The organism is Deinococcus sp. AJ005 (assembly GCF_009017495.1).
Lineage (GTDB): Bacteria > Deinococcota > Deinococci > Deinococcales > Deinococcaceae > Deinococcus.
Genome location: NZ_CP044990.1, coordinates 2,056,739 through 2,168,233 on the forward strand (window position 1 = coordinate 2,056,739; position 111,495 = coordinate 2,168,233).

The 111,495-nt window shown below is 64.2% G+C and carries 112 protein-coding genes, 1 tRNA gene and 1 pseudogene (2 of these 114 only partly in view); 49 read left to right on the forward strand and 65 right to left on the reverse strand.

The genetic code is table 11. The features are described 5' to 3' along the window. A protein-coding gene (gene hutU, locus DAAJ005_RS11850) for a urocanate hydratase (protein ID WP_151847278.1) crosses the window boundary here: on the reverse strand, positions 1-870 show its 5' portion. The gene continues 804 nt to the left of window position 1, outside the view; the window shows 870 of its 1,674 coding nt (coding positions 1-870); the start codon lies at positions 868-870; its stop codon lies beyond the left edge, outside the window. A gap of 213 nt (positions 871-1,083) precedes the next feature. On the opposite strand from hutU, the gene DAAJ005_RS11855 reads away from it, so the two are divergent. Together DAAJ005_RS11855 and DAAJ005_RS11860 are read left to right on the forward strand one after the other, a co-directional pair. After that, the gene (locus DAAJ005_RS11855; protein WP_151847279.1) at positions 1,084-1,827 is read left to right on the forward strand and encodes an IclR family transcriptional regulator; all 744 of its coding nucleotides are present in this window, start codon (positions 1,084-1,086) and stop codon (positions 1,825-1,827) included. Positions 1,828-1,925: 98 nt separating this feature from the next. Then, positions 1,926-2,924 carry a hypothetical protein gene (locus DAAJ005_RS11860; RefSeq protein WP_151847280.1) on the forward strand — a complete coding sequence of 333 codons (999 nt, stop codon included), beginning with the start codon at positions 1,926-1,928 and terminating at the stop codon, positions 2,922-2,924. Between the two features lie 60 nt (positions 2,925-2,984). Here the strand turns inward: DAAJ005_RS11860 and sdaAB are convergent, their stop codons facing one another. Both sdaAB and DAAJ005_RS11870 read right to left on the reverse strand, forming a co-directional pair. Further along, a complete protein-coding gene (gene sdaAB / locus DAAJ005_RS11865; RefSeq protein ID WP_151847281.1) occupies positions 2,985-3,650 on the reverse strand; it encodes an L-serine ammonia-lyase, iron-sulfur-dependent subunit beta in 666 nt (221 codons plus the stop codon). 96 nt (positions 3,651-3,746) lie between these two features. Continuing rightward, entirely contained in the window at positions 3,747-5,237 is a 1,491-nt protein-coding gene (locus tag DAAJ005_RS11870) for a lycopene cyclase family protein (protein WP_151847282.1), read from the reverse strand. A gap of 144 nt (positions 5,238-5,381) precedes the next feature. Here DAAJ005_RS11870 and DAAJ005_RS11875 point away from each other — a divergent pair, with 144 nt between their 5' ends. Further along, positions 5,382-6,251, forward strand: a complete 870-nt coding sequence (locus DAAJ005_RS11875) for an alpha/beta hydrolase (protein ID WP_151847283.1) — start codon at positions 5,382-5,384, stop codon at positions 6,249-6,251. Between the two features lie 98 nt (positions 6,252-6,349). Then, positions 6,350-6,424 (forward strand) — tRNA-Val (locus DAAJ005_RS11880). A gap of 426 nt (positions 6,425-6,850) precedes the next feature. Here DAAJ005_RS11880 and DAAJ005_RS11885 read toward each other — a convergent pair. From DAAJ005_RS11885 to DAAJ005_RS11915, 7 genes are all read right to left on the reverse strand, one after another. Further along, positions 6,851-7,498: an HD-GYP domain-containing protein gene (locus tag DAAJ005_RS11885; RefSeq protein WP_192930746.1), complete on the reverse strand. Its 648-nt coding sequence runs from the start codon at positions 7,496-7,498 to the stop codon at positions 6,851-6,853. 75 nt (positions 7,499-7,573) lie between these two features. Continuing rightward, complete coding sequence (locus DAAJ005_RS11890; RefSeq protein WP_151847285.1) at positions 7,574-8,143, reverse strand: DUF2726 domain-containing protein; 570 nt, start codon at positions 8,141-8,143, stop codon at positions 7,574-7,576. Between the two features lie 261 nt (positions 8,144-8,404). After that, positions 8,405-9,793, reverse strand: a complete 1,389-nt coding sequence (locus DAAJ005_RS11895) for an MATE family efflux transporter (RefSeq protein ID WP_151847286.1) — start codon at positions 9,791-9,793, stop codon at positions 8,405-8,407. Positions 9,794-9,881: 88 nt separating this feature from the next. Continuing rightward, entirely contained in the window at positions 9,882-10,742 is an 861-nt protein-coding gene (locus DAAJ005_RS11900; RefSeq protein WP_151847287.1) for an MBL fold metallo-hydrolase, read from the reverse strand. 38 nt (positions 10,743-10,780) lie between these two features. Then, positions 10,781-11,077 (reverse strand): GNAT family N-acetyltransferase, encoded by a 297-nt coding sequence (locus DAAJ005_RS11905; RefSeq protein ID WP_151847288.1) that lies wholly within the window; start codon positions 11,075-11,077, stop codon positions 10,781-10,783. 72 nt (positions 11,078-11,149) lie between these two features. Continuing rightward, positions 11,150-12,325: a hypothetical protein gene (locus DAAJ005_RS11910; protein WP_151847289.1), complete on the reverse strand. Its 1,176-nt coding sequence runs from the start codon at positions 12,323-12,325 to the stop codon at positions 11,150-11,152. Further along, positions 12,322-13,167: an RNA methyltransferase gene (locus tag DAAJ005_RS11915; protein WP_151847290.1), complete on the reverse strand. Its 846-nt coding sequence runs from the start codon at positions 13,165-13,167 to the stop codon at positions 12,322-12,324. Before DAAJ005_RS11915 ends, DAAJ005_RS11910 begins: the two co-directional genes overlap by 4 nt. Before the next feature lie 146 nt (positions 13,168-13,313). Between DAAJ005_RS11915 and DAAJ005_RS11920 the strand changes: the two genes are divergently transcribed. Continuing rightward, positions 13,314-13,718 carry a YchJ family protein gene (locus DAAJ005_RS11920; protein ID WP_075831835.1) on the forward strand — a complete coding sequence of 135 codons (405 nt, stop codon included), beginning with the start codon at positions 13,314-13,316 and terminating at the stop codon, positions 13,716-13,718. A gap of 3 nt (positions 13,719-13,721) precedes the next feature. On the opposite strand, the gene DAAJ005_RS11925 is transcribed toward DAAJ005_RS11920, so the two are convergent. The 4 genes from DAAJ005_RS11925 to DAAJ005_RS11940 all read right to left on the reverse strand — a co-directional run bounded on the left by DAAJ005_RS11925 (position 13,722) and on the right by DAAJ005_RS11940 (position 17,474). Next, positions 13,722-14,285: a Uma2 family endonuclease gene (locus tag DAAJ005_RS11925; RefSeq protein WP_151847291.1), complete on the reverse strand. Its 564-nt coding sequence runs from the start codon at positions 14,283-14,285 to the stop codon at positions 13,722-13,724. A 24-nt stretch (positions 14,286-14,309) separates the two neighbouring features. Next, positions 14,310-14,942 (reverse strand): hypothetical protein, encoded by a 633-nt coding sequence (locus DAAJ005_RS11930; RefSeq protein WP_151847292.1) that lies wholly within the window; start codon positions 14,940-14,942, stop codon positions 14,310-14,312. Beyond that, positions 14,939-16,186, reverse strand: a complete 1,248-nt coding sequence (locus DAAJ005_RS11935; RefSeq protein WP_370519709.1) for a homoaconitate hydratase family protein — start codon at positions 16,184-16,186, stop codon at positions 14,939-14,941. The genes DAAJ005_RS11930 and DAAJ005_RS11935 overlap by 4 nt, the downstream gene beginning before the upstream one ends. A gap of 79 nt (positions 16,187-16,265) precedes the next feature. Continuing rightward, positions 16,266-17,474 (reverse strand): YbfB/YjiJ family MFS transporter, encoded by a 1,209-nt coding sequence (locus DAAJ005_RS11940; protein WP_151847293.1) that lies wholly within the window; start codon positions 17,472-17,474, stop codon positions 16,266-16,268. Positions 17,475-17,585: 111 nt separating this feature from the next. On the opposite strand from DAAJ005_RS11940, the gene DAAJ005_RS11945 reads away from it, so the two are divergent. The 4 genes from DAAJ005_RS11945 (at position 17,586) to DAAJ005_RS11960 (ending at position 22,013) form a co-directional block, all read left to right on the forward strand. Further along, entirely contained in the window at positions 17,586-18,119 is a 534-nt protein-coding gene (locus DAAJ005_RS11945; RefSeq protein ID WP_151847294.1) for a cation:proton antiporter regulatory subunit, read from the forward strand. A gap of 32 nt (positions 18,120-18,151) precedes the next feature. Further along, on the forward strand, positions 18,152-19,333 hold the full coding sequence (locus tag DAAJ005_RS11950; protein WP_151847295.1) for a cation:proton antiporter: 1,182 nt from the start codon (positions 18,152-18,154) through the stop codon (positions 19,331-19,333). Between the two features lie 69 nt (positions 19,334-19,402). After that, the gene (locus DAAJ005_RS11955) at positions 19,403-21,451 is read left to right on the forward strand and encodes a M3 family metallopeptidase (protein ID WP_151847296.1); all 2,049 of its coding nucleotides are present in this window, start codon (positions 19,403-19,405) and stop codon (positions 21,449-21,451) included. A 70-nt stretch (positions 21,452-21,521) separates the two neighbouring features. Continuing rightward, positions 21,522-22,013: a CAP domain-containing protein gene (locus DAAJ005_RS11960; protein ID WP_151847297.1), complete on the forward strand. Its 492-nt coding sequence runs from the start codon at positions 21,522-21,524 to the stop codon at positions 22,011-22,013. A 69-nt stretch (positions 22,014-22,082) separates the two neighbouring features. Here the strand turns inward: DAAJ005_RS11960 and DAAJ005_RS11965 are convergent, their stop codons facing one another. The 14 genes from DAAJ005_RS11965 to DAAJ005_RS12030 all read right to left on the reverse strand — a co-directional run bounded on the left by DAAJ005_RS11965 (position 22,083) and on the right by DAAJ005_RS12030 (position 31,514). After that, positions 22,083-22,496 (reverse strand): VOC family protein, encoded by a 414-nt coding sequence (locus tag DAAJ005_RS11965; protein ID WP_151847298.1) that lies wholly within the window; start codon positions 22,494-22,496, stop codon positions 22,083-22,085. Then, positions 22,493-22,702 (reverse strand): DNA-binding protein, encoded by a 210-nt coding sequence (locus DAAJ005_RS11970; RefSeq protein WP_151847299.1) that lies wholly within the window; start codon positions 22,700-22,702, stop codon positions 22,493-22,495. Before DAAJ005_RS11970 ends, DAAJ005_RS11965 begins: the two co-directional genes overlap by 4 nt. A gap of 16 nt (positions 22,703-22,718) precedes the next feature. Next, a complete protein-coding gene (locus DAAJ005_RS11975) occupies positions 22,719-23,306 on the reverse strand; it encodes a dihydrofolate reductase family protein (protein WP_192930747.1) in 588 nt (195 codons plus the stop codon). A gap of 1 nt (position 23,307) precedes the next feature. Further along, complete coding sequence (locus DAAJ005_RS11980; RefSeq protein ID WP_151847301.1) at positions 23,308-23,856, reverse strand: DUF4287 domain-containing protein; 549 nt, start codon at positions 23,854-23,856, stop codon at positions 23,308-23,310. Positions 23,857-23,872: 16 nt separating this feature from the next. Next, on the reverse strand, positions 23,873-24,739 hold the full coding sequence (locus DAAJ005_RS11985; protein WP_151847302.1) for a YdeI/OmpD-associated family protein: 867 nt from the start codon (positions 24,737-24,739) through the stop codon (positions 23,873-23,875). Continuing rightward, positions 24,736-25,281, reverse strand: a complete 546-nt coding sequence (locus DAAJ005_RS11990; RefSeq protein WP_151847303.1) for a dihydrofolate reductase family protein — start codon at positions 25,279-25,281, stop codon at positions 24,736-24,738. Before DAAJ005_RS11990 ends, DAAJ005_RS11985 begins: the two co-directional genes overlap by 4 nt. 2 nt (positions 25,282-25,283) lie before the next feature. Beyond that, on the reverse strand, positions 25,284-25,433 hold the full coding sequence (locus tag DAAJ005_RS11995; protein WP_151847304.1) for a hypothetical protein: 150 nt from the start codon (positions 25,431-25,433) through the stop codon (positions 25,284-25,286). Then, a complete protein-coding gene (locus DAAJ005_RS12000; protein ID WP_192930748.1) occupies positions 25,426-25,830 on the reverse strand; it encodes a dihydrofolate reductase family protein in 405 nt (134 codons plus the stop codon). Before DAAJ005_RS12000 ends, DAAJ005_RS11995 begins: the two co-directional genes overlap by 8 nt. A 264-nt stretch (positions 25,831-26,094) precedes the next feature. Beyond that, entirely contained in the window at positions 26,095-26,622 is a 528-nt protein-coding gene (locus DAAJ005_RS12005; RefSeq protein ID WP_151847306.1) for an SRPBCC domain-containing protein, read from the reverse strand. Further along, positions 26,619-26,972 (reverse strand): helix-turn-helix transcriptional regulator, encoded by a 354-nt coding sequence (locus DAAJ005_RS12010; RefSeq protein WP_151847307.1) that lies wholly within the window; start codon positions 26,970-26,972, stop codon positions 26,619-26,621. Before DAAJ005_RS12010 ends, DAAJ005_RS12005 begins: the two co-directional genes overlap by 4 nt. A 155-nt stretch (positions 26,973-27,127) precedes the next feature. After that, the gene (radA, locus tag DAAJ005_RS12015) at positions 27,128-28,480 is read right to left on the reverse strand and encodes a DNA repair protein RadA (protein WP_151847308.1); all 1,353 of its coding nucleotides are present in this window, start codon (positions 28,478-28,480) and stop codon (positions 27,128-27,130) included. An 8-nt stretch (positions 28,481-28,488) separates the two neighbouring features. Further along, positions 28,489-28,821, reverse strand: a complete 333-nt coding sequence (locus DAAJ005_RS12020; protein WP_151847309.1) for a DUF2087 domain-containing protein — start codon at positions 28,819-28,821, stop codon at positions 28,489-28,491. Between the two features lie 66 nt (positions 28,822-28,887). Then, positions 28,888-29,103 carry a hypothetical protein gene (locus tag DAAJ005_RS12025; RefSeq protein WP_151847310.1) on the reverse strand — a complete coding sequence of 72 codons (216 nt, stop codon included), beginning with the start codon at positions 29,101-29,103 and terminating at the stop codon, positions 28,888-28,890. Positions 29,104-29,276: 173 nt separating this feature from the next. Beyond that, positions 29,277-31,514 carry an ATP-dependent Clp protease ATP-binding subunit gene (locus DAAJ005_RS12030; RefSeq protein ID WP_151847311.1) on the reverse strand — a complete coding sequence of 746 codons (2,238 nt, stop codon included), beginning with the start codon at positions 31,512-31,514 and terminating at the stop codon, positions 29,277-29,279. A 253-nt stretch (positions 31,515-31,767) separates the two neighbouring features. On the opposite strand from DAAJ005_RS12030, the gene DAAJ005_RS12035 reads away from it, so the two are divergent. After that, positions 31,768-32,184: a carboxymuconolactone decarboxylase family protein gene (locus tag DAAJ005_RS12035; RefSeq protein ID WP_151847312.1), complete on the forward strand. Its 417-nt coding sequence runs from the start codon at positions 31,768-31,770 to the stop codon at positions 32,182-32,184. A gap of 38 nt (positions 32,185-32,222) precedes the next feature. Here the strand turns inward: DAAJ005_RS12035 and DAAJ005_RS12040 are convergent, their stop codons facing one another. Further along, a complete protein-coding gene (locus tag DAAJ005_RS12040) occupies positions 32,223-32,921 on the reverse strand; it encodes a hypothetical protein (RefSeq protein WP_151847313.1) in 699 nt (232 codons plus the stop codon). A gap of 289 nt (positions 32,922-33,210) precedes the next feature. Here DAAJ005_RS12040 and DAAJ005_RS12045 point away from each other — a divergent pair, with 289 nt between their 5' ends. Together DAAJ005_RS12045 and DAAJ005_RS12050 are read left to right on the forward strand one after the other, a co-directional pair. Further along, a complete protein-coding gene (locus DAAJ005_RS12045; protein WP_151847314.1) occupies positions 33,211-33,969 on the forward strand; it encodes an electron transfer flavoprotein subunit beta/FixA family protein in 759 nt (252 codons plus the stop codon). Then, positions 33,966-34,916 (forward strand): electron transfer flavoprotein subunit alpha/FixB family protein, encoded by a 951-nt coding sequence (locus tag DAAJ005_RS12050; protein ID WP_151847315.1) that lies wholly within the window; start codon positions 33,966-33,968, stop codon positions 34,914-34,916. The genes DAAJ005_RS12045 and DAAJ005_RS12050 overlap by 4 nt, the downstream gene beginning before the upstream one ends. Positions 34,917-35,222: 306 nt before the next feature. Here DAAJ005_RS12050 and DAAJ005_RS12055 read toward each other — a convergent pair whose 3' ends face one another. From DAAJ005_RS12055 to DAAJ005_RS19375, 3 genes are all read right to left on the reverse strand, one after another. Beyond that, a complete protein-coding gene (locus DAAJ005_RS12055; RefSeq protein WP_151847316.1) occupies positions 35,223-36,278 on the reverse strand; it encodes a peptidoglycan DD-metalloendopeptidase family protein in 1,056 nt (351 codons plus the stop codon). Positions 36,279-36,349: 71 nt separating this feature from the next. Beyond that, complete coding sequence (locus DAAJ005_RS12060) at positions 36,350-37,612, reverse strand: styrene monooxygenase/indole monooxygenase family protein (RefSeq protein ID WP_151847317.1); 1,263 nt, start codon at positions 37,610-37,612, stop codon at positions 36,350-36,352. A gap of 319 nt (positions 37,613-37,931) precedes the next feature. Beyond that, positions 37,932-41,099 carry a tetratricopeptide repeat protein gene (locus DAAJ005_RS19375; RefSeq protein ID WP_192930749.1) on the reverse strand — a complete coding sequence of 1,056 codons (3,168 nt, stop codon included), beginning with the start codon at positions 41,097-41,099 and terminating at the stop codon, positions 37,932-37,934. A 243-nt stretch (positions 41,100-41,342) separates the two neighbouring features. Between DAAJ005_RS19375 and DAAJ005_RS12070 the strand changes: the two genes are divergently transcribed. Together DAAJ005_RS12070 and DAAJ005_RS12075 are read left to right on the forward strand one after the other, a co-directional pair. Continuing rightward, the gene (locus tag DAAJ005_RS12070) at positions 41,343-42,455 is read left to right on the forward strand and encodes a sensor domain-containing diguanylate cyclase (RefSeq protein ID WP_192930750.1); all 1,113 of its coding nucleotides are present in this window, start codon (positions 41,343-41,345) and stop codon (positions 42,453-42,455) included. Between the two features lie 401 nt (positions 42,456-42,856). Further along, positions 42,857-43,615 (forward strand): SDR family NAD(P)-dependent oxidoreductase, encoded by a 759-nt coding sequence (locus DAAJ005_RS12075; protein ID WP_151847320.1) that lies wholly within the window; start codon positions 42,857-42,859, stop codon positions 43,613-43,615. A gap of 104 nt (positions 43,616-43,719) precedes the next feature. On the opposite strand, the gene DAAJ005_RS12080 is transcribed toward DAAJ005_RS12075, so the two are convergent. From DAAJ005_RS12080 to DAAJ005_RS12090, 3 genes are all read right to left on the reverse strand, one after another. Next, positions 43,720-43,938: a hypothetical protein gene (locus DAAJ005_RS12080; protein ID WP_151847321.1), complete on the reverse strand. Its 219-nt coding sequence runs from the start codon at positions 43,936-43,938 to the stop codon at positions 43,720-43,722. Further along, entirely contained in the window at positions 43,935-45,890 is a 1,956-nt protein-coding gene (locus tag DAAJ005_RS12085) for an alpha-amylase family protein (protein ID WP_151848539.1), read from the reverse strand. The genes DAAJ005_RS12080 and DAAJ005_RS12085 overlap by 4 nt, the downstream gene beginning before the upstream one ends. A 114-nt stretch (positions 45,891-46,004) precedes the next feature. Beyond that, positions 46,005-46,280, reverse strand: a complete 276-nt coding sequence (locus tag DAAJ005_RS12090; protein WP_151847322.1) for a DUF2171 domain-containing protein — start codon at positions 46,278-46,280, stop codon at positions 46,005-46,007. A 123-nt stretch (positions 46,281-46,403) separates the two neighbouring features. On the opposite strand from DAAJ005_RS12090, the gene DAAJ005_RS12095 reads away from it, so the two are divergent. After that, complete coding sequence (locus DAAJ005_RS12095) at positions 46,404-47,039, forward strand: DNA-3-methyladenine glycosylase (protein WP_151847323.1); 636 nt, start codon at positions 46,404-46,406, stop codon at positions 47,037-47,039. On the opposite strand, the gene meaB is transcribed toward DAAJ005_RS12095, so the two are convergent. From meaB to DAAJ005_RS12110, 3 genes are all read right to left on the reverse strand, one after another. After that, positions 47,026-47,967 (reverse strand): methylmalonyl Co-A mutase-associated GTPase MeaB, encoded by a 942-nt coding sequence (gene meaB, locus DAAJ005_RS12100; RefSeq protein ID WP_192930751.1) that lies wholly within the window; start codon positions 47,965-47,967, stop codon positions 47,026-47,028. The two genes, DAAJ005_RS12095 and meaB, sit on opposite strands and share 14 nt — an antisense overlap. Positions 47,968-48,013: 46 nt before the next feature. After that, the gene (scpA, locus tag DAAJ005_RS12105; RefSeq protein WP_151847324.1) at positions 48,014-50,167 is read right to left on the reverse strand and encodes a methylmalonyl-CoA mutase; all 2,154 of its coding nucleotides are present in this window, start codon (positions 50,165-50,167) and stop codon (positions 48,014-48,016) included. 84 nt (positions 50,168-50,251) lie between these two features. Beyond that, the gene (locus tag DAAJ005_RS12110) at positions 50,252-50,506 is read right to left on the reverse strand and encodes a hypothetical protein (protein WP_151847325.1); all 255 of its coding nucleotides are present in this window, start codon (positions 50,504-50,506) and stop codon (positions 50,252-50,254) included. Positions 50,507-50,637: 131 nt separating this feature from the next. Between DAAJ005_RS12110 and DAAJ005_RS12115 the strand changes: the two genes are divergently transcribed. Beyond that, a complete protein-coding gene (locus DAAJ005_RS12115; protein WP_151847326.1) occupies positions 50,638-50,892 on the forward strand; it encodes a hypothetical protein in 255 nt (84 codons plus the stop codon). 240 nt (positions 50,893-51,132) lie between these two features. Here DAAJ005_RS12115 and csaB read toward each other — a convergent pair whose 3' ends face one another. The 3 genes from csaB to DAAJ005_RS12130 all read right to left on the reverse strand — a co-directional run bounded on the left by csaB (position 51,133) and on the right by DAAJ005_RS12130 (position 54,623). Next, positions 51,133-52,107, reverse strand: a complete 975-nt coding sequence (gene csaB, locus DAAJ005_RS12120) for a polysaccharide pyruvyl transferase CsaB (protein WP_151847327.1) — start codon at positions 52,105-52,107, stop codon at positions 51,133-51,135. After that, positions 52,104-53,942, reverse strand: coding sequence for a DUF5693 family protein (locus DAAJ005_RS12125; RefSeq protein WP_192930950.1), 1,839 nt, complete (start codon positions 53,940-53,942; stop codon positions 52,104-52,106). Before DAAJ005_RS12125 ends, csaB begins: the two co-directional genes overlap by 4 nt. A 144-nt stretch (positions 53,943-54,086) precedes the next feature. Beyond that, positions 54,087-54,623 carry a GNAT family N-acetyltransferase gene (locus DAAJ005_RS12130; protein WP_151847328.1) on the reverse strand — a complete coding sequence of 179 codons (537 nt, stop codon included), beginning with the start codon at positions 54,621-54,623 and terminating at the stop codon, positions 54,087-54,089. A gap of 147 nt (positions 54,624-54,770) precedes the next feature. On the opposite strand from DAAJ005_RS12130, the gene miaB reads away from it, so the two are divergent. Beyond that, complete coding sequence (gene miaB, locus DAAJ005_RS12135; protein ID WP_151847329.1) at positions 54,771-56,150, forward strand: tRNA (N6-isopentenyl adenosine(37)-C2)-methylthiotransferase MiaB; 1,380 nt, start codon at positions 54,771-54,773, stop codon at positions 56,148-56,150. A gap of 85 nt (positions 56,151-56,235) precedes the next feature. Here the strand turns inward: miaB and DAAJ005_RS12140 are convergent, their stop codons facing one another. Next, complete coding sequence (locus DAAJ005_RS12140; protein ID WP_151847330.1) at positions 56,236-56,709, reverse strand: hypothetical protein; 474 nt, start codon at positions 56,707-56,709, stop codon at positions 56,236-56,238. 399 nt (positions 56,710-57,108) lie between these two features. On the opposite strand from DAAJ005_RS12140, the gene DAAJ005_RS12145 reads away from it, so the two are divergent. The 7 genes from DAAJ005_RS12145 to DAAJ005_RS12175 all read left to right on the forward strand — a co-directional run bounded on the left by DAAJ005_RS12145 (position 57,109) and on the right by DAAJ005_RS12175 (position 63,907). Then, on the forward strand, positions 57,109-58,839 hold the full coding sequence (locus tag DAAJ005_RS12145) for an ABC transporter substrate-binding protein (protein ID WP_151847331.1): 1,731 nt from the start codon (positions 57,109-57,111) through the stop codon (positions 58,837-58,839). Between the two features lie 194 nt (positions 58,840-59,033). Beyond that, on the forward strand, positions 59,034-60,056 hold the full coding sequence (locus DAAJ005_RS12150) for an ABC transporter permease (protein WP_151848541.1): 1,023 nt from the start codon (positions 59,034-59,036) through the stop codon (positions 60,054-60,056). 31 nt (positions 60,057-60,087) lie between these two features. Continuing rightward, entirely contained in the window at positions 60,088-61,116 is a 1,029-nt protein-coding gene (locus DAAJ005_RS12155; RefSeq protein WP_151847332.1) for an ABC transporter permease, read from the forward strand. Between the two features lie 118 nt (positions 61,117-61,234). Further along, complete coding sequence (locus tag DAAJ005_RS12160; protein WP_151847333.1) at positions 61,235-61,819, forward strand: Uma2 family endonuclease; 585 nt, start codon at positions 61,235-61,237, stop codon at positions 61,817-61,819. A gap of 71 nt (positions 61,820-61,890) precedes the next feature. Next, a complete protein-coding gene (locus DAAJ005_RS12165) occupies positions 61,891-62,442 on the forward strand; it encodes a Uma2 family endonuclease (RefSeq protein ID WP_151847334.1) in 552 nt (183 codons plus the stop codon). Positions 62,443-62,520: 78 nt separating this feature from the next. Continuing rightward, the gene (locus DAAJ005_RS12170; protein ID WP_151847335.1) at positions 62,521-63,084 is read left to right on the forward strand and encodes a Uma2 family endonuclease; all 564 of its coding nucleotides are present in this window, start codon (positions 62,521-62,523) and stop codon (positions 63,082-63,084) included. Positions 63,085-63,145: 61 nt separating this feature from the next. After that, entirely contained in the window at positions 63,146-63,907 is a 762-nt protein-coding gene (locus tag DAAJ005_RS12175) for a hypothetical protein (RefSeq protein ID WP_151847336.1), read from the forward strand. A gap of 13 nt (positions 63,908-63,920) precedes the next feature. On the opposite strand, the gene acnA is transcribed toward DAAJ005_RS12175, so the two are convergent. Continuing rightward, positions 63,921-66,644 carry an aconitate hydratase AcnA gene (gene acnA / locus DAAJ005_RS12180; protein WP_151847337.1) on the reverse strand — a complete coding sequence of 908 codons (2,724 nt, stop codon included), beginning with the start codon at positions 66,642-66,644 and terminating at the stop codon, positions 63,921-63,923. 146 nt (positions 66,645-66,790) lie between these two features. Between acnA and DAAJ005_RS12185 the strand changes: the two genes are divergently transcribed. Further along, the gene (locus DAAJ005_RS12185) at positions 66,791-67,615 is read left to right on the forward strand and encodes a hypothetical protein (protein ID WP_151847338.1); all 825 of its coding nucleotides are present in this window, start codon (positions 66,791-66,793) and stop codon (positions 67,613-67,615) included. A gap of 77 nt (positions 67,616-67,692) precedes the next feature. Here DAAJ005_RS12185 and DAAJ005_RS12190 read toward each other — a convergent pair whose 3' ends face one another. Beyond that, a complete protein-coding gene (locus tag DAAJ005_RS12190) occupies positions 67,693-68,889 on the reverse strand; it encodes a BMP family ABC transporter substrate-binding protein (RefSeq protein ID WP_151847339.1) in 1,197 nt (398 codons plus the stop codon). 312 nt (positions 68,890-69,201) lie between these two features. Between DAAJ005_RS12190 and msrP the strand changes: the two genes are divergently transcribed. The 7 genes and pseudogenes from msrP to DAAJ005_RS12225 all read left to right on the forward strand — a co-directional run bounded on the left by msrP (position 69,202) and on the right by DAAJ005_RS12225 (position 76,068). Beyond that, positions 69,202-70,206, forward strand: a complete 1,005-nt coding sequence (msrP, locus tag DAAJ005_RS12195) for a protein-methionine-sulfoxide reductase catalytic subunit MsrP (protein ID WP_151847340.1) — start codon at positions 69,202-69,204, stop codon at positions 70,204-70,206. Positions 70,207-70,349: 143 nt separating this feature from the next. Continuing rightward, complete coding sequence (locus tag DAAJ005_RS12200; protein WP_226342690.1) at positions 70,350-70,898, forward strand: sulfite oxidase heme-binding subunit YedZ; 549 nt, start codon at positions 70,350-70,352, stop codon at positions 70,896-70,898. A 168-nt stretch (positions 70,899-71,066) separates the two neighbouring features. Further along, positions 71,067-71,597 carry a redoxin domain-containing protein gene (locus DAAJ005_RS12205; protein ID WP_151847342.1) on the forward strand — a complete coding sequence of 177 codons (531 nt, stop codon included), beginning with the start codon at positions 71,067-71,069 and terminating at the stop codon, positions 71,595-71,597. After that, the gene (locus tag DAAJ005_RS12210) at positions 71,594-71,962 is read left to right on the forward strand and encodes a hypothetical protein (RefSeq protein ID WP_151847343.1); all 369 of its coding nucleotides are present in this window, start codon (positions 71,594-71,596) and stop codon (positions 71,960-71,962) included. Before DAAJ005_RS12205 ends, DAAJ005_RS12210 begins: the two co-directional genes overlap by 4 nt. A 70-nt stretch (positions 71,963-72,032) precedes the next feature. Next, positions 72,033-73,085: a branched-chain amino acid aminotransferase gene (locus DAAJ005_RS12215; RefSeq protein ID WP_151847344.1), complete on the forward strand. Its 1,053-nt coding sequence runs from the start codon at positions 72,033-72,035 to the stop codon at positions 73,083-73,085. Between the two features lie 119 nt (positions 73,086-73,204). Beyond that, positions 73,205-75,064: pseudogene (locus DAAJ005_RS12220) on the forward strand (1,4-alpha-glucan branching enzyme); the annotation flags it as partial. Positions 75,065-75,801: 737 nt separating this feature from the next. After that, positions 75,802-76,068, forward strand: coding sequence for a hypothetical protein (locus DAAJ005_RS12225; protein ID WP_151847345.1), 267 nt, complete (start codon positions 75,802-75,804; stop codon positions 76,066-76,068). Positions 76,069-76,205: 137 nt separating this feature from the next. On the opposite strand, the gene DAAJ005_RS12230 is transcribed toward DAAJ005_RS12225, so the two are convergent. Continuing rightward, positions 76,206-76,661, reverse strand: a complete 456-nt coding sequence (locus tag DAAJ005_RS12230) for a peroxiredoxin (RefSeq protein ID WP_151847346.1) — start codon at positions 76,659-76,661, stop codon at positions 76,206-76,208. A 258-nt stretch (positions 76,662-76,919) separates the two neighbouring features. On the opposite strand from DAAJ005_RS12230, the gene DAAJ005_RS12235 reads away from it, so the two are divergent. From DAAJ005_RS12235 to chrA, 3 genes are all read left to right on the forward strand, one after another. Beyond that, on the forward strand, positions 76,920-78,026 hold the full coding sequence (locus tag DAAJ005_RS12235; protein WP_151847347.1) for an acyl-ACP desaturase: 1,107 nt from the start codon (positions 76,920-76,922) through the stop codon (positions 78,024-78,026). 62 nt (positions 78,027-78,088) lie between these two features. Beyond that, positions 78,089-78,412 (forward strand): barstar family protein, encoded by a 324-nt coding sequence (locus DAAJ005_RS12240; RefSeq protein WP_151847348.1) that lies wholly within the window; start codon positions 78,089-78,091, stop codon positions 78,410-78,412. Between the two features lie 68 nt (positions 78,413-78,480). After that, entirely contained in the window at positions 78,481-79,641 is a 1,161-nt protein-coding gene (gene chrA / locus DAAJ005_RS12245; protein WP_151847349.1) for a chromate efflux transporter, read from the forward strand. An 89-nt stretch (positions 79,642-79,730) separates the two neighbouring features. On the opposite strand, the gene DAAJ005_RS12250 is transcribed toward chrA, so the two are convergent. Together DAAJ005_RS12250 and DAAJ005_RS12255 are read right to left on the reverse strand one after the other, a co-directional pair. Next, positions 79,731-80,024, reverse strand: a complete 294-nt coding sequence (locus tag DAAJ005_RS12250; RefSeq protein WP_151847350.1) for a YkgJ family cysteine cluster protein — start codon at positions 80,022-80,024, stop codon at positions 79,731-79,733. Positions 80,025-80,026: 2 nt separating this feature from the next. Then, a complete protein-coding gene (locus DAAJ005_RS12255) occupies positions 80,027-81,106 on the reverse strand; it encodes a histidinol-phosphate transaminase (protein WP_151847351.1) in 1,080 nt (359 codons plus the stop codon). Between the two features lie 123 nt (positions 81,107-81,229). Between DAAJ005_RS12255 and DAAJ005_RS12260 the strand changes: the two genes are divergently transcribed. Together DAAJ005_RS12260 and DAAJ005_RS12265 are read left to right on the forward strand one after the other, a co-directional pair. Beyond that, entirely contained in the window at positions 81,230-81,817 is a 588-nt protein-coding gene (locus tag DAAJ005_RS12260; RefSeq protein WP_151847352.1) for a TetR/AcrR family transcriptional regulator, read from the forward strand. Next, a complete protein-coding gene (locus tag DAAJ005_RS12265) occupies positions 81,814-82,140 on the forward strand; it encodes a hypothetical protein (RefSeq protein WP_151847353.1) in 327 nt (108 codons plus the stop codon). Before DAAJ005_RS12260 ends, DAAJ005_RS12265 begins: the two co-directional genes overlap by 4 nt. A gap of 45 nt (positions 82,141-82,185) precedes the next feature. On the opposite strand, the gene DAAJ005_RS12270 is transcribed toward DAAJ005_RS12265, so the two are convergent. Both DAAJ005_RS12270 and DAAJ005_RS12275 read right to left on the reverse strand, forming a co-directional pair. Then, on the reverse strand, positions 82,186-83,826 hold the full coding sequence (locus DAAJ005_RS12270) for a diguanylate cyclase (protein WP_151847354.1): 1,641 nt from the start codon (positions 83,824-83,826) through the stop codon (positions 82,186-82,188). Between the two features lie 246 nt (positions 83,827-84,072). Continuing rightward, a complete protein-coding gene (locus DAAJ005_RS12275; protein WP_151847355.1) occupies positions 84,073-84,909 on the reverse strand; it encodes an undecaprenyl-diphosphate phosphatase in 837 nt (278 codons plus the stop codon). Between the two features lie 65 nt (positions 84,910-84,974). On the opposite strand from DAAJ005_RS12275, the gene DAAJ005_RS12280 reads away from it, so the two are divergent. The 3 genes from DAAJ005_RS12280 (at position 84,975) to DAAJ005_RS12290 (ending at position 87,109) form a co-directional block, all read left to right on the forward strand. Continuing rightward, on the forward strand, positions 84,975-85,772 hold the full coding sequence (locus tag DAAJ005_RS12280) for an aminoglycoside phosphotransferase family protein (RefSeq protein ID WP_151847356.1): 798 nt from the start codon (positions 84,975-84,977) through the stop codon (positions 85,770-85,772). 69 nt (positions 85,773-85,841) lie between these two features. After that, a complete protein-coding gene (locus DAAJ005_RS12285; protein ID WP_151847357.1) occupies positions 85,842-86,045 on the forward strand; it encodes a hypothetical protein in 204 nt (67 codons plus the stop codon). A gap of 74 nt (positions 86,046-86,119) precedes the next feature. Further along, positions 86,120-87,109: an NADPH:quinone oxidoreductase family protein gene (locus DAAJ005_RS12290; RefSeq protein ID WP_151847358.1), complete on the forward strand. Its 990-nt coding sequence runs from the start codon at positions 86,120-86,122 to the stop codon at positions 87,107-87,109. Positions 87,110-87,187: 78 nt separating this feature from the next. On the opposite strand, the gene DAAJ005_RS12295 is transcribed toward DAAJ005_RS12290, so the two are convergent. The 3 genes from DAAJ005_RS12295 to DAAJ005_RS12305 form a co-directional block, all read right to left on the reverse strand. Beyond that, positions 87,188-88,069, reverse strand: a complete 882-nt coding sequence (locus tag DAAJ005_RS12295) for a 4-(cytidine 5'-diphospho)-2-C-methyl-D-erythritol kinase (RefSeq protein WP_151847359.1) — start codon at positions 88,067-88,069, stop codon at positions 87,188-87,190. Positions 88,070-88,134: 65 nt separating this feature from the next. Beyond that, complete coding sequence (ispD, locus tag DAAJ005_RS12300; protein WP_151847360.1) at positions 88,135-88,812, reverse strand: 2-C-methyl-D-erythritol 4-phosphate cytidylyltransferase; 678 nt, start codon at positions 88,810-88,812, stop codon at positions 88,135-88,137. Positions 88,813-88,825: 13 nt separating this feature from the next. Continuing rightward, on the reverse strand, positions 88,826-89,404 hold the full coding sequence (locus DAAJ005_RS12305; RefSeq protein WP_192930752.1) for a UbiX family flavin prenyltransferase: 579 nt from the start codon (positions 89,402-89,404) through the stop codon (positions 88,826-88,828). A gap of 297 nt (positions 89,405-89,701) precedes the next feature. Here DAAJ005_RS12305 and DAAJ005_RS12310 point away from each other — a divergent pair, with 297 nt between their 5' ends. The 4 genes from DAAJ005_RS12310 (at position 89,702) to DAAJ005_RS12325 (ending at position 92,264) form a co-directional block, all read left to right on the forward strand. After that, a complete protein-coding gene (locus tag DAAJ005_RS12310) occupies positions 89,702-90,661 on the forward strand; it encodes an endo alpha-1,4 polygalactosaminidase (protein WP_151847361.1) in 960 nt (319 codons plus the stop codon). A gap of 61 nt (positions 90,662-90,722) precedes the next feature. Further along, the gene (locus DAAJ005_RS12315) at positions 90,723-91,451 is read left to right on the forward strand and encodes an NAD-dependent deacylase (RefSeq protein WP_151847362.1); all 729 of its coding nucleotides are present in this window, start codon (positions 90,723-90,725) and stop codon (positions 91,449-91,451) included. 52 nt (positions 91,452-91,503) lie between these two features. Continuing rightward, positions 91,504-91,749 (forward strand): DUF4160 domain-containing protein, encoded by a 246-nt coding sequence (locus DAAJ005_RS12320; RefSeq protein ID WP_151847363.1) that lies wholly within the window; start codon positions 91,504-91,506, stop codon positions 91,747-91,749. A gap of 11 nt (positions 91,750-91,760) precedes the next feature. Beyond that, entirely contained in the window at positions 91,761-92,264 is a 504-nt protein-coding gene (locus DAAJ005_RS12325) for a DUF2442 domain-containing protein (protein WP_151847364.1), read from the forward strand. Between the two features lie 4 nt (positions 92,265-92,268). Here the strand turns inward: DAAJ005_RS12325 and DAAJ005_RS12330 are convergent, their stop codons facing one another. From DAAJ005_RS12330 to DAAJ005_RS12340, 3 genes are all read right to left on the reverse strand, one after another. Next, positions 92,269-92,721 (reverse strand): hypothetical protein, encoded by a 453-nt coding sequence (locus tag DAAJ005_RS12330; RefSeq protein WP_151847365.1) that lies wholly within the window; start codon positions 92,719-92,721, stop codon positions 92,269-92,271. Beyond that, positions 92,718-93,242 (reverse strand): DinB family protein, encoded by a 525-nt coding sequence (locus tag DAAJ005_RS12335; RefSeq protein ID WP_151847366.1) that lies wholly within the window; start codon positions 93,240-93,242, stop codon positions 92,718-92,720. Before DAAJ005_RS12335 ends, DAAJ005_RS12330 begins: the two co-directional genes overlap by 4 nt. 130 nt (positions 93,243-93,372) lie before the next feature. After that, a complete protein-coding gene (locus DAAJ005_RS12340; RefSeq protein WP_151847367.1) occupies positions 93,373-95,340 on the reverse strand; it encodes an endonuclease in 1,968 nt (655 codons plus the stop codon). Positions 95,341-95,491: 151 nt separating this feature from the next. On the opposite strand from DAAJ005_RS12340, the gene DAAJ005_RS12345 reads away from it, so the two are divergent. Then, entirely contained in the window at positions 95,492-95,974 is a 483-nt protein-coding gene (locus tag DAAJ005_RS12345; RefSeq protein ID WP_151847368.1) for a hypothetical protein, read from the forward strand. A gap of 69 nt (positions 95,975-96,043) precedes the next feature. On the opposite strand, the gene serS is transcribed toward DAAJ005_RS12345, so the two are convergent. Then, positions 96,044-97,321 (reverse strand): serine--tRNA ligase, encoded by a 1,278-nt coding sequence (serS, locus tag DAAJ005_RS12350; protein ID WP_151847369.1) that lies wholly within the window; start codon positions 97,319-97,321, stop codon positions 96,044-96,046. Next, positions 97,322-97,612 (reverse strand): Asp-tRNA(Asn)/Glu-tRNA(Gln) amidotransferase subunit GatC, encoded by a 291-nt coding sequence (gatC, locus tag DAAJ005_RS12355; RefSeq protein WP_151847370.1) that lies wholly within the window; start codon positions 97,610-97,612, stop codon positions 97,322-97,324. A gap of 404 nt (positions 97,613-98,016) precedes the next feature. Here gatC and DAAJ005_RS12360 point away from each other — a divergent pair, with 404 nt between their 5' ends. From DAAJ005_RS12360 to DAAJ005_RS12370, 3 genes are all read left to right on the forward strand, one after another. Continuing rightward, entirely contained in the window at positions 98,017-99,276 is a 1,260-nt protein-coding gene (locus tag DAAJ005_RS12360) for an ABC transporter substrate-binding protein (protein WP_151847371.1), read from the forward strand. Between the two features lie 291 nt (positions 99,277-99,567). Then, on the forward strand, positions 99,568-100,518 hold the full coding sequence (locus DAAJ005_RS12365; RefSeq protein ID WP_151847372.1) for a carbohydrate ABC transporter permease: 951 nt from the start codon (positions 99,568-99,570) through the stop codon (positions 100,516-100,518). Between the two features lie 13 nt (positions 100,519-100,531). Beyond that, the gene (locus DAAJ005_RS12370; RefSeq protein WP_151847373.1) at positions 100,532-101,383 is read left to right on the forward strand and encodes a carbohydrate ABC transporter permease; all 852 of its coding nucleotides are present in this window, start codon (positions 100,532-100,534) and stop codon (positions 101,381-101,383) included. Between the two features lie 64 nt (positions 101,384-101,447). Here DAAJ005_RS12370 and DAAJ005_RS12375 read toward each other — a convergent pair whose 3' ends face one another. After that, on the reverse strand, positions 101,448-101,867 hold the full coding sequence (locus DAAJ005_RS12375; RefSeq protein ID WP_151847374.1) for a hypothetical protein: 420 nt from the start codon (positions 101,865-101,867) through the stop codon (positions 101,448-101,450). A gap of 97 nt (positions 101,868-101,964) precedes the next feature. Between DAAJ005_RS12375 and DAAJ005_RS12380 the strand changes: the two genes are divergently transcribed. Beyond that, a complete protein-coding gene (locus tag DAAJ005_RS12380; RefSeq protein WP_370519710.1) occupies positions 101,965-103,155 on the forward strand; it encodes a lipid-A-disaccharide synthase-related protein in 1,191 nt (396 codons plus the stop codon). A 69-nt stretch (positions 103,156-103,224) separates the two neighbouring features. Here the strand turns inward: DAAJ005_RS12380 and DAAJ005_RS12385 are convergent, their stop codons facing one another. From DAAJ005_RS12385 to DAAJ005_RS12415, 7 genes are all read right to left on the reverse strand, one after another. Then, a complete protein-coding gene (locus tag DAAJ005_RS12385) occupies positions 103,225-103,497 on the reverse strand; it encodes an M-like protein (protein WP_151847376.1) in 273 nt (90 codons plus the stop codon). Between the two features lie 80 nt (positions 103,498-103,577). Beyond that, entirely contained in the window at positions 103,578-104,699 is a 1,122-nt protein-coding gene (locus tag DAAJ005_RS12390) for a DUF58 domain-containing protein (RefSeq protein WP_151847377.1), read from the reverse strand. Then, positions 104,696-105,694, reverse strand: coding sequence for a MoxR family ATPase (locus DAAJ005_RS12395; protein WP_151847378.1), 999 nt, complete (start codon positions 105,692-105,694; stop codon positions 104,696-104,698). Before DAAJ005_RS12395 ends, DAAJ005_RS12390 begins: the two co-directional genes overlap by 4 nt. Further along, entirely contained in the window at positions 105,691-107,148 is a 1,458-nt protein-coding gene (locus tag DAAJ005_RS12400) for a DUF4129 domain-containing protein (RefSeq protein ID WP_151847379.1), read from the reverse strand. The genes DAAJ005_RS12395 and DAAJ005_RS12400 overlap by 4 nt, the downstream gene beginning before the upstream one ends. A 435-nt stretch (positions 107,149-107,583) precedes the next feature. Next, positions 107,584-109,272, reverse strand: a complete 1,689-nt coding sequence (rpoD, locus tag DAAJ005_RS12405) for an RNA polymerase sigma factor RpoD (protein WP_304523483.1) — start codon at positions 109,270-109,272, stop codon at positions 107,584-107,586. Between the two features lie 220 nt (positions 109,273-109,492). Further along, positions 109,493-110,671, reverse strand: a complete 1,179-nt coding sequence (locus DAAJ005_RS12410; RefSeq protein ID WP_370519711.1) for a methyltransferase — start codon at positions 110,669-110,671, stop codon at positions 109,493-109,495. A 184-nt stretch (positions 110,672-110,855) separates the two neighbouring features. Continuing rightward, positions 110,856-111,495 carry the 3' portion of a phenylacetate--CoA ligase family protein gene (locus DAAJ005_RS12415; protein WP_151847381.1) on the reverse strand. It continues 515 nt past the right edge of the window, so the window shows 640 of its 1,155 coding nt (coding positions 516-1,155); the start codon falls outside the window, past its right edge; its stop codon occupies positions 110,856-110,858.

Here is a 111,495-nt window from a genome sequence, read left to right on the forward strand (position 1 = left end):
CTGGTCTTTCCGCAGAACGGCGGCGTCCTCGTCAGGTGTGGTGATGGGCAGATAACCCCACATCGGATCGTGGGCGCTGGTCTGGTCTGTGATCAGATCCGGGGTCCAGTTCAGCTCCACCAGTTGCGGGATGATCTCGGCGGCGTTGCCCAGCAGGCCGATAGAGCGGGCCTCTCCCGCCGCCTTGTACTTCTCGGCGCGTTTGATGGCATCCTCCAAATTGTCGGCCACCTCGTCCAGATAGCGGGTTTCTAGACGCTTCTGAATGCGGGTGGGGTCCACTTCCACGGTGATGCTGACGCCCCCGGCCAGCTTGACCGCCAGCGGCTGCGCCCCGCCCATACCGCCCAGCCCGGCGGTGACGGTGATGGTCCCCTTCAGGCTGCCGCCGAAGTGTTTGTCCGCCGCACTTGCAAAGGTTTCATAGGTTCCCTGCAAGATGCCCTGAGTGCCGATGTAAATCCAGCTTCCGGCGGTCATCTGGCCGTACATCATCAATCCGGCCTGATCCAGACGGTCAAATTCCTCCCAGGTGGCCCAGTTCGGCACCAGATTGGAATTGGCGAGAATCACGCGCGGGGCAAATTCGTGGGTTCGCAGCACGGCCACGGGTTTACCAGACTGGATCAGCAGCGTTTCGTCATTTTCCAGACGGTCCAGCGTCTCCACGATCTTGTGGAACGCCTCCCAGTTGCGCGCCGCCTTGCCGCGTCCGCCGTAGACCACCAGCTCCTCGGGGTGTTCGGCCACCTCCGGGTCCAGGTTGTTCATCAGCATGCGCTTGGCGGCTTCCTGAATCCAGCCTTTCGCGGTGCGCTGCGGGCCACGGGGAGCGCGGATGACGTGAGCATCGGGCTGGGTTGAGGTCATGGGTCTATGGTTCGCCTTTTCTGGCGAGGAAACAGAGTGGTTTTCCGGGTATAGCGGAAACCCAGATAAGATGCTGGAAATGGAGAAGGACAGAAAGGTTGAAACTGTTGTGGGGATTGCAGCCTGCACGTTGGGTCACTTGTTTCCGCACTTCGTAGCGAGAAGGCACGAGGTCCAGAAACTGTATCCACTCGTCGGAAATCAAGCCCATTAATGCCCCGCACCCATGCCACCGTTGAAGCCGCCGTCCGGGTGCTGGAACTGTTTGACGCGGACCGCACCGAATGGACCCTGACTGAGCTGGCGCGGCATCTGAATCAGCCCACGTCCACAGTGCATGAGCAACTGCTGACGCTGGCAGGATCGGGGTTGCTGGTGCGGGTGGGACGGGGACGATACCGACTGGGGTGGCGGCTGCTAAAGCTGAGCAGCGCGCTGTACGGCAGCCTGCCGTGGTACGCCCCCGCCCACGACGCGATGGAGCGGCTGGCACGCGGAACGCATCTGCTGGCCTTCCTCTGTGTACTTCACGGCGATCAAGTGTTGTGTGTGGCCCGTAGCGTGCAAGGGCGCGACGGACCGCCAGTGGCTGGAGAATTGGATTTTGAATTGCCCGCCCATGCCACCGCCAGCGGAAAGCTGTTGCTGGCGCTGGCCGGGCAGACTGTCCCCCACTCCACGAAGGCATTCACACCCCACACGCTGACCACGCCCACCGACTGGGATGCCGAGGCACAAGCCATCCGCATTCAGAGTCACGCGCTCAGCCGAGACGAATGGGCGCTGGGAACGAGTGGACTGGCAGTTCCAGTGCGGGGGGAAGGCGGCACGATTCTGGCGGCACTGGGGCTGAGTCTACCCACGGCGCGCATGAACGCCCGCGAAAGCCTGCTGCGCGCTCTGCACACAACGGCGGCAGAGGTAGGCTGGACGCTGGGTTACCGGGGGGAGGGGTGATGTTTTTGGAGGGGCAGACATCTACACTTTTGCCATGTCCTTTCCGGTGACGCTCGTGGGGCGACACCTTCACCTAGCCGGGCGGACAGAGGGTGAACATGCAAAACAGACCTGGCCTTCCCTCCGCCATTGCTCCCGCGTTGCTCGGCCTGCTGGCCTCCAGTGCCGGGGCCGCGCCCCTGCCCATCCCCACGCTAACGCCGAAAGGGGCGACGTACAGCGTTCAGGTCGCGCCCGTCCCGCCGGGGTATACCCAGACCTTCCCACTGGCCCTGAACAACAAGGGCGCGGTGCTGCTCGCCGCCGTGCAGGGCAAGAATCCCGACGCCCTGTTCGTGTGGTCTGGCACAGCCCTGAAGCCCGTCACGCTGCCTGCCGCCGCCAGGGGCGGGGAACTGTCCAGTTCGGCGGGGCGGCACTGTCTGGCAGACGACGGTCTCATGGTCATCAACACCTTCAACGACACGCCGCCGCTGTATTACGACGGCAAAACCTTCAGCCCCATCGCCTTTCCGGGCGCGGGAACGCACGGGCTGTTCCTGGGCGTTCGGGGCTGTTCCTCCAACCTGAATGTCATCGCCTCGGCCCAGACTGGGGGGGCCAGTTACCTGTGGAAGCCGGGCGGCAAGATCATCCCACTGGGGCAGGTATCTGCCACGGCGGTCAATGCAGCAGGAAATGTGGTGTCGAAGAAGGGCGTCTCACAGGGCACAAAGGTGACACGGTCCGCAGAAAAGGGCTGGACCCCCGAATTCATCAACGACGCGGGCCTGATCCTCGGCAGCGACGAAGACGGCGCGGCCCTGCACGTCTGGGAGGCGGGCGCGGGCAAAGGGCTACTACTCTCGCCGCCCAGAGGCTCGGACGCGGTGTTCGTGAATTCACTGAACAACAGGGGTCAGGCCGTGGTGAACACCCTGGACACCAACATCTTCCTGTATGACCATGCGGCCCGCAGTTATACGCCCATCCGGGTGGATGGCTGGAGCCTTTCCTATGTCAGCGTCATCAACGATCAGGGCTGGTTGCTGGCCTCGGGCCACCCCCTGAACGACGACAAGACCTCACGAGTGCTACTGCTGAAGCCAGAGAAGTAGGAAATGATCTGAACGCCAGCAGACAGCATCGGTCCCTGGCTTTCAGACACACGACGCGCGCTATCCGTCCATCAATTTTGGCAGCAACCGCACCCAGTTGGTGTCCGGCCAGTGGTCCAGAAAAGCCAGGGCCTGCGGGCTGAGGGCCGCGTCCAGCTCAATCGCCAGCAGCGCCTGACCGCCGCGCGTCTGGCGGGTGCAGGTCAGGGCAGCGATATTCACGCCGTCGGCGGCGATGGTTGCGGCAACACGGGCGATCATGCCCACCGCGTCGGTATAGCGCAGTAAAACAGTGGGGCTGAACGCGCCGAAGTTGACGCCTAGGCCCTGCACCGCCGTCACCAGAATCACGCCGCCACCCGTACTGCTGCCCTGTACCGTGACCTTCTCCTCATCGCCGTATAGCTCAATGTGGGCGGTGTTGGGGTGAACGTCACCCAGGTCCACGGCATTGAACTCGTACTCAAGGCCCGCCGCCGCTGCTTCCTCAAAGGCGCGGGGAAGGCGGGCATCATCCGGCATGAAGCCCAGCAGTCCGGCCACCAGTGCCAGATGGGTGCCGTGACCGCGCCCGGTCTTGGCAAATGAGGCATGCAGGCCGATCTTCGCCCGCTTCGGGGCCTCGCCCAGCAGATGGTGGGCCACCAGACCCAGGCGGCAAGCCCCCGCCGTGTGGCTGCTGCTGGGGCCGATCATCACCGGGCCAATCATGTCAAGGAGGGACATGGGGGGAGTATAGGCGGGAGAACATCCCAGAACCGAAACGGGCAGGGGACGCCCATGTTGGAATCCGCTACCCGCCTTCCCTGATCTGAGAGAGAATTACTGCTGCTGGCCGCTGACTTCCGCCATGTTCTCGCGCAGTTCTTCCAGCTTTTCCTCGCGGTCCACGCCGGGGGCCAGACCATCGGCATTCACGCTACCGACTGCGCCCTGCATGCCCTCCTCAACCACTTCCTGCTGGTCCACGTCACCGCTGTTGGCTTCACGCTGGGCTTCATCAGATTGGGTCATGCCCATAGCGTGGCCTGCCGTGGCGTCTGGAGGATGGGAAAAGCGGGCAGGTTCCTTCATGCGGGCCGCTTCACGCAGGGCGCGCAGGCTGACGCCAGGATGGGCCAGCGCGGCGCGGACCAGCGGCAGCCGCACAGCGTTTGGGGCGTGGGCAAACACTTTGAGCATGCTACGCGCCAGCTCGCGCACCCCGGTATGAGGCCCAAGAAAGGCGTGCCACTCAGCGGCGGGCAGGTGGAAGAAGGCCGCGAAGAATTGCCCCAGACGGTCCCCCGGCAGTTCCAATAATGCTCCCAGGTCCAGCAGATGCACCCCCCGCGCGGCGCGGCGTTCCGGGGGCCAGAGGGCGTCCCAGCCAGCGGCGGCAGCGTCCTCCCCATTTTCCAGCGCTGTTACCACCGCCTGGGCCACACGCGGCGCATCCTTCAGCGCCCCGGCCACCTGAAACCCGCTGATCGGGTGGACCAGCCCCGCCGCCGCACCGTAAGCCAGGATCGGGCCAGGAACAGGTGCGGGCGCGTTCATCGGAAAGGCCACCCACTCGTCGGATTCGGTGTCGTGCGGGGGCGTGCCGAGTGCCTTTAGGCGGGCGTACAGACGTGCCTGCATGAACTCGCGGCTGGGGGCGGGACGGGCGATCAGGCTGGTTTCCTGCACAAAGTAGCGGTCCCCGCCCAGATGCATGGAATACAGGAACGTCGGCTCGGCTCGGACCTCTGCCGGGTCCAGATGAGGAGCGCGGTAATCCATCCAGACCATCGCGCCGGGGGGACTGGGAGGACGCTGAAAATGGGCCACGATGCCGTAAGCCGTCTGCAACGCTGCGCCGCCCTCGAAGGGCGTGGGTAGCAGCAGGCCACCGTGCCCGGAGGCGTCTACTACCAGCCGCGCCGTCCACTCCTCGCCCACCTCGCCCCGGACATGCCAGAGCTTGCCCCGCTGTTCCGCGCCCGCCACCCTGCCCTGCGTCCAGCATAGTCTCTCCCCTGCCCGCTCCAGCAACGCTTCCAGCAGACGGGCATTGTCCAGCAGCCCATAAGGCCGCAGCAGGGGCGTGGGCTGGGGGCCGGTATAGACCCGCACGTCGGTCCAGACTTGAGCAGTGCAAGCCTGCGCCCAGCCGGCCAACTCGTCCAGCCACGAGCCGTAAGTGGGGGCAAACGGCTGCGGCGGATGCGGAGCTACCACGCGCACGCTGAGACCGCGCCGCCCCAGTTCGGTGGCCAGCGCCAGACCGGATGGGCCACCACCCACCACCAGCACGTCGGTTGTTTGATCTGAAAGGGCGTCCACAGGCATTCGCAGCAGGCTAGCGCCCCCACGGCGGCGGGTCTGTGGGGCTTCGGACGCCCCACAACTCCCAAAGCAATTTAAAGCCCGGTCAGGGCTGAACTGTGCGTTTGGCGGCACCGGGGCCAGGAAGGCGGGACTAGCCTCTCTGTCATGTCTTCACGCAAATTCACCCGCGCCGCTGGCCTGGGTCTGGCCGCCGCACTTGGCCTGACGCTGGCTGCCTGCTCGCCCCAGAACACCCTGAACGCCGTGACCTCCACGAACGGACTGAACGTGACCCAGAACGTGCCCTACGGCCCCGCACCGCGCAACGTGATGGATGTGTACGCGCCCCAGAACGTGCAGAACGCCCCGGTGGTGCTGTTCATTCACGGCGGCTCCTGGCAGAACGGCAGCAAGGACGGCCACAAGTTCGTGGGCGAGTCGCTGGCCCGCGCGGGCTACGTGACCGGCGTGATGAATTACCGTCTGGCCCCCGAACACCGCTACCCGGACTACATCCAGGACGCTGCCGCCGCCCTCAAGGTGCTGCACGACACGGCCAAGAGCTACGGCGGCAGCCCCGACAACCTGTTCGTGATGGGCCACTCGGCGGGCGGCTTCAACGCCGTGGAAGTGGTGGACAACGCCCGCTGGCTCAAAGAGGCCGGGGTGCCCATCAGCGCGGTGCGCGGCGTGATTGGCGTGGCTGGGCCATACGCCTACGACTTCCGGGGCGAACCCACTGCCCTTGCCTTTCCAGTCGGCGGCAACCCGGATGACATCATGCCGGACCGCCACGTTCGCCCGGACGCACCGCCCAACCTGCTGCTGGTGGCCGCCAACGACACGACGGTGGACCCCTACAACGGCGTCACGATGGAAGCGGCCCTGAAGAAAGCGGGCGTGCCGTCCGAACTGAAGGTGCTGCCGGGCCTGAACCACATCACCATCATCGCCGCGATGGCGCGGCCCTTGAACTTCTTGGGCGACACCCGGCAGCAGGTGATCGACTTCATCGAGACGCACAAACTGCAATAAAAACCGTATCCATTCCCTGAGCTGGCACACCAGTTGTGTCCGCGTCGGCTTTGCCCCTTGATCCTGTCCGTCTGGGCCATTAGGATAGGCCCCCGTGTGGGCGGTTAGCTCAGCGGTAGAGCGTTCGCCTTACAAGCGAGTGGTCGTAGGTTCAAATCCTATACCGCCCACCACGAAAAAAGCCCCGCCTAGCGCGGGGTTTTTCATTTTCGCTGTCACTGGATTCCAGCACTTTGAAGCTCCCGGCGTGATACCAGTACAGTGGGGCTTCATTTGGATCCCTGCTGTTCCGTGAACAAATCGGGACAGCGTCGGTTTGTCAATTCCACTCCCGGCACCCGCCCCTCTCCTAACCGCGCCCACTCGGACTCACCCGTTCCAGCAGACGCGTATCGATTCAAGGCCTCAGGAGTAACAGCAGGCGCACGGGCAGACCACAGAGCCAGCTAAAAGCTACCACCAGGAGGCCAAGGCTAACTCGTGGTGTGCAGAGCCTCATTCCGGCAGACTGAAATGGGGCCGAGGATGGGCTGGGCCTGAAGTTCACCGCACATACCCAAAGGGACAGCCCGCGCGGCTGCATCAATCTGGAAATCCGTTCAGGACAGTCCAGCCCAATCGGCGTCTGCCCTCCGCTGCCGCAGCAACGCCACGAACACTTCCGTCAGCACGGGGTCAAACTGCCGCCCAGCCTGCGCGCCGATCTCAACCAGCGCTTCCTGCGGCGTCCACGCCTTCTTGTAGGGCCTGTCGCTGATCAGCGCGTCATAGACATCGCAGAGTGCGAGAACCCGGCCCGCCAGACTGATCTGACACCCTGCCTTGCCCGCCGGATACCCCTGACCGTCCCAGCGTTCGTGGTGATCGGCAATCACCTGCAGCGTCGTCTCAGGCACAAAACCCAGCTCTGCGGCGAACTGAACGCCACCCTCGACATGCGAGCGCATCGCCGCCCATTCCGAGGCGTCCAGTGGACCCGGCTTGTACGGCTTGTACAACACTGTGTCTGGGATCTCGATCTTGCCCACGTCATGCAGGTAGGCCCCCCAGCGCAGCGCCTGACGCTGGGATGGAGACCAGGCCAGGGCCTCGGCCATCCACCTGGCCAGTTCGGTCACCCGGTCCGTGTGGCCCTTCACCTCGCTGTCATGGACTTCCAGCGCCTGCCCCAGCGCCCACAGCGCCGCTTCACAAGCCCCGCTGGTTTCAGGTGCGGCGGGGCGTCCGGTCAGGGAGGAGACCAACATACTCAAGGCTACGGCTGTAGGCTTTGCCGTGGCGTTACCAGGATGAGAAACTGAGGAAAAACCCCGATCTGGCATTCAGATCACCAGCTCACGCTGGGCGGGGCGCAGATGCTGCCACAGCAGCGCCTCCAGGCTGGTCAGCGTGTGGTCTTCCTCGGCCCGCAGGCGCAGCAACAGCAGTCCAGCACTGCGAAAGGCCAGATCCTTGGCCTCGTCCCGGCGGCGCTGTTCGGCAGGGTGGACCGTCTTTCCCATCAGTTCGATGGCCGCCACGGGATGGTGTCCGTCCAGCACCACGATCAGGAAATCGATGTGTTCGTCGCGCAGGCTGGCGAGGGCGGCCTGCTGCGGGGGCAGGGCAGCGACGATCAGGAACAGATCGTAGAGCCGCACATTGGGAAAGGCGCGGTAACCGGGAGGCAGTGCCTGCTCCAGCGTGCGGAAGAACTCGCCCTCGCTGAGACTGAAAAACGGACTCCGGGTCTCGACGGCCAGATGGCCCGGCAGCGCGGCCATCGGCGGATTGGGGACGACAGGAGTCTGGACCTTCGGAGCGCTGGAGATCCGGCTGGTCCGGCCATGCCAAGCCCGTGCCAGCATCGTGACAACGATACCCAGCAGCAGACCCAGCAGGAAGACAACCATTTTCTGATAGTAGGCAGAAGGTCATCACAATGCTCTGCCAGACGGGTTTTCTAAGGATGATATGGACACAGATCAAACCGGTTGCGAGAGCGGTTTGATTTGAGTGGACGCGAGAAGGAGAGGTGCGGGTCTACGGTGCGTGCCCCCGGAGGACGTGCCTTTCGCCTTTCATGTGCCGCGCCAGAAGCGGATTCAAGGTGAGCTTTACGTCAGCCTGCCTTTGAAGCCGCTGCACTCCAGAGCGCCCGCCACCTTCGTGGTTCAGGCCGCCTTGGCCTGCTCCAGCGCCAGCCTTTCCCAGTTCACACGTCGACGTCGCCACTCGAAGATGCCTACCTTGACGATTTCCTCCAAGCCGCGCGCGATGAATACGCCCCAAACCCCCAGCGGCGTGTTCAGCCCCAGCCAGATCGCCAACGGCAGTCCGATCACGAACGCGCCCACCACGTCCCCGGTGATGATGCCCTTGCCGTCGCCCGCGCTGGGCAGGATGCCGCCGCCCACGATCATGTTGCGGACCTTGAAAATCTGCGTGCTGGCGTTGATCAGAATGCCAATCACGGCGATATGCTGCACGGCCCCGCCCACCTTGGGAAACAGGCCAGGGACGATCAGGGCGCTCAGGGCAAACAGTGCGCCGAAGCCCAGGCCCGTGACCAGCCCGGCGCGCGAGATGCGGGCCAGCCACAGCCGCGCCCCCGCCGCGTCCCCCTGTCCCAGCGAACGCCCGATAAAGACCGTGGCCGCGCTCATCAGGCCAAAGGAGCCGACGATGAAGATGCCTTCCAGCGTCGCCACGATCTGGCTGGCCGCCAGCGCCACCGTGCCGACGCGGGCAAAGACGGCGGCGTACATGAAGTTGCCCAGGCTCCACACGAATTCGGTGAAGGCCAGCGGCGCGCTCAAGGCGATCAGCGGCCCGGCGATGGCACGCAGAGCGGCCCGCGTGGGAAATTGCAGCGCGGCCAGATGGCGCGGCCCGAACACCTGATAGGCCAGCAACACGGCTTTCAGGGTGTTGGCCAGGACCAGCGCCCACGCCGCGCCCACCACGCCCAGTTCGGGCAGCGGGCCGACGCCAAACACCAAGCCGTAAGCGGCGAGGCTTTCTACCACCACCGTGAAACTGGTGACCACCAGCGGCGTGCGGGCGTGCCCCAGCGAGCGCAGCGCCCCGCTGAAGATCCAGCCCAGCACCCCCGGCACCAGCGCCAGCATCCCCACCTGCATATACGGCACGGCGGTGCGCGTCACGTCCTCCGCGCCGCCGGCCAGCCGCAGCAACGTGTCGGCATTCAGGATGATCGGCACGGTCAGCGCGCCCGCCAGCACCAGACTGACCACCAGCGTCACGCTCAGGGTCTGGTTGACGCCCGCGCTGTCGTTCGCCCCGGCCCGCCGCGCGATCAGAATGCTGGTTCCCGATCCCAGCGCGCCCAGCGTCACAAAAAACAGGAAGCTGAGGCTGCCGGTCAGGCCCACCGCCGCCACCGCCACCGCCCCCAGCGCCCCCACGATGATCTGGTTGATAAAGGTCAGCAGCAGTTGAATCACCATCTCCAGGCTAACGGGGACGGCAATAGAGGCGATCTCGCGCATGGGCGACTTAATCGTTTCAGACGGTGGAGAGAAGGTGGGAATGGCAGACATAACGCGCCAGATTACACCTTTATGTGCCGGAATAAATCAGCTAGATGGCGGAGGGTGGATCAGGCGGTCAGACACGCCTTTCCCCTCGCTATTTCTGAAGCTCTCCCTCGTCCGGCATAGCCACGAAGCCGCCCTTCGGATTCTCCTGCAAGCGGGCGAACGGCGTGCGTGGATCGTGCGGGGTGCAGATGAGCGCGCCCTGCTCGAACCACTGCGGCAGGTACTTTTTGCGGGTTTCCAACGTGGTCACCGGGTACAGGTCATAGCCCATGATGTACGGCAACGGCGTGTGGGCCAGGGTGGGAATCAGGTCCGCGACGTACACCAGCGTCTGACCGCCACTTCGCAGGACAACCCCCTGCTGGCCCAGGTTGTGACCAGGCAGCGGCAACACGCTGAGGCCGGGGCGCAGCTCGTGTTCGCCGTCGATCAGATCGAACAGTCCGGCGTCCGCGATAGGTTCAAAGGTGTCCGGCACGTAGCTGGCGCGGCTGCGCTCGTGGGTGTGGCGGGCATCGTCCAGTTCGCGCTTTTGCACGGCGTAGCGGGCATTAGGAAACGTCGGCTCGTTCAGCGCCGTGATATTGCGCCCAGCGTGATCAAAGTGGAGGTGGGTATTGATCACCAGGTGGATGTCATCCGTGGTCAGGCCCACGTTTTGCAGGCCCCGGAACACGGTTTCGTCGCGGTCCAGGCCGTAGATCGATTCGAACTTCTCGCCGCCCCGGTCCCAGAAGCCGGTCTCGATCAGGATATTCTCGCCGTTCATTTGAATGAGCAGTGGATTGATCCTGAGCGCGATCCGGTTCTGCTCGTCTGCCGGGGCAACCCGCTCCCACAGCGCCTTGGGCACGCTGCCGAACATCGCACCGCCGTCCAGGCCAAAGCTGGCGTCCGTGAGGCTGGTGACTTGTACTTCTCCGATCTGCCGCGTGTGATTCCAGGCCATCGGGTCAGACTAACAAACGTTAGGTTGCGGATGGTTGATTAGCCCTGCACCAGATCCTGATATTCGGGGTGTTTGCCAATGTAATCCGCGATGAACGGGCAGGTGGGAACAACGTTCAGGCCGCGCTTGCGCAGATCATCCAGCGCAAACTGAACCAGTTTTGAGCCGAGACCCTGACCCATGTACTGACTATTCATTTCGGTGTGGGGCAACTCACGAGCATTCTCCAGTGGGCGGTACCCGGCGTAGCCCACCAATTCACCGTCCACATAAACCTCGTACTGCTGTGCGGCCTCGTTATCTCTGAGGGTGATCTTTCCCGAATTGCTGGTCATGTCCCCAAGCTAGGGCCTACGGCATCCAGATGAATGCGGGAGCAGTTGGGGTTTCGTTGCCTTTGCCGCTGACTACTTCGCCATCTGGTCCGGCGCTTCGACGACGTCCACCAGGGATTCCAGCAGACGCATGGCCTGTTCCAGCAGGTGGGCCTGCACGCGGGCCGCCGCACGCGCCTGCCGCCATTCCAGCCGCACGCGCGCCAGACTCAGGGGATCGCCGCCGCGCTGACCCAGCACCTTCAGCCGTTCCTCCAGCGCCCCCACCTGCTGGCGCAGCGGCGCGAAGCGGGCCTGGGCGGTACGGGCGGTGTGCAAGGTGGTTTCCAGTTGCGCCCGCGCCTCCGTTTCGGCGGCTTCCAGAGCTTGCTGGGCCTGCACGGCAGCAGACTCTGCGCCCGGCCCGGCCTTGGCCCGCCACTGGGCCAGTTTGAGGGCATGGCGGGCACGCAGCACCGCCGGGTTCAGCGGCACTTCCAGCGAGAAGAACTCGCGGTCCAGTCTGGCCTCGCCGGGCGGCAGGGGCTGATCGGCGTCCCCCACCTCGATCAGCGGCGTGAAGGCTTGTAGGAAGGCGTCGAGCTGGGTCAGGGTCAGGCGGGCGTGGGCCAGTTGGGGCACCACATTCTGGCCGCCCTGGAGTTCGGCCTGGAGTTCGCGGACATTCAGGCGGAGCCACTCGGCTTGGGCAGCGGCGGCAGCCACGGCGTCGGCCACCTCGGTGCGCGAGTGATCGGCCCGCAAGCTGCTCAGCATCTTCTCGGTTTCCCAGCGGCGCACCTCGGCCAGGGTGGCCTGCACATCCCACTCGGCGGTCTGCGCCAGCCCCAGTAGCGTGGGATCGGCGCGGATGGCCCCCAGACTGCGGCCCGCGATCTCGGCGTTGGCGCGGGCCAGCAGCAGTGGCAGATCATGCGCCCGCCGGCCCCAGCGCAACGGCGCAGGCGTGGCTTCGGGGGCCAGCGGGCCGGGGGTGGGCTGGGCCGGGACCGGGACCGTCTGGGCGTACTCTGCCAGGTCCACGGTGGTGCTTTGCAGCCAACTGTCGGCGCGGGTATCCCCAACGGTCTGGCGCAGGCTGCTGTAGACGTCCTGCAACACGGCCACCACGTCGCGCGGTCCCAATGCCCGCAGCGCAGGCCAGCCCCGACGCTGCACCGCGCCCTCAATCGCCGTCTCGGCCCCATGCAGACCCAGTTCCTGTCCCAGGCGGGTCCTTAGCCACTCGCGGTACGGATCGTGGCTCATGGACTGGCCCCGGCGTTCCCCAGCCCAGTCCTGCGCCGCTGGCGGGCACACTCGAACAGCACCAGCGCGGCGGCGGTGGCCACGTTCAGGCTATCGGCGGCGCTGCCAACCGTCATGGGAATGCGGACGCTCAGGCCGCTCCCATTCCCGGCCTGACGCCAGTGCGCGGGCAGCCCCCCGTGTTCGGTGCCCAGCAGCAGCGCCAGCCGCCCGGTCAGCGGCGCGTCCCAGTAGACGTGCGGCGCGTCGGGGGTGCAGGCCACCGTCACGCAGCCCTGCGCCGTTAGATAAGCGTAGGCCCCAGCTTCATCCAGCGCCACCACCGGCAGGGCAAACACGCTGCCCTGGCTGGCGCGGATCACGTTGGGGCCGTAGGGGTCCGCGCCGCGCCCCAGCACCAGTACCGCCGCCGCGCCCGAGGCGTCCGCCGTCCGCAGGATCGCGCCCACGTTGCCGGGTTTCTCCAGGCCGTCCAGCACCACCACCACGGCGTCGGGGGCCAGATCGGGCAGGGCCACCACAGGACGGTTCGCCACGGCCAGCAGCCCATCGGGGTTCTCGCGCCCGCTGACCTTCTCGAAGGCGGCCCGCGACAGTTCGGTGGCGGTCAGGGGCAGAAGTGCATCGATCCCGGCGGCCTCCGGGCTGTGCAGTTCGGGGCAACTGAAAATCTCGGTGGGCATCACGCCTGCGCCCAGTGCCCGCGACAGCTCCCGCGCGCCCTCGATTAAAATGACGCCCTCCTGCTCGCGGCCCCGCCGGGCGTGCAGGCGGACCAGCCGCTTGAGCTGCGGATTTTGCAACGAGGTGATGGGAGGGGTGCTGGAATCGGCGCGGGTCATGCCCGGCCATTATGGCAAACCTCCTCTGTCTGCGCCGTGACAACAGGGCGGCTGTGGCCAGAAGTGTGGTCAGCACAGCCTCGCCATACGCTGTACCCGGTTCATCTGACCCCACCCCATACCCCTGGCTGCGTTAGCTTGGCACCATGCCGCTGGCCTACCCTCCGTTCAAAACTTGCCCGTGCGGCTCCGGGCACAGCTACGCCCATTGCTGCGGCCCGGCGCACGACGGTTCGCGGCCCGCGCCCACGCCTGAAGCCCTGATGCGCTCGCGCTACTCGGCCTACGCACTGGGCAACGCCGCCTACGTGCTGGCCACCTGGCACCCGGACACGCGCCCGGCGGACCTGCACCTGAATCCGGCCACCCGTTACCTGTCCCTGAAAGTCTACGAGGCCAGTGGCAACGAGGTGGAATTCAGCGCCGCCCTGCAAGTGAACCGGGGCGAGCGCTATGTGCTGCGCGAACGCAGCCTGTTTGAACAGGTGGACGGGCGCTGGGTCTACGTGGACGACATCACGCCGCCGACGCTGGACGCACCGGAAGGGTGAGGCTCAGGCCAGCACTCCGACGTAGATTTCTTCGAGGGATAGGGCGCGGTTCAGGCACGGCAGATCAATTGCGCCTTGACCTCTGAATTCTTCCAGCACCCATTCTCCGTCCTGCCGTGAATAGGCGTACACGCGACGCTCGGCCTGCTCTACCAGCAGATACGTCTGTAAACTGGGCAGTGCGGTGTACAGGCCAAATTTGCCCGTGCGGTCATGCGCGGCGGTACTGGGCGACAGGACTTCCACGAGCAGGCAGGGCTCGGTCTCGAAGTTGTCCTCGGGGTTGTCGGGACCACAGGCCACCAGAACATCCGGGTAGAAGAAGTTTCGGCTGCCACCCACACGCAGTTTCATGTCGGAGGAATACAGGCGGCATCCTGCCTGCATGGCGGCGGCGTAAAGATGCGCGGTGATGTTGGTGCAGATGCGCGTGTGCGGCTTGCTGGCCCCCGCCTGCGCGTGCAGCGGATACACGAAGCCGTCCACGTACTCGCGCTTGTACGGGCTGGCTTCCTCAGTTCGCAGGTACTCCTCGGCACTCATGCGCTGGAAGGCAGGTTCGGTCATGGCAAGAGTTTACGACAATAAGGATTAATTATTTTCAGGAGCCTTAACTTTTTCGTAGAGATTAGGAAAGGGAAAACCATCTAGATTTAAATTCTCCCTGCGCTTTTTAAGCGTATGTAGATAAAGAGTAATATTTGGGTCTTTTATGGCATTATCTATTCTATATTTTATGTAACCGTCATCGCTAATCAGCTTATTAGCTATATATTTAATAGCTAAGTCTAGAGAAAATAGCAAAGCATCGATAGATGAATTTAGAGATAGCGAGTCAAATTTTTCATCACGCAAGCTAAAATACGCAATTCTACCTTGAAGTAGCATAGCGGGGTAAAAACTCAACTTACCACTCTCCAAATAGTATTGTGCGGACGCGATTTCTCTTTCTAAGACGAGCAAATCGTGTATCTGTTTTTCATATTGTATTTTGCGATCTTTAGCGATTTGATTGTTCGTGATGGCCGTAAATATCAAAGCAAGAGATGCGAAAAAGCCTCCCATCATACCGAAGCTATCTCCAAGAATGCCAAAACTACTAAAATGCTCTGGCGCTGTAACCGCAATTGTATTCAGCTTAAAAAGCATGTAGCCAAGCCACAACACCCACAGCAGCAGGCAGCCCCAAATCAAATTCGGCAACTGACCGAAACGCTGTTTCAACCCACATCCCCCGGCAAGGCAATCCTTCCCATCACCGCCGTTGCCGCCGCCACAGCGGGCGAGGCCAGATAAATCTGCGCGTCCTTGTCGCCCATGCGGCCTATGAAATTGCGGTTGCTGGTAGACACGCAGACCTCGCCCGGCGCGAGAACGCCCTGATGACGGCCCATGCACGGCCCGCAGCCCGGCGTGCCCAGCACCGCCCCGGCGCGTTGCAGGGTCAGCAGCGTGCCGTCTTCCATCGCCGCTTCCATGACCTGCGAACTGGCCGGAATGACCAGCAGGCGCGTGCCAGGGCTGACCTTGTGGCCGCGCAGAACGTTGGCGGCGGCGTGCAGGTCTTCCAGCCGCCCGTTGGTGCAGGTGCCGATAAACACCTGATCCACCTTGAGGCCGCGCAACTCGGACACGTCATGCACGTTGTCCACCTCGCTGGGGGCGCTCATGCGGGGGTTCAGGACACTCAGATCGATTTGGATTTGCTGCACATAGGTTGCGCCGTCATCGGGATAGACCCAGTCTGGCACGTCGTACATCGTCAGGATTTCGCCGCCGGGCACGACGAGGCCCACCTTCGCGCCCGCCTCGACGCACAGGTTGGCCAGCGTCATGCGTTCCCCGCGCGTGAAACGGTCCCCGGCATGAATCTCTATGCTCTGGTACGTCGCGCCGTCCGCTCCCAGCGTGCGGATCATTTCCAGGGCCACGTCCTTGGCGCTCACATCGCCTCTCAGTTCGCCCGTAAAGGTCACCTTCACGCTCTCTGGCACCTTTAGCCACGTTTTGCCGCTGGCGGCAGCCAGGGCGATATCGGTTGCGCCCATGCCCGTGCCAAAGGCGGCCACCGCGCCGTAGGTGGTGCTGTGGCTGTCGCTGCCCAGCACGATCCAGCCGGGTTGGGCCAGCCCCTCCTCCATCAGCACCTGATGACAGATGCCGCGCCCCACGTCGAACAGGGCCACGCCCGTCTGGGCGGCGTATTCGCGGGCCTCCTTCTGCGCCTGCGCCACGCTGACGGTGCTGGCGGGGGCCACATGGTCCACCACGATGGACACGCGCTCTGGGTACTTGGGCAGCGCTTCCAGGTCCTTTTGCATGCGCTCGATAAAGCTCTGGGCAATCGAGTCCACCACCATCACCTGATCGACCTCCACCACGGCGAGGTCTCCGGCATACACAGTTCTGTCGCCGCGCTGGGAGAGGATTTTCTCGGCCATCGTCTGGGGCTTGCTGGCGGACATCATGGGACTATTGTGCCGCCTGCGCGCGAGGAACGGCGTGAGCTTGACTGGAATAGAGGGCGGGAAGTTGGCGAATGCCAGTTCAGGTGGAAGCTTTCTCACGCTGCCCGGTCGCCACCGCCGCGCCGATCAGCAGCAGCAGCGCCGAACCCAGCAGCCCCCAGTTCAGCGTCCCGGTGATATCCGAGAGCCAGCCAGACCAGATCGGCCCCAGCACCTGCCCGGCAGAAAAGGTAGCGGTGGCCGCGCCCAGAGCCGAGGCCCAGACTGCGCCCGGCAGCGTGCGGCGCACCAGGGCGGTAATAGCGGCAATCACCGCCAGAAAGCAGCCGCCGAACAGGATGCCCGACACGAACACCGGCAGCAGCGCCGCCGAGGCCAGCGGCAACGCTGTGCCAATCGCCAGCACCAGCAGGATCAGCGCCAGCGATTGCCGGGTGGGCCAGCGCGCAATCGGGTCTCGCCACACCCACGAGGACGCCACCACCGCCGCGCCCAGCACGATCCAGAAGGCGGCCACCGCCCCCGAACCCAGGCCCTCGCCGCGCAGGAAGGCGATCACGAAGGTCATGTACGACACGTAGCCCGCGCCGAACAGAAAATAGGAGATCAGGGTAGGCGTCAGAGGGATCAGATTCAGTCTCACGCCACCGCCCCCCGCGCCCGCCACCCGCCCGCCCATGCCCACGGTGCTGCGCCACGAGTAGGCACAGGCGGCCAGGGCCAGCGCGCCCACCGCCCACCACGCGCCTTCCCAGCGCACCCCGGCAGCCAGCAGCGCCGGAACCACCGCGCCCGAAGCCATGATGCCCAGCCCCACCCCGCCAAAATACCCACCCACGATCAGGCCCCCGCTGCGGGCGTTGAAACGGGAGGCCAGCTCGGCGGCCAGCGCCCCGCCGGTCACGAAGGTCACGGCCCCCCCCACCCCGGCCAGCGCCCGCCACAGCAGCATCCACGAATAGTTTCCGGTCAGGCCGGAGGCCAGCAGGGCCAGCGCGGTGATCAGCATGCCCAGCAAAAAAGCGTGCCGCAGGCCCAGCCGCCGCCCCACGCCAGCGCCAGTGGCCGCGCCCAGCAGGTAGCCCACGGCGGACGCGGTGTTCAGCCCGCCCGCCTGCGTGTAGTTCCAGCCCAGACTGCCCTGCATGGCGGGCAGCATCAGCGCGTAGGCGAATCTGGCCAGTCCCAGCGCCACCGCCGGACCCAGGGCCAGCCCCAGCGTGGGCCACAGGGCGGACAGTGACAGTTCTGGCAGGGACGCAGGAGTAGAAACGGAAGGAACGGCCACGGCCCAGGATAGGGCGGCGGCGATGGCTGGCGTGGGCTTGACTCTTGCCCCACCCGCCCCATAGCAACCCACTGCCGCTTCCCGGCGCACCCAACCCCGTATCCTGAACGAATGGTCAAGCTCGATGAAACCTCCCTGCCCGGCGTGGGCATGCGCTACGATTTCGATGGCAAATTTGGCAAACGCGTGGGCGTGATCACGCACCGCGACGGGCGGCGCGAACTGTTCGTGTCCCTGCGCGAGGACCCCGACTCCTGTGCCCAGAGCATCGTGCTGGACGAGAAGGAGTCGGAGGTGGTGGCCGATCTGCTGGGCGGCAGCACCGTGACCCGCCGGATGGCCCAGAGCATGCAGGACATCGAGGGTCTGGCGATGGACTGGCTGCCGCTGGCCGACAGCACGCCGTACAGCGGTCAACCGCTGGGCAGCGCCATGATGAGAACCCGCACCGGGGCCAGCATCGTGGCCGTGATCAGGGGCGGCGGAGCGATTCCCGCGCCGGGGCCGGAGTTCATCCTGCGCGCCGGGGATACCGTGGTGGTGGTGGGCACGGCGGACGGCGTGACCCGCGCCGCGCGGCTGCTGAACGGCGAACCCATGGAAAAACCGGCCAAACCCGCCAAATCGCTGGCCGAAACCCCGTGATTCATCCTCCCACAACACCGGGGAGGTGAAGCGTGGAGCTGGGCCAACTGTTTCTGGAACTGGGCGGCGTGATCTTTCTGCTGGCCCTGGTGGGCCGCGCCGCCGGACGCCTGGGCATCACCCCCATTCCGCTGTACCTGCTGGCGGGCATCGGCCTGGGTGCGTTCATGTCGCTGGGCAACGCCCCAGAGGAATTCATCCACACCGGCGCGGAAATCGGCGCGGTGCTGCTGCTGTTCACCCTGGGGCTGGAATACACCAGCGAGGAACTCAGCAACAACATGAAGGCCAACCGGCAGATCGGCATCATCGATCTGGCCCTCAATTTCACGCCGGGGCTGATCGCGGGCTTTCTGCTGGGCTTTACCCCGATGGCCGCCGTGCTGCTGGGCGGCGTCACCTACCTGACCTCCAGCGGCATTGCCAGCAAGATCCTGCGTGACCTGGGCAGGCTGGGCAACCGCGAAACGCCCGTGATTCTGGCGGTGTGCGTGATCGAGGACGTGGTGATGGCCGCCTACCTGCCGGTGGTGGCCGCCCTGCTGATCGGCGGCACGCTGGTGGCGGTGGGTGTGAATCTGCTGGTGGCGCTGGCCGCCTTCGGGCTGGCCTTCTTTCTGGCGCTCAGATACGGTCATGTCCTGAGCCGCGTGATGAACGTGCCCAGCGACGAGGCATTGCTGCTGGGCGTGCTGGGGCTGGTGCTGGTGGTGGCGGGCGTGGCGGACCAGCTCAAGGTGAGCGCGGCCATCGGCGCGTTTCTGGTGGGCATCGCGCTTTCGGGCGAGGTGGCGGACCGGGCGCGGCGGCAGATCGAGCCGCTGCGTGACCTGTTCGCCGCCGTCTTCTTCGTCTTTTTCGGCCTGCAACTGAATCTGGCCGAGGTTCCGCCTGTGCTGCTGCCTGCGGTTCTGCTGACCATCATCACCGGGGCCACCAAATTCGCGGTGGGCTGGATCGGGGCGGGGCGCGCGGGCGTGCAGATTCGCGGGCGCTTTCGTGCCGGGACCACCCTGATTCCGCGCGGCGAATTCAGCATCCTGATCGCGGGCCTGGGCCTGGGTCTGGCCCCCAGCCTGGGACCGCTGGCCGCCGTCTACGTGCTTCTAACCGCCATCCTGGGGCCGGTGCTGTCGCGTTTCGATGCCCAGCTCGCGCCGCTGCTGGACCGCAAAAAGCCGGAAAAGCAGGCCCCCGCCCCTGGACCGACATGAGGTCCGCATGACCGGACGCTCTACGCATTTCTTCTGAGATCGGGCTGAACCACTGTTTATACTCGGTGTATGAACCCTGCAAGTGTCATGACGGAGAACCCACTGCTGAACGTGGGTTTCCGCGTTCCCTTCGATCAGATCAAGCCCGAACATGCCGAGGCCGCCGTAGACCAGTTGCTCTCGGAGGCCAACGAGCGTCTGGAACGCCTCGCGCAGTCTGGCGAACGCGGGTTTCAGGGCTTCATGGCCGATCTGGACATCCTGACCGAGCAGCTCGGCACCGTGACCACCATCGTTCACCATCTGGACGCGGTGGTCAGCAGCCCCGAGTGGACGGCGGCCAAACAGGCGATCCTGCCCAAGACCAGCGAGTTCTATACCAACCTCAGCCTGCACCCCGGCCTGTGGGCGGCCCTCAAGGCGTTTGCCGCAACCGACGCCGCCGCAGGGCTGGACCCGGTGCGCGCCCGGCACCTCAAGCTGACCATCGACGACTTTAAGCGCGAGGGTGCGGACCTGAATAACGCCGACAAGGCCCGCCTGCTGGAGCTGAACACCCGGCTGGCCCGCGTAACCAGCGACTTCGGCAAGAATGTGCTGGACGCCACCGCCGCCTACGAGCTGTACGTGGATGCCGGGCGTTTGAAGGGCGTGCCGCAACGCGTGCAGGACGCCACCCGCGAGGACGCCCAGGAACGCGGCAAGGATGGCCACCGCCTGACCCTGCACCAGCCGATCACCACGCCGCTGATGACCTATGCCGATGACCGCGAACTGCGCCGGGAGATCTGGGAGGCCCAGCAGCAGGTAGGTAAGCAGGATGGGCGCGACAACCGCCCGCTGCTACGCGAAATTCTGGAGCTGCGCCGCGAGAAGGCCGGGCTGCTCGGCTTTGCCAACTTTGCCGACTACGTGTTGCAGGACCGAATGGCCGGAGGCGGCGAGACGGCCCTGAACTTCGAGCGCGATCTGGAGGCCCGCACCCGCCCCGCCTACGAGCGCGAGAACGACGAGCTGGAAGCTTTTTACCGTCAGCACGCCGGTGCCGATGCTCCTGCCCTGGCTGCCTGGGACGTGGCGTACTGGGCCGAGAAGCAGCGTCAGGCCCAGTACGACTTCGACGAGGAAGCCCTGCGCCCCTACTTCCCCCTCGACAACGTGCTGTCCGGCCTGTTCGAGATCACAAAACGTGTCTTCGGCGCATCCGTGAAGGAAGCGCAGGCTCCCGGCTGGCACCCCGAAGTGCGCTACTACGACATCCAGGATGAGAACGGTACCCACGTCGCGTCCTTTTACACCGACTGGTTCCCGCGCGATACCAAGCGCGCCGGGGCGTGGATGAACGGCTTCATCACGGGCGGCCCCCGCGAGGGTGGCGTTGATCCGCACCTGGGCCTGATGTGCGGCAACATGACCCCCCCTGGCAAGGACACACCCGCGCTGCTGTCCATCCGCGAGGTGGAAACGGTGTTCCACGAGTTCGGCCATCTGCTGCACCACGCGCTGTCCACCGTGCCGATCAAGTCGTTGAGCGGGACCAGCGTCGCCTGGGATTTCGTGGAACTGCCCAGCCAGATCATGGAAAACTGGGTGATGGAACGCGAGGCGCTGGACCTGTTCGCCCGCCACTACCAGACCGGCGAGGCGCTGCCCCAGGATCTTTTCGACAAGATGATCGCCGCCCGCAACTACCGCGCCGCCAACACCTCCATGCGCCAGTATTCCTTTGGTGCAACCGATCTGATGCTGCACGTCGAATACGACCCGGCCAGCGACGCGGACCCGGTGGCGGCAGCCCGAGACAGCATGGCCCGCTTCGTGCCGTACCCGCTGCCCCAGGACTACTCGATGGTGGCGTCCTTCAACCATCTGTTCTCCAGCCCGGTGGGTTACGGAGCCGGGTACTACAGCTACAAGTGGGCCGAGGTGCTGGACGCTGACGCCTTCTCGCGCTTTGCCAGCGAGGGGATTTTTAACCGCGACACGGGCCGCGCCTTTGTGGATAGCGTACTGAGCCGGGGTGGCAGTGAAGACCCCGCCCAGCTCTACCGTGAATTCATGGGCCGTGACCCCGACGCGGACGCCCTGCTGCGCCGCAGTGGTCTGCTGCCCACATAAATCCTGCATCTGGCAACCCGGCTCCCGGTTTCAAGGGTGAGCCGGGTTGCCTTTGCGTTATTCTGTGCCGATGGTCAAACGTGCCGTGCTGCTCGCCTGCGCCCTGCTGTCCTCCTGCGCCATTCCTGCCGTTCAGGCACAGGCCACCCCGGAAGCGCAACTTCTGGCGCGGCTGAACGAAATCAGGACGCAGGGTGTGAGCTGCCCCGGCAGTGGGCGCAGACCTGTGGCCAGCGCTTTGAGCATCAGCGCGCCGCACGCCCAGGCCGCCCGCCTTCAGGCCGGATACATGACTTCTTCCGGGCGCATCACGCACACCGGGCAGAATGGCAGCACGCCCCGCATCCGTGCTGCCAGCACAGGGGTCAATGCCACCAGCGTCACCGAGATCGTGTATATGGGGACTGGCCTCAACACGGAACAGGCCATGCGCTGGTGGCTGGGCAGCGCCACCCACTGCTACTGGATGACCGAGGGGCGTTATACCCACGCCGGAGCCAGTGTGGTGCGGGGACCACGCGGCACGGCCTACGTGATCGTGCTGAGCAGCCAGCCCAGATAGCCGATTCAGATGGACTCCGTCTGACGCGGGAGAAATCAGGATAGCCCTCAGAGTCCTTACGAGAGTTCGTCAGGCCCGCGCGTCGATCTGCTGGATGGCCCAGCCGTTTCCATCCGGGTCTTTGAAGAAGATGAAACCCGCGAAGTTCAGGGCGTCGTCGTCTGTGGCGGGGCGTGCACCTGCCGCGCCCATCACCTGAACCGGGCCGACCTCCACGCCGCGCTCTAAAAGTTGTGCGTGGGCGGCGAGCAGATCCCTGACCACCAGTTGCAAGCCCTGAAGCGAGCCGGGTTCCATTCTTGCCAGCCCCGTTCCGATCACGATAGAGCAGCCCGAACCCGGCGGCGTCAGTTGCACGATGCGCCGCGTTTCTCCCATACGGGTGTCGTGGTCCACCTTAAAGCCCAGCCCGTCCTCGTAGAAGGTGCGGGCGCGGTCAATATCAGTCACGGGAACAACGATGACTTCCAGGGTCCAGTTCATTTCATCTCCTGTGTAAAACTCAGCCTCGCCGCCGTGAGAGCTGCCCGCAGTGGTCCCAGCGCTTTCGGCCCCAGCCCATGTAGGGCCAGAATTTCCTTCTCGGTATGGGCGGCGAGTTGCTGGGGTATGCCCATGCCCGCTCCAGCCAGGGCGCGGCGGGCCGGGGCCGACAGACCGGGTGGAGGCCAGGGGTCAGGCGCGATCATTCGGCTTTCTCGTGGGTCATGGAGGAGCCGCCGGGCCACTGTGCTGAAGGGCGTACCGCAGGGCCACCACACCCGCCTGAAAGGGCCGGGATTCCAACAGGGTCAGCTTCATGTCCTGTCCGCCTCTAAACAGCGGGGGGCCGCCGCTCAGCCCCACTGGATTGACATAGATCAGGTACTCATCCACCAGTCCCAGCCGCGCCAGCACATGCACCAGTCGGGGGCTGCCGAAGACCATCAGCGGGCCGCCCGGCTTTGCCTTTTGCTCCCGGACGGCCTCAGCCGCGTTCTCGCGGATCAGGGTGGTGGTGTTCCAGTCGGCCCGGTCCAGCGTGCGGGAGATCACCAGTTTTGGAATGGCCTCCACCCAGGCCAGGTGTGCGCGGTCACGCGGCGTGCTTTCGGGATTGCCAGACACGGTAGGCCAGTAGCCCTCCATCATGCCGTAGACCACGCGCCCGTAAACCGCTACGCCAATTCCCTTGAGCCGGGCGTCCACATCGCCCGCGATTTCAGGCGTCACGTTGGCCCAGTTCAGCCCACCATTCGGCCCGCAGGCGTAACCGTCCAAACTCAGGTGGGTAAAGGAGACGAGTTTGCCCACTTTAATCACCTGCCTGGTACGCCGCCCGCAGCCACTCCACAACCTCGGCATCTACCCCCGCCAACTCCGTGATGCGGACGCGGTGCGTGACCATGCTGTTCCAACTTCCGGCTGCCTCAAAACGTTGGGTGGCCTCTACATCCTTGCGTTTGATGCCGAGGTCCAGGCGTCCGGCCCCCGGCTGCACGATGGCAAACTTCTTGCTGCCCCGCAGCAGGCTGACATAGCTCTCGGTGGGAGCAATGTCCACGTCCTCGCCGAAGCCCTGCACGGTTTCCAGCAGCGCTTCATAGAGCGGCCTCCACATTGCCTTCTTGCCACTAAATACGGCGTCCACCTTGTCGGCTTTGGGCGTCTTGAAAGCATCCGGTTTCAGCAACGCGCCCGCGACGGCGGTGGCGTGGCCGTGGCCCAGTTCAAACTCGGCCTTGAGCCACTTCACGATCTCGCCGTGCTTGGTCAGCCCCTTCTCTGCGGCCAGGATGCGGAAGTCGGCCACAGTTTTGCCTGTTTGTGTTTGCACGGTGTCCAGATATGCCTGAAATGACATGGGTTCTCCTTTTATTCTACAGCGGCCCGATCCATTGCCGCACCAGGGCTTCCAGGGCCGCCTGCTTGGCCTGGATATCTGCCGGGGTGAGAAGGGTCATCACACCCCGGTCTTCGGCCACCCACCTCATCAGGCCGGACGGATCGGCCACGTCCACCTTCATGGGCAGCGGCGTGGCCCTGACCTTTGCGCCGGTATGGAAGACGAGCTGAATCGCCTGGGCAGGCCCGAGTCTGAAGGTAGCAAAGTGCTGGACAGTGCCGTGCTGTATGGTGAAAAAACTCAGACTGCTCCACTTCACGCCCTCCTGAATACGTGCGTCTACGCCCAGGATGATGCGGCGGAGCGTCTCAATCTCCGGCTTGCGCGCGTGAGCGAGACCGGCCATAAACGTACTGGCCTCCGTAGCGTCCCGTCCCAGCTTCGTTTCCTCGTTCTTCGTCAGCGCCGCGATAGCCCCGTCAATCCGGCGCTGACGGGTCTCCACTGTTTTGGCTCCCTCCACCGCCAGGGTGTGCTGACGCTGGCGGCTGTAGGACAATGCCTCGAAGCGCTGTTTGGCCACCGCATCGGCATCCAGCGCCGCTTGTAAATCGTCTGGCACGCTCACTTCACGGGGTTCGGTGTCCAGTTCCAGTGTCACGTCCAGCACGTCTCCGGCCTGTATGCCCGCCCCGGCGCGGTGTTCGGCACTGACCGGAAGCATGAATTTGCCGCCCCGCACGGCGACGGTGCTGCGGTAGGCGCACTCGCCAAGCCGCACATGTACCGCAGGCTTCTTGCCCACGCCCAGGCGTTCGATGATTTCCGGCGGGACTTCCAGGCCGGTGGCGTTCTTGCCGCCCAGAAGCAGGGTGGCCTGAAATGTCAGGGGGCCGCTCATGCCTTCGCTCCCAGCGCATAGCTCAGCCTCACCACACCGGAGCTGTAGGTCTGAGAATCAACCAGCTTCAGCCCTGCACCCTCCGCCCCAAACAGGCGTTTGCCGCTGCCCAGCACGACGGGATAGACCAGCAAATTCAATTGATCCGCCAGACCGCGCTCCAGCAAAAACTGCGCCAGTTCGCCGCTGCCGTACACCAGAATGTCCCCGCCCTCCTGAGCCTTGAGTTTCGTGATTTCCCCGGTGATGTTCTCGCGGATGAGGTGCGAGTTGTTCCAGGCGACGGCCTGCAAGGTGCTGGAAACGACGTATTTGGGCAGGATATTCATCCGCTCACCAAACTCCCCGGTGTCGGTGGCCGTCGGCCAGTAGCCAGCGAAGCCCTCGTAAGTCATGCGGCCCAGGAGCAGAGCGCCGCTGCTGAACAGCTCCTCGCGTTTGAAGAGGCCGATTTCCGGGCTGGCGTGGCCTGCCTGCCACGGCGTCGGCTCTTCCATCACGCCGTCCAGCGTTACAAATTCTGTCACGATCAGTTTCCGCATTCTCAGCTCCTCAGCCGGTAGGTCAGGTGCGTGGCGTGGGCCGACTGCACCACCCGCACCTGCTCCATGCACGTGATTTCATCCAGTTCTCCGCATAGCCGCAACCCGCCGCCCAGCAACACGGGGGCCACATACAGTTGGAGTTCATCCACAAACGCCCGCTTTCAGAAATGCCTGCGCGGTCTGTGCGCCGCCCGCCACACAGATGTCCTTTTCCCAGGCGGCGGCACGGGCCTGGGCCAGTGCGCTCTCCATTCCCTCCGTGACGAAGATGAAACTGGCCCCGCCGCGCTCCACCGTGGCCAGAGGGGTATGCGTCAGGATGAATTGCGGCACCCGGTATTCGGTGTCGAAGCCGTCGGGCGCGGTGCCAAAAGCCGTGTGTCCCAGGATCATCGCGCCAATGCGGTCCAGCAACTCACGCTTGATGGCCCCGGCTGCGCCCTCCTGGGCAAAGTACCAGTCGTGCAACCCGGCGTCCTCGCCCTTCGGCCCCGCGATAAAACCGTCCAGCGAGACGGCCAGATCAAGGAAAACGCGCCCCATCATTTCCACTCCTGCTGTGACGTGTGCGCTGCAAATGGTATGGATCTGGTCATGGGGTGTCCTCCTGGCCGGTGTGTGCATGGACATGACACGGCAAACGAATGGAAACAGCCTTATTTTTCTCGTATAATTAGTATATAACAGAATATACCCGGAAAGCAATCCTGATTACACAGCCAGGGGAGGCGGCAGGAGCGGGACAGCTTGGGGGCGGTTGACTGCTTCCCAAACTGTCCCGCTCCTGTTGATAGCGTGGAAGCGTCCGGTTCAGCCTGCCTGGGGTCCGGCCAGATGCTCCGCCAGCCGGTCCCAGGTTTCGCCTATGCCCTGGAGCATGCCCATGTCCATGACGGTCTTCAGTGCGCCCTCGCTGCCGTATACAGAGCGGCTGACCACGCAGGTGCCTCCCGCCACTTCCTCAAAAATCAGGGTGGCCTGGGTGGTGGGCAGGTCCGCATTGATTTCGCCCGCAGCATCCGAGAAATAGTCGGTGTAGACCAGCCGCTCGGGGGCCACGATCTCGTCGTAGACACCCAGACCCCACGATTCCATGCCGTAGAAATCGCCCTGTGCCCGGTCCATGCACTTCATGCAGTAATGCCACTTGCCGCCGGGGCGCAGGTCCACGGTGCAGTGCGTGAGTTCCCAGCCGCGCGGCCCCCACCAGTGGCGCAGGTGATCAGCCGCCGTGAACGCCTCGAACACAAGGGCGCGAGGTGCTTTGAAGGTGCGCTCCAGAATGAGTTCCTTTTCATTCTCCACTCTTGAGGTCATGGCGGGCAGGGCACTGGTCATGCTTCATCTCCTGATTCGAGTGAGAGGGCGTCCGGTTTCTGCTTCTGAAGCTGTTGCAGGTAACCGTCCAGATTGTCGAAACGTTCCTCCCAGATTTGCCGGAAGTTGGCAAGCCACTCGTCCAGTTCCCGGAAGGCTTCGGGCCGCAGGTGGCAGATACGGCGGTTGGCGCTGGCCTGCACGTCGATGACCCCAGCGTCGCTCAGCACCCGCAGGTGCTTGGAGGTCTGCGGCTGCCGCATGTTCAGGCGAGCGGCAATCTCACCCACCGTCAGCGGTTCCTGGCGCAGCAGCTCCACCATCTGAAAGCGCTGCGGATCAGCGAGGGCGTGAAAAGTCGCGGTATTCAAGGCTGGGCGGTTCACCTCCTGTTTGAATGGATCAAGTATTCCATATCTAGAATATTCTTGTCAAGACATATTACAAGCTGGAAAATAAGGCGACAGAGATATCGCCAGGAAGTTCTGTCGCCCTTACGCGGGATCACCGGTTCAGGTTGTGCTGTTCAGGCTTTCGCCGTCTGCCACACCACGCCCACCGCTTCCTCCACGCTCTTGACGCCCGTGTGTCCAGGCAATCCAGGCGGCACGATCAGGCGCTTGTAACCGGCGCGTCCCGCTTCCTCGGCGCGGCGCTGGGAGGCCACGGTACTGCGGACCTCCCCGGCCAGCCCCACCTCACCGAACACCGCCACGTTTGCGGGCAGGGCACGGCCCACCACGGCGCTGTAGACCGCCAGGGCCACGGCCAGATCCAGGCCCGGATCAAGGACTTTCAGGCCGCCCGCGAGGTTCACGTAGATGTCCAGACCCCCCAGAGTCAAGTCTAAACGGCGCTCCAGCACGGCCAGCACCACATCCACCCGGCGCGGGTCCAGGCCCACCACCACGCGTCGGGCGTTGGGGTAGGGCGTCTTGGAGGCCAGTGCCTGCACTTCCAGCAGCATGGGTCGCTGACCGTCCACGGTGGCGGCCACCACGCTGCCAGGCACGCCCACCGGACGCTCGGCCAGGAAGGCGGCACTGGGATTTTCTATGGCAATCAATCCCTCACCGCGCATCTCAAACACGCCCAGTTCCCCGGCCTGCCCGAAGCGGTTCTTGACGCTACGGAGCAACCGGAAAGCCCCCACGGTTTCCAGAAAGACCGTGGTATCCACGATGTGTTCCATCACCTTCGGCCCGGCCACGGTGCCGTCCTTGGTGACGTGGCCCACCAACACGGTGGCGGTGCCCGTTTCCTTGGCCGCGCGTGTGAGCATGGAGGTGCCGTCGCGGACCTGTGCCACGCCCCCCGCCGCCCCCTCGCCCTCCACGGTGACGGTCTGGATGCTGTCCACGATGCACAGCGCGGGTTTGTGTTCATTCATTAAAGCGGCGATGTGTTCGGCCCGGGTGTCGCGCGTCAGTTGGATGTCGGCGGTCACGCCCAGACGGTCTGCCCGCAACCGGATCTGCTCCAGCGATTCCTCGCCGGCCACATACAGGACGGTGCCCCCGGCGCGCGCCACGCTATCGGCCACCTGAAGCAGCAGGGTACTCTTGCCGATGCCCGGTTCGCCGCCGATCAGGGTGACGCCCCCGGCCACCAGCCCGCCGCCCAGCACCCGGTCCACCTCTGAAATGCCCGACGACATGCGTGGCTCCTCGCGCCGCCCCACGGTGGACAGAGGCGTGAGCTTGCCGCCGGAAATGCCGCCGTAGCCCCCGGCCCCGCCGCTGCGCGTTTTACCGCCCGTGACCGTGGGTACTTCCTCTTCAAAGGAATTCCACGCCTGACAGTTCGGGCAGCGGCCCAGCGGTTTGGCGGACGTGTAGCCGCAACTGTTGCAGACGTATTTGGTGGTGACCCTAGCCATACTGGAGTTCAGCCACTCTTGCTGACGCTGATCTCTGGCGTGCCGGACGACTCGGAGGTCTCCGCACTCACGCCGGGCCGCCCGTCCGCGCGCCAGTAGGCACCGTCGGCGGTGGTCAGATACTCGCTGTCCAGCAGTTCGGTCAGCAGAACCGAGGGGTCTTCCAGGGTGCTGTGGTCGGCCAGCACACGTTCTACCTGCCCCTGGTTGTAGGACACGCCCGGCTCGAACAGGCCAGTCAGGTAATCCAGAATGGCCATCTGATGGACGCGGCGGCGTTTGCTGGGCCAGGCGATGATGCGTCCGTGGTCGTCCTGAAAGTCGGAGATGCTTTTCGTCATGGGAGACATGCTAACCGCTAGGGGCAGGCGGCAGCGGGCAGGGAGCCACAAATCGGCAGGGGCGCTTTATAACAGCGAGGGCTTTAGGCAATCCACGTACACGCTGCCCAGCATCAGCAGCAGGCCAAAGACGATCACGACACTGATGGTGATTCGCTGGGCAAGCCTGCGCTGAAGGCTGAAGCCCAGCGAGGCGATACACACGGTCCAGGCCGCGCCGACGAGCAGGTGTTCACGGCCCCCGGCCAGCGCAGAGGTTTTCAGGCACATGACGAAATCCAAGGGCAACAGTCCTTTGAGGGCCGGGCAGCTCGCCTTCGTCCCCACTCTGGCGCACGCCGTCTGGCAGGACTCTTTCGGCGGGTTGGATCAAGATGGCGGGCAGAGTAAGAAGAGAGAGAACAAAAAAGCCCTCTCCACTGGGGAGAGGGGGTGTGGAGAAACTTCTGGTCTGGTTAAGCCAGGATCTGCGGTGGGGCCGTCGTTCCGCGCTCGAATTGCAGGCCCGCATCGGTCAGAACCACGCGCACCTGATCGCCGTCGCGGCTGATCAGTTCCAAGGACAGCGGGTCCTCGATTTCCTCGCGCACCAGCGTTCGCAACTGGCGCGAGCTGCCTACGGCGTGCTTGGGGCTGCGGGCCTTGAGCTTGCCCACCAGCCAGGAGGCAATCGCCGGATCGAAAGTGACGTTCAGCTCGCGGCTGGCCAGTTCCTCGGTCATCTCGCCCATCAGTTGCTGGGCCACGCGCACCAGTTCCGGCTCGCCCAGCGGCCTGAAGCGGATCACGTCATCCAGGCGGTCCAGGAATTCCGGTGTAAAGATCTGACGCAGCGGCGCGTTGTTGTCCGGCGTGACCGGGCTGAAGCCGACGGTGGGGCCGACGTTGAAGCCCGTGTTGCTGGTCATGATGATGATGGTGCGCCGGAAGTCCACCGCGCGGCCCAGGCCATCGGTCAGGCGGCCATCGTCCAGCACCTGCAAGAAGGTGTTGTACACGTCCGGGTGCGCCTTCTCGATCTCATCCAGCAGGATGACGCTGAACGGCTGGCGGCGCACCGCTTCCGTCAAACGTCCGCCCTGCTCGTACCCCACGTAGCCGGGGGGGGAGCCGATCAGCTTGCTGATGCTGTGGCTTTCCTGAAATTCGGACATGTCCACCCGGATCAGGGAGCGCTCGGAGTGGAACAGGCTGCGCGACAGGGCGCGCGCCAGATGCGTCTTGCCCACGCCGCTGGGGCCGACGAACAGGAAGCTGGCGGCCACGCGGGTGCGTCCGCCCAGGCCAACACGGGCGCGGCGCAATGCGGAGCTGAGGGCCTTGATGGCGTCGGGCTGGCCGTACACCTGATCTTCCAGGCTGGCCTCCAAGTCGCCCAATTGCTCGGCGGTTTCCTCGCTGTAGATGCCGCCCATCGAGTTGATCACACTCTCGATATCCTCGCGGGTCACGTAGGGTTCGCCGTCCTCGTTCTCGGCCACGGGCAGGTCAATGCTCATGTTCAGGCGCACGCGGCTGGCGGCCTCGTCGATCAGGTCAATCGCCTTGTCGGGGAAGTTGCGCCCCGGCAGGCTGCGTTCGCCGATGCGGACGGCCAGTTCCAGAGCCGCGTCAGGAATCTGCACGCCGTGATGTTCCTCGTACTTGGGCCGCAACCCGCGCAGAATCTGCAATGTCTCGGCGGGGCTGGGTTCCAGCACGATCACCGGCTGGAAACGGCGTTCCAGCGCGGCGTCCTTCTCGATGTAACGGTGGTATTCGCCCGTCGTCGTCGCGCCGATCACCTGAATCTCGCCCCGGCTCAGCGCGGGTTTGAGAATATTGGCCGCGTCCAGCGTGCCTTCCGCGCCGCCCGCGCCTACGAGAGTATGCAGCTCGTCGATAAAGGCCATCACCTTGGCGTTGCGAAGTTCCTCGATGATCTGGCGCAGACGTTCCTCAAACTCGCCCCGGTACTTGGTCCCGGCCACCACGCCGGACAGGTCCAGGCTGATCAGGCGGATGCCGTGCAGGTTGGGCGGCGTGCGCTTCTCGACGATGGCGAGGGCCAGCCCTTCCACGATGGCGGTCTTGCCCACGCCGGGATCGCCGATGAGGACTGGATTGTTCTTGGTGCGGCGGGTCAGAATCTGCGTGACGCGGCGAATTTCCTCGCTGCGCCCGATCACCGGGTCCAGCTTGCCCTCGCGCGCCCACTTGGTCAGGTCACGGCCATACTCATCCAGAAAGGGGGTTGCCACGGGCTTGGCAGGCTTGCCGCCGCCGTTCTCGCCCTGCGCCAGGATGCGCCAGCGGATGGTGTCCACGTCCTTTGTCAGCTCCTGCAAGATGCGGAAGGCCACGCCGTCGCCCTCGCGGATGATGCCCAGCAGGATGTGCTCGGTACTGGTGACCTGTGCTCCCAGGCTGCGGGCCTCGCTGGACGCGAGTTCCATCACACGGCGGGCACGTGGCGTGATGCTGGGGGCGTCGTTCAGGCGGTTGCCCTCGCCGCGCCCGATGATTTCCTCGACGCGGCGGCGCAGGCCGTCCAGGCTGGCCCCGAATTCGGTCAGGATGGTGGCGGCGGTGCCGCCCTCGCGCATCAGGCCCAGCAGCAGATGTTCGGGGCCAACCATCGCGTGGCCCAGGCGGTTGCCTTCCTCGCGGGCATAGTGGAACACGAGTCGGGCGCGGTCATCGTATCTGTTCATGGAAGACCCCCAGGGGGCGAAATCGCACATGCGCGCTTGGCTCGTTCAGAACGCAGAAAGCGGTGGAGGGTACTGGAGTCGGGTGGACTGATGGAGTGAGCGGTTGGAGTGGGTGGGCCGTCCCGAGTTTAGAGCATCCCTCATGCGCCAGACGCGCCTAAACTTACGTTCTTGACCCTCTGTACTGTAAGCCTTCCCACCTGACGGCCTTCTTTCGTGCCTGTATTCCCCTTTGCCGGTTACCCTGGGCGGCATGACCGACACTGAACACGGTGCCCCCGCAGAACAACCCGAAGGCCGCGCCAGGAGGACCGTTTTCGGCTCCCAGCATGATCGCATCATGGAACGCTTGCAGGCGCTGGACACCGACCTGGCCGCCCATATCCAGAATTTTGCCTACGACACCGTCTACGACAGCTCGGCGCTGGACCTGAAGACGCAGGAACTGATCGCCTGCGCCCTGCTGGTCTCGCTGGGCAGCCCGCCGGAACTGCGAACCCACCTGCGCGGCGCACTGAACGCCGGGGCGACGGAAGAAGAGGTCCGGGGCGCGCTGATGATGTGCGTGCCGTATCTGGGATTCCCGCGCACGGTGGCGGGTTTTGAGGTATTGAAGACCTATCTGGACGCTCAGGAGAGGAATCAGAAGAAAGACAAGGAAAAGGGGTGAACGGGCCGCAGCCTGTCCACCCCTCAGATTGACCTGCTTTAGAACATGTACTTGACGCCCAGACGGGCCTTGAAGTTGGTGCCGGGCCGCACGAAGCGGTTGTCGAAGGTGCTGTAGCTGCCGTCGGCGGTGGGAATGGAGTCACCCTTGCTGGTGTTAATCGTGGACTTGAAGAAGTAATCCGCGCCCAGATCGCCCACAAGGCTCAGGTTGCCGGTCAGGGCGTAGCTGGCCATCGCGCCTGCACCCAGACCGAACGAGTTGCTGGAATAGGTGGTGCTGCCGCCCGACGTGCCGTAGTCCTCGGTGCCCTTGAACATGCCGTAGCGCGCGCCGCCGTAGACCATCGTGTCGATGCCGGGGGCCACTTCGCCCAGGCCGTAGGTGCCGTCCACGGAGATCACGGTCTGGCTGCCGTATTCCGAAGCGCCCAGGCCGCCCTCGGAAATGGGCTTCTTGGCGTCGGCGAAGCTGCCCAGCACGTTGGTGGAGGAGTCGTTGATCGAGTCACGGGGACGGGTGTAGGCCACGCCTACCTTGACGCCCACGGGACCGATCACGTTGGGGGCATGCACGAACACTTCGCCGCTCAGGCCGCCCGCGTATCCGCCGGTCAGGCCGAGTTCAATGTTGTTCCGGGTGATGGTGTTGGTGACGGCAGTGGTCACGCTATTGAGGGTCTGTGCGCCAGCCGTCGCGACGGCGGCAAGAATGGTCAGGGAAATCAGCTTCTTCATGCCTTCCAGCCTCGGCCCCCAACATGAGAACGCCTCATGAAACGGTTGACGACAGATTTAAGAAGTGGAGAAAGCGGGGGTGTCCCCGGCACAGGAACGCTCCGGCGTGCTGCCGACTGAAGATTCTCTGTACCTTTCCCCCACCCAGCCGCCGCCGATCTGCTTCAGAATGAAGGCCCTCAAGCCGTATCCTCCTGTTGACAGAGATGCTGCTAAACTTGGACCGAGTTTAATTTTATTGCCGGGCGCGTATCACGAATCACCCCTACGCCCACCCCCTGGAGGTTGCATGAAAATTTTGACCCTTGTAAGACAGGTGCCCGACGCCGAGGCACGCGTGAAAGTCAGCGGTGACCGCGTCGATCTGGACGGCACTACGCTGGTGATCGACGGTATGGACGAGTACGGCGTGGAAGAAGCCCTGCGCCTGCGCGAGAGTGCCGACGTGCAAGAAATTGTGGCGCTGGCGATTGGCCCCAAAAAGGTGGAGGACGCCCTGCGTACAGCGCTGGCGATGGGGGTGGACCGCGCCATTCACATCGAGACCGACGAGAGATACGACGCCGTGAGCCTCAGCAAGATCGTGGCGCAGGTGGCGCAAAGTGAAGGCACGGACCTGATTCTGCTGGGCGGCCAGGAAGCCGACTGGGATTCACAGGCCCTGGGAGCCGCCAGCGCCGAACGCCTGGGCTGGCCTCAATTGACCTGGACCAACGAGCTGAAGGTGGAAGGCGACACCCTGACCGGACGCCACGACGTGGACGACGGCAACGAGGGATTCAAGGTGAGCTTGCCCGCCGTGGTGACCGCGCAGCAGGGCCTGAACGAGCCGCGTTACCCCACACTGCCCAACATCATGAAGGCCAAGAAGAAGGAACTCCGCAAGGACGAGCTGGGCAGCTATGACGCGCAGCCGGGCGTGAAGTATCTGGGCGCGGAAATCCAGACGCGCGCCCGCCTGAACCAGATGATCGACGGCAAGGACCCGCAGGCCGCCGCCGAACAGCTCCTCGACCTCCTGCGAAACGAAGCGAAGGTGCTGGCATGATTTTAATTGTTGCTGAACACATGGGCGGGAAACTCGCCAAAGCCACTCTGGAGATGGTCACCGCCGCCCGTGACAGTGGCCGTGAAGGACCGCTCACGCTGCTGGTGCTGGGGCAGGACGTGGCCGGAGTGGCCACCGAGGCTGCCGCCGTGGCCGATCAGGTGCTGGTGGGCGACCTGCCCGCGCTGGCGCAGTACAACCCCGAAGTCTGGGCCGCCGCCGTGGCGCAGATTGCCAAAGAAGGCGAGGCCAGCACTGTGCTGATTGGCGGCAGCCGTTCAGGCCGCGAGTATGCGCCGCGCGTGGCAGTCAAGCTGGACGCGCCGTATCTGGAAGATGTGATTAAACTGACGGCCAGCGGCGAGGCGCTTCAGGCCCAGCGTTACACCTTCCTTGCCCGCGTGACCGAGACGGTGGAAGCCAGCGGGCCAGTCATTGTGGCTTCCGTCAAGCCCGGTGGCTTCGCTCCGGCAGCCCCAGCAGGTGCGGCGGGCGAGCAGTACGACATTGAGCTGGAACTGCCCACCCCCCGCACCGAAATCACCGGCAAGAATGTAGAGAAGACCAGCCGCGTCGCCCTGAGTGAGGCCGAGGTCATCGTGACCGGCGGGCGTGGCGTGGGCAGCCCCGAGAACTTCGCGCAGTACGTGGAAGGTCTGGCCGACAACATCGGTGCGGGCGTGGGCGCGACGCGGGCCGTGGTGGACGCGGGCTGGCGGCCCTATGCCGAGCAGGTGGGCCAGACCGGCAAGACCGTGCAGCCCAAGGCGTACATCGCGCTGGGCGTGAGCGGCGCGGTGCAGCACCTGTCGGGCATGGGCAAGAGCAAGAACATCATCGCCATCAACAAGGACGCCGAAGCGCCCATCTTCAAGGTGGCCGACTATGGCATCGTGGGCGACGTGAACCTGATCGTCCCGGCCTTGATCGCCGCCAGCAAGAAGTAGGTCAACCCACCATAGGAGGCGGAGATGCGTGGCTTCTCCGCCTTTTTTGGCGTCTGTATGGGGATCAGGTGCGGTCTGCCCCCAGATATTCCCCAGGACTACCCATCCCCCTGGTCTGCGATGTCCAGACCAGGGGCGGATGAGCGATGTCCAGCTCAGCGTTAAAACACTCCAGTCCTGACGTCCGTTTTTTTCATGGCTTTATGGATTGAGGAGTTCCACGGACAGTTCAGGCAGACACATCCTCCATAAAAGCCCCTCCTCCATGTGGGAAGAGGGGCGAAGTTGATTGGTGAGAACGCGGAACTATTTACGCCAGACTGCCACCGTCTTGGAGCCGCAGGTGTAAACCGAGGTGCGCTTGTAGCCGTCCGCCACGTAACTGGCGTTCTTCTCGGCGGCCTGGGCGGCGCTCATGCCGTGAAACGAGGCCCACTGGCCCTGACTGGGCGTCCAGGTGGAGTTGTAGGTGGCACCGTTGGATTTACAGGTGATCAGCTTGGGCATCATGCCGGAATCTGCCAGGTGTTCCACCCAGCGCTGGTAGATGCTGGCTGGAGTGTTGTTGAAGGTCAGTTCCCCGGCGGGACGCGGCGGCCAGAACAGCACGGGCGCTTTGGGAAATGCCTGGCCCGCCAGCGAGGTCCACGGGCCGTCCAGGCTGGCCCTGTTGCCGTCAAAGGGGGTGGTCAGACCGCGCTCAAAGTTCATGACAACGGGTTGGTTCCCTTTTTCCATATGGACGTGAAGGTGAGGTCCTCCCTCCGAGGAACCGGAGTTGCCCACCCTGCCCAGGAATTGCCCGGCCTCCACCCGCGCGCCGTTCGTCACCCGCGCTTCGGGTTCGATATCTGGGCGGCCCCCCTTGCCACTGTTGCCGGTAAAGAGTTCGGCGTTGTTGGGACACAGGGCCGCTGGAATGCTTCCTGGCTGCGCGTGAGCATACAGGGCGTAATTGCCGTCGTCCTGCAAGACCCACAGGTGGTTACCGCCGCCCGCAAATTTCAGCCCAGGTTTGTACAACGGGTTGTAGGAACCCGGCACATTCTCCGGGGCGTTGCGCCAGCAGGCGACGACGACGCCGGGGGCCATGGCATAGAACGGCTTGCCGTACACCACCCAGTTGCTCAGGACCTTGCTGTCGGATGTTCCTGCTTTCAGAATCGTCCAGTTGGTGTCGGAGATACGACGCAGAGCGCCGATATCCTTACCCTCGGCCTGGATTCCGCCCGTATGCACACCCGTCCTGTAGCGCTCATCGTTTGCCAGATCGTTGCCCCGCAGGGGCAGGGTGGCGGCAGCAGCACTGAGCTGCAAGGTGGCAAGAACAACAGCGGCGCTGATCATCATGTTGGTTTTCATTGTGTTTCTCCTGGGGATCGGGGGGGAGCCAGGGAGAGGCAAGTGGGTGACCAAGACGTCAGCAGCCAGGTTCAGACGGGCATGGTTTGGGCCTCATGGTGTTGACCCACAAACCGCGCTGCCGCCTGCGGATCGCCCAGCCACGGGAAGAACTGCGGTGGGTGGTTAAAGCCGTTGACAAAGGCGTGCGCCACGCCGGGCCGGGTCTGCGCCGCGCCCAGCACGTCCAGCACATGCGGCGGCGGCGGCCCCAGCAGGGCGTTCGTCCAGTCGGTCACGAAGCGGGCGTAGCTCCAGTACTCGTCGAAGGTGCCGGTCATCCAGGCTCGGTCAAAGGGCTGGTCCCCGTGCCACAGGATGCGTTCCAGGTAGATCGCTGCCGCCTTGGCCGCGCTGCCTGCGCCCTGCCCCGTCAGCGGATCGTTGAGGACCAGCGTATCGCCCAGCCCCAGCACCTCGCGGCCCGACGGCAGCGTGGCGACGGGGCGGCGGACCCCTGGCGTGACCCGGCCCGTCAGGGTGGCCTGCGCGTCGGTCAGTTCGGCGTGCCGGACACGCCCGTATTCCCACGGCAGGAACTGGCGCAACAGATCTTTCATCAGGGCCAGATGCTGCTGCGGATCGCTTATTCCCGCGAATACGTCCAGCGGGCCGCCGGGAACCGCCTCGATCAGCACGTTCTCGTACGGCTGGGTGCCGCCATGTTCAGCGACGGTCAGGCCCGGCAGCAAAAACACCTCCCCCACGCCCGGAATCAGGTTGAAGCTGACGGCGCTGTGGACTGGCCGGGGCGCGACATTCTTCAGGTAGGCCAGGGCCAGATGCCGCTGGGGGGCGCTGTACGGGCTGCGTTCGGCGTCGCGCTCAAACAGTTGGCCCAGCTCGCCCTTGCCAGCAGCGATCAGCGTCAGATCGTGGACACTGCTCAGGCGCTCGGCGGTCTGAATATCAGCGTTTTCCAGAAGGACATGGCCGCCTCTGGCCTGAAATTCCCGTAGCCAGCCTGCGAATTTCAACCGTTGATCGACGCTGTAGGCAGGCTTGTCCAGCCGTGCGGAAAAGGCCAGCGCTTTTTGCCCCAGCAGTTCGGGATGCGGCACGCTCAGGGCGATGCCCTCGATGGGTGGGCAGGCAGCCTCCCAGAAGTTCAGTCCCTGCTGCCGCTCGGTGGTGCAGGCGTCATGGAAAAGGGCCTGCGTACTCATGATCCGCCCACTCAGGAGCTGTTCGGGTGTGCGGTCTGAAACCAGCGTGACCCCATAGCCGCTCGCCTGTAATCCCAGCGCAAGCTGCAAGCCTGCCTGTCCTGCACCGATAATTGCCACATCACGCATTGCCGTGTCCTCCAGATGAATGGGGATGGGAGCGAGGCCGGGCCACACCAGTAAGCCGTACAGGCAGGGCCGCCTCAGCCAGAAAGGGCCAGCGTTCCAGGGGCAGTGGGGGGAGCAGCATTGAAGTCCGTCGCCGCCTGGAATGCCTGACCACCTGACCAACCCGGTGGCGAGCGAGGCATCTGTGGACGAACCCCTCTGAAACTGCCCAGAGCTTAGGGGAGGGCCGTGACATGGCCGTGACGGACCGACAGCCGCCCCATAAAATGCGACTGGGGCAGGTTTTTTAAGCCTCCCCTCAAGCACCCGACTGGTTTTCTTAAAAAACCCTCATTTCCTGATCGCGCAGAAAATCTTCCCAGGTGTCGGGCAACCCCTCGCCCAGCAGGGCGCAGCGCTGGCGAACCCCGGCGTAGAGCGAGAGAACGGCCATGATCTCGCCGCATTCGCGTAGTGCGCGCAGACTCAGGGCCAGCGCCGCCCAGTCGAAGGGATCGGTGTCCAGCAGGATGCGGCCCAGCCGGGCAGCCTCGTGCGGATCATGGGGTTCTGCCGCGTAAGCTGCGCTCCTCAGGCCATAGACCAGCACGTCGCGGGCGCTGGACAGTTCGCCCTCGAAATCGGCCAGATACGCGCCGCGCCACAGCTTCGGGTCAGGGGTGTTCAGAAAGTCTTCGGCGTCGCTGCCCATGTTGCCCAGGGCGTAGCCGCCGCCCGCGCCCAGCCCGGTTTCGCGGCGCAGCACACTGTCTGCTCCCAGCGCCGCGCGCAGACGGCAAACCTGCTGGCGCAGCCGCGCGCCGGAGCGTTCAGGATCGTCGTCAGGGTACAGCGCTTCAAGCAGTTCGTCCTGCGCCACACCTGAGCGCCCGGCCAGCCGCGCTTCCAGCAGCCGCACCAGCACGCGCAGGCCGCCGGGTGAACGCAGGGCAAGCGGCTGCCCGTCACGGGTCACGCTCACCTTTCCCAGCACTTCCAAGCGCAGGGGTATGGAGACGGTCTGTGATGGTTCCTGCTCAATCGGCGGGAAGTAGCTTAAGGCAGTGCGGGCAGAGCTGTGCAGTTCGTGCTGCCGGAAAAAAGCCAGCCGCGCCTCTGCGCTGGTCCGGTCGCCCCGCAGACGGTCTGCCTCCAGGCCAAAGCGTTCGGCGAAGGGGCTGTTTCCCAGGAGTCTGCCCTGCTCGCAGGCGTCCTCGAAAAGCTGTGCGGCGGCCTGCTGGTGGCCCTGACGCTCCTGCACATGGCCGCGCGCGAACAGGTAAAACGGGCGGGTGGCGTGCTGGCCGCTGCGTTCCACCAGGGCCTGGCCCTCCTCGATCAGCCACTCGGCCCGGCTGGGATCGCCGTGAACCGCTTCGGCCCGCGCCGCGACGCTCAGCACCCAGGTCAGCATGACCGTGTCGTGAACCTCATGGCCCAGACGGACGGCCTGACGTGCGTGACGCACGGCCATCAGGGCGTCGGGCGGCCTGGCCCACTCCAGATACAGGTGGATCAGAGACAGGTGGGTCAGGACCGTGTAGCGTGATGCCAGTTCGCCACCCAGCAGTTCCAGCGCGGCCAGCAGCAGATCCTCAGCCTCCGCGAACTGTCCCAGGAGGATCAGGCATTCGGCCCGGTTCGCCTGGGTGCGGGCCATCAACCGGGGATCACCCCTGGTCTCGGCCAGGTGGACGGCCTCGGCGGCACCGGCGTCTGCGCCACGCAGTTGCAAGGCCCAACTCAGCACCTGGGTCTGTTCCAGCAGCAGTTCGATGCGCGCCGCCGTCAGGCCCGCCCTGGCGGTGATTTCCAGTGCCCCGGTCAGGGTGGCAAACATGTGCGGATCGGCCTGCGAGACCTGTGCCCGCACCAGCGCGTGCAAGAGCGCCACCCGCTCCGCCGCCGCCAGCGGCTGTTCCAGCGCGGCCCGGATCCCATCTGCCGCCGCCTGAAATTCACCCAGATGAACCCGTGCCAGGGCCACCGCCGTCTGAAGCTGTGGACGGCCCTCCAAGTCGCCCGCATGGTCCTGCCAGACCTGCATGGCCCCGCTGTGATCGGCGGCGCTGACCCGCGTTTCCAGCAGGGTGGCCCAGTAATCGGGCTGCCCCTTGATCACGCCGGGGGCCTGCTCCAGCAGCCGCTCGGCTTCCTGCCCGCGCCCGGAGGAAGCCAGCAGCCGGGCACACAGGCCCAGCGCCTCGCCGTTGTGGGGATCAAGCTGCCACGCCTGGGTGGCGCGCGTCAGGGCACGCCCAACATGAAGGGGCTGAAGGGCCTGCGCCGCTGCCAGCGCGGCCTCTGCCCGCTCTGCGCTGGGAACGACGTCCACCAGGGCGTCCTGATGGTCGGCGGCGCGGACCGGGTCTCCCCGCGACTGGGCAGCCTTCAGCGCCCGCCGGAGCAGTGCGGCGGCCTTGACCGCAGGCCATTCGGCCCAAGTCAGAAATTGCGCCGCCTGTTCCGGGGCGTCTTCCAGCGCCTCCACGCAGCGCCGGGCCAAATCATGCCGCAGGGAGGCAGGCAGTTCGCGCAGGGCCACCTCCCGGAACAGCGGGTGGGCGAACGTCCGGGCCGCGCGAATCCCGCTTGTCTGGGCCAGGATTCTGAGTGACCGGATTTCCGCAAGGTCCAGCCCACTCAGGCTGGCCGCCAACTCAGCGTCCAGCGGCTCATCCGGCAGGGCCGTGTCCCACAGCGCCCACAGGCCCAGCAGCGCTTCCGCCCCCGCGTTGTGGGTCAGGCGCGCGAGATGATCGGCAATCAGGGCTTCTACGCTCAGCGGCAGGGTAGAGGCAGCAGGTTCGCGCCAGCGCCAGCGTCCGTCGGCAGCGTCCAGATACAGCGCACCGGTGCGGCCCAGATGCCGGAAAAATTCCAGCAGGAAAAGCGGGTTGCCACGTCCACGGTCCCCGATCCACTCCAGTGCCGCGTGGGGCAGCGGGCCGCCTGCCTGCGCTTCCAGCAGACTGGAACCTGTCAGCGCGTCCAACGGGGTCAGGCGCTGTTCGGCAAACACGCCGGGCAAGGGCGTCCGGCTGCTGACCAGCAGGGCCACCCCCCGCGCGTGCGGCAGATGACGGGCCAGCGCGGTCCAGAATTCGGCGGCCCGTTCACTGCCCGCCACCTCATGGAAATCTTCCGCCCAGACCAGCACGGGCGCGGAGTGACCCAGCAGGGTTCCCACGGCGGTGGCCAGCACGGTGGCGTCTGGTGACTGACCGGCCAGCGTGCGTTCCAGCGTCTGTCTGGCCCAGGCGGGCGCTCCCAGAGTATTCTGGCCCGGGGTATTCAGGCCCGGGGTGCGCAGGAGTGCGCCAAAATCGGTCTCGAAAGCGCGGGTCTGGAGACTGAGTTTCAGTCCGCCCACCCCGGCCAGCACGCTCTGTCCCAGGTGGCTCTTGCCGATGCCCGGTTCACCCACCACGGCCAGCGCCAGACTGCCCCGGCGCGCGTGAACATGTTCCACCCGGCGAATCAGCACTTGCGCGAGGTCAGGGGCCATAGAAGCGTCTCCCGTTGGAAATGTTGAGCAGTCTGAGGATTCGGAATACTGTAGCGGTTCTCTTAGTGTGACATGACCCGGCATACAGATATTTACTTTTTTCGGCATTGCGGTGCGGGACCGCCTTGCACTCATCTCCAGTTTTCGGACGGCATCGGTGCCTGCGGAGTCATGGTAAAGCGTAGACTGGCCCGAGTTTTCCCACATCCGCGCTCCATCCTTCGCCATGCCCAGAGTGTGCCAATGACCAGACCCGAGACAACGCTGCTCGCGCGCTACCACCAACTGGTGCAGGTGCTGGCCTCACTGGCCCGCAACAGCCACGGGGTAGACGCAATCGTGCAGGCGGTGCATCAGCAGGCTGGGACGCTCTTTTCCGCCCACAGTACCCTGCTTGCACTGCGGCAACCCGGCGGCGACTGGCTGTGGGAGGTGTATGAGGATCAGCGGCGCTACTCCCAGCGGCTGCCGTTTTACCCTGAGGGCATCCTGGAGAACGTGTTGCACGGCGAGGCCCTGTCGATCCCCGATATCGATGCCTATCTGCTTGAATATCCAGTGCGCTTCCGGCGGGTGATGGACAACGGCAAAGTGATGTTGAATGTCCAGGCGGAAGAGGAAGTGGCCGGGCCGCCTACCGTCTCGATGCTGTTCGTGCCGCTGGAAGTCCGGGGCGAGCGGACCGGGGTGCTGTCCATCCAGAGTTACGAGACCCATGCCTTCGACGACACCGATCTGGAATTTCTACAACTGCTGGCCCAGCACGTCTCGATTGCCCTGGAAAATGCCGCCCTGCGTGAGGAACTCGAATGCCTCACCCGCACCGACATGTTGACGGGCCTGCCCAACCGACGGGCCTTCTATCATGACGTCCCCCGCGCCCTGGACACCGCCCGGCAGGAAGGCAAGGAACTGCATCTGGTGATGCTTGACGTTCATGAATTCAAGCGGATCAACGACAGTTTTGGCCACCAGACAGGGGACGAGGTCCTTGCGAGGGTGGGACAGGCCCTCCGGCAGACCTTCGCCGCCCCGGACGCCGCCTTCCGCCTGAGTGGAGATGAGTTCGCCCTGCTGGTCTGGGAGCCGGAGGCGCGTCTGGAGGCACTGGCCCTGCGCCTGACCCATGCCCTGCGCGCTGCCGAGTGGCCCCCTGGCCCCGGCCCGATCTGCTTGCAGGGAGGCGTGGCACAGCCGCCATCGGACGGAAATATCGACGACTGGCTGTCACTGGCCGACTCCCGGATGTATCACGCCAAACGGCGGCGCATCGTGGGCGATCAGGTGGACTGGGGAATGGATTTCGGGGATATCACCCACCTCCGGCCCCCGAGTTCCGAGACGGACTCCGACTGAAGGTCTTGCAGACACCTGGGAATCCGAGCGGGAGTCGCGGAATTGCGCCACAGAGAAAGACCGTTCTCGTGAGGAAAGGAATGGCTGTGCGAGGCCCAGTAGGGCGAAGCGGCAGCTACAGAACTGGCCGATATGATCGCTTTCCGGGAAGCCCACGCCCATGTCAGAACGTTGCCGGACCACCTGCGGGCCCAGCCCTGACCGCCGCCGATCTCGCAGCGGTGGGGCCTGAAGCTGACGGAGGCCGAGGTGCAAAGCGCCCTGAAGCCGGCAGAAGTCATCGCCCGGCGCACCACCCATTCCATGACCGCCCCTACTCACCTTGACGGAGGTTCACGGCAGAACTTGACCGTCCATTGAAACTCCTCGCCCCCCATGCCGCCGTCAACGACACTGGACGCATGACCAGTACACAGGCGCAAGCACAGAACGTCATCGTCACCGGAGCGGCGCGCGGCATCGGACGGGCCATTGCCACGTTATATGCCGAACGCGGCGCAACAGTCCTCAGCGTGGACCTGACCCTGCCGCCCACCCTCAAAGGCCACCAGCGCGTCAGGGCCGATGTCAGCAGTTCCGCCGGACGGGAGCGCATCGTACGGGCGGCGCGCGACCTGGGGGACGTGGACGTGCTGATCCATAATGCCGCCTATCAGGACGCCCACGGCAGTGTGCTGGAGGTCAGCGAGCGCGGCTGGGCCAGAACCCTGAGCGTGAACCTGACGGCCCCGCTGCTGCTGACCCGCGCCCTGATCGATCTGATGCCGCCGGGCGGTGCGATGGTGAACGTGGCCTCGGTACAGGGCCTGTTTGCCGAGCAAGACAATGCGGCCTACACCGCCAGCAAGGGCGGACTGGTCAACCTGACCCGCGCAATGGCCCTGGATCTGGCCCCACGCGGCCTGCGGGTCAACGCGGTGGCCCCCGGCGCGATCAGTACTGAGGGGCTGCTGGCGGGCATCGAGCAGAGTGACGATCCTCCCGCCACCCGCCGCGATTACGAGGACCTGCACGCCCTGCGCCGCCTGGGCACGCCACAGGAAGTGGCACAGGTGGTCTACTTCCTGGGCAGCGCAGAGGCCAGTTTCATGACCGGGGCCATCGTGCCGGTGGACGGCGGCATGACCGCCAGCTTCATGATGGCCGGGCGGCCCGTTTAAGGGTGGAGGCGCGGTTCTGAAATATCCGGTTGATGGGCCTCCACGCCCCGGACCACAGGTTCTATCTTTACAGCGGCTGCTTTTACGGCATCGGCTTTCCCGGTCTAGCGCCCCTTCTCGGCCCCGGATTTGCGGATGGCGTCCAGCAATTTGCCCACCGACTGCGCCACGTTTCCGGCCTCGCGGCGAACGCCAGGGTCACGGGAGAAGCGTGTCAGGCGTTCGGAAGCGTCCCGCACGGCGCGCAGCAAAGACTCGGTGGGGACGCTGGTGCGCCTCTTTCCAAAGTCAGATGGGCCAGGCGGCATTTTGGGATCGGTCATGCGTTCACCTCTGCCGTAGTCAACCACAACGCGCGGTAGGGGTCCAGGGTCACCGTGGGCCGGGTCAGGTGAAAGGCGCTGCGGCTCAGGGCGTCATGGGCGTCCTCGCCCAGGTGGCCGCGCAGCACGTAGGCAGGTAGCACCACGCGCTCCTCGCTGAAGTTGTAGACCTCCAGCAGCACGCCCAGCGGATGATCCCGGCGCAGCATCAGCACGCGCGGATCGGGGCTGGAAATCACGCGGCTTTCAATGGAAGCGTGCAGATAGGGCAGGGTCTTGCGAACAGCAATTCGGTGGCGCAACCCGGCGTTGACCTGTCCGGCGGGTGTGTCGGGATGTTCCCGCACATCCTGTGCCATCGCCCAGTCCATGCGCGGGCGGTGGACCCAGCGGTTGTCAGCGGCATGTTCGGAGATGTCGGCGTAATGGTTATCGTTGGTCAGCGCCAATTCGTCCCCCATGTACAGCAGCGGCACCCCGCCAAAGCCCAGAATGACCGTGTGCAGCAACAGAAGGCGCTGAACGGCCAGTCTGGTCAGGGCCTCATCCCCGCCCTCCAGCGCCGTTTCCAGCCCCGCCAGACTAGCCGCCGAGCCGCTGATCCGCCGGTCCCCAGTGGCCGGATTGAACTGAAAGACCAGCCCGCGCGCAAAGCTGCCGGGAAACTCGCCGCTGTAAAAGTCGCTCAGGAAAGCGCGATGGCCCGGACCGCTGATGCCCACGCGTGCCGCGTCGGTGTCGCTGATGGCCCAGCCGATGTCGTCATGGCAGCGCACGTACATGCCCCAGGTGGTGTTCGTCGGCTTGGGCGGAAAGGCGCGCAGGGCTTCTTCCATCAGGCGGGTGTCGCGGCTGGCGAGGCTGCTCCAGAGTTGCACCATCAGGCTGTTGTGGTACGCCATGTCGCTGACCTTGCCGTGGTGCGTACCTGTTCCCAGGTAGTGGATCAGATCGCCCGGTCCCACGATGGCCTCGGCCTTGAAGGCCACTGCCGGAGCCACGATCCGCGCCGCCGCACGCAGGGCGCGGGTCAGGTGATGCACCTCGGGCTGGTTCTGGCTGTCGGTGCCCAGCCGTTTCCACATGAAGGCGATGGCGTCCAGCCGGAAGACCTCCACGCCCCGGTTCGCCAGATTCAGGATGATGTCCACGAATTCGGCCAGTACGTCGGGATTGCTCCAGTTCAGGTCCCACTGGTAGGTATTGAAGGTGGTCCAGACCCAGCCGCCCGTGCCGCCCTCGCCCGCGTGGTCATCCCAGGTGAAATTGCCAGGGGCAAAGTCGGGGAACACTTCGGGCAAGGTGGCCTCGTAGGCGTCCGGCAACCCCCGGTCCGCGAACAGGTGGAAGTAGTCGCGGTACTGGTCCTCGCCCGCCCGCGCTTTCTGTGCCCATTCGTGTTCGCGGGCCACATGGTTCAGGACCAGATCGAGGACGAGGCTGATGCCCCGGCCCCGCAGATCACGCGCCAGCGCCGAGAGGTCATCCATGCTGCCCAGGTCCGGGCGCACCGAGCGGTAGTCGGCCACCGCGTAACCACCGTCGTTCTCGCCCTCGCGCGGGCGCAGCAGGGGCATCAGGTGCAAGTAGGTGACGCCCAGGTTTTCCAGGTAGTCCACATGTTGCTGCACGCCATTCAGGGTTCCGGCGAAGCGGTCTGCGTAGGCCACGTAGCCCACCATGCGCGGCGACTGCAACCAGTCTGGCGACAGTAACCGGGCCTCGTCCAACCGCCTTAGATCGGTGGGGCGGGTGTGGTAGGCGTGCAGCATGATCTCCAGCAGGCGTTCCAGCAAACCATCCGCGCGTTCCAGATACACGGCCCGCAGGCTGTCCAGCAGTTCAGGGCCGTAGCGGTCCAGCCGCAGAAAAAAGGTCTCGGCGTCCCGGTCATCGTCAAACGCCAGCCGCAACCGCTGGGCCTGTTCTGTGGTCAATAGCGAGGATGGCATCATTGCCTGTCAGCATACGGTCTGGTTGGAAGTGTTTCCAATACCGGGGCCAAAAGTCTGACGGCATAGAAAAGGGCGGCAGATGCTCTCCGCCGCCCCTTGTTAAAACTGAGGTTACTTCATCGCTTCTTCGCGGGTGACGTTCAGGTACACCGCCACGTCGTCCATGCTTTCCACTTGAGTCAGCGAGACATAGTGGTGCTGGCCGTCGCTGCTGTCACTTTTGGTCAGTTTGATCTTGTCGCCGTCCAGGTGGTCCAGGGTGCCGACATGCTCGCCGTCTTTGTCCTTGACCTGCATGTGTTCGCCGCCCTTGTCCAGACGCTCCTTGAGGTCCTTGGCAATGCGCTCGGTGATCTGCCCTGCTTCCATCTTGTCATTCTGTGTCATGCCCCCAGGCTAGGCCCAGCAGATGACTCTGGGATTGGCAGGGGCGTTAGAGAACGTTCAGAGATGCGCTTTGCGTAAGCATCCCGGCAGAAGCGGCGACGTCTGCCCCTTACGCTGCCAGACATGCTTTTTGACGTGCTGGATATAGACCACGCCCACGCTCTGACTCCCGACTTCTTCGTGGGCGATCCAGTAGAAGTGGCGCGCTCGCTCATCGGCGCAGCGCTGGTGCGTGTGCTGCCAGAGGGCGCGGTGATAGCTGCCCGCATCGTGGAGACCGAGGGTTACGACTGCCCACGCGATCCCAGTTGCCATGTGATCGCCCGGCTGCCCGGCGCGGCGGCGGCGATGGGCGGTGAGCCGGGCCGCGTCTACTTCCATTACGCCTATAAACAGGCTCTGCTGAACGTCACCTGCCGTCCCGTGGGCGTTCAGGCGTCCATCCTCATCCGCGCCGTTCAGCCGATGCTGGGCGAGGAACGAATGCGCGAGATGCGATCCGTCAAACGCCCCCTTGACCTGAGCAACGGTCCCGCCAAACTGGTCACGGCGCTGGGCCTGACGGAGGAATTGAAGGGCCAGCCGATTGACAGCCCCGCCTTTTACATCGTGCCGGGTGAGGCGCTGCCGGATTCAGAGGTGGAAATTACAGCCCGCGTCGGATTGCGTCAGGGGGCGGCGTTGCCGTGGCGTTTTCTGATTCAGGGGAATGCCTGGGTGTCGCCGGGGAAACCCAGTGGAGGAATCAGTCAGCCGTAAGCGCGGCCACACCCTGAATCGCTGTCAGCCGCCCGGCCTCCACATCGACCCGCAAGTCGCGGAGTTTACGTCCATCTAGACCACTCCGAAACAACCGCCACGCTGCCTCACGCAACAACTCGTCAAACCACTGGGCGGTCTGGGTGCGGCGTCTGACTTCCAGATTGACTTCCTGCACGTATTCCAGAACCACGTCCCACACTTCCGGCACGCCCTCACCCGTCAAGGCAGAGGCACGCAGAGAGCGGGGCCGCCACGGGGCATCGTGTGGGGTCAGCAGGTTCAGGGCGGCGCGAAGTTCGGTCTGGGCACGAATCGCTGCCTTGGGGTCACTGTCCGCCTTGTTCACCACGCACACGTCAGCCAGTTCCATGATGCCGCGCTTGATGCCCTGCAATTCATCCCCGGCGTTGGGCAGCGTGAGCAGCACGAACAGATCGGTCATGGCAGCCACCTGCGTCTCGCTCTGGCCCACGCCCACGGTTTCTACCAGCACCACGTCATAGCCCGCCGCCTCGCACAGCGTGATGGCCTCGCGGGTGCGCCGGGCCACGCCGCCCAGGTTGCCCCCCGCAGGACTGGGGCGGATGTAGGCGTTGGGATGAACGGTCAGCCGGGGCATGCGCGTTTTGTCGCCCATGATGCTGCCCCCCGTGCGGGCACTGCTGGGGTCCACGGCCAGCACGGCAACTTTGTGGCCCGCATCGGCCAGATGAATGCCCAGCGCCTCAATAAACGTGGATTTGCCCACGCCCGGCACACCTGTCAAGCCCACCCGAATGGACTGCCCGGCGTGCGGCGCGACTTCTGAGAGCAAAGCCTGTGCTTCGGCCTCATGATCGGCGCGGGTGGACTCGCTGAGGGTGATGGCGCGGGCCAGCGCGCGGCGACTGCCGGACAGAAGAGGGGCGACTAGTGGGTGGGCCATAGGACTGGGATGGAAGAGTTGCACAGGCTAGTGACGGCGGCAGGCATCAAACCGCTTGCCCATCCCGCTCGTTCAGCAGCCGCAAAACCTCCCGCGCACTGGTCAGAATGGGGGTTCCAGGGCCGAAGATGCCGGCCACCCCCGCCGCCCGCAGCGCCGCGTAATCCTGCTGGGGAATCACACCGCCCGCGATGACCAGAATATCTCCGGCCTCCTGGTCCTTCAGCGCGGCGATCAATTGCGGAATCAGCGTTTTATGCCCCGCTGCCTGAGAACTGACGCCGATCACATGCACGTCGTTCTCCACCGCCTGCCGCGCGGCCTCGTCGGGGGTCTGGAACAGCGGTCCCACGTCCACGTCAAAGCCCAGATCGGCGAAGCCAGTGGCAATGACCTTCGCGCCCCGGTCATGGCCGTCCTGGCCCATCTTGACCACCAGCATGCGGGGGCGGCGGCCCTCGGCCTCGGCGAAGGCTTCAATGTCGCCCTGCAACGCGGCAAAGCCCTCGTCCCCGGCGTAACCCTGGGCGTACACACCGCTGAGGGTACGAACCTCGGCGCTGTGACGGCCCCAGACCCGCTCCAGCGCGTCGCTGACCTCACCCACCGTGCAACGGGCGCGCATGGCCTCCACAGACAGGGCCAGCAGGTTGCCAGTTTCGGTGCGGGCGGCGTTTTCCAGCGCCTCCAGACACACCTTGACCACTTCCGGGTCACGTTCGGCCTTGACTCGGTTCAGCCGCGCGATCTGGGATTCGCGCACCGCGTCGTTGTCAATTTCCAGCAGATCCACGGGCGTCTGCTCGCTCAATCGGTACTTGTTGACGCCCACGATCACGTCCTCGCCCCGGTCAATGCGGGCCTGTTTGCGGGCCGCGCTTTCCTCAATTCTCAGCTTGGGAATCCCGGCTTCAATGGCCTTCGCCATGCCGCCCAGTTCCTCCACCTCGCGCATCAACTCACGCGCTTTCTCGGCCAGATCAAAGGTCAGGCGTTCCATCAGATAGCTGCCGCCCCAGGGATCCACCACGTCGGGAATGCCGGTTTCTTCCTGAATCAGCAACTGGGTGTTCCGGGCAATCCGAGCCGAGAACTCGGTGGGCAGGCCAATCGCCTCGTCAAAGGCGTTGGTGTGCAGGCTCTGGGTGCCGCCAAATACGGCGGCCATCGCCTCCACTGCCGTCCGCACGACGTTGTTGTATGGGTCCTGCTCGGTCAGGGACCACCCGGAGGTCTGGCAATGGGTTCGCAGGGCGCGGCTCATGGGGTTCTTGGGGTTAAAGCCCGCCATGATCTCGTCCCACAGTAGGCGGGCGGCACGCAGCTTGGCCACCTCGGTGTAGAAGTTCATGCCGATGGCAAAGAAGAACGACAGACGCGGGGCGAAGGCGTCCACGTCCAGCCCCTTCTTCAGCGCGGCCCGCACGTATTCCAGGCCGTCCGCCAGCGTGTAGGCCAGCTCCAGCGCGGCATTTGCCCCGGCCTCCTGCAAGTGGTAGCCGCTGATGGAGATGGAATTAAAGCGCGGCATCTTCTCGGCGGTGTAGGCGATGATGTCCGCCACGATTCGCATGGAGGGTTCCGGCGGGTAGATGTATGTGTTGCGGACCATGAACTCTTTGAGAATGTCGTTCTGGATGGTGCCCGAGAGCTGGTCCAAGCTGGCCCCACCCTCCTGCCCGGCCACGATGTATCCGGCCAGAATGGGCAGCACCGCGCCGTTCATGGTCATGGACACCGACATCTGATCCAGCGGAATGCCGTCAAACAGCAGTTTCATGTCCTCCACGCTGTCGATGGCGACTCCGGCCTTGCCGACGTCGCCCACCACGCGCGGGTGGTCCGAGTCGTAGCCCCGGTGCGTTGCCAGGTCAAAGGCCACCGATAGGCCCTTTTGTCCGGCGGCGAGGTTGCGGCGGTAAAAGGTGTTGCTGGCCTCGGCGGTGGAAAACCCCGCGTACTGCCGGATGGTCCAGGGCCGCGCGGCATACATGGTGGCGCGGGGGCCACGCGTATAGGGCGACAGGCCAGGCAGGGTATCGGCCCCGCCGTCTTCAGGCAGATCGGCGCGGGTGTACAGCGCTTTGAGGGTCAGACCCTCGGGGGTAAGGCGGTTCAGGGTTTCGGGTTCCGCGCCCTTCAAATCCTTGCGGGCCAGCGCCTTCCAGGCGTCCAGCTTGGGTGTGTGTTGATCGCTCATGCGCTGTGGCCTCCGTGTAGGACCATGATGCCACGCCGGAGCCTAACGGGCGTTAGGAAGAGGCTGAGACAAAAAGGGTGCGTCTCAACTTTCTTTGGCCACTTCCTGCGCCAGCGCTTCCTCAATCCCGCGCCAACGCCAGCCCGTTTCTAGAAACTGCACCTCTCCCCCATCCCACAGCAGATGTGCGCCGATCACAGCCCCACCGGCAATGGCGAGAGCAGCGGTTGTTAGCCTGTCGAGCGGAGCGTCGGGGCATAGCCGGGCGGCGGCAATGCGTAGCGCTGGGGCAAGGGGCAAGGGCGGGCAGGTGACGCGGACACGGGCAGGCAGACTCACCCCCACAGGGTACACAGCCACCTGAAGAGGGTGGGGCGATGTGAAATTTTTCGCTGTCCGGCAGGTCACTTTGAATAGAATGCGCCCGATGACCGACAGACCAGGGACCGCCCCTTGAGGACACCGCACTGATGCGCGTGCTGGCCTGGCTGTTGACCGTGGTTCTCATAGCCTTCGTGCTGGGGCTGACAGCGCTGACGCTGGGGGCTTTCGCCTCGCTGGGGTCCGGCGCGCCGTTGTGGCTGCGCTCGGTGGGAAGCCTGGAACATGCCATCAGCGGGCAACTCGGCCTGGGCAGCCTGACCAATTTTGCGCGTGCCCTGGGACTGACCGTGCTGACCAGCGCGCTGGCGGGTCTGGCGGCCTACATCAAACCAAGGGCCTGAGAGGCTGTGGGTCTGGCGCGAATCCTGCAAGCAGGTGCTGTCAAAAGACTTGTTGTCCGGGTGAGCAGTCAGGCGTCCTTGATAGACGGCCCCATGCGGACGTTCTCCCACGGCGACAGCCTATTCTGACCACGACAGCGCGTCACTTTTGCTGGACGGGACGAACTGCCACGACTCGTCTGCGAGAAAATCACGTCACTGGACATCTTTCGTTCCAGTGACGTGATTCTCGGAACTCCTCTAGTTCAGCGCCCGGCTGAAGCTGTGCGAGGCGCGCAGTTTCATGTCCTCCAGCGCGTTCCAGTCGGGGGTAACGCGACGAATCGCCTCTTCTACCAGAATGGCCGGGACCGGGGGCAGCGGATGGCTGGGCGCGCCCGCATCGATGCAGAAGCCCTGGACCTTGGGATCGTATGCGACGCCGGAGAATGGCGTTCCAGCGGCGGCGGCCAGGATCAGCGCGTGCAGCCGAACGCCGATCACGTAGCCGCTGCGCGCGATGGTGTCCAGGGCCGTCTGCGGATCACGGGTGCTGACCACATGGTTTGCGCCCAGCGCGTGGGCCGCCGCGTCGTCGTGGTCCGGCATGAAACTCAGGGCCGTGACATGCCGCCCGGCGCGTCGGAGCTGCAATGTGACCTCCTGCAAGGGTTCCAGCGCCTCGGTCACATCGCCACGCGGGGCGATGATCACACTTTGCAGGTCACGCGGCAGCTCCGGCGTGGGCAACAGCAGCAGGGCTGGATCGCCGCCCAGTTCACCTTTCAGGCCCAGACCCTCCAGGGTGTCCAGGCTCCCGGCGTCGCGCACGATGATCCGCAGGCCCGCCAGCGCGGCGGCCACCCGGCGCCCACCTTCCGGCGACAGGGGGCCGACGCTCTGGTTAAAGATCACCACACGCTTGCCCATCATTCGGGCCAGACGGATCACGCCCAGGTAATAGCTGAGGGTGCGGGCGCTCGTCTTATCCTGAAGCAGGCCGCCTCCCCCACTGAGCAGCACGCTGGAGCGGGCCACCGCCGAGAGCAGCGGCAGCGGCTTCATGCGCGCCGCTGCCTCGCCGCCGTAAGTCCGGGCCGATTCCTGCGGGGTATTGGAGAGCAGCAGCGGGGTCATACCGCGCTTCCTGATCTCGCGGGTGATCGCCAGCGCAATCGCCTCGTCGCCCGTGTTGCCAAAACCGTAATAGCCGCTGACGGCCACCCGGCGGCTCACGCCTGACCTCTGGAACCAGCGGTGATGCGCGGCGCACCGTAGGTCTTCCACAGGCCCATCGCGTACCTCAGCGCCCAGATCGCCACGCCGCCCAGCAGCAGGCCCAGCCCCAGCCCGATGAACACGCGGGCCGCGCTGATCAGAAACGGCGTGTGAAAGTGCGAGAAGGTGTTCAGGATACTGGACTGCCCCACCACCCCGGCCAGGATCAACAGCCCGCTGAAGTAGCCCGGCAAGGTGCCGCTGAGGCCCAGCAAGGCCAGCGGATGCGCGGCGATTTCCTTGAAACGCGGGCGGATGATCGAGTCCTGAACCTCACGCCGCAGGGACGCCTCGAAGGTGCTGGCCGAGCCACCCGTGGCGTTGCCACGCCGCTCATAGACCAGCGACAGCAGCACGAACCCCAGCGCCATCACGGCCACATCGCCCAGCCGGATCGGGGCGGCGTAGATATCAGCCGCCGTTTTGCGGATGTCCTGGCGCGGCAGGAAGCTCAGGGCCACCAGCGTCAGCGGCAGCAGCAGCGTTAAGCCCACGCCCCGGAACGGTTCGAGGCCCAGCGTGCTTTCCCGGCTGGCCCCCAGCGCCGAAACGAACAGGATGCCCACCAGACTCAGGCCCGTCGCCAGGAACCAGTCGGTGACCTTTGAACGCCGCAGCACCAGCCCCAGCGCCGGAAAGGCCACGGCGGCCACCAGTGCGGCACTCTCGAAGGGATGCAGGGTGTTTAGGCCGAAGGCCAGCAGGACCACGACACCCGCCGCGACCACGCCCAGCCTCGTCAGCGGGAAGCTCAGGCCCAGCAGCAGCAGCGCGGCCAGCGGCCCGATCATGCTCAACGCCTTCAGGAGCAGGCTGGGCGCAAAGGTGCCCACCTGTGGCAGGTCCAGCTTCACGCCGGACCGCTTCAGCAATTCCTGGGTACGGCCCAGCATGTCCTCGGTCTCATTGACGGTGGGGTACGGGCGCAGGTACAGCAGCCGCATGCCGCGCTCACGGGCGGCCAGGTTGTACTTGCTGGCCACGTCCAGCGGCTCGAGCTGGTTCTGGTAACTGGGGGCCAGCGCGAACAGCCGCACCCCGCCATGTGTGGGGACCAGTTCGTCCAGCCCTTTTTGAATGTTGCCCTCGATAATCGCCGGGAGCCGCTTGCCCAGCGCCTTATCCACCTGCGCCAGCAGCTCCGGCGTGCGCGCCCCGATCACCTGATCACCCGTGAAGGCGATGAACGGCACATCCGGCCAGTCTGCGCCCACCTTCGGGGTTGGCACCGCGTCATCCTGATAGGGGCGGTAGACCACGACCAGACCTTGTTTTTTAAAGTCGTTCACTGCTGCCGTATCCGGCCCAGCGGGCAAGAAGCGCGGGTCAGAAGGCCACTCGACCCAGGTGCGGCCCGCGATCTGCACGTCACGGGTGGGGATGGTGTAGCGGCCCCGCAGCTCCTCGGCGATGGCTGGGGTGGCGGCGCGCATATACACCGCGTTGGTCTTGATCCCCTGCCCCGGAAAGTCCGCCGCCAGATCGGAGCCGTTTTTCAGGTACACCTCGCCGCGCTGTTCCAGGCTGGCAATGGTGTCCTCGTACAGCGCCACGCCGTTGACGCCCAGCGCCTTGTACTTGTCCAGCAACGCCTGCGGCTCCAGGCCAAAGCGGCGGGCCTGGACCACCAGCGCCGGATAGTCCATCACCATGGCCGCCGTCTTCTGCGCCTGCTCGTACTGCACGCGCTGAAAGGCCAGCAGCAGCGCCGGAATCAGCGACAGCGCGATCAGCCCCAGTAAAAGCGGTGTCCAGGGATGGCGGGTGGCGGGCGGCAGCGAGGCGGGCGACATGGGGTGGGGCAGCGGGGCGCGGTTCGGGTCGGTCACAGGCACATCCTAGCGGTGAGACGGGGCGAGAGAGATGAAGCGGGCAAAAATCGGAGCATCCTAACGCCTGTGCGAATAAGGCACGTCAGCCGAAGGATGGAGCGCGGTTTATTCCTGGCGTCCTGCTGTTCGTGCCACCCGATCTGCATCACCAGACGGCAGCGCCTGATACATCACATGCAGCCCTACCCGGCCCAGCGTGGGATGCGCGAAAGCTTCAGGGATGGTGGTCATGACCGCGAAGCCCAGCGATTGCCACAGGTGGACGGCGGCCCGGTTCGTCTCCACCACGGCGTTAAACTGCATACCCGAATATCCCTTTTCGCGTGCCCAGCGCACTGCCTCCTCGCCCAGCCTGCGCCCAATGCCCCGGCCCTGCGCCGCCGGGGCCACCATGAAACTGGCCGTGGCGATATGCGCCCCGCGGCCCGGACGGTTCGGTCCCATCCTGGCGCTGCCCAGCACAGTCCCCTCACTGTCCACTGCCATCACGCAGCGGCCCGGCGGCCCCTCCAGCCAAAGCCCGCCAATCTCGGCGTTGCTCAGGTCTTCGGGATAGGCGTAGGTTTCCCCGGCAGCGACGATGGCCTGGAAAATCGGCGCGAACTGGGGCAGATCGGCAGTGGTGGCCTTGCGGAGAATCACACCGCCAGCGTAACGGCAGCCGTGCCGGACTGGAATGTGCCGAACGGCTTAACCACACCCACCACGCGCTACACTCTGGCGTCACGCCCAGGCAGGCGCGAGGGAAGGCCCCGGAATCCATCCGGCCAGCCGAGAGGAGAGACAACCATGAAGGCACACATGATCACCTACGGGTGTCAGATGAACGAATACGACTCGCACCTGGTCCAGTCGCAACTGGTCAGCTTTGGCGCGGATCTGGTGGACAGCATCGACGAGGCCGACTTCGTGCTGGTCAACACCTGCGCGGTGCGCGGCAAGCCGGTGGACAAGGTCCGCAGCCTGCTGGGGCAACTGCGCAAGGTCAAATCGCAGCGCCCGCTGGTGGTGGGCATGATGGGCTGCCTGGCGCAGCTTGAGGAAGGTCAGCAGATGGCCCGCAAGTTCGAGGTGGACGTGCTGCTGGGGCCAGGGAGTCTGCTGGACATCGGCACGGCGCTGGAAAGCAACGGTCGTTTCTGGGGCCTGCAATTCAAGGACGAGTTGCACGAACACATTCCGCCGCCCCCGCAGGGCAAATTGCAGGCCCACCTGACCATCATGCGCGGCTGCGACCACCACTGCACCTATTGCATCGTGCCCACCACGCGCGGCCCGCAGGTCAGCCGCTCGCCCGACGACATCCTGCGCGAGCTGGACCTGCAACTGGCGGCGGGCGTGCAGGAAGTCACGCTGCTGGGCCAGAACGTCAATGCCTACGGCGTGGACGGCGGCGCGAGGCTGGCAGGTTATCCATCGTTTGCCGATCTGCTGCGAATGGTGGGGCGCAGCGGCGTGAAGCGCATCAAATTCACCACCAGCCACCCCATGAACTTCACCGAGGACGTGGCCGCCGCGATGGCCGAGACGCCCGCCGTCTGCGATTTCGTGCATCTGCCCGTCCAGAGCGGAAGCAGCCGCGTGCTGCGCCGTATGGCCCGCGAATACAGCCGCGAGACGTATCTGGGCCACATCGCCGCCATCAAGAAGCACCTGCCCAACGTGGTCCTCGCCACCGACATCATCGTGGGCTTTCCCGGCGAGACTGAGGAAGATTTTCAGGAAACGCTGAGCCTGTACGACGAGGTGGGCTACGACAGCGCCTATATGTTCATCTACTCGCCGCGCCCCGGCACGCCCAGTTACAAGCACTTCGAGGACCTGCCGCGCGAGTTGAAGACCGAACGCCTGCAACGCCTGATCGTGAAGCAAAAGGAGTGGAGCAAGCTTCGCAACGCCACCAAAGTCGGTACCGTGCAGGAAGTGCTGCTGCGCGGCGATGCCCACAGCGAGGGCTTTTTGGAGGGCCACACGCGCGGCAACCACCCCACCGTGGTCCCCAAAGCCATCGGTGCGGATGGTGCGGGCGTCTACCCGGTGTTAATCGGCCACAGCACCCCGCATATGCTCTACGGCCAGATCGTGGGCGCGGACGGCCAGCCATTGCCGGAAATTCCCAGGCTGGAAGCCCAGGCAGCGGCGCTGATCAGCCCGTTACAGATGGCGTAAAAAGCACGACAGCACAGGCCCTCTCCATACAGAGAGGGCTTTTCGATTTCTGCTTCAGCCGGGGGCGACAGAGATCATCAGGGGGCTATTTGATGTCCACCTGAAACGCCGGAACTTTCACCTGAATGGTGCGGAAGCCGTCAGCCCCGGTGCCGTCGGAGGCCAGCTTGACGTTGACACCGGCCTGGGCTTCCAGCGTGCGGACGCCGGTTTCCTGCGGGAATTCCACCACGGCCTGGATGCGTTCGCCGATGTTCCAAGGTGCGGGCGGCAGGTACGAGGCCACGCAGACCTGAAACTGTCCGTACTTCAGGTCCGGCTGACCGGTCTTGGCAGTATCCAGCACGCTGAGGCTGAAGGGCCGGGGACAGTCGTTCTTGAGCAGCAGGTCATGCGGGCCGAGGTTGACCAGCGTGACCGTCAGCAGCCGCCCATTGACACTGACGCCGGAACTGATCTGGGTCTGCGGCACGGTGACACGCGGGGCACAAGAAGTGGCGGCCAGCGCCAGACCCGCCAGCAGAAGACGCGGAGACAACAGGGGGGAGAGGCGAAACATGACGTCCAGGGTAACAGTCCGCTTCTGAGAAAGCGCGCGGGGTGGCTGTTGCAGGCACGTCATTCGGCAGGAATGCGGAGCGGGGAACTTCGCTTGTGCCTCACGCGCCGACAAAAACAGTCATGTCATGCCGACGCGCGGTGACCGCCCACACGCCGCAGAGGCGCGAATCGGCAGCCGCCATTCTGGGTTACAGGTTGGATTTCCGCCTCCTGGCACGGGTGCAGCGCCTTTCCAGGCCATGCCTTCAGCGGATGCTGGCCCAGTTCACACTAAGCCGGATGACCTACGCTATGATGCGCGCGTTCAAACACTAGACAGGTGACAGGCCGGGCAACTTTCGAGCTGTTTTTTCCTTTTGACCCGCCCCATCCGTCAACCCACCTTTCAGGAGGCTCCATGAAGAAAACCGCGAAAAAGTTGGCCACCCTCAGCTCGTTGCTCCTCGTTTCTGCCGCGCTGGCCGCGTCGCCCACCGATACGCTGGTCATCCAGTCGTCCAGTGACGTGCCGACGATGGACCCCGGCGTGACCTACGACACCGCGTCCTCGGCCCTCGTGGACAACATGTACGAAACGCTGATCACCTATGACGGCGCCAGCCTGACCAAGCTGGTGCCTCTGCTGGCCACCAAATGGACCCCCAGCAACGGCGGCAAGACCTACACCTTCGATCTGCGCAAGGGCGTCAAGTTCCACAGCGGCGCGACCATGACCTGCGCCGACGCGGAATACAGCTTCGAGCGCAACTTGGTCACCAACAGCGGCGCGAGCGGCAACTGGTTCATCGCCGAGGCGCTGACCGGCACCCAGAGCAACGCTGCCGACGACAAGACCGTGACCTGGGCCAGGATCGACAAGTCCGTGGAGTGCAATGCCGCCGGGCAACTGGTCTTTACCCTGCCCGCCGTGGACCCCGCCTTCCTGGCCAAGCTGGCCTACACCGGTCAGGCCATCCTGGAAAAAGCCTACAGCACCAAGATTGGCGAGTGGGACGGCACCGAGAAGACATGGAAGGACTGGATCGGCAAGGACCTGACCGACAGCGAATTGAGCAAGAAGCCCAACGGCACCGGCCCTTACAAGTTGGTCCGCGCCGACGCCAACAACCACCTGTTCCAGGCGTTTGACGGCTACTGGGGCAAGAAGCCCACCATCAAGAACGTGATTCAGCAGAAGGTGCCTGAACTGGCCGCCCGTCAGCAGGCGCTGCTGCGCGGCGACGCCGACATTATCGACGGTGGCGGGCGCAGTGTGGACGAGGCTCAGGTCAAGGGCAAGCCCGGCGTGACCTGGGTGGACGATCTGCCCAACACCACGTCCACGGCCATCTTCATGAACGAGAAGATTGCGGGCGCAAACAACGCGCTGCTGGGCAGCGGCAAGCTGGACGGCAAGGGCATTCCCTCCAACTTCTTCAGCGACGTGAACGTGCGCCGGGGCTTCTCTTACGCCTTTAACTACCAGGGCTATATCAAAGACGTGCAGAACACCAAGGGCAAGCAGCGCACCATGCTGATGCCCGATATCTTCCCCGGCTACGATCCCAAGGTCAAGACTTATACCTTCGACGCCGCCAAGGCCACCGACTACTTCAAGCGCGCCTGGGGCGGTCAGCTCTGGAAGAACGGCTTCGTGCTGACGGCCAACTACCGCGCCAGCGCCCCGGCCTCGCAGACCGCGATGGAAATCCTGAAGAAGAACATCGAGTCAATCAATCCCAAGTTCCGCGTGAACATCCAGGCCAAGCAGTGGTCCGAGATGCTGGCCGATTCCAAGAAGGGTCAGGAAGCCATGATCCTGATCGGCTGGGCACCCGACTATGCCGATGCAGACAACTTCATGTATACCTTCTACGCCAGCGACGGCTACTACAGCCCCCGCGCCAACTGGAAAGACGCCAGCGTGGACAAGTGGCTCAAGCAGGCCCGCAGCACCATCAACACTGCCGAGCGCAACCGCCTGTACAGCCTGGTGGGTAACCGCGCCTACGAACAGGCCCCCTACATCCTGGTGCCCGCGCCCGTGAATTACACCTTCTACAGCAGCCGCGTCAGTGGCGCGCCGCTGACCAAGGCCGGATTCAATCCCATGACCTCGCTGTACTGGAAGGAACTGAGCAAGAAGTAAACCGTCCCTTCCGTGACCTGATATGTCTCAAGGGACAGGCGGGGCGACCACGAACGTGGGGTTGCCCCCCTCCCTTTTTTTCCTTTGCCCAGCTTTCTTCTTTTGCACAGCTTCTTCCTTTGCACAGTGCCGCCCCCGCCCACCGCACTCTCCTGATCTTCCCCGATCTTCCTTTCCTGCACACCGAGGCCCAGATGCTTAATTTCACCATTCGGCGGCTGCTCCAGATTCCACTGGTCATGATTGCCCTGTCCATCATCGTCATCGGCCTGACGCAACTGCTGACGCCCGAGCAGCGGGCCGCCCCGTACATCCGCAGCGAGCAGCAGGCCGCCCGCCTGGAACAGATCATCACCGAGCGCGGACTGCGCGATCCCTTCCCGATTCAGTACGGGCGCTGGTTTTCCAACATCGTCAAGGGCGATCTGGGCTATTCCAAGGCCAGCAACAAAGACGTGCTGGCTACCATTCAGGAGCGCCTGCCCAACACCGTCGAACTGTCGCTGGTGACGGCCATTCCCATTCTGCTGCTGTCCATCTGGCTGGGCACCCTGAGCGCACTGCACAAGGACAAATTGATCGACCAGATTCTGCGGGTGGTGGTGGTCTTCGGCTACAGCCTGCCCACCTTCGTGCTGGGCATCGTGCTGCTGGCGGTGTTTTACGCGTATCTGGGCTGGCTGCCCGGCGCAGGGCAACTGGATATCCTCAACCAGTTCGCGGTGGGTGACCTGAAGCGCTACACCGGCATGATGACCGTGGACGCCGCCCTGAACGGACGCTGGGACATCGCCTGGGACGCCTTGCAGCATATGATCCTGCCCGCCGTGACCCTGCTGATCGTGCTGAGCGCCAATCTGGTCAAGGTGATGCGCAACAGCATGCTGGAGGTGCTGACCAGCGATTACGTCCGCACCGCCCGTGCCAAGGGGCTGTCATCCAAAGTGGTGAACGGCAAACACGCCCGCCGCAACGCGCTGCTACCGATCGTGACGCTGGGCGGCTTTCTGGTCATCGGTCTGCTGGGCGGCTCGGTGATCACCGAAACGATCTTTGCCTACCCAGGGATCGGGCAGTGGTTCGTACAGGCCGCGCTGCAACTCGACATTGCCGGGGTGCTGGGCTTCACGCTGCTCTCGGCGCTGCTGGTGGTGGTCATGAGTACCGTGGTGGACCTGCTCTACGGCGTTCTCGATCCACGCGTGAGGTTCTACTGATGCTCCGCACTCATCTGCTCAGGAGGTCCGCATGACGACCACTGCCTCTGCCCCCATCGCCATTGAGAAACGCGGCGCGTTCCAGATGTTCTGGACGGGTCCGGCCATGCGCAAGATGCGGCGTAACCCGCTGGCCATCGGCGGTCTGGTCATCACGCTGATGTTCGCGCTGCTGGCCCTGTTCGCCCCACTGGTGGCCAAACCCACCGGCAACTGTCTGCGCGACCTGAACATGACCAGCGCCAATCAGGTGTACAACCCGCTGGGCGCACCGTTCTGGAACGCAGTCTTTGCCCCGCCTGCCAGTTGCTACAAGATCCAGCGCCTGAGCTTCGCGCAGGAACCCGCGCCGCCCAATTCGATTCCCGGGGCCACGGCGCCTTTCGGCACCGTCAACGGCTACAACATTTTTTACGGTCTGGTCTGGGGCACGCGCACCGCGCTGAAAATGGCCTTCATCATCGTGGGCATCACGCTGGTGGTGGGCGTGCTGATCGGGGCCATCAGCGGCTTTTACGGCGGCTGGATCGACAACCTGATCCAGCGCTTTATCGACGTGCTGTTCGCCATGCCGGGGCTGGTCCTGACGGTGGTGATCCTGACGATTCTGCGCGCCAAGAATCCAGGCGGCGATCCGACGTGGCCGATCATCCTGGCGTATTCGGTGGCGGGCTGGGCCGGGTACGCCCGCGTGATCCGGGGCGATGTCCTCAAGACCCGTCAACTGGAATACGTGGACGCCGCGCGTGGCCTGGGCGCACGCGACATGCGCATGATCCTCAAGCACATCATTCCCAACAGCGTGACCACTGTGTTCACCATCTCGGTGCTGGATCTGGCCACCGTGCCGCTGGGCATCGCCGCCCTGAGTTTCCTGGGCCTGGGCTTCGAGCCGGGGTATTCCGAGTGGGGCCAACTGGTGGACTTCGCCCGCGCGTGGCTGAAGCCCGAGTACTGGTACGTGCTGGTCTTCCCCGCCGCCTTCATCATCCTGTTCAGTCTGGCCTTCAACTTATTCGGCGACGGCCTGCGCGACGCGCTGGACCCCAAGACAAGGTAGGTCCGGCCATTGGAGCGCGGCACGTGGGAGTCATCCCCACCGCCGCGCTCTTTTGATCTGGCTTTTGTAATCTGACGGTGGCGTCTTGCAGAGTTCAGGGCCGAAGTAGAATACCCCCATGACCAGTTCGGCCCTCCAGAAAATGAGCGAGACGGAATACCTCCGCACGGAGGAACTCAGTCCGTTCAAGCGGGAGTATGTGGACGGATTCGTGTACGCCCTGCATGGCGAGGACACCCCAAACGCTCAGGCTGGAGCGCTGAGCAAACACGGCCTGATCGGCACAAACCTAGTTGCCGCCCTGCACCGTCCAGCATTGCGCCAGAGGTGCAAGGTATACGCCAGCGACATGCAGGTGAGAATCCAGGCCAGGGGAGCGCGCTATCACTATCCCGATGTGGTGCTGACCTGCGAGGACATGGATGATGATGCCCGCTCCGCCAGCAGCCCTTGTTTTATCGTCGAGGTGCTGAGCCAGGGGACGCAGGTGATAGACCGGGGCCAGAAGTTATCGGACTACACCGCGCTGCCCAGCCTTCAGGGCTATCTGATGGTGGACACGGCCACCCGCGCCGCCCGCCTGTATACCCGCCAGGGCGAGGGCTGGGGCGAACAGTACGTCGAGGACACTGAAACGCTCCGGCTTCCATGCGTGGACGTGGAATTGACGCTGGACGAGCTGTACGAGGGGACGAGGCTCTAGCCCACCACCCCCAACCCGCCTCCACCCCAACCGCGCTCAGGCATAGGCTCTGGGCAAGTTAAACTGTCCCCATGACCGAACCCGTCTACCGCACTATGACGGAAGAGGAATATCTGCGCTGGGACGGCCCACGGGACGCCAAGTGGGAGTATGTGGACGGTTTTATCTACGCCCAGGCGGGAGCCACCAGACCGCACAACACCATTTCCACCAATATTCAGAGGGTGTTTATCCCTGCGGCTGACGCGCGGAATTGCTCCACCTTTGTCAGTGACCTCAAGGTGCGCATTTACCGTGATGGACGCCCGCGCTATTACCTGCCGGATGTCGTGGTGGTCTGCAACTCCAACTCAGAGGGCGATATCGAAACCCAGCCCTGCCTGATCGTCGAAATCCTGAGTGCCAGCACCCGCGCCGTGGACGAAACCTTCAAGGCCAGCGACTATCAGCGGCTGGAGAGCTTACAGGGCTACTTGCTGGTGGACAGCGAGCGGCAGGGGGTCATGTTCCACCGCCGCACCGCGCAGGGCTGGCAACTGGAAGCGGTGGATGAGTCGGTGCAGTTGCCGTGCCTGGATGTGTCGCTGTCTGTGGAAGCGATTTACCGCAACGTTCCCCTCTAGCCCGCCCCAGCATACCCCCAACCCGCCTCCGGCCCCACTATGCCCAAGCACGGGCCTTGGGCAAAGTAGAATGCCGATATGACCGAAGCTGCCTTTCGCAAAATGTCAGAACAGGACTACCTGCGTCTGCTGGAATGTAGTGACGTGCGGTACGAATTTATCGACGGCTTCGTGTACGCCCAGGCGGGTGCAACCAATGCCCACAATCAACTGGCCCTGAATCTGGCGCTGCTGCTTCAGCCCGAAGCCCGCAAACATGGCTGCCGGACGTATCAGAACGATATGCGATTGCGGCTGGAGAGCAAAAATGGTCAATTGACCCACTACTATCCCGATCTGATGGTCAGTTGCGAACCCGCCACGCAGGTTGCAGGCACCCTCCATTTGAGCGCCCCCTGTCTGATCGTTGAAATCCTCAGCCGCAGCACAGGCCGGGCCGACAAGAACGAGAAGTGGAAGGACTATCAGACGTTAGAAAGTTTGGAAGTTTACCTGATGGTGGACAGCCTGAGCCGCAATGCCGCCCTCTACCGCCGCACCGCCAATGGTTGGGACTATGAAATCGTGGAAGACCGCTTCACTCTCCCCCGCCCTGCAATGGAATTGGGCCTGGCTGAGATTTACGACGGCGTTCCCCTCTAGCCTCCCCGCCCCAACCCACCGTCACCCCCACCGCGCCCAAGCATGGGCCTATGCTTAAACAATGACTGACGCATCAAGGTTGCCAGAATCAATAGAAAATGTAGAGGAATTTTTTGATGAATTTGTCCGATTGAATGGTGGCGTGCGTGCATCGGATGAGGTAGGTAAAGCACCCAATTTTCGCAATGCCGACTATATACTTCATGATAGAAAAATTATCATGGAGCTTAAGGAGCTTCAAAAAAACTTTATTGAGGACGAAGATTTTGTCACTGCGGCTAAAAAAATAAAAATTGATAGGCATATGAAAGATTGGGAAGGAAAAAGCATAGAGTCACAAGAAGAATTTGATAACGTGATTCTTACAGAAATTAAGTCAACTATGCGTAAAAAGTTGGCTCAAATTTTAAAGAAAGCCAATACACAGATCAAGGATTTAAAAAAGCAAGGTATCACACAAGATTATAATGGCGTGGTAATCATTGTCAATGAGAGATTTGACCGTTATCCACATGAATATATCTTCTCCGTATTGTGCAGTGTCCTGTCTCAACAATACAGCTCGATCCGCGTACTAGTCTATTGCACAATCAATTTATGGACAGCGGCAAACGACGGGACAGATAATCTAATTTGGCTTACTGCTTACAGTGATAAAGCAGAAGATGCACTTGCAGGTCAAGTTGACGATTTAGGGCGAGCCATGTTTAATTTGCTAAACTCAAAGGGTATAGTTGACGAGGAGCTATACAGGGAGATTGAACGGTTGGAAGACATGACGGATATGATAAATCCTCGCTCATTTAGACGCGAGGATTCATAGTTGCTTTTACACTCTACGCTTTAACTTCGCCCTTGCTCCGTTCCAGAATGCTCCTCAAGACCGTTTGCAGGATGCCGCCGTTCTTATAGTAGTCGATTTCCACGGGGGTATCGATGCGGCACTGCACGGTGATCTCGCGGGTCACGCCGTCCTTGCCCACACGCAGGGTCACGTCCTGGCGCGGCTTGAGGTCGGCGGTCAACACCACGTCGATCTGCTCGTCGCCCATGATGCCCAGGCTCTCGGCGGTGTCGCCGTTCTTGTATTGCAGCGGCAACACGCCCATGCCCACCAGATTGCTGCGGTGGATGCGCTCGAAGCTCTCGGCCAGCACGGCCTTCACGCCCAGCAACATGGTGCCCTTGGCGGCCCAGTCGCGGCTGCTGCCCATGCCGTAGTCCTTGCCCGCCAGCACGAACAGCGGAATGTTGCTGGCCTTGTAGTTCTGCGCGGCGTCATAAATGCTGGTCACTTCGCCCGTGGTGTAGTCGGTGGTAAAGCCGCCCTCGGTGCCGGGGGCCAACTGGTTCTTCAGGCGAATGTTGGCAAAGGTGCCGCGCGTCATGATCCGGTCATTGCCCCGGCGGCTGCCGTAGCTGTTGAAATCCACCGGCTTGATGCCCTGATCGGTCAGGAACTTCCCAGCGGGGGTGTTGGCGTTGAAGCTGCCTGCGGGGCTGATGTGATCGGTGGTCACGCTGTCGCCCACCTTGACCAGCACCCGCGCGCCCTCAATGCTCACGATCTCGCTGGGACCATTCGCCAGATTCTCGAAGAATGGGGGGTTCTGGATGTAGGTGCTGTCGGCGTTCCAGTCGTACAGCGCGCCCTCAGAAACAGGAATGGCGTTCCACTCCTTGTTGCTCTGCTCGATGCCGTCGTAGACCTTCTTGAACATCTCGGCATTGATCGCCTGATCCATGATGGTCTGAATCTCGGCGTTGCTGGGCCACACGTCGCGCAGGTAGACGGGCTGGCCGTCCTTGCCCGTGCCGATGGGGTCATTCACGATATCGTTGACCACCGTTCCGGCCAGCGCATACACCACCACGAGGGGCGGCGAGGCCAGATAGTTGGCCTTGATGTGCGGGTTGATGCGGCCCTCAAAGTTGCGGTTGCCGCTCAGCACGCTGGCCGCCACCAGATCGCCGCCGTTGATGGCGTCCACCACGGGTTCGGGCAGCGGCCCGCTGTTGCCGATACAGGTCATGCAGCCGTAGCCGACGGTGTTGAAGCCGATCTGATCCAGGTAGGTTTGCAGGCCCGCGTTTTCCAGGTAATCCGTGACCACGCGGCTGCCGGGGGCCAGCGAGGTCTTGACCCAGGGCTTGCTGGTCAGGCCCAGTTCCACGGCCTTCTTCGCCACCAGGCCGGCGGCGATCAGCACGCTGGGGTTGCTGGTGTTGGTGCAGGAGGTGATGGAGGCCAGCGTCACCGCGCCGTGGCCGATCTTCATATCCGTGCCGGTGATCTGGCCCTGCGCGTCCAGCTTGTCGGCGGGCAGCTCGAAGCCGCGTCCCTTGACCGGGGCGGTGAGCGCCTCGGCAAAGACGGTGTGCATGTCGTTCAGGTTCACGCGGTCCTGCGGGCGCTTGGGGCCAGCCAGGCTGGGAACGATGCTGCCCAGGTCAAGTTGAATGGTATCCGTGAACATCGGATCGGGCGTCTCGTCAGTGCGGAACATGTTCTGCGCCTTGTAGTACGCCTCCACCAGCTCGATCTCGTCTTCCAGGCGTCCGGTGCGGCGCAGGTAACGCAGCGCCTCGTCGTCCACCGGGAAAAAGCCCATCGTCGCGCCGTATTCGGGGGCCATGTTGGCAATCGTGGCGCGGTCCGGCAGGGTCATGTTGCTCAGGCCCGCGCCGTAGAACTCAACGAACTTGCCCACCACGCCCTTCTCGCGCAGCATCTCGGTCACGCGCAGCGCCAGATCGGTGGCGGTTGCGCCCTCTGGCATCCGGCCCGTGATCTTGAAGCCCACCACTTCGGGCATCAGCATGTAAATCGGCTGGCCCAGCATGACCGCCTCGGCCTCGATCCCGCCGACGCCCCAGCCCACGATGCCCAGACCGTTGATCATGGTGGTGTGGCTGTCGGTGCCGACGAGGCTGTCGGGGTAAACGACAACGCCATCGTCTTCGGGGCGGCTCTGCACGCCTTTCGCCAGGTATTCCAGGTTGACCTGATGCACGATCCCGCTGGCCGGGGGCACCACACCGAAGTTGTCGAACGCCTGCTGGCCCCAGCGCAGGAACTCGTAGCGCTCGCGGTTGCGCTCGAACTCGATGGCCATGTTGTTCGCCAGCGCGAAGTCGGTGCCGAACTCGTCCACCTGAACCGAGTGGTCAATCACCAGATCGACGGGAATGAGGGGGTTGATCTTGTTGGGATCGCCGCCCATCGCCACCATCGCGCTGCGCATGGCCGCCAGATCGACGACGGCGGGCACGCCGGTAAAGTCCTGCAAGATCACGCGGGCGGGCTTGAAGGGAATTTCTACCTCTTCATTTTTAGGACTCCAGCCCGCCACGGTCAGCACGTCCTCGCGGCGCACGTCGTACTCGTTGGCCTCGCGCAACACGCTTTCCAGCAGCACCTTGATCGACACGGGCATCTTGGAGATGTCGTGGCCCTGCTCCTCGAACTTGTTGAGGTTGTAGAAGTAGAGTTTCTGACCGCTCTGGGTGGTCAGGGTGTCGCGTGCGTTAAACAGGTTCATCGCCTTTTGGGTTGCCATGATTGATAGCCTCCTTGCCCTCGCGGGCGTCCCCTCTATCATAAGCCGCGAAAGCCAAAAACCGGGCGTCACCCGCACAGTCACGACGTTCATCTTATGTAACTACCCTAGGAACAACAATTCATTCTCGAAAAAGAGGTTTTCCCATGTCAGAGCAACTCGAACCCCACCAGAAAGCCAGATTAACTGCCCTGGAAACAACCGTCCGCGACGGCCTGCGCGACTTCCGCCGCACTGGACAGGCGCTGAGCGAAATCCGCGACAACGAATTTTTCCGCGCGGGCTACGACTCCTTTGAAACGTACCTGCAAGACCGCTGGGGCTTCACGCCGCCGCAGGCCGGACGACTGATGGAGGCGGCGGACGTGGCGAAGGTGCTGGACCCGCTGGGCATCCAGCCCAAGAACGAGGCCCAGGCCCGCACCTTCAAGGCCACCGCCAAACTGGTCACTGAAATGGAACCAGAGCAGCAACGCGTGGTGGCCCGACTGGTGGAAGGTGTGACGCCGCCGCAGGTTGAAGGCGACGATTCTCCACCCTGGGATCTGCCCGCCGCCGAGGTGCGCATCATGGCGAGCGTGGTCAAGAAACTGGATGCCGACACCACCGTGTACCACCCCGAAAACGGGCGCGAGGTGGCGATGGGCACCCTCAGCGGCCCCGAACGCTACGAGGTCATCCGCACGCACGTCGATCAGAAGACCCAGGCGTACCGCGAGAAGCAGGAGGCGAAGGCCAACGCGCCGAAGCCGGAAAACGTCAACTGGGGCGACTGGGTCCTGAATTACGCCTCGCAGAACCTGAGGCCGGGACAGCGGCTGGAACTGGTGGTGGAACCCGACGGCAGCGGCGCGAGTCGCGCAGTGGCGCGCGTGGTGGACGGCAACACGGGCGAGGTGCTGGCGGCGGGCGCGGGGGCCGTGACGCTGAAGAAAGCGGCGCTGAATCTGGCGGCGGAGGTTCGGGGGTAACAGACGACGAGAGGGCAGCGCACACCCGCACTGCCCTCTCTGTGACCTGATTTTCGACCTGATGTTCTCGCCTGCGCTTACTTCTTCGGCTCGTCGGCCACCTGTCCGGTCACGCCGGGGGCCACCCAGGCCATGTTGTTCAGCTCGGCCACGGTGATGACCTTGCCTGCCCCAATCCGCAGAATGCCGTTGCGGTCCTTGATCGGGCCGGTGAAGGGATCGAACTTGCCGCCCTTTTCCATCTCGGCTTTCAGGGCCATCACGCGGTCATAGACGCTGACCTGCTTGCCGCCCACGGTCATCATCTTGGCCTTCATCTGCGGCACCCACTTGGGGTTGACCGCCATGCCCGGCTGCGCGCCCAGTTCCACGCTGCCGCCGCGCAGCAGGTTCCAGTAGTCCACCTTGTCCAGATTGCCGATCTTGTAAGTGCCGTTATGCACCTTGGTCAGGAAGTCGATGTAGATCTTGTCCCAGTGGACCAGTTGCCCGCTGACGGCGTAATCGGGGGCGAACTTGTACATCGGCGAATAATGCGCGAAGGACGGAACCTTGCGTGCACCCGCCGTCTGCACCACGGTGGCGCTGTCCTCGGTGAAGGCCAGTGCGCCCGCACCCTCGCTGATCAGGGCCTCGGCGGCCTCGCGGGCCTTGTTGGGATCGAACCACGAGTTGATCCACTTGACGGCCACGGTGGCCTTGGGGTTGACCGCCCGCGCGCCCAGCGCGAAGGCACTGATGTGCCGTTTGAGTTCGGGCACTGGGAAGGCGGCCACGTAGCCCAGCTTGTCTGTTTTGCTGACGGCGGCGGCCATCATGCCGTTGAGGTAATAGAGCTGGTAGAAATCCGCCATGTAGGTGCCCATGTTCGGCGCACGCTTGAAGCCGCTGGCGTGCATGAACATCACCTTGGGGTACTTCTTGGCCGCCTCCAGCGTCTGGTCCATGTAGCCGAAGGAGGTGGTGAAGATCACCTGGCAGTTGTCCTTGACCAGCCGGTCTATGACGGGCGTGGCCTGACCTTCGGGGACGTTCTCCACGTACTTGGTTTCCAACCAGGGAAGCGCCGCCTCGGTCTTCTTGCGGGCCTCGTCGTGCGCGTAGCTCCAGCCGATGTCGCCCACCGGGCCGATGTAGATGAAGCAGGCTTTGAGTTTGTCGCCGGTCTGGGCCTGGGCAGAGGGACTGCCTGCAACGCTGAAGAGGGCGACGGACAGGGGCAGGGCAGCGAGAAGCGCTTTTTTCAGGGCGTGTTTCGGGGGGGAAGCTTTCATGGGTGAACCTCCAGTGAAGATGATGGGAATGTCCTCTCATTGTGCCTGGAATCGGCCCGCTGTGTGAAGGGCCTGTCTGACAGCGGAGACACGTCCTGGGGCGCGTTTCAGAAATCGGCGTTCACACAGAGCAGAGGGGCTGAAATCAGCGGGGCACAGAAGGTGGAAGATTTATCCCCCATTAAGGTTTCATTGGACCTCTCCTTCACTTCGCAAAACCTGTGACGGTTCATTGAACCGATCTCGCGCAAACTGCGTATAGCTGTACAGAGCAGGTCCGACACAGCCGTATTCAACCGAGGAGGCCCACCCATGAGCAACAACCCCGACAACCAGATCAACCCCAACGAAAGTAACCCCGAAGAGCGCCGCATCCTGATTCCTGGCAGCCCGATCAATCCGCGCCGCGAATTTCTGCGGAGCGCCGCACTATTCACTGGCACGGTGGCCGCGCTGGGCGGCGGGCTGGAAGTCCTGACCCGTCGCCCCGGCGTGGGCAGCGCCGAGGCGCAGGGCACCGACTTCGCCCAAGCCAGCCGTCCGCTGGGGCCATACGACACCAAGGAAGCCGTGACCTCCTACCAGCAGGCCACCACCTACAACAACTTCTATGAACTGGGCACCGACAAGGCCGATCCGGCGCGTAATGCGGCCAGCCTCAAGCCGCGCCCTTGGACGGTCAAGATCGACGGCGAGGTCAAGAAGCCGCAGACGGTAGATATCGACACCCTGCAATCGTGGTTTCCCCTGGAAGACCGCATCTACCGCATGCGCTGCGTGGAGGGTTGGAGCATGGTCATGCCGTGGCTGGGCTTTCCGCTGGCCGGACTGATCCGCCGCCTGGAACCGACGAGCAAGGCCAAGTACGTGCAGTTCACCGCGCTGCTGGACCCCAAGATGTTCCCGGGCCAGAAGAGCAACGTGCTGGATTGGCCCTATGTGGAAGGCTTGAGGCTGGACGAGGCCCTGCACCCGCTGGCCTTTATGGCTGTGGGCCTGCACGGCAAGGTGTTGCCCGGCCAGAACGGTGCGCCGTTGCGGCTGGTGGTGCCGTGGAAGTACGGTTTCAAGGGCATCAAGAGCATCGTGAAGATCACGTTGACCGAGAAAATGCCCAAGACCACCTGGGCACTGGCCGCCCCCAGCGAGTACGGCTTTTACGCCAACGTCAACCCCGCCGTGCCGCACCCGCGCTGGAGCCAGGCCACCGAACGCCGCATCGGTGAGCTGGGCCGCCGCAAGACCCTGCCCTTCAACGGTTACGCCGACGAAGTGGCCGGGCTGTACAAAGGCATGGACCTCAGGAAGAACTTCTAAGCATGAGTACCGGAGACGCGCGCCCGGCTGTACCTGCGGCGAAAGCCCCGGCCAGGGGTTCGTATCAGCCCAAGCGCAAGGCAGCGTCCCTGGGCTGGCTGGTTCCCGCCGTCGCGGTGGGCGGTCTACTGCCCGTGGCGGTCATGCTGTGGGACGCCTATACCGGGGCGCTGGGCGCAAATCCCATCCAGCGGGCCACCCTCCAGACCGGGCTGCTGACGCTGACGCTGCTGGTGGCCTCGCTGGCCTGCACGCCACTGCGGCTGCTAACCGGCTGGAAGTGGCCCGCACGCATCCGCAAGTCGCTGGGGCTGATGGCCTTCGGGTACGCCGTGCTGCACTTCCTGATCTACCTGTTCGATCACGGCTTCAGCCTGGGCGTGATGTTTGAAGACGTGCTGAAACGGCCCTTCGTGACGGTGGGCTTCACAGCGCTGCTGCTGCTGGTGCCGCTGGCCCTGACGAGCGGCAAGAATTCGGTGAAAAAACTGGGCTTTCAGAAGTGGACCCGGCTGCACCAACTGGTGTATCTGGCCGTGGCCTTCGGGGCGCTGCACTACTACTGGGGCGTCAAGAAGGACCATGTGCCGCCGCTGATCTACGTGGGCGTGATCGCCGTGCTGTTCGCCATGCGCTTCATCAAACGCAAGCCGACTAAGAAGACTGGGGCAGGAAAAATCAACCCAGCCTGAACCCAGACCACTGAGCCGCGCTGCCTCTCCCGAATGGAAGGCGGCGCGGCTTTTTGCTGGAAAATTGTGGTGGATTGAACCCGGACCCCGCCAGACCCGTACACACACCAAAGGCCCGCTGATGAACGAGAGGCGAGGCTGTGAGCTTCCCGCCATGAGGTATCCACTATGAAACGCATCCTGCTGCTGTCCACTGCCCTGACCCTGCTGACCTCCGCCTGCGCGGTCACGTCCGGCACCAATCCGCCCGCGCTGATCGGCGGCCCCTGGCTGAACACCGCCTCACAGGACGCTGGCCCCACCCTGGCCGACCTGCGCGGAAAAGTGGTGATCGTCAATTTCTGGGTGTATTCGTGCATCAACTGCCACAACAGCCTGCCCACGCTGAAAGGCTGGTACAGCAAATACAGGGACCAGGGGCTGGAGATCGTCGGCATCCACACCCCCGAATTCGAGTCGGACAGGCCCACCGCCAACGTGATCGCGTCCCTAAAAGACGACGGCGTGACGTGGCCAATCTTGCAGGACAACGACTCCAAGAACTGGCGGGCGTGGCAGAACCAGGCGTGGCCCACCTTCTACCTGATTGACCGCGCGGGCAAGGTCCGGGCCGTCCACCGGGGCGAGATCAGCAGCCGCTTTCCACAGGCAATTCCGGGGCTGGAAGCCAATCTGAAAAGCCTGCTGGCCGAGAAATGATGTTGCTGGCGGCGGCTGCCACGCCTGCGCCCCAGATCACGGTGAAGTTCGTGACCCCGCCGGAAGTGCAGTTCAACCGGCGCGGCGATTCCACGCTGACGGTGATGGTGGGCAAGAACTCCCAGACAGTGACACTGGATGGCATTCCCGATCCCGCAGACCCGGACAACGTGTTCCTGAGCCTGAAGCCGATCACGCTGGCCTTCGACAAAAAGTTTGGCGGCACGGTCCACCTGAAAGCGCGCCTGTTCCTGTGCGACGCGCGAAACGGCGTCTGCACGGTGCAGGAACTGGAAAAACAGGTCAGGCTCCGGCCAGGGCAGCCGCTTGCTCTGGTATGGAAGGTGGACGCAGAGAGCCGTTAGGGCCATGCCTCGCCCGGCGAACGCTCCGCCACCCCCGACTCCCCTCCCACGAGTGCGCGATAATCGGGGCATGACGCAAACTGCCCCGAAAGCCGCTCCTGACATTGACTGGGCCACCCTCGGCTTCAGCTATATCCGCACCGATCTGCGTTACCTGTCCCACTGGAAGGACGGCGCATGGGACGCGGGCACACTGACGGAAGACAACATGCTGCACATTGCAGAGGGCAGCACGGCCATCCATTACGGGCAACAGTGTTTCGAGGGCCTCAAGGCGTACCGCTGCAAGGACGGCAGCATCAATATCTTCCGCCCGGACCAGAACGCCGCCCGCATGCGCCGCAGTTGCCGCCGCGTGCTGATGCCCGAGATCAGTGACGAGCAGTTTATCGACGCAGTCACGCAGGTGGTCAAAGCCAATGAGCGCTTCATCCCCCCCTACGGAACGGGCGGCTCGCTGTACCTGCGCCCCTTCGTGATCGGCGTGGGCGACAACATCGGCGTGCGGACGGCCCCGGAATTCATCTTCAGCGTGTTCTGCGTGCCGGTGGGGCCGTATTTCAAAGGTGGGCTGACGCCGCAGAACTTTCTGGTGTCGGGCTATGACCGCGCCGCGCCGCACGGCACCGGGGCGGCCAAGGTGGGCGGTAACTACGCCGCGAGCCTGATGCCCGGCCAGCAGGCCAAGGACACCGTGATTGACGGCCACCACTTTGCCGACGCCCTGTATCTGGACCCCGAAACGCACACCAAGATCGAGGAGGTGGGCGCGGCCAACTTCTTCGCGGTCACGCAGGAAGGGCGCTTCGTGACCCCCAAGTCGCCCAGCATCCTGGAGAGCATCACCAAGTACAGCCTGCTGTGGCTGGCCGAACACCGCCTGAACATGCCCGTCGAGGAAGGCGACGTGTTTATTGACGCGCTGGACGGCTACACCGAGGCAGGCGCGTGCGGTACGGCAGCCGTGATCACCCCCATCGGCGGCATACAGAATGGCGACACCTTCCACGTCTTCCACAGCGAAACCGAGGCTGGCCCAGTGACCCGCCGCCTGTATGACGAACTGGTGGGCATCCAGTACGGTGACGTGACTGCGCCGGACGGCTGGATCGTGAAGGTTTGAGGTAGGGGACCGGATTCGGCGTCGGGGGCGGCCTTTCCGGGACACGAGGCGCTGGGCTGGAGCCTGGGGCATCTGGACGTGCCACCCCACTTTTCAGCGCCCCCCGCTAGACTCCGGCCATGACTTCCCCGCTTCCCCTCGATCACGAACATCTTCAAAAACTGGTGACCGCCGATCTGGTCCGGCCCGATCAGATGCTGGGCGCACACCCCACCACGCAGGATGGTGTGGAGGGTGTGCGCTTCGCCGTCTGGGCACCCAACGCCACCCACGTCAGCGTGGTGGGCGACTTCAACGGCTGGAACGGCTTCGACAACGCCCTGAACCGGCTGGAGTTCGGCTGCTGGGGCGTCTTCGTTCCTGCCGCCCACCACGGCCAGCGCTACAAATTCCGCATCACCGGGCAGGACGGGCAGACCCAGGACAAGATGGACCCCTACGGCACCTACTTCGAGACCCGCCCAGCCACCGGCAGCATCATCTGGGACGGGGCTTACGAGTGGAATGACAGCCAGTGGATGGGCCAGCGCTCAGCGGGCTTTGACCGTCCCGTCAGCATCTATGAATGCCACGCTCCGAGCTGGGGCAAGCGCGACGACGGCTGGTTCCTGAACTACCGCGAACTGGCACACCGCCTGGGCGACTACGTGACCTACATGGGCTACACGCATGTGGAGTTGCTGGGCGTCATGGAGCATCCTTTCGACGGCTCGTGGGGCTATCAGGTCACGGGCTACTACGCGCCCACCAGCCGCATGGGCAACCCGGAGGACTTCAAGTATCTGGTGGACCACCTGCATGGCCGTGGCATCGGCGTGCTGCTGGACTGGGTGCCGGGGCACTTCCCCACCGATTCGGCGGGACTGGCCAGCTTCGACGGCGGCCCACTGTTCGAGTACGCCGATCCGCGCAAGGGCTTTCACCTGGACTGGAACACCCTGATCTTCGACTACGGGCGCAACGAGGTGGTGATGTTCCTGATCGGCAGCGCCGTCAAGTGGCTTCAGGACTTCCACATTGACGGGTTGCGGGTGGACGCGGTGGCCTCAATGCTGTATCTGGACTTCTCGCGCACCGAATGGATTCCCAACATTCACGGCGGGCGCGAGAATCTGGAGGCGATTGCCTTCCTCAAACGGCTGAACGAGGTCGCGCACCACATGGCCCCCGGCGTGATGATGATCGCCGAGGAAAGCACTTCGTTTCCTGGCGTCACCACCCCCGCGCCGTTCGGCCTGGGTTTCGATTACAAGTGGGCGATGGGCTGGATGAACGACAACCTGGGGTATTTCAAGGAAGACCCACTGTGGCGGGCGCACCACCACCATGCCCTGACCTTTTTCAACGCCTACCGTACCAGCGAGAATTACGTGCTGGCGATCAGCCACGACGAAGTGGTCCACCTGAAAAAGAGCATGGTCATGAAGATGCCCGGCGAGTGGTACGCCCAGCGCGCCCAGTACCGCGCCTTCCTGGCAATGATGTGGTCCACTCCTGGCAAGAAACTGCTATTCATGGGGCAGGAATTCGGGCAGTCTACCGAGTGGAACCACGATAAGGAACTGCCGTGGTACATGGCCGATCAGCCGGACCACCGGGGCATCATGGATCTGGTCCGCCGGTTGAACGACCTGTACGTGAATCGCCCCGACTGGCACACCGCCGATACCCGTGAAGAAGGCATGCTCTGGGTCAGCGCCGACGACGCCGAACACAGCGTCTACGCCTACCTGCGCCGCGATCCCGGTAGCAGCGCCTGGAGCCTGATCGTCGCCAATCTGACCCCTGTCTACCGCGATCTGTACCCCATCGGCGTGCCGCAGGAAGGCGACTACCGCCTGCTGCTGTCCACCGACGACGGCGAATTTGGCGGTTTCGGCACGCAGCAGCCAGACCTGACGGCCAAAGAAGAGGGCTGGAACGGCCAGACCCACCACCTGCGCCTGAACCTGCCCCCCAACAGCGTGCTGGTGCTGGAGCCAGAGTCGTTCCTGTCGCCTGCCGAACTGGCCGGAATCGGGGATGTGCCGGAGACCTCGGATGTCCAGCATGAGGGGGCCAGCCTTGCCCAGAGGACGGAGTCAGAGCGCGAGTGGGTGGGCGGCCCCTCCACCGAAGCAAAAACCGAGGCACAGGCCAGGAGCGAGCAGACCAACGCCGCCGAGGCACGCCTGATCCAGCCGGAAGAAGCCCGCGATCTCATAGCGTCGGAGCCTGCTGCCCACGGGACTGTTGACCAGGGAACCGAACGCGAATGGGTGGGCGGCGGCCCTTCCTCGCCGGGCGCTGGAGCGCAGCAGGCAGGAGCGCAGGATGCCACCACTCCCGAGCTGTCCGCAGATGGGCAGCTATCTAATGAGGACAGCGAAACTCCACTTGTGTCAGAGCATCAGGCAGATCCGGTGGAACTGGAATCCACCCGCACCCTGACCGCACGGGCCAGCCGCAAGGCCGCCGAACTGGCGGGAGAAGAAGCGCCCAAAACACCGAAACCCAGGCCCAGCCGCGCCCAAAAACCCAAGCTTGAGGCAGAACCCGCCGCAGACGGCAGCGAACCCGCTAAACCCAAGCGGACGCGCAAGCCCAGAGCCGTTGAACTGAACGCGGATGGCACGCCCATTGAGGCCAGGATCGCCCCCAAACCTCGCAAGTCTAGGGCCAAAAAAGTGGCGGAAATAGACGCAGAAGCCCCCACTCCGAGCATCCCGACTGAGGAATGACCAACCCCCGGCCCACTCCTGACCCCCTGACCATCGTCAGCTTTGCCCTGCTGGGCGTGCTGGCGGTGCTGCTGGTCATTCCGCTGGTGACGGGCGGGCCACCGCCCAGCCCCTACCTGATCGCTGGGTTGCTGCTGGTGCGCCTCGGTGTACAGTTCCTGCGCTCCCGCCGCGATGAACGGCTGCGAAAACCCGCCAGTTGGGCCTTTGACCTGCTGCTGATCGGCCTGATCTTCTACGTGGCGGGCAACCAGCCGGGGTAGGGACACCATCAGGCTGGAAAGATTGCTATACCGAGAATGAACGCCATTGCACTGGGCGTCCATTCTCATTTCTCAAAACATCGCGTCAACTGTGACGGTACGGGGAAAGCCGCCAAGGGGCGTTCCCTGCTAATGGTTTACAGTTCCTTCAGCTTCACCAGCACCGCTTCAGGGCGCACGGTGTATTCGCCCGCCTGGGCCTCAATGTGCTGGAAACGGATCACGCCGCCCTTATCGATCAAAAATACCGCGCGTCCGCTGATGCCGCGCTCGTCAATGGCGACGCCGTACTGCCGGGCCACATTCAGGTTCATGTCCGAGAGCAGCGGGACCTCAATGCCGTACTCGGCGGCCCAGGCGCGGTGGGCGTGAACGCTGTCACGGTTGACGCCCAGCACCGCCGCCCCGGCCTCGGCGAAGTCGTCCTGCCGCCCGGAGTATTCGGGAAGCTGCATACTGCACACCGGGCTGAAATCCAGCGGGTAAAACACGAGGACGACGTTCTGGTGACCCTTGTAACTGCTGAGGGTCACCGTTTCTCCGGTGTTGGCGGGCAGGGTGAAATCGGGGGCAGGCTGTCCGACGAGGCTCATGGACAGCAGTTTAGCGGCTGTACCAGTGAGAGAGCAGCGGTCATCCATCCCACCACTTCACCATTGCACCACACCATTGAACCGCGTCCCAGTTCAGAGGTCCGTCAGGCGTTCAGGGCTAGGCTCTCTTCATACCGTCCCCAGCTCTGCCTTCACCCAGACGCACCATCCTGACCGGGCAGCCAGACGAATGGGAACGGCCCCAGCAAACCCAACCTCACCCCCACGTTTTGCGGGTGACCCAAGGAGGAACCCCCAATGGCCGAAATACTGCCCCCCAACATGCTCAACGAACGCCCCAGCACCCCGGCGGGCCTGCTCAGCAGCCGCGAGAAGGACCGCCTAATCGAGCGTGGTTTTCTGGGCCTGTACCGCTGGTACACCGCCCGCAGCCAGGAAACGCGCAACTGGAACCCGGACCGCAGCTTCGACTGGAAGGCGCTGAGCAAGGACCTGCCACCCGAGATCGTGACCGTGACCCAGGGCTTTTTTGCCGTGGAGCAATACGCGCCGGACTTCACCAGCAGCCTGCTGAATCTGGTGCGCCGCAGCCACGGGCGCAGCCACTTTCAACTCAGGTGGGGCAGCGAGGAAGAAAAGCACGCCGACGCCTGGGAAAACGCCGTGCTGTTCAGCGGCAAACGCACCCCGCAGTGGATTGCCGAGTACAAGGAGCGCCTCAAGTCCCAGACCTGGGAACTGCCCTTCCCGGACGCCATCCACAATCTGGTGTACACCGTGTTTCAGGAGCGTGCCACGCAACTGAACTACCTGAACATGATGAAGATCGCGCAGGGCAAGAGTGACAAGCCGCATCTGGCAAACTTCTCGGACCCGGTTCTGGCCAAAGTCGCCCAGACGATTGCGGTGGACGAGGCCGCGCACTACAACTTCTTCCTGGAAGGCGTGCGAATGTACCTGTACTACTACCCGCAGCGCACGCTGGAGGCCATCAAGAACGTGATCGGGCAGTTTTCTATGCCTGCCTCTGCCCTGGTGCCCGACTGGAAGGAGTTCTCGGAGACGGTATACCGCGCCGGAATTTACGGCCCACGGGATTTTAACCGCGACGTGATGCAGGTGGCCTTCCGCAATCTGGGCATCGAGAGCCGCAAAGCGCTGGAAGAAGGCATCAAGAAGACCCGCGAGGTGCCGGATTTTGACGGCTACAACCACAAGGGCACTGCCATCTTCGACACCTTCGACTACGGCATGGTGGAGGGCGACGTAAAACGCCTGCACATCAAGATTCAGGACTACGAGAAGGAAATCGGCTTCGACATGATCGATCCCACCGAGTTCGTGGAGAATCCAGCGGTGCCAAAGGCTGGGTCCAAGAGCAGCGGGCAGGCAGCCGACGACTGAGCGCGAGGCTGAAAAGACAGGCCCTGGCTTCGGCTGGGGCTTTTTGCTGGAATACTTGACGGATGGCCGACGTCACGCTGGATGTATCAACGACTTGCAGTGTTGAGGATTTTCACGATGTCTGTACTAAGATATTCGGCTTTCCAGATTTTTACGGCAGAAATATGAACGCCTGGATCGACTGTATGGGTGATCTCGACGACAGCACCATGACGCGGTTTCAGCTCCCTCCAGATGAGGAATTGCGGCTTCATCTACCGGGCTTCGACATTTTTCTGGAAATCAGACCTGATGTTGGACAGTATTTGATCGATTGCGTCACTGCGGTAAATCGGCGGCATGCTGAGGTACAGGCGTCGAACCGAATCAGTCTCATGCTGATTTAGACACACGGAGTTGCCAAATTGTCGCCCGCTGGCCTCTACCCACTTCTCCCGGCTTTACCCTGTCTCCCATGCCTGCCCTCGAAGTCTTTCTCGTTTTCCTACGCCTGGGCCTGACCAGTTTTGGCGGGCCAGTGGCGCATCTGGGCTACTACCGCGCGGAGCTGGTGGTGCGCCGCAAGTGGTTCACTGAGGCCGGATACGCCGATCTGGTGGCGCTGGCGCAATTCCTGCCGGGGCCAGCCAGTTCGCAGGTGGGCATGGCGTCGGGACTGTTGCGGGCGGGGTGGCCCGGAATGCTGGCCGCGTGGGCGGGTTTTACCCTGCCCAGTGCGGCGCTGATGTTCGCCTTCGCGCTGGGCCTGTCCCACTGGGGCGGCGATGAAACGGCAGGCGCACTGGCGGGTCTGAAAGTTGCAGCGGTGGCGGTGGTGGCGCAGGCGGTGGCCGGATTGTGGGGCCACCTGGTCACGGACCAGTTGCGGGCCATCCTGGCGCTGGGCGTGGCAGCGGCGCTGCTGCTGTTGCCAGGGGCCGGGGCGCAGGTGGCCGCGCTGCTGGTCTGCGCCCTGATCGGCTGGCGTTTTCTGCGGGTCAGGGAAACTACAGAGCGTGGTCTGCCCGCCGTTCCCGTGTCCCGCCGGATGGGCGCGGCCCTGCTGCTGACATGTGGGGCCGGGTTGCTCCTCCTGCCGTTGCTCGCGCCCCTGGAACCGGGCTGGACGCTGCTGGACGCCACCTTCCGGGCCGGGGCGCTGGTGTTCGGGGGCGGGCATGTGGTGCTGCCGCTGCTGGAAACTGGGTTCGTTCCAGCCTTCGTCAGCCATGAAACGTTCGTGGCCGGCTACGGGGCGGCCAACGCGGTGCCAGGGCCGCTGTTCACCTTCGCCACTTTTCTGGGCGCGGCGCAGACGGTGACCTCTCCCCTGCTGGGGGCGCTGATTTCCACGCTGGGTATCTTTCTACCGGGCGCGCTGCTGATGGCTGGGGCCTTGCCGTTCTGGTCCGCGCTGTCGGCCCGCCCCGCTGCACGAAATGCACTGGCCGGATTGAATGCAGGCGTGGTGGGCCTGCTGCTGGCCGCGCTGTATAACCCAGTCTTTACCAGCGGCATCGGGGAACCGCGTGATCTGGCGCTGGCATTGCTGGCCTACGCCGCCCTGAGCGCCGGACGCCTGCCCGCGTGGGCTGTGGTGCTGGGGTGCGCGTTGGTGGGGTGGGCGGTACTATAGGGGTGCGAATTTGAATGACCTCTCCCCCGTGCGCGCGAGGAGCATTTCGCGGGCCGTTCAGCAGGCAGGTTGACCTGTTCCCCTACAGATCAACTTTCAACATTCAGCCCGTAAATCGCCAGGAACCGCCCCACCCGCGCCTCCAGCGTGGGCAGAAAGGCCACTTCCCCGCAGACCCAGTCCGGCTGGTAGTTCCGGCAGACAGGCGGGCGAGAGACGTAAATCTGGCAGCGACAATCGGTGTCCAGATGCGCGCAGGCCACGCCCAGCGGTTTATTCAGCGCATGGATGTCCGGGGCTGCGCAGCACGCGCCGCAGCCAGTGCAGTCGCGCACCAGAACTGAACGCGGCGGGTAGTCGGGCGGCGCGGCGAAACGGTCCACCCTTACTTCAGCTTCCGCACGGCCTCGATCAGCGCGTCGTTCTCGGCAGGGGTACCGATGCCGACGCGCAGGCAGCCTTCCAGCCCGGTCAGGCGATCCTGGCGGCGGGTCACGATGCCGTGATCGATCAGGTGACGGTAGGCAACCTCTGCGTCCGGGGTTCGCAGCAAAAAGAAATTGGCGCGGCTGGGCAGGGCCTGACAGGTGGGGTGATCGCCAAGAGCTTCCAGCACCCGCCCCCGCTCGGCCACCGCTTCCGCAACACGCTCCTGCACGTAGCCGGGATTCTCCAGCGCCACTTCCAGCGCCGACTGAATCAGGATGCTGACGTTGAAGGCTGGAACCAGTTTCTGAAGCTGCGTCGCCAGATCGGCCCCCGCCAGCGCGTACCCAGCACGCAGCCCGGCCAGCCCCCACGCCTTGGAGAAGGTCCTCAGGCTCAGGGCATTGGGGTACTGGCGCACCAGATCACGGCAGTCGGTGCCGCTGTACTGGTAATACGCCTCGTCCAGCACCACCACCCATTCTCCGGCAGCGTCCAGCAGCTCGCGCACGGCGGCCAGATCGTCCACATGCCCCGTAGGCGCGTGCGGCTGAGTGATGTACAGCACGCCGGGGCGCTGGCGCTGGAGTTCGATCTTCAGACGGTCCACCGGCATCGAAAAGTCCTCGTTCAGCGGCACCTGCACCAGCCTCGCGCCCAGCATCTTGGCCTCCAGGGTATAGACGCTAAACGTTGGATCAACCGTCAGCACGGTCTGCTCGATGCCCGCCAGCTCGGTCAGCAACTTGATCAGCACGTTGCTGCCGGGGGTAACCACCACACCGTCCGCGTCCCAGTCCTCGTACTCGGCGATTCGGGCCGCCAGCGTATCGGCGTGCAGGTCCGGGTAACGGTTCCAGGGCTGGGCCAGCATGCGCTCGGCGGCTCTTTCCTTCAGCTCTGCCGGAAAGTCATACGGGTTCTCGTTCTGATCGAGCTTGATTGGCACCTGAATGGGAGTGAACGGGTAGGCCGGAACCGCCCGAACAGCGGGCCGCACACCCACAGGCGCACCTGTGACAGAAGGATTGGAGGTCATGTTCCGTGTTCTACCATCCAACCTGTCTTGACGGAGTGGCCCCGTCCACAAGTGCCAAACGCCCGTTAGGCCGCGTGCTAGGCTGCGGATCAATCGGCGTGTTCACCGCGCCCCCTTTTGCCCATGACTGAAACTGCCAAACCCCGCCGCGCCCAGATTCTCGATTCGGCCAGCCGCCTGTTCTCCGAGCGCGGCTATCACGCCACCAGCATGCGCGATCTGGCCGGGGACCTGGGAATGCAGGGCGGCAGCCTGTACGCGCATATTTCCGGCAAGGAAGAGTTGCTGATCGAGATCGTGAACGTGGCCTCGCGCCAGTTCGACGAGGCGCTGTTTACCCTGCGCGACACCCAACTGCCTGCCGACGAGAAGCTGCGCGAGGCGATGCACCGCCACATCCAGGTGGTGGCCGACAACATGGACAGCGCCACCGTGTTCTTTCACGAGTGGAAGCACCTGTCCCCGGAAGCCTACGCCCGCGTCACCGGCTGGCGAGACAGCATCGACGCCTTTTACCGTGAACTGATCACGCGCGGCATCTCCGAAGGCACCTTCCGCGCCGATCTGGACCCGCGCATGACCGCGTATCTGGTGCTGTCCGCCGTCAACTGGGCCTACACCTGGTATCGCCCCGGCGGCCCGCTGACCCCACGCGACGTGGCCGACAGTTTTGCCGACATGCTGCTGTGCGGGCTAAGGTCTGAGACATGAGCCACCCCACCGTCACCGTGCCCATCCGGCAGGCCCTGAAATACGCGCAGGGCCGCGCCGAGAAATTCGGGCGCACGCAGCAACTGGAAATCGGCGCGGACCTGTTTATCCGCATCGCCCCCGGTGGGCGCAAATTTCTTCTGTTCTGCCTGGACGACGAGCCGGAGCGCAGCATGGCCGAGTCGATTGCCTCCACGCTGGCCCTGAAAAACCCCGCGTACGGCTGGCACCAGGGCCAGACCCTGCGCTCCATGACGGTGATCGAGGAAGGCGCTGAGAATGTTCCGGAAAGCGGACCTGGTGAGGAAGAGGACAGCGCGTGAACGTGCTGGTCACTCACCCTCTGGCAAAGAAAATCTGAAGGCCAGTCATGACGGTGAAGTTTCGGTTTGAACGTGACGCGAGGTAAATACCTGGTCACGTCCCGCCTGCTTGACCGCGTACAGGCGCTGATCGGCCAGGTGCATGGTGGCGTCCAGTTCCCCGGTGGTCGTCTGGGCCACCCCGGCACTGACCGTGACGCTGGGCAGTTCAGATGGAGTGGTCCTTAACGCCGTGCGCAACGCCTCGCATGTCTGGGCCAGTTCGGACTCGGTTGCCCCCAGCCGCATCACCACGAACTCTTCTCCGCCGTAACGGGCCACCAGGTCGTCTGGCCAACAGACGGCACGAATCTGCTGGGCGACGTGGGCGATGACCTGATCGCCCTGCGCATGGCCGTAACGATCATTGATACGTTTGAAATGATCGATGTCTATCAAGGCAATGGCCAGGGGGCACTGATCAGTGGTTTTTTGCACCATCAACTGGCTCTGCCGAAGGAGATGATGGCGATTGGCCAGACCTGTCAGAGCATCGGTAATGCCCATCTGATAAATCTGATCGTTGAGCCGCTGAAGCTTCTCATTGGCGATTCGCTGCTGCTGGGCAGATTCGGCAAAAATCTGAGTGCGGTGGATCACTTCAAACATCTTGAATTGATTTTCGCTTTCTTCCTTGTGGTGTTCCCGGACCCTCTCGGTCAAAAGACGCTGATATTTGAGCGCCGAATGTAAATTTTCAGTCAATTCATAAGCCCGACTGAGCAGTTCATAAATAATATGGAGCGAACCACCAGCGTTCTCAAGTGCCGATTCCAGAAGAGCGATGGCTTCATGGGTTTTACCAAGCTTTAAATAAAGCGGCCCACTTATACATGCAAGCTCTTCTTCATAATTGTAGGATTGACTATCCACGGTCTGATTGGCAGCGATGGCCTTTTTTAATGATGCCAGCTCCCGTTCCGCTGCCATGTAGTTGCCCCGACGCGTGTAAAACTCGACGATATCGCCATGTATATTGACGTAATGAGATGAAAAATCCAGCTTGTGGCTGTACTGAAGCATCAACTCGAGGTACTTCTGGGCATTCGCATCGTTGTTCTGTTTGAAAGAAACCATCATCAGATCGCTATAGAGTGCAGCGGCGAACAGTGTATTGACCGGTGACAGGCCCAGACAGATATCGAGCGCCGCCAGAAAATGGACTTTTGCGCGCTGGGGAGACATTTCAAGGTAAATCACGCCCAGATCATGCCGCGCGATCAAAATCTGCTCCTGATCGCCGAGTTGCTGGGCCAGGCGAAGTTGCTCATCAAAGAGCTGAATAGACAGATCGGTTTGATTGAGATAGGAGTACACACAGGCCAGGTTGTTGAGGGCGCGTGCCAGCCAGACATCCGCAGGAAGGCGGCGGCATTCACTGAGAGCGACAATCATCAACTCGACAGCATTTTCAGAATCACCAAGACGGTAATCGAGGTAGCCAAGCACGATCTGAGCCTGGATGAGTTCGGCCAGCTCCGCACGCTGCTCCTGCGCCCCGAGAACATCCTGCACGACTTGCCGCGCAGTTTGCGGCTGGGTATCACGCAGTTGCCAAGCCCTTTCCAGCGCTGAAGTCGAACTGGACGGCTTCTGCCCAGGCGGAGAGGCGGGGGCAGGAGTGAAGTGCGGAGGATCACTGGTCATGAGAAGCTCTCCAGGAAAACAAGAGAAGAAAGGGACTAAACTCTGCTGACTGATCAGCAGCTAAATTTCCAGCATTAAACCTGGATTTCTAGCATTAAACCATGAATCGGCGATATCAGGAAATACATTTCCGAGACTCTGAAGCCTTCTAGAGAAGAAATCACCGAATTTTTCATCGACACATCAGATTCCTGGCTTTTCACTGGCTCTCTCACCCTGAGCAATGAAGGTGACCGATCAGTTTTGCTATGCCAGACTGCCATTGCTCATCACGCCCGTGGCGATCAGTACCAGAATAAGCACGCCCACCACAACGCGGTACACCGCGAAGCCCTTGAAATCGTGGTTGGAAATGAAGCGCAGCAGCCAGCCGATAGAGATATACGCCACCACGAAGCTGACGCCGATGCCCAGCACCATATTCAGGACACCGATCTGGCCCAGCACGTCGCGGCTCTTGATCAGATCCAGCAGCGACGCGCCGCCCAGCGTGATGAAGCCCAGGTAAAAGCTGAACTGGGTGGCGGTGGGCCGGTCCAGCCCCAGCAGCATGCCGCCCAGAATGCTGCTGGCGCTGCGCGAGAAGCCGGGCCACAGCAGCGCCAGACACTGGATTGCGCCGATGCCCAGGGCCTTGACTGGACTGATCGCCTCGATCTTATGGATGACTGGCGTGGATTTGCGGCTTTCCACCACCCAGATCAGCACGCCGCCCACGATCAGCGCCCAGGCCACCACGCTGGGCGTGAAGAGCAGCGCCTTGATCTTCGAGCCGAACAGCACGCCCAGAATCACGGCGGGAATGCAGGCCACCACGACGCTGGTCCACAGGTTCTGCTGCGTCTTGTCAGTGGCAATGTGACGGATTTTCAGGAAGTCCTTCCAGTAGTACACCAGCACCGACAGGATCGCCCCACCCTGAATGATGACCTCGAAAGCACTTTTCATTTCCGGGGTCCAGGGGGTCGTCAGCAGCCCCTTGAGCAGTTCGCCCGCCACGATCAGGTGTCCGGTGCTGCTGATCGGCAAAAATTCGGTGATGCCTTCGACGATGCCGAGAAGGATTGCGTAAATGGCTTCCATACCGGGCAGAGTGTAATGCTTCTCACGCGGGAGGGGGAGTCCACCGAAAGGTGCAGACTGACAGGGTGACCTTCGAGCCGTATCTGAAGCCCTGGAATCTGGAGCCGGACGGCCTGAGTATTCACACCAACAGCAGCGACCTGTTGCCCGTGCGGCGCGCAGGACAGGCGGCCATGCTCAAGCTGGCCCGCAGCGACGAGGAACGCCGGGGCAACGAATTGATGGTCTGGTGGAATGGCAGAGGCGCAGCGCAGGTGTATGAACATGACGGCGCGGCCCTGCTGATGGAGCGGCTGGAAGTCACGCCCTCGCTGACGGAAATGGTCAGGGGTGGGCAGGACGACGAGGCGACGCGAATCCTTTGCCGGGCGGCGGCGCAACTGCCCCGCTCTCAGCCCCGGCCCGAGCTGCCCACGCTCCGGCGCTGGTTTCAGGGATTGGAGAAAATGGCCCCCAACGCGGGAGAAATTTTCACTCTCACCCTGAAAACGGCCCAGGAACTGCTGGACTCGCCGCAGGACACAGGCGTGCTGCACGGCGACATCCACCACGGCAACCTGCTGTCCACTGCCGAAGGGGGCTGGCGGTTCATCGATCCCAAGGGCCTGATCGGAGAGCGCGGTTTTGACTACGCCAACATACTGTGCAATCCCGATCTGGACACGGCCACCGCTCCGGGACGACTGGCACGGCAGGCCCGCATCATTTCCGAGACGGCGGGGCTGGACTACACCCGGCTGCTGCGCTGGGCGCTGGCCTACGCGGGCCTTTCTGCCGCATGGCATCTGGAGGACGGCGACGATGAAATGGCCGCGAAGACGCTAGATGTGGCGCAAATTGCGGTGACGGAACTGGACAAATGAACGGGCGCATAAAGCCTTTTTGTCCGAAGCTGCATGCGGCGGGACAGGGGGCACGTTAGGCTGGTCGGCATGACTTCCGACGACAGGAATCCTGACCCCAAGGCCACAGGCGGACAGCGCGGCGAGATCGTGCAGAGTACCGTGCCGGAGGCGCACCCGGACGTGATCGATATTCCCGCAGGCGATCCACAGAACCAGACGCCCACCGACGAGTCGGGCAAGTTGCAGCAGGAAATGACGCGCGGCATCATCCCGGACAACGAGGACGGCTGACCAGCGTCTCTGGGTCACAGTCACCTGATTCGCTCCGATGGCGACCCCCTCTCCTCTCGGCTATGCTGCCCCCCATGACCGATCAGATGAAGGCAATCGTCGTCGAGCGACTTGGCCCCCCCGACGTGATGGAAATCAAGGACATTCCCGTGCCGCAGCCGGGTGAGGGCGAGATCCGTATCGAGGTGGAGGCCGTGGGCATTAATTTTGCCGATGTGCTGGCGGTGGCGGGCGAGTACCTGACCCGTACGCGCGTGCCTTACACGCCGGGCATGGAATTTGCCGGAATCGTGGAATCGCTGGGTGAGGGCGTGACCAGTGTGAAAGTGGGCCAGCGCGTGGCCTGCCTGGGCGGGAGTGGGGCACTGGCGAAATACGCGGTGGTCAAGGCGACGGGCATCATTCCGGTGCCAGAGAACTTCACGGGCGCGCAGGCCGCCGCCTTTCCAGTGTCGTACTTCACGGCCTACCACGGCCTCAAAACGCTGGGACGCGGCCAGGAAGGCGAGTGGGTGCTGGTGCAGGCGGCAGCAGGCGCGCTGGGAACGGCCAGCGTGCAGCTTGCCAAGGCGATGGGCATGAAGGTCATCGCGATGGCCAGCACCGAGGAAAAACTCCAGCTTGCGCGGGACCTCGGGGCAGACGTGACGCTGTTGCAGGATGACCCGGAGCGCGTGCAGAAGGTTCGGGACGCGGCGGGGGGCAAGGGCGTGCCGCTGATTCTGGAAGTGGTGGGCGGCCCGCGTTTTCAGGAAAGTCTGGACATGGCGGCGGATCAGGGCCGCGTGATCGTGATCGGCAACGCCAGCCGCGAGCAGGCCAATATGCGTCCGGTGGAACTGATGAAACGCAACCTGACCGTGACCGGGTTGTGGCTGACCAGCCTGATGGGAGACCGGGGGGCGACGGTAGCGGCAGCACAGGCCCTCACGCCGCTGGTGGCCAGCGGACAGGTGACGCCGCAGGTGGGGCCAACCTACGCCCTGAATGAAAGCGCCCGCGCCTTTCAGGACATCCTGGACCGCAAGACGATTGGGAAAGTGGTGATCGAACCGGGCCGCTGAGCAGACCCCCCACAATCCGCTGCCCTGATACCCCCCTCCCACTGTGGAGAGGGGTTTTCACTCTCTACATAACCTGCTCTACAGAGTCTGGGTCGCTTGAACCCACCAGTCCGGGTGGGCCAGGGCGATGGCCTTCGCGGCATCGTAGGCCGCGTCGTCGCTGGGGGCCAGGGCAAAGCAGGTGCTGCCCGAACCGCTCATCAGGGGCGAACGCAGGCCCGCACGCGCCAGCGCGGCCAGCGCCTCACGAACGGGGGCGTGGCGGGCGCTGACGCTATCTTGCAGGGCATTGGGATACGGCACCTCCCCTCCGCCGCCCAGCGCCGCCAGGATCGCGTTCACGTCCAGGGCAGGGGTAAACGCCTCCTCGTCGTCCAGCCACATGTAGGCGTCGCGGGCGCTGACCTCTACCCCCGGATTGACCAGCACCAGCGAAGTGCGCGGCACCGGCACCGGCATCAGCACCTCGCCGATGCCCTCCGCGACGGCGGCCTGCCCCAGCAGGAAGAACGGCACGTCCGCGCCCAGACCCAGCGCCAGTTCAGGCAGGGACACGGATGAGGGATACAGGCGGGCCAGGGCCATTAACGTGGTGGCCGCGTCGCTGCTGCCGCCGCCCAGACCGGAAGCCAGCGGCAGGCGCTTGTGCAGCGTGATCGCCGCGCCCTGCGTCACTCCCGCCGCGTCCAGATACGCGCGGGCGGCGCGGTAGACCAGATTGCGACTGTCGGCGGGCAGGTACGCGCTCCGCCCCTCGACCCACTGCACCTCCAGGGTCAGGGTGTCTGCCGGGCCGATCTCCAGATCGTCGCCCACCGCCAGCGGAACCATCAGCGTATGCAGCTCGTGGTAGCCGTCGGTGCGCTGGGAACGCACGCTGAGGCCAAAGTTGACCTTGGCCGGGGCCAGATAGGTTCTGGAGGTCAGGGCAGGGGGGCTGAGGGTCACACCCCCCAGCATTCCATACAGGGGCGGGGGGCAGGCCAGAAAAACCGGACAGTGATCACGCTCAGACCTTTAGACTCTCAGCTTCCCGCGTCCCAGACCGGGGCCAGCGCCTGGGCCAGTGCCAGATCGCCGGGGGTGGTGACCTTGAACAGCCGGGCGTCGCCGGGGACCAGCCGCACCTGCCCGCCCTGCCGCGCGATCAGGCCGGCGTCGTCGGTGGCGGCGTGGCCGTCTGCCGCCGCCGCCTCGTGTGCCGCCAGCAGCAACTCGCGGCGAAAGCCCTGCGGCGTCTGCACGGCCCACAGCCCTTCGCGGAAGATAGACGCGCCCCACATCCCGCCTTCCCCCGCCCGCACCAGCGTGTCGGCCACGGGCAGGGCCACCGTTGCCGCACCAGTTTCGGCCACCGCTTCCAGCAGGGCGTAAATGATATCGGCGGGCAAGAATGGCCGGGCGGCGTCGTGAATCAGCACGGTGTCGGCCACCGTCGCACGCAACAGGCGGCGCACGCTGTCCTGGCGGGTCTGACCGCCGACGATGGCGCGGGCATTGATGCCAGATGGCAGCTCCATGCCGTCCGGCAGGGCCACCAGAACCTCGTCCACATGCGGAGCCAGGGCGGCGACGCTGCGGGACAGTAGGGACAGGCCACCCACCGTCACGAACGCCTTGTGACCCAGACCCAGGCGGGTGCCACTTCCGGCGGCGGGAATCAGGGCCGCCGTGGTGCCGGACAGCAGACAGGCGTTACTCAAGCCTCCGCCCTGTTCATGGTTCTTCGTCACGCCAGCGTTTGAAGCCGGGGGCGTTCAGGCCGAACTGGTCCAGCACGCGGGCCGTTACGAAATGAAGCAGCTCGTCCACATCCTTTGGCGAGTGGTAGAAGCCGGGGCTGGCGGTCATGACGGTGGCCCCGGCGTCGTGGGCAGCCAGCATGTTTTGCAGCGTGGGCCGGGGCAGCGGGTCCTCACGCAGCACCAGCACCAGGGGGCGGCGTTCCTTGAGGGTCACATGCGCGGCGCGCGACAGCAGGTTGTCGGCAAAGCCGTGCGCGATCTTGGCCAGGGTTCCGGCGCTGCACGGAATGACCAGCATCCCGTCGGTGCGGTAGGAACCGCTGGCGACGCTGGCGGCCAGATCACGGTCCTCGTGGACGTGGGTGGCGTACTGCGTCAGATCGGCCAGTTGGGGGCCGCCCTCGGCGCTCATCACGCGCTTTGCGCCGCTGCTGACCACCAGATGCGTCTCGATGTTCTGCCCGTCCTGCTTCAGTCCGTGCAGCGCCCGCAGCACATCCACCGCGTAGGGGATGCCGCTGCCCCCGGACACGCCCACCACCAGCCTCAAGCACCCCTCCCCAGGATGCACCGTCTTAAATGGTTTGCTCTCATGGGGCAAAGGGTAGCAGGCAGCGTGGGCCGCGCCCGCATCCCACCGCTCTTTCTGACGCTGGAGAACTGCTGATCCGGCCAGGGATTGATGGGAAATATTGAATCCCTCACAACATCTCCAGCTTTTTTAAGACAGTCACACCTTTATGTAAATACTTCACTCCTTGGCTGCTGATCCTGTCAGACCGCTCTGCGTAGGTTGGGCGCAGTTGCCCGCGAGACCGGAGAAAGACCACCGCAACCGAGGAGTCCCATGCGAAACACCTGTTCTGGAGTGCTGGCCCTGTCCCTTGTTCTGAGCGCCTGTGGGCAGAGCGTCTCCCCCGCGTCCGGGTCCCCGGCGGCCACTCCGGTATCCGCCACCACCCCGGCTCTGGGCCTGCCAGGGCAGAACGCGGCCAGTGCAGAGCTTGGACATGCAGAGTCTGGAAAGAGCGCCAACAGTATCAAGCTCCCGCCAACTGGGAAGGTGAACTGGGACTGGCAGATCGGGGCGGCCACGGAACGGCACATCAAGGTGGCAGCGGGCACCACCCTGATCGGTCTCGACGGGTTCACGGTGTCGGCGGCCAAAGTCGCGGAGCTGAAGGGGCAGGGGCTGTACACCGTCTGCTACATCAATGCGGGCAGCTTTGAGCCGTACCGCCCCGACTCGGCCCGCTACCCGGCTTACCTGAAGATTCAGCAGGACCCCGACTGGCCCGACGAGGCGTTTCTGGACATCACCGACGTGTTCCGGCCCGGTTCGGTGCTGGCGGACATCCTGACCGAGCGCATGAAAATGTGCAAGGCCAAGGGATTTGACGCGCTGGAGCCAGACAACCTGCAAAACGACGAGAATGTCAGCGGCGGGCGCATTACCACGCAGCAACAGATCGACTTCAACGGCTGGATTGCCGATCAGGCGCACCTGCTGGGGCTGGCTGTATTCCAGAAAAACGGCCCCGACAAGGTGTTGCTGCGGGACCGCACGGGCAAGATGATGGTGGAAAAGTTCGACGGGATTCTGAACGAGGCGTGCCAGCAATACCGCGAATGTGGCCCGCTGGCCGAGTACACCCGGCGCGGCAAGCTGGCCCTGAACGTGGAATACCGCCGCAACAAGGCGCTGGACTGCGGCCTGATGGCCCAGCACGGCATCAACGCCCTGAAAAAGGACCGCTATCTGGCGGGTGGAACGACGCGCGCTTACCTGCGCGAAACCTGCGACTGAGCGGAAGTTCGCCCATCCTGGCACGCGGTCAGCATGGGCGGTAGCCCGCTAGACTGGCCCCATGAACCTGTCCGACACCCGCCTGGCCCTGCGTGACGCCCGCCGCGTGGCCGTGCTGACCGGCGCGGGCATCAGCGCCGAGAGCGGCATTCCCACCTTCCGCGACGCGCAGACGGGCCACTGGGCACGGTTTAAGCCCGAGGACCTCGCCAGCCCGGACGCTTACTTCCGCGATCCAGAACTGGTGTGGGAGTGGTACGCGGGCCGTTACCGCGACGTGATGGCCGCTACGCCCAACGCCGGGCATGAGCTGCTGGCGCGGCTGGAACGCGAGAAGGGCGACGGCTACTTCTTAGCCACCCAGAACGTGGACGGCCTGCACACCCGAGCCGGAAGCGAGAGGCTGGTGGAACTGCACGGCAACCTGACCACCGCCCGCTGCGAGGTCTGCGCCCAGGTGGAGGACCTGCCCGCCCCGGCGGACTTCATGCCGCCTCCGGTCTGCTCCAGATGCGGCGGACGGATGCGCCCCAACATCGTCTGGTTTGGCGAATTCTTGCCCGAACAGGTGCTGGAGGCCGCCGCCGACGCCTTCGCCGCTGCCGACGTGGCCCTGATCATCGGCACCAGTGGCGTGGTGTACCCGGCGGCGGGGCTGGCCTTCGAGACGCTGGAACGCGGCGGAACGGTGATCGAGATCAACCCGGATGAAACCGAGCTGACCGCGAGGCTGAGCTTCAGCCTGCGCGAGACGGCCTCGCGGGGGTTGGCAACTTTGATGGATGGATAGAAATTAGCTGGGATGATCCAGAATCACATCATTTTTGTAGTAGTCTCGGCCCATGCCGGAGGTGTGCAGTTTCTATGGAATCAAAATCGTGTTCTATTACCGCGATCACCTGCCGCCGCACTTCCACGCCATTTACGGCGACGACGAGGCCACAGTTCTGATCGACGATCTGGCGCTGGATGACGGCTGGCTGCCCCGGCGGGCGCTGCGGCTGGTGCTGGAATGGGCCGCCATGCATCAGGTCTGGGAACTGGCCCGCGCGCAGGAGCCGCTGGGCCGTATAGACCCGCTGGAATAATGGGAGGACCGATGTACAAACTCGCTGCCGTCGTTGCCGAAGCACCCCACACCCTGCACCTGACCTTCACGGATGGAGCCGCTGTCACGGCAGACGTGAGCATTCTGCTGTCTGGCGGCGGCGTGTTCGCACCGCTGGAAGACCCAGTCTTCTTTAATCAGGTCGCGGTGGGAGCGCGGGGCCGCTCGCTGGGCTGGCCGGGCGAACTGGATTTAGATGCCGATTCGTTCCGTCCTGAAACTTACGGGGATACGCCTCCGGAGTTTCCCCTGAGCGATTTTGTGCCGCCGCAGACGGCCAATCCAGTCAGCCAGAAATTGCGACAGGCGGTGGAAGCCAGCGGGGAGGCACAGGCCGTGATCGCCCAGCGTGCCGGAATGCGTCAGCAAGCGCTGAGCCGCCTGATTGACCCCTATTACGAGGGTCATTCACTGGCAACGCTGACGCGCTTGGCCGACGCATTGGGAATGGAGTTAAGGGTAGAGTTTGTGGCTAAAGAGAAGAGGGCGTCATAGAACGCTACTCCAGCACATATCGAACAGCCTCTTCAAACCCAACCTTCCCAGCCTCGGCCCGTTTCAACACCTTGTTCAGTTTCCACGGCATCCAGTCGGTCTGGCCTGTCGTACTCCGCAAAAAGCCGCGCACGCCGACTTCCACGTAGCGGGCGTCCTTGCCCAGCAGGGCGCTGAGGCCCGCGCGCACCGCCTCCGGGTCACGCAAAGGCCCGGTCAGGCGGGCAGACGGAATATCAGGCTTAACCTCCGGCTCCGGCACGGGTTCGCTGGCGGTGCGGGTGGGCGCGGGATGCGGGCGGTACAACTCCACGCGGAAGCCGTCCAGCACCAGCAGCGCGGCCAATGCCTGTGCCTCGGGCAGCGGGTGGGCGAAGGTGACGTGAATGTCCAGTTCGTGCCCGCGCTTGCCCTTGTCGGTCTTGACGGGCGGGGTCTCCATCGGGCCTCCGGTCATGCCGCCGCGCTCTCCTCAAGCAGCTTGCGGTGGTTGCGCAGGTGCATGGCGATCATCCGCAGCCAGTCCAGCGCGTCGATCTCGCCAAAAAACTGGTGCCAGAAGGTGCGCCCCGGCGTCGCCGTGACATGGGCGGCCATCTCTTCTAATTTCTGGCGGTGTTCGGCCCAGGCGGTGTCCAGCGCTTCAAATGGCATCCCCTCTGCGCTGGGCAGCAGCGCTGCGGGGGACTGCCGCTTGCCGTCGATGATCTCGCCGGGCACCTGCGGCATGGGGCGCAGTTCCTTGTCCGACATCAGCAGGCGCATCATCGGGACAATGCTGTTGTCGATCTTCATGATGTGTTCGGCGTCCTGGGCTGGAGACCACTCGCGGCCCGTTTGGGTGGTGGTCCAGTCGGCCTCACGGCCCCGCAGGTGGGCTTCCATACGGTCCAGTTCCACGCTCAGGCGGGTACGGACTTCCTCGGGGGTATGGCCCACGAACAGCAGCACGGAGGGATCGAACAGAGGTTGTGTCATGCGGGCAGTTTAGCGGGTGAATGGGGCAGATTGCGGTGGAGAATGCGCGGTGGCCCCTCACCTCCGCCGCAGGTGGAGAGGGAGTAAGGCCTTCAGACCCTTCGACTCTTGACCCTTTGACCCGCCTCCCCTACCGCCCCAGCCCCTCTGAAAACTCCACCTCTGCCCCCCACTCCGGGTGATCGATCAGCGGATTGCGGTTGCCCTGGCGGGCAAAGATCAGGGCATTGCGGTGCTTTTCCCAGTCGCCGGGGGGCTGCGCCGCGTGCCACGCCAGCAGCGTTTCCAGGTGCCGGGCGCTGTACTGGCGCACCACGCCGGGGTAGCGCAGCAGAAAGTAAAGGGTAGCCCGCGCCGCCGCGCCCTTGCCGTGGGCTGGCTCGAATTCGCCGGGATCGCGGCGGCCACAGTCGCTCCGCAATGCCTCACCGTAATCGGGGAAATCGTAATACGGCGTGTTGCCCCGAAAGGAATTGCAATCGGGTTCGCAGGCAAACAGGTGATGCAGGTCCCCACGCATCGGCTCGCGCTTGGCAAACCAGCTCTGCGGGACGACGTGTTCGCAGTTGTACGGGAAGGCGTCTTCCAGCGTATCCAGCGAGATGCCCTCGCGGGCCGCCAGTTCGGTGCGGCGGGTTTGCGAGACCAGATCGGCGGCGATGAACTCTTCCGGCGTGTGTTCGCGGGCGCTGTACAGGCTGCGGAGTTTGCCGTCCGGCCACAGGTCTATAGCTGGATACAGTTCGGTGGCGGGCGAGTAGCGCGGCGTCTGCGCGTGCGTGCGCGTGAGCAGTTGTGACAGCGCCAGAAAGCGGTCCTGGGACGTGGCATTTTCGGGAAGTCCAGCGTAATAGGCCGCTGCATCCGCCCCATCCTGCGGGTTGAGGTAAGCGCCCGGCTGAGGTTCAGGTTGCGGCCTGGGCACGGATGGGGCAGGCATGGCCTCTCCCCCCTTCACCCGCACCTTCAGCGTGACGGGCCAGCTTGCCACGCCGTCCGGTCCCGCCGTAATAGACCCCAGATCGAGGGTGCTGACGGCTTCCAGCACGCCCTCACCGGGAGCGACAGGCGCGGAGACGATGACGGGCGGGCGATTGGCACTCAGGACCTCGGCCACCAGCGCATTGCCCGCCGCGTCGGCACGGGTCCGCAGATCGTTCAGGATGCGGCTGACGCGCACGCCTTCGTTGGCGATCCAGTCGATGGCGCTGTCGGGATCGCCGGGTTGCAATGGCTGACCGTCGCGGCGCAGGGTGCGGCCCTGGTCATCGGTGCGCGGCACGCCGCTGTGGTGCAGGGCCACCACCTCCCAGGCGTCGTTGAAGACCGGGCTGCCGCTGCTGCCGGGGGCGGTGTCGGTCTCGTAGTGCAGATAGTCGGGCAACAGGTCGATCAGGCGGTTTTCACGCAGAGCAATCTGCTTGGTCTCGCCGCCGGGGTGCTGCACGATGCTCAGGGCCTCGCCCAGCACGGTCTTGTCGGCGCTGGCGATCATGGGCAGCCAGCCGTAGGCAACCGTGTCACCGCGCACCGCCACCAGCGAGTAATCCAGCCCCTCGGAGGTCAGAAAAAGTGTGTCCGGGTCCAGCGGAAGCGTGACGGGCGTGGCGAGTTCGCCGCCCGGCAGCAACTCATAATTGAACTCGATCACGGCAAGTTTCGCGGTGGCAGCGTTCTCCAGCACATGATGGTTGGTCAGGATGGTGTGCGGGCTGCACAGCCAGCCGGTACCGAAGCCCACGGTGCGGCCCCGCGCGTCTTTGAGGACCACGCGCCCCACCGCCCGCGAGGCGCTGCGAGCCAGATCCAGATACGCCACGCCCACCAGATCGTTTGCGCCCAGCACCCGCTCGGCCTGAATGCGGGTCTTGCCCGGCCAGCGCTCGGCCACCACCGCCATCTTCTCGCGGCCCTCTGAAATAGCGCAGGCGTCGGCATACGGAACGCCCAGGCGGGTCAGCCGGGCTTCCATCCTTTCATCAGAATTGGCCGCCAGCGGGCCGCCCACGATCAGGCGTTCATGCGTCCTTGCCCTATCGGCGTCGCGGCTGACATAGCGGGCGTGCGTTTCCTCCAGCACCTGCGGCGGAATGTCCATAGCCACAGCGTACTGGACAGGGGTGAGGCGGGGGCGCGGCCTTCAGCTCACCTTGACTGACAGTCGACATTGAACCCTCGCCTGCTGTCCCCCGTATTCCCATTGAGAGCTGCGACACAGACCGTGCCGTCCCCACCTCAAGGAGACCACCATGAACATCAAAAACCTGCTGACCCTGACCCTGCTGACCACCCTGACCCTGGCCTCTGCCCAGAGCATGGACAATATGAACAAGGACAACATGTCCAAGGATTCGATGTCCAAAGGCAGTCTGTCGATGTCCATGACCGGTGCGCCGATGCTGCGCTTTACCGAGGAAAAGGGCATGAACATGATGATGGGCCACAGCAATGACCTGATGATCATGGCCGCCCCCGGCATGGGCAAATACACCTACAACATGATGAAGGGCAACAGCGCCACCCTGACCTTTGCCAGCAAGAATGCCAAAGCGCTGTTCAACTACTATTCCAAGGCCATCAAGTCCGAGGGCTGGAAGGAAGACATGGACATGGCGATGGGCATGATGAAGGACGGCACGTACAGCGAGGCTTACGTGATGGGCAAGTACAAACTGGACCTGATGACGGCCACCAAGGGCAACATGACCGTGGTGACCTTCAAGACCCACTAGATTTTACGTGGTTGAGCTGAAGCCGGAAGCTGCGTGGTCAGTTTCCGGCTTTTTCAGCCCAGTGCGGCCTCAGCGAACGGGCTTGCCGAGGCTAACCTTCCCCCCCAGATAGGGCCGCAGCGCCTCCGGCACACGAATGGTGCCGTCTGCCTGCTGATGGTTTTCCAGAAACGGCACCAGGATGCGCGGCGTGGCGATTCCGGTGTTGTTCAACGTGTACGCAAAGGTCAGCTTGCCGTCCTCGTCGCGGTAGCGCAGATTCGTGCGCCGCGACTGCCAGTCGCCCAGATAGCTGCAACTGTGGGTCTCACGGTACAGATTCTCGCTGGGCACCCAGCTTTCCAGGTCGTACATCAGCACCTTGCCCGCGCCCATGTCGCCCGTACAGTTCTGGACGACGCGGTACGGCAGTTCCAGGGCGGTCAGCAGGTCCTCAGCATTCTGCAGAATCTTGCCGAACCACTCCAGCGCCTCGGCCTCATCGGCGCGGCACAACACGTATTGCTCGACTTTGCGGAACTCGTGGACGCGGATCAGCCCGCGCACGTCGCGCCCCGCACTGCCCGCCTCGCTGCGGAAGGCCGCGCTGATGGCAGCAAACGTCATTGGCAGCGCCGCCAGAGGCAACTGCTCCCCGGCGTACAGGCTGTTGACCGGCACCTCGGACGTTCCGGCCAGCATCAACTCGTCGCCGTCGATCTTGTAGACCTGATCCTCGCCGCCGGGGAAATGGCCGCTGCCCACGAAGGTCTCGGGGCGGACCAGGGCGCTGGTGCTGAGGGGCGTGAAGCCGCGCGCGGACAGGAAATCCAGCGCGAACATCTGCACGGCCATTTCCAGCAGCACCGCCTCGCCTTTCAGCAGATAGCTGCGGCTGCCCGAGACCTGCGCCACGCGCTCGGGATCGCTCCAGCCCTGGAGGTCCAGCAGTTCCACATGATCCAGCGGTTTGAAAGCAAACTCCGGCAGCACGCCCTCACGGCGCAGTTCCACGTTCTCGGAGTCGTCCTTGCCCACCGGCACGCTGTCCAGGGGAATATTCGGCACGCGCAGCAGCAGTTGCCTGAGCTGTTCCTCGTGGGCACGCAGGGCGGGTTCCAGCGCCTTGATTTCCTCGCCCAGCTCCTTGCCCTTGACGATCAGGGCGGGGCGCTCGTCGGGCGTGGCCTTCGGGACCAGCTTGGCGTTGGCGTTGCGCTCGGCCTGCATCGCCTCCACGCGCTGCTTGACGCCCAACAGCTCATGGTCCAGCGCCAGCAGCTCATCCAGATCGAGGTTGGTGCCCTTGACCTTGATGGCGTGCTTGACGGCTCCGGCGTTCTCGCGGATAAATTTGAGGTCCAGCATTCAGTCGGCCTCGACGGTGCGGGGAACGCGAATCAAGCCGTCCTGCATTTCGGGTGCCAGCGCCGCGATCACGGAGACGGGGAACGCCTCGCCGGGCACGTCGTCTCGCAGCACGTTGACCAGATTCACCGGGCGCTGCATTTCCTCCACGCCGTCGGTGTTGACCTCGCTTAACTGCTCGAAGTAGCCCAGCACGCGCACGAGGTCCTGGGTCATAGTTGCCCGTTCATCGGGGGTCAGTTCCAGCCGCGCGAGGCTGGCGAGGTGGTCCATCTGGGCGGCGTCAATCATGCTGGGCAGTATAGATTCTGGGCACGGCCTGTGGCTGCTGCATTCTGGCGGCATGGCCTGTACGCCGACTGGCCTACAGTTTTCCGATCAGCCCGCAGCTAGCGCCGCCCAGTTGCCAGGCGGCTGTAGAACTGATAGGGAACAACCTGAGTCCGTGAGGGCCACTGTTGGCCACGAGGCCTTTTCGGGCTGGGCGGGACTATCCCCCACACCACACGCGCCGACGGGCACAAGAACGGCTCGCAATCGGTATTCGCCAGTTCGGGGAATTGAGAAAACTCACATTGACACTCCAGGGCAGGCGGTGTAGCCTGCCGGAATCACAACTACGCAACCGTGGAACCGCTTCCGAAATGAAGAAGCGCAGTCGGGGTCCGCCCGGTCTATCCACACAAGGAGAACAAATGAAGAAAGCTATTGCACTTGTCAGCCTGACCGCCGCCATCGCCGCCTCCAGCCAGGCCGGGGCCGTTCAGATCACCCTGGCCTGCGGAACCGTGGGGCAGGAACTCCAGCTCTGCAAGGACGGCGCGGCGCGCTGGGCCAAGAAGACCGGCAACACCGTCAAGGTCTTTGAAAGCCCCAACCTGACCAACGACCGCCTGGGCCTGTACCAGCAGCAACTGGCCGCCAAGAGCGACGCCATCGACGTGTATCAGCTCGACATCATCTGGCCCGGCCTGCTGTCCCAGCACTTCGTGGACCTGAAGAGCAAGATTCCCGCCGCAGAAGTGAACGCACACTTCAAGGGCATCATCGCCGCCGACACCGTGGACGGCAAACTGGTCGCTATGCCGTGGTTCACCGACGCGGGCCTGCTGTACTACCGCACGGACCTGATGAAGAAGTACGGCTACAACGCCGCGCCCAAGACCTGGGCCGAGCTGGCCACCATGGCCAAGAAGATTCAGGACGGCGAGAAGAAGACCAGCAGCACCTTTACCGGCTTCGTCTTCCAGGGCAAGAACTACGAGGGCCTGACCTGCGACGCGCTGGAATGGCTGGTGTCCTTCGGCGGCGGCACCGTCGTGGATGACAGTGGCAAGATCACGGTCAACAACGCCAACGCCGCCAAGGCGATGGACACCGCCGCAAGCTGGGTCAAGAGCATCAGCCCCGCTGGCGTGACCACCTACGGTGAAGAGGAAGCGCGCGGCATCTTCCAGTCGGGCAACGCGGCGTTCATGCGCAACTGGCCCTACGCCTGGGCACTGGGCCAGAGCGACGACAGCAAGGTCAAGGGCAAGATCGGCGTGGCCCCACTGCCCAGCGGCGGCAACGGCGCAGCGGCGACGCTGGGCGGCTGGAACCTGGGCGTCAGCATGTACTCCAAGAACCAGGCCGCCGCCATCGATCTGGTGCGCTACCTGACCGGCGCAGACGAGCAGAAGGTCCGCGCCATCGAGGGAGCCTACAACCCCACCCGTCCCGCGCTGTACAAGGACCAGGCCATCCTGAAGGCCAACCCCTTCTTCGGCAGCCTGCTGGACGTGTTCACCAGCGCCGTGGCCCGCCCCTCCGGCCCCACCAAGCTGAAGTACAACCAGGTTTCGCAGGCCTTCGCGGGCGCAGTCAGCGACGTGATGGCAGGCAAGAGCAAGGGCGCAGCCGCCGTCAAGAAGCTGGAAACGGACCTGGCACGCATCAAGGGACGCGGCTGGTAAGCGCGGCTACTCCACCCCTCACCGTCCGGTGAACTGGGGGACGCCCGCAACACTGGGGCGTCCCCCTTTTTGGCCCCGCCTCTTGATCCAGTCACTCTTGCGCCTCCGGTGCCGTTAAACCAGAACCGGATGGAGCCAGTAATCCAGAAGCCCCAAAGTAGATCAGACCACCTTTTGTTCGACGTGCTTGTTCGGCAGCGCATCCTTTTGTTCGGTTCAGCTCAGATTTTTCTGTTTACCGACAGGCCCATCCACTGACAAGCCCATCCGCAAACCAGGAGGCCCCAGACCATGACGACCAACGCCCCAACCCAACCTCCAACTGCCCCACCAATGGGGCGCAAAAAGAAGGTGCGCGGCATTGAAGGCGCTCGCGCCTGGCAGGCATTCTGGCTGCTGCTGCCCACATTAATCGCCATCGCGCTGGTGGCCGGATTCCCGCTGTATCGCACGATCTTCTTCTCGGCGCAGGAGGCCAACCTGACCACGCCGGACCAGGCCACCTTCATCGGCTTCCAGAACTTCTGGTTCACCACCGCCGAGGGCATCGGCCTGGGCTTCATGCAGGACCCGCAGTGGTGGACCGCCGTTCGCAACACACTGATCTTCACCGTGTTCTCGGTGGCGTTGGAAACCGTGTTCGGCATGATCATCGCGCTGGTGGTCAACAGCGCCTTCGCGGGGCGTTCGTTCCTGCGCACCGCCATGCTGGTGCCCTGGGCGATTCCCACGGTGGTCTCGGCGCAGATGTGGGCCTATATGTACAACGATTCTTTTGGCCTGATCGGACAGGGGGTGCTGGGCGGGCAGGCGCTGCTGGCCGATTCGGGCACGGCCATCTGGGCGATGATCGCGGTGGACGTGTGGAAGACCACCTCCTTCATGGCGCTGCTGATTCTGGCCGGCCTGCAAAGCCTGCCGGGCGACATGTACGAGGCCGCCGACATGGACGGCGCGAGCAAGTGGACCCAGTTCTGGCGCATGACGCTGCCGCTGCTGCGGCCCGCGCTGCTGGTGGCCCTGGTGTTCCGCAGCCTGGACGCCCTGCGCGTGTTCGACATCATGTACGTGATGCTGGGCGCGAACGTGGCCGCCAGTACCAGCATGACCGGCTACGCCCGCCAGCAACTGATCGACAACCAACTGCTGGGCACTGGCAGTGCCGTCTCGGTGGCGATTTTTATCATCATCATGGCGATTGTGGTCATCTACGTGACCGCCTTCCGCGTGAAGTTCGACTAAAGGAGGGCTGTCCATGTACCTGAAACGCACCAACCCCGGTATGTACTACCTTCAGCGGACGCTGTTCTACCTGCTGGTCATCGTGATTACCCTGTATCTGCTGCTGCCCTTCGGCTGGGCCGTGCTGACCAGTTTCCGGCGGGCCACCGATCTGTTCCTGCCGCCGCTGCAATTCGCCTTTGCGCCCACCACCCTGGACAACTACACCCAGGTCTTCGCCAACGCCAGCTTCCGGCGCGGGCTGCTGTTCAGCACCATCGTCGCGGTGGGCGCAGTGGCCGTCAGCCTGCTGTTCGGTTCATTTGCCGCCTACGCGCTGGGGCGTTTCCGCTTCCGGGGCAAGCAGTTCATCATGTACATCATCCTGGCGGTCAGCGTGTTTCCGCAGATCGCCGTGCTGGGCGGCCTGTTCACGCTGATCACGCGCTTCAACCTGTTCGACAACCCGATTGGCCTGATGGTCTCGTACCTGATCTTCACCATTCCGTTCACCGTCTGGGTACTGACTTCCTTTGTGCGCGACATTCCCGGCGAGCTGGAAGAAGCCGCGCTGGTGGACGGCGCGTCGCCGCTGCAAACGCTGTTCAAGGTGCTGTTTCCGGTGATGATGCCCGCGCTGGTGACCACCGGTCTGCTGGCCTTTATCAACGCCTGGAACGAGTACCTGTTCGCGCTGACCTTCATGAGTACCAACCGCACCGTGCCCGTGGTGATCGCCAACTACTCCGGCGCGTCGCAGTTTGACCAGCCGTGGGGGCCGATCATGGCCGCCAGCATCGTGGTCACGATTCCACTGATCACGCTGGTGCTGATTTTCCAGCGCAACATCGTGTCCGGCCTGACGGCGGGAGCGGTTAAAGGCTAACCTCTTTTCTGACCAAACCGCCTCTCCGACGGCTGGAGAGGCGGTTTTTTTGTTCAGCTCATCCTTAATTCAGCCGCCTGACCCGCTTCTGGCCTGAACCCGCATACGTATCCGCCACGCCACGCAGCATCTGCCGGGCCAGGGTGATCAGCTCATCCTCGCCCGCACCCTCCAGGCGGAAGCTGCCGCCGTCGCCGTATTCGCCCTGAAAGGCCCCGCCCACCCGGCGCACGCGCACCAGCACCTCGCACAGGCCCAGGCGCAGCCAGGCGGCGTGAAAACCCCCGGTGGGCACAGGGCGCAGGCGGTTGGCGGGGTCCACGGTGAAGTCCAGCGTCACGTTGTTCAGCGGCAACCCCGGCCCGCTGGCAGCACGCAGGGCGTGGTACAGCGCATTGAGAAACGTCTCGCAGGCGCGCTCCTCGGCCTGACGCTCATGGGCGTGGCGGCGGATGGCGGCCTGAAGCTCGTCGAACTCGCTCATGGAAGGTCACTGGCGGGGGGCATCTCAGCCGTATTCCTATCACGCCAGCACGGACGGGCGATATTAGGATTTGATCATCGGAGGTATGCTGCGGCGCGTGATTGCCGCTCCCCACCCCGCCCCCATCCTGTTCATCTCCAACGGCACGGCGGAAGACCTGATCGGGGCGCGGCTGGCCGGACTGCTGCCGGGCGAGATTCGTTATTCCCCACTGGTGGGAGAAGGCCGGGCTTATGCCGCCGCCGAGGCCAACCGCGTGGGCCGGGTCCTGCACCTGCCCAGCGGCGGCTTTCCCTTCGGCAGTCTGAACAACCTGAAGGCAGATTTGAGGGCCGGATTGATCGGTGACTCGCTGGGGCAGTGGAGCGACGCCGTGCGCGGGGCCAGAGGTGCGGGCGCAGTCGTCGTGGTGGGCGACGCCTACGCACTGATGGTGGGAACCGTTGCGGCGAGAATGAACAAACTCCCGTTGATTCACGTTCAGCCGCTGCTGAGCGCACAGTATCTGGATGGCCTGGGCCTGCGCGGGGCTTTGCGAGAACTGAACGCGCTGGGGGCCAACCTGCCCATGCCTTATGAGTTGCGGCTGGCATGCGGGGCAGACGCGGTGTTCGTGCGCGACGCCGCCACCCAGCGCTACTACCAGCGGCGCGGCGTCCCGGCCCGCTTTGCCGGAAGTTTCGCGATGGATGTACTGGACAGGCCAGAGCGTGAACTGAATCTGCCACCGGGCCGTCCAGTGCTGGCCCTGCTGCCCGGTTCGCGGGAGGATTACCGCGAAAGTCTGCCCGTAATGCTGGAGGCCGCTGCTCTGCTGCCGAAAGTCACTTCATTGGTGGCCTGGCCGCACGACTGGGAAGCGGTCACGTTACCCGACGGCTGGACGCTAGAGATTAAGAACGGCGCGGAGGCGCGGGCAGTGGGCAGTGACGCGGGCATCCGCCTGCTACGCGGTGCTTTCGGCGCGGTGGCGAGGGCGGCAGATATCGCCATCGGCACGTCTGGCACCGCCAACGAGCAACTGGCCGGTCTGGGGGTGCCCGTCATCGCCTTCGCCACGAACGGCCCGCAATACACCGAAGGCTTTGCGCGGCGGCAGGGGCGTCTGCTGGGCGCTGCGCTGCGGGTGGTGAAGGCGGACCCGGTGATTCTTGCGGCAGAGGTCAGGTCAACTCTTGGCAACGGCTCCAAACGGGCGCGGGCGGCGCTGTACGGATTGACCCGCATCGGCCCGGCGGGGGCCTTGCCTGTGATCGCAGCGGAGATCGAGCGGCTGGCACAGCACTGATCACCCAGAACGAAAAAACACCCGGCACTGAGGCGGGGTGTCTTTCTGAAGAGGCTCTGGAAAGTCAGGTCAGGGCGTGATGTCCTCGTCGGCGTCGCCCATGTTGGTGCTGGGCGGATCGCTGCCGTCCATGGTCTGTGCCACGGCCACGTCCTGCTTGTCCATGCCGCGTTCCTTGTAGTCCCCGGCCTCGTGGCTCTCGGCCTTGACCTCGGCGTCCAGTTCCTCGCGCACGTCGGTTTTGCCCATGAATTGCAACTCCACATTGGTGGGTTCAGGCTTGCCGTCCGTATCGGTGTTGCCGGGCAGCTTCCCGCCTGGGCGATCATCATTCTGGGTCATGCCCCCACGCTACCAAGCCGGGCTGAGAACGCACCTGAGACATTCCTTTATATAGGCGAAAGGTGGAGGGCAAAACTGCCTTAGCCGCCCAGCCGCAACACGCTCTGGTTGCCGCGCAGCACGAAGACCAGGATGCCCGCCCCAGCCAGCACCCCGGCCTGCCGCTCCAGATTCTTCACCGAGTCGGGGGCGGCCACCCACTGGCGGCGCGGCTTCTCGCCGGGTTCCAGGTAAAAGCCCTCGGGCATGGCGACGATGGCCACCCGGCTGGCGGTGGCCCGCGCCCGCATGGCCCCGGCGATCAGCGCGGGCGCGGGGCTGGCGCTCAGGATGATCAGGTTGCCCCCCGAACGCGTGGGCGGAATCACGGGCGGGGCCGGGTCCGGCTGAAGCTGCGCCAGCCGCAGCAGGGCGGAATGCAGCGCCTCGGCGTGGCGGCCTGTGGGGGTCACGCCCGCGTTGGTGGCGACAGAGACGGGCAATTCCAGGGCCAGCGCCTCCTGCACCAGACTGGCGGCCAGACGCACGGCACTTTCGGTAAACACCTCTCCCCCGCTGCTCACGTCCAGATAGACGGTCACGCTGCTGGCCGCCGTGCGCTCCGGCTCACGCACACTCAGGGTGCCCGTGCGGGCGCTGGAACGCCAGTGGATGCGTCCCGGCGGATCGCCCGGCACATACTCGCGCACGCTCCGCAGGCTGATGGGATCGTCCAGACCCAGGCGGCGGCTCAGGCCACCCTCGCTCAGCAGGGGGCGCAGCAGGTCCGGCAGACGCAGGCCGTGGGGACTGGGAAACACATCCAGGCGCTGGGAAACTGGAACGGACACGCTACGCCAGAACAGCCCCAGCGGATCGGCCCAGTGCAGCGTCGCGCCCGGCCATTCGTAGACGCCCCGGCTGTTGAGGGTCAGGTGGGTACGGACCTCCTGCTCGGAGTGGCCCAGCAGTTCGCCGGACAGCCGCACGGGCGCGTCCACCACCACAGCGCGCGGCGTGGGGTCTTCCAGCAGATACCGGATGGGGAGGCGGCTGTGCAGATCGAGCCGGACCATCAGGGGCAGGCGGGTGCCCTGAAAGCCGTTGGGCGGCACCTCGCGCGTCAGGGAGACGTGGGGCGGCTTGCGATAGAGCCACCACAGCAGCGCGCCCAGCACGCCGAGAACCGCCAGCCACACCAGGGCCGAGATCAGGAAGTTCACTGCGCGGCGACAGCCTCAGCCTGAGAGTGATCCGATTCCACCGGCACCGGCTCGGAGCGCAGCACCTCACGCACCACTTCCTCGGCGGGCAATCCCTGCAAGCGGGCCTCGATCCGCAGGCTCAGGCGGTGGGCCAGCACCCCTGGCGCGGCGCGCTGCACGTCGTCGGGCGTGACGTAACCGCGCCCCTCCATCCACGCCAGCGCCTGCGCCACCCCTTGCAGGGCCAAACTGGCACGCGGACCACCGCCCAGCGCCACGGCGGAATGCGTGCGCGTGCGGGCCGCCAGCGAGGCCATATACCGCCGCAGATCCTCTGAGACATACACGGCCTGAACCTCACGGCGGGCAGCCAGCAAGTCGGCAGGGGCGGCCACCGATTCCAGCGTGTAGATCGGGTGCTGCCCCTGAAGGCGCGAGAGCATCCGCACCTCTTCCTCCAGCGTGGGATAGCCCACCGACAGGCGCAGCAAGAAGCGGTCCAGTTGCGCCTCGGGCAGGCGGTAGGTGCCCTCGTTCTCAATCGGGTTCTGGGTGGCGATCACCACGAAGGGCTGCTCCAGCATGTGCGTGACGCCGGATTCGGTGACCTGCCCCTCGCCCATCGCCTCCAGCAGCGCGGACTGGGTCTTGGGGGTGGCGCGGTTGATCTCGTCGGCCAGCAACACGCCCGTGAAGATCGGCCCCGGCACGAACTCGAAGGTGCCGCTGGCGGGGCGGTACACGCTGACGCCGGTCACGTCGCCGGGCAGCAGATCGGGGGTGAACTGCACGCGGGTGAAGGTCAGGCCCAGGCTGATCGCCAGCGCGCGGGCCAGCATGGTCTTGCCGGTGCCTGGGGCGTCTTCCAGCAGCACATGGCCCCCAGCCAGCACCCCGGCCAGGGCCAGCCCGGACACACCCTCCTTGCCCACCAGCACGCGGGCGATGTTGTCCAGAATGCTGCGGGCAAAGGGCTGCGTGGTGGGTGAAGGAGACAGGGATGAATCGGTCATGGATTTTCCTTTGTTGGCAGGGAGTCGGGAGCGTCTTCGGATGGATCAGAGTCTTCGGATGGATCGTGGGGGGGCGGCAGATCGGGCAGCATCCCGGCCAGTTCCTGCGCTGCCGCCTCGGCCTGGGCAGCGTCCTCGTCGGTCACGCGCCCGCCGTAGCGCACCGGGCCATACGCGCGGGTCAGGGTGTCCAGCGGGCCAGTCAAGACGGGATCAAAGCCCGACAGCCGCGCCGCGTAGCCTACCGGGGTTTCGGCGGCCAGCCTGCCGCGCCCGTGCTGCCGTAGCATTTCCTCGGCCTGTCTGTAGGCGAGGCGGACACGGTGCAGGGCGGGCTGGGCGGGGGCGGCAGCCTCACCCTTCAGCCCCGGCAAGACCTTCCCGTCCCCCTCTTTCTCCCCGGCCTGCGTGAAGTTCAGCCAGAGCAGGGCTGCGGCCAGCGCAAACAGCATCACCAGACTGAGCCACAGCAGCGCCCGCATAAAGCCGCTGATGTCGATCTGCCGCCACCCGGTGATGTTGCTGAGCAGTTGCCCCAGTGCGTTGCCCGCGCCGGGACCCATCGTTTGCGCTGCCCCTGCTGCGCCGCCCCCACCTCCGCCGGACAGCAACACGCCTGCCGCCAGCCACAGCGCCCCGGTCAGCAGTAACCCCGCCACCATCAGGATCTCGATCAGGCGGGCTTTACGTCCCTCCTCCCGGCGGAGTCTGAACAGCAGCCCGCCACCTGCCACCAGCAACAGCAGCCCGCCCAGCAGGATGGCATCTACAGGCAGAAAAACGTTATCGATGGTGAATTGGAACGGCAATTCCAGGCCGGGCGAGGTGGGGGCAGACGGCGTCTGGCCCAGGTCCGGGGGTGGCGGTTGGTTGGGGGGCGGCGCGGTCTGCACGTTAGCCGCAGGAGGCGACGGCTCTCCCAGCGCCGCCCAGTTCACGGCCTGACGCGGCAACAACACGCTGAAGACCAGCAGGGCTGCCAGCGCCGCGCCCACCACCCACCACACGCGGGGTGTCGGTTGCTCGGGACGCCGTCCCATCCGTTCGTCACGGCCCGGAATCGCCAGCAGTCCCCCGGCCAGCGCCAGCAGCAGCCCCGGCTGTGGGGCCAGCAGCCCGATCAGCAGCGGCACAAACAGCGCCCCACGACTGCGCCGCAAGCCGTCGGTGATGCGGTTGGCGGACCAGTTCAGGGCAATCACCACAAAAAACAGGGCCAGATAGTGCAGGGCCAGACCCACCAGCGCCGTCCGGCCCTGCGCCAGCGCTGCCGGGGCCAGGGCCACCGCCGCGCCGCCCACGATCAGCAGACTCAGCAGCAGGCGGCCTTCCTCCCAGCGCGGCCAGCGCACGGCCAGGCCGAACAGCACGCACAGCAGCGCGGTGGCCCACCACGGCAGCCAGCCCGCCGCCGCCAGCGGAAACAGCGCCAGCCCGTAAGCCCGCCAGGACACCCGCGCCGGGGCGTCCAGCCAGGGTTCCTCACGCGGCGCGGCGGTCAGGAGGATTCCTCGAACTTCATCTCGACTGGCTTCATCTCAACTGGAGAATACGCGCTTGGGTGGGGAAAGTTGCCGTCTGTGAGGTCGTCTTCCTGTAGAACCTGGCTTCGCCGCGTGGAGGAGCTGCTCCCACGAAAACCCCTCTCCTGCGGAGCTGTACCAGCCAGTCTGCTTCGCAGCCAGCTCTCCTCAAAAGGGAGCCAAGAGGCGAAAAAGACTGTGCAGAACAGCAATTTCCTTACCTCCCTTCCAAGAGGAGGTACACCGAAGGGGCGGAGGGGTTTTCGTGGGAGCCAACCTTCACGTCACCGGAAATACCTTCTCCTCCTCGGCATCAAAAAAACCGCCCCCAACTTTCGTCGGGGGCGGCGCAGAACAACAATCTGGTCAGTCCAGAAAGTCGCGCAGTTTGCGGGTGCGGCTCTCGTGGTACTTGAGCTTGCGTAGCGCCTTGTTCTCGATCTGGCGGATGCGTTCGCGGGTGACGCTGAAGCGTTGGCCGACTTCTTCCAGAGTATGTTCGCGGCCATCGACGAGGCCCTTGCGGAACTTCAGGACCATCGCCTCGCGCTCGGTCAGCTTAGACAGCGCCTTTTCCAGCTCTTCGGAGAGCAGGGTCTTGGCTGCGTTGTCCACCGGAGAATCCAGATTGTCGTCGGGAATGAAGTCGCCGTAGAAGCTGTCCTTCTCGTCACCGATGGGGGTTTCCAGGCTGACGGGTTCCTGGCTGACCTTCTGGACCTCTTCCACCTTGTTGGCGTCCCAGCCCGGTCCCATCGCCTCGGCGATTTCCTCGTGGGTCGCCTCGCGAGAGAGTTCCTGCTGGAGCTGCCGCGCCGTGCGGGTCAGCTTGTTGATGGTTTCCACCATATGCACCGGAATGCGGATGGTGCGCGCCTGATCGGCGATGGCGCGGTTGATGGCCTGCCTGATCCACCACGTCGCGTAGGTGGAGAACTTGTAGCGGCGGCGGTACTCGAACTTCTCCACCGCGCGGATCAATCCCTGGTTGCCCTCCTGGATCAGATCGAGGAAGCCCAGACCACGCCCGGTGTATTTCTTGGCGATGCTGACCACCAAGCGCAGGTTGGCCTCGATCAATCCCTGGCGTGCTGCCGCGCCGTCTTCCACCTGACGCATCTGGCGGCGGCGGGCGCGGTCTTCCATCTCCAGCTCTTCTTCCAGAATCTTGCGAGCTTCCTCGCCTTCCTCAATGCGGCGGGCCAGCGCGATTTCCTCTTCGAGGGTCAGCAGCGGCACCCGCCCGATCTCGTGCAGGTACTGGCGCACCGGGTCATTGCTGACGGCGCGCGGCATGTCGTCGAAGTACTTTTCCTCGTCGTCGGGCTGGTTGGTGGCGCGGGCAGCGGCGGGGCCGTCCTCGGTTTCCTCGTCCTCAGACTCTTCCTCGTCATCCTCGTCGGCGTCCTGAACCTCAATGTTCTGGGCGGCGATGTAGAGCTGCAAATCCTCGAAGGCGTCGGCGTTCTCTGGGTTTTCCGGGTCCAAACCGTTGGCTTCCAGGGCGGTGGCCAGGGCCGTGACGATGTCCTCGGAGGCCAGCACGCCTGCCACCTTGCCGTTCTTGAGCAGTTCCTGAATGCCGGGGTGCGCGTAGTACGGCTTGTCGGCCACGGCGGCTTTGGGTGCGGCAGGTGCCTTGCCTGCGGCTTTGCCGGAGGGGGCCTTGACCGCAGCCATCTTCTTATCGGCCTTGGCAGGCGCTTCAGCAGTGGCTTCGGCAGCCGTGGCCGTTTTCTTGGGCGCGGCTTTTTTGGCTGGGGCCTTGGCTTTGGGTTCAGCGGCGTCTGCTTCGGTAACAGCTTTCTTCGCGGCTGGCTTCTTGGCGGCAGCCTTCACCGGCGCGTCGCCGTCGGTCTTGGCGGTTGCTGCTTTCTTGGCCGCAGGCTTCTTCACGGGGGCGGAATTGGCTGATGCTTCTTCGGCGGCAACAGCTTTGGCGACGGCGGGTTTGGCCCCGCCCACACGGGTGCGCGGCTTCTTTTCAGCGGCCTGGGGAGCCGCTTCGGGGATGTCAGTTGCTTGTTCGGGTGATGCTTTGGTGGACTCTGCCATGCGGCCTCCTGTGGCAAAAAATGGATCAATCGGGGGAAGGCGGAACTCAGGTCTCAAACCCGGAGACTGGATGCCGAAACGCGCCAGTCTAGCAAACGCATTCGCGGGCCAGCGCCCACCTGAAGGCAGTCGTAAATTTTACCACGCCCCCGGTGAGTCTGCCAGCACGCCTATCAACACTTCCATTACGTGTCAAACAGGGAAAAGGTTCCCGGTCAGGTCAGCCGCGCGTGACCGTCAGCACCTTGAATCCGCCTGCCCGCGCCAGTTCCCGCGCCGGGCCGATTTCACGCAGCGGCGTTTCGTAGGGCAGAGGTTCGTTGGCCACCAGATACAGCGTGCCGCCGGGCTTCAAGCGGCGTGAGGCCGTGGCCAGAAACTCCAGCGCCACGTCCAGCACCACACCGCGCCCCACATGAAAGGGCGGATTGGTCAGGATGATGTCGAAGGTGCGCTCGCCCAGGGCCGCGTCCACGTCCGAGTGAATGACCTCGCCTGCCAATCCGTTTGCTTCCAGCGTCAGGCGCGAGCTGCGGACGCTCTGCAAGTCGCCGTCCACCAGGGTCACATTCGCCCCGCGCCGGGCCGCCCACGCACCGATCAGGCCCGCGCCGCAGCCCAGATCGAGAACGTGCTGGCCGGACAGGTCCAGTTCTCCCAGCGTCTCCAGCAGCAAAGAAGTTGCCTTATCCGCCTTGCCCGCGCTAAAAACGCCAGGGAGACCGACAATCTGGATGCCGAACGCCTCGTAGTTCTCGGCTTCGGGCAGGAGCGGCGTGGGGCCAGGGCGACGGGTCAGACGGGCCACGCGCATTCCGCCGTCACGGGCCACCGTCTCCCCTGTCCCGAATGCTGCGCCCGCCGCACGCACGTAGCGGTCAAAGCCCTTGTCGCGGTCCCCCGCCAGATACAGTGTGCCGCCCGGCGGCGTCTGCGAGTGCGCCCAGGCGATCTGCGCCGAGATGTAGGCGTTGCCCCGATCCCCGGCCAACGTCAGCGCGACGGTGCGTGCCCGTTCGGGCCAGCGTTCAGCCAGCGCATCGCCGGGAGCAGCAGCCAGAGGTTCGTAACCCGCAGACTCCAGCACTGCCAGCGCCGCCGCCGAACCCTCCACCGCACGCAGTTCCACCCCCGGCAGACTTCCCAGCAATCCACCTGCCGCCGACAGGTCCAGCACCTCACCCGACACCCGGTCCTTTCGCATGGTCTGCACCAGCAACTCCTGGGCCGCGTCCACACCGGGAAAACCGTGCACGCCGGGTTTGGTGAGGGCAGTCATCCCTTCCAACCTCTGGCCGAGTCTGGCAGGGCGGATTCCGAAATAATCCCCACTGCCACCGGTTTCTTCACGCACAGGCGGGCGAACAATTCTGATTTTCTGCTTCTTGCGGCCAGTCACACCCCTCCATGTATCACATGCCGGTCCAGTTGGCATTCACCCAAGGGCGGCTCAATCTCCCTCACACGCGCTGCACAGGCGCAGGCCCCATGCTGAAGGGGCCAAACAATTTAACCTGGCCGGGTGAAGTCAGGAAGGCTGCCCCACAGTTGCTGGGGCTTTTTTCTGCCTTGATTTTCTGCCTTTATTCCCGCTCGTCCAGCACGCCCGCACCCTCGTGATCCGTGGTGACGGCCAGCGCATCCAACCGGATAGCAAAGCGGCGCTGGAAATCGGCCAGCAGCACGTCCACGCTCTCAGGCATCTTGCCCCGAACTGTTATGCCGACGCGATCCGCGCCGCCCTGAGACCACAGCCTCAGCGTGTGCTGGGCGTGGTCCAGCCCATGTCCCGCCAGCCAGAACACGACTTCACGCGGGAACAGCTTGACGCCCTTGACCTTGAGCATGCCGCCCACATTGCCAAAGACGCCGCCGGGCAGGTAAACCCCATCTGCACGCCTTTCCAGCCGGGTCAGGTCTCCAGTGCGGAAGCGCAGCAGCGGCATGGCCTGCTTGCTCAGGTGGGTCACGACGAGTTCTCCGCGTTCGCCGTCCGGCATGGATTGCCCGGTTTCGGGATCTATGACTTCCAGATGGACCCAGTCTTCCAGCACGCGCAGACCGTTCTTTTCGGGGGTTTCCAGGGCCATCATTCCGGCCTCGCTGCTGGCGTAGGCGTCCAGGGCCACACAGCCCAGCGCCGCTTCCACCCGCTCCCGGCGACCCGCGATGCTGGTGAGCGGCTCGCCCGACGAGATCAGCAGTTCTACCCGCGCACCTGCC

Bases quoted from the DNA above. Each gene is read 5' to 3' on its own strand.
- DAAJ005_RS11855 (WP_151847279.1), top strand. From the start codon at position 1,084: ATGCCCCGCACCCATGCCACCGTTGAAGCCGCCGTCCGGGTGCTGGAA.
- DAAJ005_RS11860 (WP_151847280.1), top strand. From the start codon at position 1,926: ATGCAAAACAGACCTGGCCTTCCCTCCGCCATTGCTCCCGCGTTGCTC.
- sdaAB (WP_151847281.1), bottom strand. From the start codon at position 3,650: ATGTCCCTCCTTGACATGATTGGCCCGGTGATGATCGGCCCCAGCAGC.
- DAAJ005_RS11870 (WP_151847282.1), bottom strand. From the start codon at position 5,237: ATGCCTGTGGACGCCCTTTCAGATCAAACAACCGACGTGCTGGTGGTG.
- DAAJ005_RS11875 (WP_151847283.1), top strand. From the start codon at position 5,382: ATGTCTTCACGCAAATTCACCCGCGCCGCTGGCCTGGGTCTGGCCGCC.
- DAAJ005_RS11885 (WP_192930746.1), bottom strand. From the start codon at position 7,498: ATGTTGGTCTCCTCCCTGACCGGACGCCCCGCCGCACCTGAAACCAGC.
- DAAJ005_RS11890 (WP_151847285.1), bottom strand. From the start codon at position 8,143: ATGGTTGTCTTCCTGCTGGGTCTGCTGCTGGGTATCGTTGTCACGATG.
- DAAJ005_RS11895 (WP_151847286.1), bottom strand. From the start codon at position 9,793: ATGTCTGCCATTCCCACCTTCTCTCCACCGTCTGAAACGATTAAGTCG.
- DAAJ005_RS11900 (WP_151847287.1), bottom strand. From the start codon at position 10,742: ATGGCCTGGAATCACACGCGGCAGATCGGAGAAGTACAAGTCACCAGC.
- DAAJ005_RS11905 (WP_151847288.1), bottom strand. From the start codon at position 11,077: ATGACCAGCAATTCGGGAAAGATCACCCTCAGAGATAACGAGGCCGCA.
- DAAJ005_RS11910 (WP_151847289.1), bottom strand. From the start codon at position 12,325: ATGAGCCACGATCCGTACCGCGAGTGGCTAAGGACCCGCCTGGGACAG.
- DAAJ005_RS11915 (WP_151847290.1), bottom strand. From the start codon at position 13,167: ATGACCCGCGCCGATTCCAGCACCCCTCCCATCACCTCGTTGCAAAAT.
- DAAJ005_RS11920 (WP_075831835.1), top strand. From the start codon at position 13,314: ATGCCGCTGGCCTACCCTCCGTTCAAAACTTGCCCGTGCGGCTCCGGG.
- DAAJ005_RS11925 (WP_151847291.1), bottom strand. From the start codon at position 14,285: ATGACCGAACCTGCCTTCCAGCGCATGAGTGCCGAGGAGTACCTGCGA.
- DAAJ005_RS11935 (WP_370519709.1), bottom strand. From the start codon at position 16,186: ATGATGTCCGCCAGCAAGCCCCAGACGATGGCCGAGAAAATCCTCTCC.
- DAAJ005_RS11945 (WP_151847294.1), top strand. From the start codon at position 17,586: ATGGTCAAGCTCGATGAAACCTCCCTGCCCGGCGTGGGCATGCGCTAC.
- DAAJ005_RS11955 (WP_151847296.1), top strand. From the start codon at position 19,403: ATGAACCCTGCAAGTGTCATGACGGAGAACCCACTGCTGAACGTGGGT.
- DAAJ005_RS11960 (WP_151847297.1), top strand. From the start codon at position 21,522: ATGGTCAAACGTGCCGTGCTGCTCGCCTGCGCCCTGCTGTCCTCCTGC.
- DAAJ005_RS11965 (WP_151847298.1), bottom strand. From the start codon at position 22,496: ATGAACTGGACCCTGGAAGTCATCGTTGTTCCCGTGACTGATATTGAC.
- DAAJ005_RS11970 (WP_151847299.1), bottom strand. From the start codon at position 22,702: ATGATCGCGCCTGACCCCTGGCCTCCACCCGGTCTGTCGGCCCCGGCC.
- DAAJ005_RS11980 (WP_151847301.1), bottom strand. From the start codon at position 23,856: ATGTCATTTCAGGCATATCTGGACACCGTGCAAACACAAACAGGCAAA.
- DAAJ005_RS11985 (WP_151847302.1), bottom strand. From the start codon at position 24,739: ATGAGCGGCCCCCTGACATTTCAGGCCACCCTGCTTCTGGGCGGCAAG.
- DAAJ005_RS11990 (WP_151847303.1), bottom strand. From the start codon at position 25,281: ATGCGGAAACTGATCGTGACAGAATTTGTAACGCTGGACGGCGTGATG.
- DAAJ005_RS12000 (WP_192930748.1), bottom strand. From the start codon at position 25,830: ATGATGGGGCGCGTTTTCCTTGATCTGGCCGTCTCGCTGGACGGTTTT.
- DAAJ005_RS12005 (WP_151847306.1), bottom strand. From the start codon at position 26,622: ATGACCAGTGCCCTGCCCGCCATGACCTCAAGAGTGGAGAATGAAAAG.
- radA (WP_151847308.1), bottom strand. From the start codon at position 28,480: ATGGCTAGGGTCACCACCAAATACGTCTGCAACAGTTGCGGCTACACG.
- DAAJ005_RS12020 (WP_151847309.1), bottom strand. From the start codon at position 28,821: ATGACGAAAAGCATCTCCGACTTTCAGGACGACCACGGACGCATCATC.
- DAAJ005_RS12030 (WP_151847311.1), bottom strand. From the start codon at position 31,514: ATGAACAGATACGATGACCGCGCCCGACTCGTGTTCCACTATGCCCGC.
- DAAJ005_RS12035 (WP_151847312.1), top strand. From the start codon at position 31,768: ATGACCGACACTGAACACGGTGCCCCCGCAGAACAACCCGAAGGCCGC.
- DAAJ005_RS12040 (WP_151847313.1), bottom strand. From the start codon at position 32,921: ATGAAGAAGCTGATTTCCCTGACCATTCTTGCCGCCGTCGCGACGGCT.
- DAAJ005_RS12045 (WP_151847314.1), top strand. From the start codon at position 33,211: ATGAAAATTTTGACCCTTGTAAGACAGGTGCCCGACGCCGAGGCACGC.
- DAAJ005_RS12050 (WP_151847315.1), top strand. From the start codon at position 33,966: ATGATTTTAATTGTTGCTGAACACATGGGCGGGAAACTCGCCAAAGCC.
- DAAJ005_RS12055 (WP_151847316.1), bottom strand. From the start codon at position 36,278: ATGAAAACCAACATGATGATCAGCGCCGCTGTTGTTCTTGCCACCTTG.
- DAAJ005_RS12060 (WP_151847317.1), bottom strand. From the start codon at position 37,612: ATGCGTGATGTGGCAATTATCGGTGCAGGACAGGCAGGCTTGCAGCTT.
- DAAJ005_RS19375 (WP_192930749.1), bottom strand. From the start codon at position 41,099: ATGGCCCCTGACCTCGCGCAAGTGCTGATTCGCCGGGTGGAACATGTT.
- DAAJ005_RS12070 (WP_192930750.1), top strand. From the start codon at position 41,343: ATGACCAGACCCGAGACAACGCTGCTCGCGCGCTACCACCAACTGGTG.
- DAAJ005_RS12075 (WP_151847320.1), top strand. From the start codon at position 42,857: ATGACCAGTACACAGGCGCAAGCACAGAACGTCATCGTCACCGGAGCG.
- DAAJ005_RS12080 (WP_151847321.1), bottom strand. From the start codon at position 43,938: ATGACCGATCCCAAAATGCCGCCTGGCCCATCTGACTTTGGAAAGAGG.
- DAAJ005_RS12085 (WP_151848539.1), bottom strand. From the start codon at position 45,890: ATGCCATCCTCGCTATTGACCACAGAACAGGCCCAGCGGTTGCGGCTG.
- DAAJ005_RS12090 (WP_151847322.1), bottom strand. From the start codon at position 46,280: ATGACACAGAATGACAAGATGGAAGCAGGGCAGATCACCGAGCGCATT.
- DAAJ005_RS12095 (WP_151847323.1), top strand. From the start codon at position 46,404: ATGCTTTTTGACGTGCTGGATATAGACCACGCCCACGCTCTGACTCCC.
- meaB (WP_192930751.1), bottom strand. From the start codon at position 47,967: ATGGCCCACCCACTAGTCGCCCCTCTTCTGTCCGGCAGTCGCCGCGCG.
- scpA (WP_151847324.1), bottom strand. From the start codon at position 50,167: ATGAGCGATCAACACACACCCAAGCTGGACGCCTGGAAGGCGCTGGCC.
- DAAJ005_RS12115 (WP_151847326.1), top strand. From the start codon at position 50,638: ATGCGCGTGCTGGCCTGGCTGTTGACCGTGGTTCTCATAGCCTTCGTG.
- DAAJ005_RS12125 (WP_192930950.1), bottom strand. From the start codon at position 53,942: ATGTCGCCCGCCTCGCTGCCGCCCGCCACCCGCCATCCCTGGACACCG.
- miaB (WP_151847329.1), top strand. From the start codon at position 54,771: ATGAAGGCACACATGATCACCTACGGGTGTCAGATGAACGAATACGAC.
- DAAJ005_RS12140 (WP_151847330.1), bottom strand. From the start codon at position 56,709: ATGTTTCGCCTCTCCCCCCTGTTGTCTCCGCGTCTTCTGCTGGCGGGT.
- DAAJ005_RS12145 (WP_151847331.1), top strand. From the start codon at position 57,109: ATGAAGAAAACCGCGAAAAAGTTGGCCACCCTCAGCTCGTTGCTCCTC.
- DAAJ005_RS12150 (WP_151848541.1), top strand. From the start codon at position 59,034: ATGCTTAATTTCACCATTCGGCGGCTGCTCCAGATTCCACTGGTCATG.
- DAAJ005_RS12155 (WP_151847332.1), top strand. From the start codon at position 60,088: ATGACGACCACTGCCTCTGCCCCCATCGCCATTGAGAAACGCGGCGCG.
- DAAJ005_RS12160 (WP_151847333.1), top strand. From the start codon at position 61,235: ATGACCAGTTCGGCCCTCCAGAAAATGAGCGAGACGGAATACCTCCGC.
- DAAJ005_RS12165 (WP_151847334.1), top strand. From the start codon at position 61,891: ATGACCGAACCCGTCTACCGCACTATGACGGAAGAGGAATATCTGCGC.
- DAAJ005_RS12170 (WP_151847335.1), top strand. From the start codon at position 62,521: ATGACCGAAGCTGCCTTTCGCAAAATGTCAGAACAGGACTACCTGCGT.
- DAAJ005_RS12175 (WP_151847336.1), top strand. From the start codon at position 63,146: ATGACTGACGCATCAAGGTTGCCAGAATCAATAGAAAATGTAGAGGAA.
- acnA (WP_151847337.1), bottom strand. From the start codon at position 66,644: ATGGCAACCCAAAAGGCGATGAACCTGTTTAACGCACGCGACACCCTG.
- DAAJ005_RS12185 (WP_151847338.1), top strand. From the start codon at position 66,791: ATGTCAGAGCAACTCGAACCCCACCAGAAAGCCAGATTAACTGCCCTG.
- DAAJ005_RS12190 (WP_151847339.1), bottom strand. From the start codon at position 68,889: ATGAAAGCTTCCCCCCCGAAACACGCCCTGAAAAAAGCGCTTCTCGCT.
- msrP (WP_151847340.1), top strand. From the start codon at position 69,202: ATGAGCAACAACCCCGACAACCAGATCAACCCCAACGAAAGTAACCCC.
- DAAJ005_RS12200 (WP_226342690.1), top strand. From the start codon at position 70,350: ATGCTGTGGGACGCCTATACCGGGGCGCTGGGCGCAAATCCCATCCAG.
- DAAJ005_RS12205 (WP_151847342.1), top strand. From the start codon at position 71,067: ATGAAACGCATCCTGCTGCTGTCCACTGCCCTGACCCTGCTGACCTCC.
- DAAJ005_RS12210 (WP_151847343.1), top strand. From the start codon at position 71,594: ATGATGTTGCTGGCGGCGGCTGCCACGCCTGCGCCCCAGATCACGGTG.
- DAAJ005_RS12215 (WP_151847344.1), top strand. From the start codon at position 72,033: ATGACGCAAACTGCCCCGAAAGCCGCTCCTGACATTGACTGGGCCACC.
- DAAJ005_RS12225 (WP_151847345.1), top strand. From the start codon at position 75,802: ATGACCAACCCCCGGCCCACTCCTGACCCCCTGACCATCGTCAGCTTT.
- DAAJ005_RS12230 (WP_151847346.1), bottom strand. From the start codon at position 76,661: ATGAGCCTCGTCGGACAGCCTGCCCCCGATTTCACCCTGCCCGCCAAC.
- DAAJ005_RS12235 (WP_151847347.1), top strand. From the start codon at position 76,920: ATGGCCGAAATACTGCCCCCCAACATGCTCAACGAACGCCCCAGCACC.
- DAAJ005_RS12240 (WP_151847348.1), top strand. From the start codon at position 78,089: ATGGCCGACGTCACGCTGGATGTATCAACGACTTGCAGTGTTGAGGAT.
- chrA (WP_151847349.1), top strand. From the start codon at position 78,481: ATGCCTGCCCTCGAAGTCTTTCTCGTTTTCCTACGCCTGGGCCTGACC.
- DAAJ005_RS12255 (WP_151847351.1), bottom strand. From the start codon at position 81,106: ATGACCTCCAATCCTTCTGTCACAGGTGCGCCTGTGGGTGTGCGGCCC.
- DAAJ005_RS12260 (WP_151847352.1), top strand. From the start codon at position 81,230: ATGACTGAAACTGCCAAACCCCGCCGCGCCCAGATTCTCGATTCGGCC.
- DAAJ005_RS12265 (WP_151847353.1), top strand. From the start codon at position 81,814: ATGAGCCACCCCACCGTCACCGTGCCCATCCGGCAGGCCCTGAAATAC.
- DAAJ005_RS12270 (WP_151847354.1), bottom strand. From the start codon at position 83,826: ATGACCAGTGATCCTCCGCACTTCACTCCTGCCCCCGCCTCTCCGCCT.
- DAAJ005_RS12275 (WP_151847355.1), bottom strand. From the start codon at position 84,909: ATGGAAGCCATTTACGCAATCCTTCTCGGCATCGTCGAAGGCATCACC.
- DAAJ005_RS12285 (WP_151847357.1), top strand. From the start codon at position 85,842: ATGACTTCCGACGACAGGAATCCTGACCCCAAGGCCACAGGCGGACAG.
- DAAJ005_RS12290 (WP_151847358.1), top strand. From the start codon at position 86,120: ATGACCGATCAGATGAAGGCAATCGTCGTCGAGCGACTTGGCCCCCCC.
- DAAJ005_RS12295 (WP_151847359.1), bottom strand. From the start codon at position 88,069: ATGCTGGGGGGTGTGACCCTCAGCCCCCCTGCCCTGACCTCCAGAACC.
- DAAJ005_RS12310 (WP_151847361.1), top strand. From the start codon at position 89,702: ATGCGAAACACCTGTTCTGGAGTGCTGGCCCTGTCCCTTGTTCTGAGC.
- DAAJ005_RS12315 (WP_151847362.1), top strand. From the start codon at position 90,723: ATGAACCTGTCCGACACCCGCCTGGCCCTGCGTGACGCCCGCCGCGTG.
- DAAJ005_RS12320 (WP_151847363.1), top strand. From the start codon at position 91,504: ATGCCGGAGGTGTGCAGTTTCTATGGAATCAAAATCGTGTTCTATTAC.
- DAAJ005_RS12325 (WP_151847364.1), top strand. From the start codon at position 91,761: ATGTACAAACTCGCTGCCGTCGTTGCCGAAGCACCCCACACCCTGCAC.
- DAAJ005_RS12330 (WP_151847365.1), bottom strand. From the start codon at position 92,721: ATGACCGGAGGCCCGATGGAGACCCCGCCCGTCAAGACCGACAAGGGC.
- DAAJ005_RS12335 (WP_151847366.1), bottom strand. From the start codon at position 93,242: ATGACACAACCTCTGTTCGATCCCTCCGTGCTGCTGTTCGTGGGCCAT.
- DAAJ005_RS12340 (WP_151847367.1), bottom strand. From the start codon at position 95,340: ATGGACATTCCGCCGCAGGTGCTGGAGGAAACGCACGCCCGCTATGTC.
- DAAJ005_RS12345 (WP_151847368.1), top strand. From the start codon at position 95,492: ATGAACATCAAAAACCTGCTGACCCTGACCCTGCTGACCACCCTGACC.
- serS (WP_151847369.1), bottom strand. From the start codon at position 97,321: ATGCTGGACCTCAAATTTATCCGCGAGAACGCCGGAGCCGTCAAGCAC.
- gatC (WP_151847370.1), bottom strand. From the start codon at position 97,612: ATGATTGACGCCGCCCAGATGGACCACCTCGCCAGCCTCGCGCGGCTG.
- DAAJ005_RS12360 (WP_151847371.1), top strand. From the start codon at position 98,017: ATGAAGAAAGCTATTGCACTTGTCAGCCTGACCGCCGCCATCGCCGCC.
- DAAJ005_RS12365 (WP_151847372.1), top strand. From the start codon at position 99,568: ATGACGACCAACGCCCCAACCCAACCTCCAACTGCCCCACCAATGGGG.
- DAAJ005_RS12370 (WP_151847373.1), top strand. From the start codon at position 100,532: ATGTACCTGAAACGCACCAACCCCGGTATGTACTACCTTCAGCGGACG.
- DAAJ005_RS12375 (WP_151847374.1), bottom strand. From the start codon at position 101,867: ATGAGCGAGTTCGACGAGCTTCAGGCCGCCATCCGCCGCCACGCCCAT.
- DAAJ005_RS12385 (WP_151847376.1), bottom strand. From the start codon at position 103,497: ATGACCCAGAATGATGATCGCCCAGGCGGGAAGCTGCCCGGCAACACC.
- DAAJ005_RS12395 (WP_151847378.1), bottom strand. From the start codon at position 105,694: ATGACCGATTCATCCCTGTCTCCTTCACCCACCACGCAGCCCTTTGCC.
- rpoD (WP_304523483.1), bottom strand. From the start codon at position 109,272: ATGGCAGAGTCCACCAAAGCATCACCCGAACAAGCAACTGACATCCCC.